The 110,113-nt window shown below is 50.9% G+C and carries 141 protein-coding genes and 1 tRNA gene (2 of these 142 cut by a window edge); 68 read left to right on the forward strand and 74 right to left on the reverse strand.

Annotated features, from left to right (window positions below; genetic code table 11):
* On the forward strand, positions 1–283 hold the 3' end of the coding sequence (gene rpiA, locus NTE_RS06570) for a ribose 5-phosphate isomerase A (RefSeq protein WP_226987216.1). Its footprint begins 407 nt before the window's first position; the window shows 283 of its 690 coding nt (coding positions 408–690); the start codon falls outside the window, past its left edge; it ends in the stop codon at positions 281–283.
* A gap of 60 nt (positions 284–343) precedes the next feature.
* Positions 344–736 (forward strand): large conductance mechanosensitive channel protein MscL, encoded by a 393-nt coding sequence (mscL, locus tag NTE_RS06575; RefSeq protein ID WP_148700294.1) that lies wholly within the window; start codon positions 344–346, stop codon positions 734–736.
* A gap of 7 nt (positions 737–743) precedes the next feature.
* Here the strand turns inward: mscL and NTE_RS06580 are convergent, their stop codons facing one another.
* Positions 744–2,180 carry a dihydroorotase gene (locus NTE_RS06580; RefSeq protein WP_226987217.1) on the reverse strand — a complete coding sequence of 479 codons (1,437 nt, stop codon included), beginning with the start codon at positions 2,178–2,180 and terminating at the stop codon, positions 744–746.
* Positions 2,181–2,255: 75 nt separating this feature from the next.
* Between NTE_RS06580 and NTE_RS06585 the strand changes: the two genes are divergently transcribed.
* Positions 2,256–2,328, forward strand: a tRNA-Ala gene (locus NTE_RS06585).
* A gap of 8 nt (positions 2,329–2,336) precedes the next feature.
* Here the strand turns inward: NTE_RS06585 and NTE_RS06590 are convergent.
* A complete protein-coding gene (locus tag NTE_RS06590; protein ID WP_148700295.1) occupies positions 2,337–2,603 on the reverse strand; it encodes a hypothetical protein in 267 nt (88 codons plus the stop codon).
* 229 nt (positions 2,604–2,832) lie between these two features.
* On the opposite strand from NTE_RS06590, the gene NTE_RS06595 reads away from it, so the two are divergent.
* Positions 2,833–3,015 carry a hypothetical protein gene (locus tag NTE_RS06595; RefSeq protein ID WP_148700296.1) on the forward strand — a complete coding sequence of 61 codons (183 nt, stop codon included), beginning with the start codon at positions 2,833–2,835 and terminating at the stop codon, positions 3,013–3,015.
* A gap of 161 nt (positions 3,016–3,176) precedes the next feature.
* Here NTE_RS06595 and NTE_RS16460 read toward each other — a convergent pair whose 3' ends face one another.
* Together NTE_RS16460 and NTE_RS06600 are read right to left on the reverse strand one after the other, a co-directional pair.
* Positions 3,177–3,317, reverse strand: coding sequence for a hypothetical protein (locus NTE_RS16460; protein WP_158385213.1), 141 nt, complete (start codon positions 3,315–3,317; stop codon positions 3,177–3,179).
* 277 nt (positions 3,318–3,594) lie between these two features.
* Entirely contained in the window at positions 3,595–4,605 is a 1,011-nt protein-coding gene (locus NTE_RS06600; protein WP_148700297.1) for a polysaccharide deacetylase family protein, read from the reverse strand.
* Positions 4,606–5,012: 407 nt separating this feature from the next.
* Here NTE_RS06600 and NTE_RS06605 point away from each other — a divergent pair, with 407 nt between their 5' ends.
* The gene (locus NTE_RS06605; RefSeq protein WP_148700298.1) at positions 5,013–5,288 is read left to right on the forward strand and encodes an Sso10a family chromatin protein; all 276 of its coding nucleotides are present in this window, start codon (positions 5,013–5,015) and stop codon (positions 5,286–5,288) included.
* A gap of 50 nt (positions 5,289–5,338) precedes the next feature.
* On the opposite strand, the gene NTE_RS06610 is transcribed toward NTE_RS06605, so the two are convergent.
* From NTE_RS06610 to NTE_RS06650, 9 genes are all read right to left on the reverse strand, one after another.
* Positions 5,339–9,553, reverse strand: coding sequence for a chitobiase/beta-hexosaminidase C-terminal domain-containing protein (locus NTE_RS06610; RefSeq protein ID WP_148700299.1), 4,215 nt, complete (start codon positions 9,551–9,553; stop codon positions 5,339–5,341).
* 450 nt (positions 9,554–10,003) lie between these two features.
* Positions 10,004–10,855, reverse strand: a complete 852-nt coding sequence (locus NTE_RS06615) for a hypothetical protein (protein ID WP_148700300.1) — start codon at positions 10,853–10,855, stop codon at positions 10,004–10,006.
* A gap of 467 nt (positions 10,856–11,322) precedes the next feature.
* Complete coding sequence (locus NTE_RS06620) at positions 11,323–11,814, reverse strand: hypothetical protein (RefSeq protein WP_148700301.1); 492 nt, start codon at positions 11,812–11,814, stop codon at positions 11,323–11,325.
* Positions 11,815–12,009: 195 nt separating this feature from the next.
* On the reverse strand, positions 12,010–13,665 hold the full coding sequence (locus NTE_RS06625; protein ID WP_148700302.1) for a patatin-like phospholipase family protein: 1,656 nt from the start codon (positions 13,663–13,665) through the stop codon (positions 12,010–12,012).
* A 136-nt stretch (positions 13,666–13,801) separates the two neighbouring features.
* Positions 13,802–14,230 (reverse strand): response regulator, encoded by a 429-nt coding sequence (locus NTE_RS06630; protein WP_148700303.1) that lies wholly within the window; start codon positions 14,228–14,230, stop codon positions 13,802–13,804.
* Positions 14,215–16,464, reverse strand: a complete 2,250-nt coding sequence (locus NTE_RS06635) for a sensor histidine kinase (RefSeq protein WP_148700304.1) — start codon at positions 16,462–16,464, stop codon at positions 14,215–14,217. The genes NTE_RS06630 and NTE_RS06635 overlap by 16 nt, the downstream gene beginning before the upstream one ends.
* A gap of 92 nt (positions 16,465–16,556) precedes the next feature.
* Complete coding sequence (locus tag NTE_RS06640; protein ID WP_158385215.1) at positions 16,557–17,735, reverse strand: response regulator; 1,179 nt, start codon at positions 17,733–17,735, stop codon at positions 16,557–16,559.
* Between the two features lie 338 nt (positions 17,736–18,073).
* A complete protein-coding gene (locus NTE_RS06645) occupies positions 18,074–18,886 on the reverse strand; it encodes a response regulator (RefSeq protein ID WP_148700306.1) in 813 nt (270 codons plus the stop codon).
* A 155-nt stretch (positions 18,887–19,041) separates the two neighbouring features.
* Entirely contained in the window at positions 19,042–21,060 is a 2,019-nt protein-coding gene (locus NTE_RS06650; RefSeq protein ID WP_148700307.1) for an extracellular solute-binding protein, read from the reverse strand.
* Positions 21,061–21,393: 333 nt separating this feature from the next.
* On the opposite strand from NTE_RS06650, the gene NTE_RS06655 reads away from it, so the two are divergent.
* Positions 21,394–23,226 carry a sensor histidine kinase gene (locus tag NTE_RS06655; protein ID WP_158385217.1) on the forward strand — a complete coding sequence of 611 codons (1,833 nt, stop codon included), beginning with the start codon at positions 21,394–21,396 and terminating at the stop codon, positions 23,224–23,226.
* A 59-nt stretch (positions 23,227–23,285) separates the two neighbouring features.
* Here NTE_RS06655 and NTE_RS06660 read toward each other — a convergent pair whose 3' ends face one another.
* The 3 genes from NTE_RS06660 to NTE_RS06670 form a co-directional block, all read right to left on the reverse strand.
* Positions 23,286–23,588 (reverse strand): hypothetical protein, encoded by a 303-nt coding sequence (locus NTE_RS06660; protein WP_148700309.1) that lies wholly within the window; start codon positions 23,586–23,588, stop codon positions 23,286–23,288.
* A gap of 122 nt (positions 23,589–23,710) precedes the next feature.
* Positions 23,711–24,025, reverse strand: coding sequence for a C2H2-type zinc finger protein (locus NTE_RS06665; protein WP_148700310.1), 315 nt, complete (start codon positions 24,023–24,025; stop codon positions 23,711–23,713).
* A gap of 437 nt (positions 24,026–24,462) precedes the next feature.
* Positions 24,463–25,701 (reverse strand): NAD(P)-dependent malic enzyme, encoded by a 1,239-nt coding sequence (locus NTE_RS06670; protein WP_226987218.1) that lies wholly within the window; start codon positions 25,699–25,701, stop codon positions 24,463–24,465.
* A 177-nt stretch (positions 25,702–25,878) separates the two neighbouring features.
* On the opposite strand from NTE_RS06670, the gene NTE_RS06675 reads away from it, so the two are divergent.
* The gene (locus NTE_RS06675) at positions 25,879–26,100 is read left to right on the forward strand and encodes a C2H2-type zinc finger protein (RefSeq protein ID WP_226987219.1); all 222 of its coding nucleotides are present in this window, start codon (positions 25,879–25,881) and stop codon (positions 26,098–26,100) included.
* 212 nt (positions 26,101–26,312) lie between these two features.
* Here the strand turns inward: NTE_RS06675 and NTE_RS06680 are convergent, their stop codons facing one another.
* On the reverse strand, positions 26,313–27,137 hold the full coding sequence (locus NTE_RS06680) for a hypothetical protein (protein ID WP_148700312.1): 825 nt from the start codon (positions 27,135–27,137) through the stop codon (positions 26,313–26,315).
* Between the two features lie 204 nt (positions 27,138–27,341).
* Between NTE_RS06680 and NTE_RS06685 the strand changes: the two genes are divergently transcribed.
* The gene (locus NTE_RS06685; protein WP_148700313.1) at positions 27,342–27,641 is read left to right on the forward strand and encodes a winged helix-turn-helix domain-containing protein; all 300 of its coding nucleotides are present in this window, start codon (positions 27,342–27,344) and stop codon (positions 27,639–27,641) included.
* 104 nt (positions 27,642–27,745) lie between these two features.
* Here the strand turns inward: NTE_RS06685 and NTE_RS06690 are convergent, their stop codons facing one another.
* Entirely contained in the window at positions 27,746–28,024 is a 279-nt protein-coding gene (locus NTE_RS06690) for a hypothetical protein (RefSeq protein ID WP_148700314.1), read from the reverse strand.
* A gap of 54 nt (positions 28,025–28,078) precedes the next feature.
* On the opposite strand from NTE_RS06690, the gene NTE_RS06695 reads away from it, so the two are divergent.
* The 3 genes from NTE_RS06695 to NTE_RS06705 all read left to right on the forward strand — a co-directional run bounded on the left by NTE_RS06695 (position 28,079) and on the right by NTE_RS06705 (position 29,619).
* Positions 28,079–28,270, forward strand: a complete 192-nt coding sequence (locus NTE_RS06695; protein ID WP_148700315.1) for a hypothetical protein — start codon at positions 28,079–28,081, stop codon at positions 28,268–28,270.
* Positions 28,271–28,300: 30 nt separating this feature from the next.
* Positions 28,301–28,768, forward strand: coding sequence for a hypothetical protein (locus tag NTE_RS06700; protein ID WP_148700316.1), 468 nt, complete (start codon positions 28,301–28,303; stop codon positions 28,766–28,768).
* A gap of 158 nt (positions 28,769–28,926) precedes the next feature.
* A complete protein-coding gene (locus NTE_RS06705; protein ID WP_148700317.1) occupies positions 28,927–29,619 on the forward strand; it encodes a ZIP family metal transporter in 693 nt (230 codons plus the stop codon).
* Positions 29,620–29,652: 33 nt separating this feature from the next.
* On the opposite strand, the gene NTE_RS06710 is transcribed toward NTE_RS06705, so the two are convergent.
* The gene (locus NTE_RS06710) at positions 29,653–30,870 is read right to left on the reverse strand and encodes a cytidine/deoxycytidylate deaminase family protein (RefSeq protein ID WP_148700318.1); all 1,218 of its coding nucleotides are present in this window, start codon (positions 30,868–30,870) and stop codon (positions 29,653–29,655) included.
* A 451-nt stretch (positions 30,871–31,321) separates the two neighbouring features.
* Between NTE_RS06710 and NTE_RS06715 the strand changes: the two genes are divergently transcribed.
* Complete coding sequence (locus tag NTE_RS06715) at positions 31,322–31,876, forward strand: hypothetical protein (protein WP_148700319.1); 555 nt, start codon at positions 31,322–31,324, stop codon at positions 31,874–31,876.
* A 41-nt stretch (positions 31,877–31,917) separates the two neighbouring features.
* Here NTE_RS06715 and NTE_RS06720 read toward each other — a convergent pair whose 3' ends face one another.
* Entirely contained in the window at positions 31,918–32,904 is a 987-nt protein-coding gene (locus NTE_RS06720) for a cache domain-containing protein (protein WP_148700320.1), read from the reverse strand.
* Between the two features lie 210 nt (positions 32,905–33,114).
* On the opposite strand from NTE_RS06720, the gene NTE_RS06725 reads away from it, so the two are divergent.
* From NTE_RS06725 to NTE_RS06745, 6 genes are all read left to right on the forward strand, one after another.
* Positions 33,115–33,996: a cache domain-containing protein gene (locus NTE_RS06725; protein WP_158385219.1), complete on the forward strand. Its 882-nt coding sequence runs from the start codon at positions 33,115–33,117 to the stop codon at positions 33,994–33,996.
* Between the two features lie 44 nt (positions 33,997–34,040).
* Positions 34,041–34,904, forward strand: a complete 864-nt coding sequence (locus tag NTE_RS06730; RefSeq protein ID WP_226987220.1) for a GNAT family N-acetyltransferase — start codon at positions 34,041–34,043, stop codon at positions 34,902–34,904.
* A gap of 46 nt (positions 34,905–34,950) precedes the next feature.
* The gene (locus NTE_RS06735) at positions 34,951–35,406 is read left to right on the forward strand and encodes a phosphoribosyltransferase (protein ID WP_158385221.1); all 456 of its coding nucleotides are present in this window, start codon (positions 34,951–34,953) and stop codon (positions 35,404–35,406) included.
* A 107-nt stretch (positions 35,407–35,513) separates the two neighbouring features.
* Positions 35,514–35,651, forward strand: coding sequence for a hypothetical protein (locus NTE_RS16465; RefSeq protein ID WP_158385223.1), 138 nt, complete (start codon positions 35,514–35,516; stop codon positions 35,649–35,651).
* The gene (locus NTE_RS06740) at positions 35,648–35,920 is read left to right on the forward strand and encodes a hypothetical protein (protein WP_148700323.1); all 273 of its coding nucleotides are present in this window, start codon (positions 35,648–35,650) and stop codon (positions 35,918–35,920) included. The genes NTE_RS16465 and NTE_RS06740 overlap by 4 nt, the downstream gene beginning before the upstream one ends.
* Before the next feature lie 463 nt (positions 35,921–36,383).
* Positions 36,384–36,770, forward strand: coding sequence for a hypothetical protein (locus tag NTE_RS06745; protein WP_148700324.1), 387 nt, complete (start codon positions 36,384–36,386; stop codon positions 36,768–36,770).
* 4 nt (positions 36,771–36,774) lie between these two features.
* Here NTE_RS06745 and NTE_RS06750 read toward each other — a convergent pair whose 3' ends face one another.
* Complete coding sequence (locus NTE_RS06750) at positions 36,775–37,116, reverse strand: muconolactone Delta-isomerase (RefSeq protein ID WP_148700325.1); 342 nt, start codon at positions 37,114–37,116, stop codon at positions 36,775–36,777.
* Positions 37,117–37,205: 89 nt separating this feature from the next.
* Here NTE_RS06750 and NTE_RS06755 point away from each other — a divergent pair, with 89 nt between their 5' ends.
* The 4 genes from NTE_RS06755 to NTE_RS06770 are packed head-to-tail and all read left to right on the forward strand — an operon-like array spanning position 37,206 to position 39,989.
* Entirely contained in the window at positions 37,206–37,769 is a 564-nt protein-coding gene (locus tag NTE_RS06755; RefSeq protein ID WP_148700326.1) for a hemerythrin domain-containing protein, read from the forward strand.
* A 5-nt stretch (positions 37,770–37,774) separates the two neighbouring features.
* Positions 37,775–38,185, forward strand: coding sequence for a hypothetical protein (locus NTE_RS06760; protein ID WP_148700327.1), 411 nt, complete (start codon positions 37,775–37,777; stop codon positions 38,183–38,185).
* A gap of 42 nt (positions 38,186–38,227) precedes the next feature.
* Complete coding sequence (locus tag NTE_RS06765; protein ID WP_148700328.1) at positions 38,228–38,695, forward strand: S1C family serine protease; 468 nt, start codon at positions 38,228–38,230, stop codon at positions 38,693–38,695.
* A gap of 46 nt (positions 38,696–38,741) precedes the next feature.
* Entirely contained in the window at positions 38,742–39,989 is a 1,248-nt protein-coding gene (locus NTE_RS06770) for an aminotransferase class III-fold pyridoxal phosphate-dependent enzyme (RefSeq protein ID WP_148700329.1), read from the forward strand.
* Here the strand turns inward: NTE_RS06770 and NTE_RS06775 are convergent.
* Positions 39,986–41,251 (reverse strand): acyl-CoA dehydrogenase family protein, encoded by a 1,266-nt coding sequence (locus NTE_RS06775; protein WP_148700330.1) that lies wholly within the window; start codon positions 41,249–41,251, stop codon positions 39,986–39,988. The genes NTE_RS06770 and NTE_RS06775 overlap by 4 nt on opposite strands.
* 56 nt (positions 41,252–41,307) lie before the next feature.
* Between NTE_RS06775 and NTE_RS06780 the strand changes: the two genes are divergently transcribed.
* The 9 genes from NTE_RS06780 (at position 41,308) to NTE_RS06820 (ending at position 49,058) form a co-directional block, all read left to right on the forward strand.
* Positions 41,308–41,757 (forward strand): MaoC family dehydratase, encoded by a 450-nt coding sequence (locus NTE_RS06780; protein WP_148700331.1) that lies wholly within the window; start codon positions 41,308–41,310, stop codon positions 41,755–41,757.
* Between the two features lie 487 nt (positions 41,758–42,244).
* Positions 42,245–42,652 (forward strand): hypothetical protein, encoded by a 408-nt coding sequence (locus NTE_RS16945; RefSeq protein ID WP_193354093.1) that lies wholly within the window; start codon positions 42,245–42,247, stop codon positions 42,650–42,652.
* Between the two features lie 200 nt (positions 42,653–42,852).
* Entirely contained in the window at positions 42,853–43,335 is a 483-nt protein-coding gene (locus NTE_RS06790) for a hypothetical protein (protein WP_148700332.1), read from the forward strand.
* Positions 43,336–43,455: 120 nt separating this feature from the next.
* Positions 43,456–44,376: a phospholipase D-like domain-containing protein gene (locus tag NTE_RS06795; RefSeq protein WP_148700333.1), complete on the forward strand. Its 921-nt coding sequence runs from the start codon at positions 43,456–43,458 to the stop codon at positions 44,374–44,376.
* An 81-nt stretch (positions 44,377–44,457) separates the two neighbouring features.
* A complete protein-coding gene (locus NTE_RS06800; protein ID WP_148700334.1) occupies positions 44,458–45,426 on the forward strand; it encodes a UbiA prenyltransferase family protein in 969 nt (322 codons plus the stop codon).
* 414 nt (positions 45,427–45,840) lie between these two features.
* Positions 45,841–46,113: a hypothetical protein gene (locus NTE_RS06805; RefSeq protein ID WP_148700335.1), complete on the forward strand. Its 273-nt coding sequence runs from the start codon at positions 45,841–45,843 to the stop codon at positions 46,111–46,113.
* Between the two features lie 251 nt (positions 46,114–46,364).
* Entirely contained in the window at positions 46,365–47,198 is an 834-nt protein-coding gene (locus NTE_RS06810) for a UbiA prenyltransferase family protein (protein ID WP_148700336.1), read from the forward strand.
* On the forward strand, positions 47,198–48,547 hold the full coding sequence (locus NTE_RS06815; RefSeq protein WP_148700337.1) for an MmgE/PrpD family protein: 1,350 nt from the start codon (positions 47,198–47,200) through the stop codon (positions 48,545–48,547). The genes NTE_RS06810 and NTE_RS06815 overlap by 1 nt, the downstream gene beginning before the upstream one ends.
* A 1-nt stretch (position 48,548) precedes the next feature.
* Positions 48,549–49,058 (forward strand): cupin domain-containing protein, encoded by a 510-nt coding sequence (locus NTE_RS06820; protein ID WP_148700338.1) that lies wholly within the window; start codon positions 48,549–48,551, stop codon positions 49,056–49,058.
* On the opposite strand, the gene NTE_RS06825 is transcribed toward NTE_RS06820, so the two are convergent.
* The 4 genes from NTE_RS06825 to NTE_RS16475 all read right to left on the reverse strand — a co-directional run bounded on the left by NTE_RS06825 (position 49,055) and on the right by NTE_RS16475 (position 51,727).
* A complete protein-coding gene (locus tag NTE_RS06825) occupies positions 49,055–49,375 on the reverse strand; it encodes a hypothetical protein (protein WP_148700339.1) in 321 nt (106 codons plus the stop codon). The two genes, NTE_RS06820 and NTE_RS06825, sit on opposite strands and share 4 nt — an antisense overlap.
* A 59-nt stretch (positions 49,376–49,434) precedes the next feature.
* A complete protein-coding gene (locus NTE_RS16470) occupies positions 49,435–49,578 on the reverse strand; it encodes a hypothetical protein (protein ID WP_158385225.1) in 144 nt (47 codons plus the stop codon).
* 89 nt (positions 49,579–49,667) lie between these two features.
* On the reverse strand, positions 49,668–51,503 hold the full coding sequence (dinB, locus tag NTE_RS06830) for a DNA polymerase IV (RefSeq protein ID WP_148700340.1): 1,836 nt from the start codon (positions 51,501–51,503) through the stop codon (positions 49,668–49,670).
* A 68-nt stretch (positions 51,504–51,571) separates the two neighbouring features.
* Positions 51,572–51,727 (reverse strand): hypothetical protein, encoded by a 156-nt coding sequence (locus tag NTE_RS16475; RefSeq protein ID WP_158385227.1) that lies wholly within the window; start codon positions 51,725–51,727, stop codon positions 51,572–51,574.
* 96 nt (positions 51,728–51,823) lie between these two features.
* On the opposite strand from NTE_RS16475, the gene NTE_RS06835 reads away from it, so the two are divergent.
* Positions 51,824–52,312 (forward strand): peptidylprolyl isomerase, encoded by a 489-nt coding sequence (locus NTE_RS06835; protein WP_148700341.1) that lies wholly within the window; start codon positions 51,824–51,826, stop codon positions 52,310–52,312.
* On the opposite strand, the gene NTE_RS06840 is transcribed toward NTE_RS06835, so the two are convergent.
* From NTE_RS06840 to NTE_RS06850, 3 genes are all read right to left on the reverse strand, one after another.
* Positions 52,309–52,899 carry a TetR/AcrR family transcriptional regulator gene (locus NTE_RS06840; protein WP_148700342.1) on the reverse strand — a complete coding sequence of 197 codons (591 nt, stop codon included), beginning with the start codon at positions 52,897–52,899 and terminating at the stop codon, positions 52,309–52,311. The two genes, NTE_RS06835 and NTE_RS06840, sit on opposite strands and share 4 nt — an antisense overlap.
* A 225-nt stretch (positions 52,900–53,124) precedes the next feature.
* Positions 53,125–53,619, reverse strand: a complete 495-nt coding sequence (gene rnhA, locus NTE_RS06845; RefSeq protein WP_148700343.1) for a ribonuclease HI — start codon at positions 53,617–53,619, stop codon at positions 53,125–53,127.
* A gap of 15 nt (positions 53,620–53,634) precedes the next feature.
* Positions 53,635–53,823, reverse strand: a complete 189-nt coding sequence (locus NTE_RS06850) for a hypothetical protein (RefSeq protein WP_148700344.1) — start codon at positions 53,821–53,823, stop codon at positions 53,635–53,637.
* Between the two features lie 795 nt (positions 53,824–54,618).
* On the opposite strand from NTE_RS06850, the gene NTE_RS06855 reads away from it, so the two are divergent.
* Together NTE_RS06855 and NTE_RS16480 are read left to right on the forward strand one after the other, a co-directional pair.
* Positions 54,619–55,173, forward strand: a complete 555-nt coding sequence (locus NTE_RS06855) for a cupin domain-containing protein (RefSeq protein ID WP_148700345.1) — start codon at positions 54,619–54,621, stop codon at positions 55,171–55,173.
* Between the two features lie 414 nt (positions 55,174–55,587).
* The gene (locus NTE_RS16480; protein WP_158385229.1) at positions 55,588–55,734 is read left to right on the forward strand and encodes a hypothetical protein; all 147 of its coding nucleotides are present in this window, start codon (positions 55,588–55,590) and stop codon (positions 55,732–55,734) included.
* A gap of 45 nt (positions 55,735–55,779) precedes the next feature.
* Here the strand turns inward: NTE_RS16480 and NTE_RS06860 are convergent, their stop codons facing one another.
* Positions 55,780–56,610 (reverse strand): SIMPL domain-containing protein, encoded by an 831-nt coding sequence (locus NTE_RS06860; protein WP_148700346.1) that lies wholly within the window; start codon positions 56,608–56,610, stop codon positions 55,780–55,782.
* A gap of 300 nt (positions 56,611–56,910) precedes the next feature.
* On the opposite strand from NTE_RS06860, the gene NTE_RS06865 reads away from it, so the two are divergent.
* The 3 genes from NTE_RS06865 to NTE_RS06875 all read left to right on the forward strand — a co-directional run bounded on the left by NTE_RS06865 (position 56,911) and on the right by NTE_RS06875 (position 61,036).
* The gene (locus NTE_RS06865; protein WP_148700347.1) at positions 56,911–59,232 is read left to right on the forward strand and encodes a beta-propeller domain-containing protein; all 2,322 of its coding nucleotides are present in this window, start codon (positions 56,911–56,913) and stop codon (positions 59,230–59,232) included.
* 153 nt (positions 59,233–59,385) lie between these two features.
* On the forward strand, positions 59,386–60,555 hold the full coding sequence (locus NTE_RS06870; RefSeq protein WP_148700348.1) for an RMD1 family protein: 1,170 nt from the start codon (positions 59,386–59,388) through the stop codon (positions 60,553–60,555).
* A gap of 55 nt (positions 60,556–60,610) precedes the next feature.
* Positions 60,611–61,036 carry a hypothetical protein gene (locus tag NTE_RS06875; protein WP_148700349.1) on the forward strand — a complete coding sequence of 142 codons (426 nt, stop codon included), beginning with the start codon at positions 60,611–60,613 and terminating at the stop codon, positions 61,034–61,036.
* A gap of 125 nt (positions 61,037–61,161) precedes the next feature.
* Here NTE_RS06875 and NTE_RS06880 read toward each other — a convergent pair whose 3' ends face one another.
* Positions 61,162–61,842 (reverse strand): cupredoxin domain-containing protein, encoded by a 681-nt coding sequence (locus NTE_RS06880; protein WP_148700350.1) that lies wholly within the window; start codon positions 61,840–61,842, stop codon positions 61,162–61,164.
* Between the two features lie 31 nt (positions 61,843–61,873).
* Positions 61,874–62,050 carry a hypothetical protein gene (locus NTE_RS16485; RefSeq protein WP_158385231.1) on the reverse strand — a complete coding sequence of 59 codons (177 nt, stop codon included), beginning with the start codon at positions 62,048–62,050 and terminating at the stop codon, positions 61,874–61,876.
* A 253-nt stretch (positions 62,051–62,303) separates the two neighbouring features.
* Between NTE_RS16485 and NTE_RS17315 the strand changes: the two genes are divergently transcribed.
* Entirely contained in the window at positions 62,304–62,432 is a 129-nt protein-coding gene (locus NTE_RS17315) for a hypothetical protein (RefSeq protein WP_264357944.1), read from the forward strand.
* Here the strand turns inward: NTE_RS17315 and NTE_RS06885 are convergent.
* From NTE_RS06885 to NTE_RS06895, 3 genes are read right to left on the reverse strand one after another with little or no spacing between them, the layout of a single operon-like run.
* On the reverse strand, positions 62,429–62,773 hold the full coding sequence (locus NTE_RS06885; protein WP_148700351.1) for a hypothetical protein: 345 nt from the start codon (positions 62,771–62,773) through the stop codon (positions 62,429–62,431). The genes NTE_RS17315 and NTE_RS06885 overlap by 4 nt on opposite strands.
* Before the next feature lie 48 nt (positions 62,774–62,821).
* Positions 62,822–63,049 (reverse strand): hypothetical protein, encoded by a 228-nt coding sequence (locus NTE_RS06890; RefSeq protein WP_148700352.1) that lies wholly within the window; start codon positions 63,047–63,049, stop codon positions 62,822–62,824.
* 30 nt (positions 63,050–63,079) lie between these two features.
* Complete coding sequence (locus NTE_RS06895; protein WP_148700353.1) at positions 63,080–64,318, reverse strand: FlgD immunoglobulin-like domain containing protein; 1,239 nt, start codon at positions 64,316–64,318, stop codon at positions 63,080–63,082.
* Positions 64,319–64,392: 74 nt separating this feature from the next.
* Here NTE_RS06895 and NTE_RS06900 point away from each other — a divergent pair, with 74 nt between their 5' ends.
* From NTE_RS06900 to cobT, 6 genes are read left to right on the forward strand one after another with little or no spacing between them, the layout of a single operon-like run.
* The gene (locus tag NTE_RS06900; protein ID WP_148700354.1) at positions 64,393–65,334 is read left to right on the forward strand and encodes a DNA-methyltransferase; all 942 of its coding nucleotides are present in this window, start codon (positions 64,393–64,395) and stop codon (positions 65,332–65,334) included.
* 13 nt (positions 65,335–65,347) lie between these two features.
* A complete protein-coding gene (locus tag NTE_RS06905; RefSeq protein ID WP_148700355.1) occupies positions 65,348–65,674 on the forward strand; it encodes a hypothetical protein in 327 nt (108 codons plus the stop codon).
* Positions 65,675–65,679: 5 nt separating this feature from the next.
* Positions 65,680–66,048 (forward strand): hypothetical protein, encoded by a 369-nt coding sequence (locus NTE_RS06910; RefSeq protein ID WP_148700356.1) that lies wholly within the window; start codon positions 65,680–65,682, stop codon positions 66,046–66,048.
* Between the two features lie 40 nt (positions 66,049–66,088).
* On the forward strand, positions 66,089–66,817 hold the full coding sequence (locus tag NTE_RS06915; protein ID WP_148700357.1) for an NAD(P)H-hydrate epimerase: 729 nt from the start codon (positions 66,089–66,091) through the stop codon (positions 66,815–66,817).
* A gap of 2 nt (positions 66,818–66,819) precedes the next feature.
* Positions 66,820–67,440 (forward strand): MBL fold metallo-hydrolase, encoded by a 621-nt coding sequence (locus tag NTE_RS06920; protein WP_226987258.1) that lies wholly within the window; start codon positions 66,820–66,822, stop codon positions 67,438–67,440.
* Between the two features lie 3 nt (positions 67,441–67,443).
* Positions 67,444–68,541 (forward strand): nicotinate mononucleotide-dependent phosphoribosyltransferase CobT, encoded by a 1,098-nt coding sequence (gene cobT / locus NTE_RS06925; protein WP_226987221.1) that lies wholly within the window; start codon positions 67,444–67,446, stop codon positions 68,539–68,541.
* Here the strand turns inward: cobT and NTE_RS06930 are convergent.
* The 5 genes from NTE_RS06930 to NTE_RS06950 are packed head-to-tail and all read right to left on the reverse strand — an operon-like array spanning position 68,534 to position 71,387.
* Positions 68,534–68,902 carry a hypothetical protein gene (locus NTE_RS06930; protein ID WP_148700359.1) on the reverse strand — a complete coding sequence of 123 codons (369 nt, stop codon included), beginning with the start codon at positions 68,900–68,902 and terminating at the stop codon, positions 68,534–68,536. The genes cobT and NTE_RS06930 overlap by 8 nt on opposite strands.
* A 30-nt stretch (positions 68,903–68,932) precedes the next feature.
* Positions 68,933–69,556, reverse strand: coding sequence for a DNA-3-methyladenine glycosylase (locus NTE_RS06935; protein ID WP_148700360.1), 624 nt, complete (start codon positions 69,554–69,556; stop codon positions 68,933–68,935).
* A 3-nt stretch (positions 69,557–69,559) separates the two neighbouring features.
* On the reverse strand, positions 69,560–70,201 hold the full coding sequence (locus tag NTE_RS06940) for a uracil-DNA glycosylase (protein WP_226987222.1): 642 nt from the start codon (positions 70,199–70,201) through the stop codon (positions 69,560–69,562).
* Between the two features lie 23 nt (positions 70,202–70,224).
* Complete coding sequence (locus NTE_RS06945) at positions 70,225–70,488, reverse strand: hypothetical protein (protein ID WP_148700361.1); 264 nt, start codon at positions 70,486–70,488, stop codon at positions 70,225–70,227.
* A gap of 5 nt (positions 70,489–70,493) precedes the next feature.
* The gene (locus NTE_RS06950) at positions 70,494–71,387 is read right to left on the reverse strand and encodes a SirB1 family protein (RefSeq protein ID WP_148700362.1); all 894 of its coding nucleotides are present in this window, start codon (positions 71,385–71,387) and stop codon (positions 70,494–70,496) included.
* Between the two features lie 225 nt (positions 71,388–71,612).
* Between NTE_RS06950 and NTE_RS06955 the strand changes: the two genes are divergently transcribed.
* The gene (locus NTE_RS06955; RefSeq protein WP_226987223.1) at positions 71,613–73,139 is read left to right on the forward strand and encodes an ammonium transporter; all 1,527 of its coding nucleotides are present in this window, start codon (positions 71,613–71,615) and stop codon (positions 73,137–73,139) included.
* Positions 73,140–73,268: 129 nt separating this feature from the next.
* Positions 73,269–73,454: a hypothetical protein gene (locus NTE_RS06960; protein ID WP_148700363.1), complete on the forward strand. Its 186-nt coding sequence runs from the start codon at positions 73,269–73,271 to the stop codon at positions 73,452–73,454.
* 12 nt (positions 73,455–73,466) lie between these two features.
* Here NTE_RS06960 and NTE_RS06965 read toward each other — a convergent pair whose 3' ends face one another.
* Complete coding sequence (locus NTE_RS06965; RefSeq protein WP_148700364.1) at positions 73,467–74,633, reverse strand: cation:proton antiporter; 1,167 nt, start codon at positions 74,631–74,633, stop codon at positions 73,467–73,469.
* Between the two features lie 136 nt (positions 74,634–74,769).
* Between NTE_RS06965 and NTE_RS16495 the strand changes: the two genes are divergently transcribed.
* Entirely contained in the window at positions 74,770–74,946 is a 177-nt protein-coding gene (locus NTE_RS16495) for a hypothetical protein (RefSeq protein WP_158385235.1), read from the forward strand.
* Positions 74,947–74,952: 6 nt separating this feature from the next.
* Here NTE_RS16495 and NTE_RS06970 read toward each other — a convergent pair whose 3' ends face one another.
* Positions 74,953–75,822 carry a DNA-3-methyladenine glycosylase family protein gene (locus NTE_RS06970; RefSeq protein WP_148700365.1) on the reverse strand — a complete coding sequence of 290 codons (870 nt, stop codon included), beginning with the start codon at positions 75,820–75,822 and terminating at the stop codon, positions 74,953–74,955.
* A 255-nt stretch (positions 75,823–76,077) separates the two neighbouring features.
* Between NTE_RS06970 and NTE_RS16500 the strand changes: the two genes are divergently transcribed.
* The 3 genes from NTE_RS16500 (at position 76,078) to NTE_RS06980 (ending at position 77,039) form a co-directional block, all read left to right on the forward strand.
* A complete protein-coding gene (locus tag NTE_RS16500) occupies positions 76,078–76,239 on the forward strand; it encodes a hypothetical protein (protein WP_158385237.1) in 162 nt (53 codons plus the stop codon).
* Between the two features lie 202 nt (positions 76,240–76,441).
* Positions 76,442–76,609 (forward strand): 50S ribosomal protein L40e, encoded by a 168-nt coding sequence (locus tag NTE_RS06975; RefSeq protein ID WP_148700366.1) that lies wholly within the window; start codon positions 76,442–76,444, stop codon positions 76,607–76,609.
* A 118-nt stretch (positions 76,610–76,727) separates the two neighbouring features.
* Positions 76,728–77,039 carry an AbrB/MazE/SpoVT family DNA-binding domain-containing protein gene (locus NTE_RS06980; RefSeq protein ID WP_148700367.1) on the forward strand — a complete coding sequence of 104 codons (312 nt, stop codon included), beginning with the start codon at positions 76,728–76,730 and terminating at the stop codon, positions 77,037–77,039.
* Here NTE_RS06980 and NTE_RS06985 read toward each other — a convergent pair whose 3' ends face one another.
* A complete protein-coding gene (locus tag NTE_RS06985; protein WP_226987224.1) occupies positions 77,040–77,852 on the reverse strand; it encodes an alpha/beta fold hydrolase in 813 nt (270 codons plus the stop codon).
* A 353-nt stretch (positions 77,853–78,205) separates the two neighbouring features.
* Between NTE_RS06985 and NTE_RS06990 the strand changes: the two genes are divergently transcribed.
* A complete protein-coding gene (locus NTE_RS06990) occupies positions 78,206–78,424 on the forward strand; it encodes a hypothetical protein (protein ID WP_148700368.1) in 219 nt (72 codons plus the stop codon).
* Positions 78,425–78,596: 172 nt separating this feature from the next.
* Positions 78,597–78,884: an Sso10a family chromatin protein gene (locus tag NTE_RS06995; protein WP_148700369.1), complete on the forward strand. Its 288-nt coding sequence runs from the start codon at positions 78,597–78,599 to the stop codon at positions 78,882–78,884.
* 25 nt (positions 78,885–78,909) lie between these two features.
* Here the strand turns inward: NTE_RS06995 and NTE_RS07000 are convergent, their stop codons facing one another.
* Entirely contained in the window at positions 78,910–79,155 is a 246-nt protein-coding gene (locus tag NTE_RS07000) for a hypothetical protein (RefSeq protein WP_148700370.1), read from the reverse strand.
* Positions 79,156–79,261: 106 nt separating this feature from the next.
* Between NTE_RS07000 and NTE_RS07005 the strand changes: the two genes are divergently transcribed.
* Positions 79,262–79,645 (forward strand): hypothetical protein, encoded by a 384-nt coding sequence (locus tag NTE_RS07005; RefSeq protein WP_148700371.1) that lies wholly within the window; start codon positions 79,262–79,264, stop codon positions 79,643–79,645.
* A 6-nt stretch (positions 79,646–79,651) separates the two neighbouring features.
* Here the strand turns inward: NTE_RS07005 and NTE_RS07010 are convergent, their stop codons facing one another.
* The 10 genes from NTE_RS07010 to argH form a co-directional block, all read right to left on the reverse strand.
* Entirely contained in the window at positions 79,652–80,113 is a 462-nt protein-coding gene (locus NTE_RS07010) for a cupredoxin domain-containing protein (RefSeq protein WP_148700372.1), read from the reverse strand.
* Positions 80,114–80,159: 46 nt separating this feature from the next.
* A complete protein-coding gene (locus NTE_RS07015) occupies positions 80,160–81,800 on the reverse strand; it encodes a cytochrome b (RefSeq protein ID WP_148700373.1) in 1,641 nt (546 codons plus the stop codon).
* Entirely contained in the window at positions 81,778–82,392 is a 615-nt protein-coding gene (locus NTE_RS07020) for a Rieske (2Fe-2S) protein (protein ID WP_148700374.1), read from the reverse strand. Before NTE_RS07020 ends, NTE_RS07015 begins: the two co-directional genes overlap by 23 nt.
* A 48-nt stretch (positions 82,393–82,440) precedes the next feature.
* Complete coding sequence (locus NTE_RS07025) at positions 82,441–82,923, reverse strand: pentapeptide repeat-containing protein (protein ID WP_158385239.1); 483 nt, start codon at positions 82,921–82,923, stop codon at positions 82,441–82,443.
* A 42-nt stretch (positions 82,924–82,965) separates the two neighbouring features.
* Entirely contained in the window at positions 82,966–84,042 is a 1,077-nt protein-coding gene (dph5, locus tag NTE_RS07030) for a diphthine synthase (RefSeq protein ID WP_148700376.1), read from the reverse strand.
* Between the two features lie 36 nt (positions 84,043–84,078).
* Positions 84,079–85,218, reverse strand: a complete 1,140-nt coding sequence (locus NTE_RS07035) for a M20/M25/M40 family metallo-hydrolase (protein WP_226987225.1) — start codon at positions 85,216–85,218, stop codon at positions 84,079–84,081.
* A gap of 12 nt (positions 85,219–85,230) precedes the next feature.
* The gene (gene lysX / locus NTE_RS07040) at positions 85,231–86,112 is read right to left on the reverse strand and encodes a lysine biosynthesis protein LysX (protein WP_148700377.1); all 882 of its coding nucleotides are present in this window, start codon (positions 86,110–86,112) and stop codon (positions 85,231–85,233) included.
* Positions 86,109–86,279, reverse strand: coding sequence for an alpha-aminoadipate/glutamate carrier protein LysW (gene lysW/argW / locus NTE_RS07045; RefSeq protein WP_148700378.1), 171 nt, complete (start codon positions 86,277–86,279; stop codon positions 86,109–86,111). The genes lysX and lysW/argW overlap by 4 nt, the downstream gene beginning before the upstream one ends.
* A gap of 8 nt (positions 86,280–86,287) precedes the next feature.
* On the reverse strand, positions 86,288–87,514 hold the full coding sequence (locus NTE_RS07050; RefSeq protein WP_148700379.1) for a LeuA family protein: 1,227 nt from the start codon (positions 87,512–87,514) through the stop codon (positions 86,288–86,290).
* Between the two features lie 159 nt (positions 87,515–87,673).
* Positions 87,674–89,149 (reverse strand): argininosuccinate lyase, encoded by a 1,476-nt coding sequence (gene argH, locus NTE_RS07055; RefSeq protein WP_158385241.1) that lies wholly within the window; start codon positions 89,147–89,149, stop codon positions 87,674–87,676.
* A gap of 237 nt (positions 89,150–89,386) precedes the next feature.
* On the opposite strand from argH, the gene NTE_RS07060 reads away from it, so the two are divergent.
* The 3 genes from NTE_RS07060 to NTE_RS07070 all read left to right on the forward strand — a co-directional run bounded on the left by NTE_RS07060 (position 89,387) and on the right by NTE_RS07070 (position 90,460).
* Positions 89,387–89,656, forward strand: coding sequence for a hypothetical protein (locus NTE_RS07060; protein ID WP_148700381.1), 270 nt, complete (start codon positions 89,387–89,389; stop codon positions 89,654–89,656).
* 91 nt (positions 89,657–89,747) lie between these two features.
* A complete protein-coding gene (locus NTE_RS07065; protein ID WP_148700382.1) occupies positions 89,748–90,035 on the forward strand; it encodes a hypothetical protein in 288 nt (95 codons plus the stop codon).
* Between the two features lie 53 nt (positions 90,036–90,088).
* On the forward strand, positions 90,089–90,460 hold the full coding sequence (locus NTE_RS07070) for a metal-sulfur cluster assembly factor (protein WP_148700383.1): 372 nt from the start codon (positions 90,089–90,091) through the stop codon (positions 90,458–90,460).
* Between the two features lie 10 nt (positions 90,461–90,470).
* Here the strand turns inward: NTE_RS07070 and NTE_RS07075 are convergent, their stop codons facing one another.
* Genes NTE_RS07075 through NTE_RS07100 form a run of 6 tightly spaced genes read right to left on the reverse strand, consistent with a single transcriptional unit; the run spans position 90,471 to position 95,643 of the window.
* Positions 90,471–90,947 carry a hypothetical protein gene (locus NTE_RS07075; protein ID WP_148700384.1) on the reverse strand — a complete coding sequence of 159 codons (477 nt, stop codon included), beginning with the start codon at positions 90,945–90,947 and terminating at the stop codon, positions 90,471–90,473.
* A 41-nt stretch (positions 90,948–90,988) separates the two neighbouring features.
* Complete coding sequence (locus NTE_RS07080; protein ID WP_148700385.1) at positions 90,989–92,221, reverse strand: hypothetical protein; 1,233 nt, start codon at positions 92,219–92,221, stop codon at positions 90,989–90,991.
* 46 nt (positions 92,222–92,267) lie between these two features.
* Positions 92,268–93,110, reverse strand: coding sequence for a succinate dehydrogenase/fumarate reductase iron-sulfur subunit (locus NTE_RS07085; protein ID WP_148700386.1), 843 nt, complete (start codon positions 93,108–93,110; stop codon positions 92,268–92,270).
* A gap of 9 nt (positions 93,111–93,119) precedes the next feature.
* Positions 93,120–93,449 carry a succinate dehydrogenase/fumarate reductase transmembrane subunit gene (locus NTE_RS07090; RefSeq protein WP_148702072.1) on the reverse strand — a complete coding sequence of 110 codons (330 nt, stop codon included), beginning with the start codon at positions 93,447–93,449 and terminating at the stop codon, positions 93,120–93,122.
* Between the two features lie 27 nt (positions 93,450–93,476).
* Positions 93,477–93,929, reverse strand: coding sequence for a succinate dehydrogenase/fumarate reductase transmembrane subunit (locus NTE_RS07095; protein ID WP_148700387.1), 453 nt, complete (start codon positions 93,927–93,929; stop codon positions 93,477–93,479).
* A 1-nt stretch (position 93,930) separates the two neighbouring features.
* Entirely contained in the window at positions 93,931–95,643 is a 1,713-nt protein-coding gene (locus NTE_RS07100; RefSeq protein WP_148700388.1) for a succinate dehydrogenase/fumarate reductase flavoprotein subunit, read from the reverse strand.
* 199 nt (positions 95,644–95,842) lie between these two features.
* Between NTE_RS07100 and NTE_RS07105 the strand changes: the two genes are divergently transcribed.
* The 3 genes from NTE_RS07105 to NTE_RS07115 all read left to right on the forward strand — a co-directional run bounded on the left by NTE_RS07105 (position 95,843) and on the right by NTE_RS07115 (position 97,024).
* Positions 95,843–96,229, forward strand: a complete 387-nt coding sequence (locus NTE_RS07105; RefSeq protein ID WP_148700389.1) for a hypothetical protein — start codon at positions 95,843–95,845, stop codon at positions 96,227–96,229.
* Positions 96,230–96,277: 48 nt separating this feature from the next.
* Positions 96,278–96,640 (forward strand): hypothetical protein, encoded by a 363-nt coding sequence (locus NTE_RS07110; RefSeq protein WP_148700390.1) that lies wholly within the window; start codon positions 96,278–96,280, stop codon positions 96,638–96,640.
* Positions 96,641–96,781: 141 nt separating this feature from the next.
* Positions 96,782–97,024 carry a 50S ribosomal protein L24e gene (locus NTE_RS07115; protein ID WP_148700391.1) on the forward strand — a complete coding sequence of 81 codons (243 nt, stop codon included), beginning with the start codon at positions 96,782–96,784 and terminating at the stop codon, positions 97,022–97,024.
* Positions 97,025–97,276: 252 nt separating this feature from the next.
* On the opposite strand, the gene NTE_RS17320 is transcribed toward NTE_RS07115, so the two are convergent.
* The gene (locus NTE_RS17320; protein ID WP_264357945.1) at positions 97,277–97,408 is read right to left on the reverse strand and encodes a hypothetical protein; all 132 of its coding nucleotides are present in this window, start codon (positions 97,406–97,408) and stop codon (positions 97,277–97,279) included.
* Positions 97,409–97,789: 381 nt separating this feature from the next.
* On the opposite strand from NTE_RS17320, the gene NTE_RS07120 reads away from it, so the two are divergent.
* Positions 97,790–98,071 carry a hypothetical protein gene (locus NTE_RS07120; protein WP_148700392.1) on the forward strand — a complete coding sequence of 94 codons (282 nt, stop codon included), beginning with the start codon at positions 97,790–97,792 and terminating at the stop codon, positions 98,069–98,071.
* Positions 98,072–98,131: 60 nt separating this feature from the next.
* On the opposite strand, the gene NTE_RS07125 is transcribed toward NTE_RS07120, so the two are convergent.
* From NTE_RS07125 to hisS, 3 genes are read right to left on the reverse strand one after another with little or no spacing between them, the layout of a single operon-like run.
* Positions 98,132–98,518 carry a type II toxin-antitoxin system VapC family toxin gene (locus tag NTE_RS07125; protein ID WP_148700393.1) on the reverse strand — a complete coding sequence of 129 codons (387 nt, stop codon included), beginning with the start codon at positions 98,516–98,518 and terminating at the stop codon, positions 98,132–98,134.
* Between the two features lies 1 nt (position 98,519).
* Positions 98,520–98,756, reverse strand: a complete 237-nt coding sequence (locus NTE_RS07130) for an antitoxin VapB family protein (protein ID WP_148700394.1) — start codon at positions 98,754–98,756, stop codon at positions 98,520–98,522.
* 43 nt (positions 98,757–98,799) lie between these two features.
* Positions 98,800–100,074 (reverse strand): histidine--tRNA ligase, encoded by a 1,275-nt coding sequence (hisS, locus tag NTE_RS07135; RefSeq protein ID WP_226987227.1) that lies wholly within the window; start codon positions 100,072–100,074, stop codon positions 98,800–98,802.
* Between the two features lie 72 nt (positions 100,075–100,146).
* On the opposite strand from hisS, the gene NTE_RS07140 reads away from it, so the two are divergent.
* A complete protein-coding gene (locus NTE_RS07140; protein WP_148700395.1) occupies positions 100,147–100,578 on the forward strand; it encodes an archease in 432 nt (143 codons plus the stop codon).
* Positions 100,579–100,593: 15 nt separating this feature from the next.
* Here NTE_RS07140 and NTE_RS07145 read toward each other — a convergent pair whose 3' ends face one another.
* Positions 100,594–101,109 (reverse strand): Hsp20/alpha crystallin family protein, encoded by a 516-nt coding sequence (locus NTE_RS07145; protein ID WP_148700396.1) that lies wholly within the window; start codon positions 101,107–101,109, stop codon positions 100,594–100,596.
* 163 nt (positions 101,110–101,272) lie between these two features.
* Between NTE_RS07145 and NTE_RS07150 the strand changes: the two genes are divergently transcribed.
* The 3 genes from NTE_RS07150 to dps all read left to right on the forward strand — a co-directional run bounded on the left by NTE_RS07150 (position 101,273) and on the right by dps (position 103,863).
* Positions 101,273–101,998 (forward strand): zinc ribbon domain-containing protein, encoded by a 726-nt coding sequence (locus NTE_RS07150; RefSeq protein ID WP_148700397.1) that lies wholly within the window; start codon positions 101,273–101,275, stop codon positions 101,996–101,998.
* Positions 101,999–102,340: 342 nt separating this feature from the next.
* Positions 102,341–102,892, forward strand: a complete 552-nt coding sequence (locus NTE_RS07155; RefSeq protein ID WP_148700398.1) for an ester cyclase — start codon at positions 102,341–102,343, stop codon at positions 102,890–102,892.
* Between the two features lie 368 nt (positions 102,893–103,260).
* Complete coding sequence (gene dps / locus NTE_RS07160; RefSeq protein WP_148700399.1) at positions 103,261–103,863, forward strand: DNA protection during starvation protein; 603 nt, start codon at positions 103,261–103,263, stop codon at positions 103,861–103,863.
* Here dps and NTE_RS07165 read toward each other — a convergent pair.
* Both NTE_RS07165 and NTE_RS07170 read right to left on the reverse strand, forming a co-directional pair.
* The gene (locus NTE_RS07165) at positions 103,841–104,575 is read right to left on the reverse strand and encodes an MIP/aquaporin family protein (protein ID WP_148700400.1); all 735 of its coding nucleotides are present in this window, start codon (positions 104,573–104,575) and stop codon (positions 103,841–103,843) included. The genes dps and NTE_RS07165 overlap by 23 nt on opposite strands.
* Before the next feature lie 48 nt (positions 104,576–104,623).
* Positions 104,624–104,908, reverse strand: coding sequence for a hypothetical protein (locus tag NTE_RS07170; protein WP_148700401.1), 285 nt, complete (start codon positions 104,906–104,908; stop codon positions 104,624–104,626).
* Positions 104,909–105,005: 97 nt separating this feature from the next.
* Between NTE_RS07170 and NTE_RS07175 the strand changes: the two genes are divergently transcribed.
* Positions 105,006–105,323, forward strand: coding sequence for an IclR family transcriptional regulator (locus NTE_RS07175; RefSeq protein ID WP_148700402.1), 318 nt, complete (start codon positions 105,006–105,008; stop codon positions 105,321–105,323).
* Positions 105,324–105,335: 12 nt separating this feature from the next.
* Here the strand turns inward: NTE_RS07175 and fen are convergent, their stop codons facing one another.
* Positions 105,336–106,361 (reverse strand): flap endonuclease-1, encoded by a 1,026-nt coding sequence (gene fen / locus NTE_RS07180; protein ID WP_148700403.1) that lies wholly within the window; start codon positions 106,359–106,361, stop codon positions 105,336–105,338.
* Positions 106,362–106,734: 373 nt separating this feature from the next.
* Between fen and NTE_RS07185 the strand changes: the two genes are divergently transcribed.
* A complete protein-coding gene (locus NTE_RS07185) occupies positions 106,735–107,019 on the forward strand; it encodes a hypothetical protein (protein WP_148700404.1) in 285 nt (94 codons plus the stop codon).
* On the opposite strand, the gene NTE_RS07190 is transcribed toward NTE_RS07185, so the two are convergent.
* The 3 genes from NTE_RS07190 to NTE_RS07200 form a co-directional block, all read right to left on the reverse strand.
* Positions 107,020–107,757 carry an ATP-binding protein gene (locus NTE_RS07190; protein WP_148700405.1) on the reverse strand — a complete coding sequence of 246 codons (738 nt, stop codon included), beginning with the start codon at positions 107,755–107,757 and terminating at the stop codon, positions 107,020–107,022.
* 92 nt (positions 107,758–107,849) lie between these two features.
* Complete coding sequence (locus NTE_RS07195; RefSeq protein WP_148700406.1) at positions 107,850–108,176, reverse strand: family 14 glycosylhydrolase; 327 nt, start codon at positions 108,174–108,176, stop codon at positions 107,850–107,852.
* Between the two features lie 13 nt (positions 108,177–108,189).
* Entirely contained in the window at positions 108,190–108,501 is a 312-nt protein-coding gene (locus NTE_RS07200; RefSeq protein ID WP_193354094.1) for a hypothetical protein, read from the reverse strand.
* Positions 108,502–108,663: 162 nt separating this feature from the next.
* Here NTE_RS07200 and NTE_RS07205 point away from each other — a divergent pair, with 162 nt between their 5' ends.
* Positions 108,664–108,882 (forward strand): hypothetical protein, encoded by a 219-nt coding sequence (locus NTE_RS07205; RefSeq protein ID WP_148700407.1) that lies wholly within the window; start codon positions 108,664–108,666, stop codon positions 108,880–108,882.
* Here the strand turns inward: NTE_RS07205 and NTE_RS17565 are convergent.
* Both NTE_RS17565 and NTE_RS07215 read right to left on the reverse strand, forming a co-directional pair.
* A complete protein-coding gene (locus NTE_RS17565) occupies positions 108,868–109,056 on the reverse strand; it encodes a C2H2-type zinc finger protein (RefSeq protein ID WP_148702075.1) in 189 nt (62 codons plus the stop codon). The two genes, NTE_RS07205 and NTE_RS17565, sit on opposite strands and share 15 nt — an antisense overlap.
* 96 nt (positions 109,057–109,152) lie before the next feature.
* Positions 109,153–109,563: a Mov34/MPN/PAD-1 family protein gene (locus NTE_RS07215; RefSeq protein ID WP_226987228.1), complete on the reverse strand. Its 411-nt coding sequence runs from the start codon at positions 109,561–109,563 to the stop codon at positions 109,153–109,155.
* Between the two features lie 160 nt (positions 109,564–109,723).
* Here NTE_RS07215 and NTE_RS07220 point away from each other — a divergent pair, with 160 nt between their 5' ends.
* Positions 109,724–110,002 (forward strand): PqqD family protein, encoded by a 279-nt coding sequence (locus NTE_RS07220; RefSeq protein ID WP_148700409.1) that lies wholly within the window; start codon positions 109,724–109,726, stop codon positions 110,000–110,002.
* On the opposite strand, the gene NTE_RS07225 is transcribed toward NTE_RS07220, so the two are convergent.
* Positions 109,968–110,113: the final stretch of a hypothetical protein gene (locus NTE_RS07225; RefSeq protein ID WP_148700410.1), read on the reverse strand. The gene runs 277 nt beyond the window's last position; the window shows 146 of its 423 coding nt (coding positions 278–423); the start codon falls outside the window, past its right edge; the stop codon is at positions 109,968–109,970. The two genes, NTE_RS07220 and NTE_RS07225, sit on opposite strands and share 35 nt — an antisense overlap.

Here is a 110,113-nt window from a genome sequence, read left to right on the forward strand (position 1 = left end):
AATTGAAGTCCACCCGATGGCCCGGACATCGGTTGCAAAGAGACTTGAGAAAATAGGAGCCAAGCCTGCCATGCGCACGCTTGACAAGGGCTACCCGTTCATTACAGAGAACGGCAACATAATACTGGACACTGTGTTTCCGTCGATTTCTGACCCTGAAAGAGCCGAGCTGGAACTGAAAGGGATCCCCGGCGTGATGGAAGTGGGGATGTTTACGAGAAAGACAAACGTCTATTATTACAGGGCAAAGAGTGACGGCACGTTTGAGCTGGTCAACTCGTGATACATAATCAGTAAAGTACGTGCATCATCTTTTTATCTCACCCTGACCGAGCTCTGCCTTATGTCGGACAGTAATAGCAGCGCAGCCCCTCCGCCAGAGAAAAAATCCCTGATGACAGAGTTTATCATCTTTCTGAGGACATTTGGCGTAATCGGCCTTGCGATCGCATTTGTCATAGGCGCTGCCGCATCAAAGCTCGTGACGGCGTTTGTAAACGACATCGTAACTCCCATAGTCGGCCTTGCGCTTCCGTCCGGCGACTTGAAGACTATGGCTTATAATGTTACAAACAGCGTCACCGGCGCAACGACGACATTCTCGTACGGGGACCTGATATCAAACATCATCGACTTTCTCATCATCGCCTTCATAGTCTTCCTGATGTACAAGCTCCTCTCCCGGTACAAGGTGTTCGGGGTGGAGGACAAGACAAAGCCTGCACCTCCAAAATGATGCAAGATCAGGGTCTTGCAACAAACTGGCCGTGTCCAAGCGCATCCTGCGCCACATGGCCTGCCTCCATCACTACCTTGCCGCGAACCATCGTGAGCACCGGCCACCCCCTCAATTTCCATCCGTCGTATATCGTATAGTCAGAGTACGACTGCAAAAGCTCTGGCGTCGCCTTTTGCTCAAGGTCCATGTCTATCATCACAAGGTCTGCGTCAGAGCCCTGCTGTATCGTGCCCTTACTTGGGTACATGCCAAATATCCTTGCAGTGTTGTAACTTGTGACCTCTGCAACCCTCTCTATGCTTATCCTGTCGCCGTTGACTCCCTGGTCGAGGAGCACGGGGAGCATGGTGGCAATGCCTGGAAAGCCGGCAAGTGCCGACCACAGGTCGCCGTTTCCCATCTTTATGTCCAGCCTGTTTGCCACGTGGTCCGTACCCACGGTATCGATTATGCCGTTTCTGAGCGCCGACCAGACGCTCTGCACGTCGCTCTTTGAGCGTATGGGGGGCACCACCTTTCCCGTGACGCTTGCAAAATCGTACGTGTGGGTGAGGTACTGCGGGCAGGTCTCGATGTAATAGTTGGCGTTTCCCTTTTGCCTCTCGGCAAGAATCGCGTCAAGGGCTGCGTTTGAGCCAATGTGCACAAAGTAGAGGTTTGCACCAAACTTTCTGCCTAGTGTCGATATCTTGGCGACGCTTTCGGCCTCTGACTGCGGCGGCCTGCAGTCCGACCACGCCTTCAGGCCCGACATGCCCATTTCCTTGCCGCGCCTGATGTGCTCTGCGCACACTGCCGGGTTTTCTGCGTGCACAAGTATGGTAGAGTGCTCCTTTGCGCCGACCTCGACTATTGAAGAGAGGAGCGAGTCGTCCATGTTGACCTCGCCGTCCTTGACGCCGTGCTCGCCGGGCTCTAGGTCCATGTAGATGTGGTTGAGATCTGCTCCCAGGTTCATGTATATTTTCAGGGAATTGATACCCTTTTTCTTTAGGTAGGGTATGTCCTTGACCTGCTCCTTTCTCAGTATCGAGGCATGGATCGCATAATCGATATAGTGGGCGCCCTTGCTTGCCTGCAGCTGCTTTTCCACTGCGCGGTAGTCGGTGTCGTATAAGCGCAGCATGCGCATCATGGTCGTGACGCCTCCGACTGCCGCAGAGCGTGACTCTGTCAGAGCCGCCTCGTCAATAGGGGTATAGACGCCATAGTGGACGTGAGGGTCTATTGCGCCCGGCAAAACGTATCTGCCGGCCGCATTTATCCTCCTTGACGCGCTTGCGTTCTGCGACGGCTTTAGCGTCTTTATCCTGCCGTCTTCAATCGCGATGTCGCACTCGACGACTCCGACCTTGGGGATGACGGCCGACGCGTTTGTGATTAGTATGTCGCAAGAGTTTTCCATTCCCTGTGCCCTGTGTCCGGTAACACTTGCGGACATGTGCTCTTATGATTTTATCGTTCTTTCTTTTGCTACTGATGTTTTATATTCGGGCTATTGTTGCATGTGGCTTGCGGGCTGGTAGTTCAGGGGTAGTAATGCTCGCTTCGCAAGCGAGAGGTCGCGGGTTCAAATCCCGCCCAGTCCATTTCCTTTCTATGCTGCATTTCTCAGCGCTTTTTTGAATTCCAAAACGACGCCTCTCTTGGCGTCTATGCCAAGTGAAAATACTTCACCGGTTCCTAATGGAATGGACTCTACAACCTGCCCGCATGAAGGGCAATGCAAGTCATCGCCTGTAAGTTCCGTAATTGATGATGCACACCAGTAGCAAGAATTGCACAGCAAGAAACTAACAGCGCCGCCCTTTCTTGGGGGTCTTTGTCCCTCTGTCATTGACAGCTGCTGTTCTAGATTGACCATAGGGAATTCGCTAATAGAAGATAGCATTATAAAAATATTCTGCAGTTGTCGTTATTCTGCGCGATTATATTTTCTCTTTTTGGTTAAAACTTGGTTTCAATACCCTATTTTGATCGGAGTACCGGCACTGCGACATACGATCCTGCCGATTCGTTCGCTACCATTACCGTAAACCTGCTATGCGCAAAAACGCGGTCATCTCTATTAGACGGGATATCCAATTAGGATCATGGTAGAAACGAAAAAGTTGCTTCTTGAAGCTGAAATTCTAATTGACGTGCCAACGGATATTGTCGAAGATGAAGAAAGACTGGATGACGTTACAAAGGGATTGAGCAAGGCTCTGACCAAGGGACTCTACGATCAAGGAATAGACTTTCAGGTTAATCGAATGAGCTTTAAGTTGAAATAAAAAAGCTCCGGGCTGCCATCATCATGTCACACATTATTGTGCGTCTGAGCGCGAAAAACTATGTCGCAAAAGATTCGATCATGCTATGTAAATTGATGATGCCTATAATGTATAAGGAAGAAAAATAGAGGAATGCGATGCGGGCAGGAGAGGTTTTGGGATCAGCCGCCGTCGTCATCATCATTTACGACAAGGCCGGCCGCCTGAAAGAAGCTGGTCAACGCGTGAACGTCGTTTATCTTGTAATAGTTTTGCATCGCGCTAATCATTGCATTGTCATAGTATAGGCGTCGCTGTAACATCTGCATTAGTATCTGCATGACTATCTGTGTTAAGCGTGTTTGTCAAAAATGATCAGAGCAAGCGGCCAATGATGTAACGCTGTCGCAAAATCCGGTATATTCTTTCAGGTTATTACCTGACGTCAAAGTTACAGACAGTCATTTTTCCCGATTATGGACGGCCTCCGTAAAACGAAAGCCAACTGTACTCGATTGTTTTGCCGGTGATGCAAAAAAAACTTTTCGAGGCAACTCTTCATTTTGGCTCATGTGTGTGCTCCTCTCCAAGTCGGCTTCTCTACGCTCCGCCGAGGCTTGGCCGGAGCGAGGAGATTATGGTGTTGATCAGGGGCGCTACGAGGTCTACGGTGGCCGCATCGTCGTTGTTGTTATCATTGTTGTCATCATCACTGCCCGTTGCCGGAGCGGATGATGTTTGAGAATTGTTGTTGCTGACCGCGCCAGAGAACGTCCCTGTGTGGTAATTCTGGTCGTTTATCCATGTCAGCAATGTGTCAAGGTCTTTCATCTCATCCTGCGAGAGTTCCTCTGTTGGGTTGTTGCCTGCATCCTTTACCGTAAAGTCCTGCGGGTGCAGAGTCACCACCGCATAGCCGTAGCTGGCAATTGCGCTGTCTATCTGGCTTTCAATTTTGGAAAGCGGCGTCTTTGTCGGGGGGTCTGAATCGTACGTGTAAAAGCCAATCACCTGCGGAAGGTGGTACACGCCAAACTGGTCCTTGATGATGGTGTCAGAGCCGCCGGCTATTGCCTTGTACACCTTGTTGTCTGGGCTGTCTGGGTTGTCAGGATCGTAGATGCTCTCTATCTCTTGGTCAAATTCAGAACTCAGGATTTTCAGGCCGGCCTGATTTATCGCCTTTAGCGTGTCTTCGTTGTACGCGTTGTATGGGGCTACGAATATGCTGGTCTTGCTTCCAAACAGCTCTTCCATCTTTTGGTTGGCCATTTCCAGAGTCTTCTGCTGCTGTTGCAAGGAAAGCGTCCTGTAGTCTATGTGATTCCATCCGTGCAGGGACGTCTCAATCAGGCCCGTTGCGATGCCTTCCTTCACTTTGTTGACTATGACAGGATCGTTTCCGATGCTGTTCATTATTATCGGCAGGTCAAGGTTCTCGTTTCTTTCAATGAATTTGTCGATGATGGCAGTCTGGACATGAGTGATCCACTCGTCCTGGATGTCGTCCAGGCGAAATATCACGCAATTGCAGGCACCAGGCGCGGCGTGCGCCTTTGTCGGCAGCATAATATTGCCAGCGACGACCAGCGACAGAATTGACGTCATCATTACAAAAGAAACAAGATGCTTCGATAGCTTTGTTGCACGGAAGGAAAAGTGTGTATTCACCGCTAACCGTATGCATAATTAACTATATGTCAAAAACGACCAATTTGCAATGCTCGTAGATTTTCTATATAACTATAATCGCGGTCATAATGAGTTTTATTATTCAGATGATATAAATCGCAAAAGTTAGCGCAACTTTGCTAAAGAGAGCGCCTCTGCTTAAAAGTCCTAGTGGAAATAGTGTACTGCGGCACCAAAAATCTTTTGAATGCCTGCCCGAAGCAGAATCTAGAGATTTCGTCCAGGACCGGCCATATTAAGACGCAGAACACACAAAATTGTAATAGAATATTTCTCTGATTTTCAGATATGAGTACTCATTTAAATGACTAATTCCTATAATACTCGTGAAATACAGAAGCAGAATGGATATCGCTGCTGACGTACTTGAGGTTGCACAGGGCGGCGCAATAAAGACCAGGATAATGTACAAGGCCTTCCTCTCGTTCCCGCAGCTGAAGGAGTATCTTGAGCTTTTGCAGGACGGTGGGCTGCTTGACTATGTGGCCGAGGAAAAAGAGTACCATGCCACAGAGCGTGGAAAACGCTTTTTAAAAATGTACAAGGAGGTAGGACAGGCGATACTCCCGGCAGGGATCCGAAAGAAAAAGACTCTGGCGTAGGAAACAAAAGAAAAAAAAGAAAAATAGCCTGGACTCTTTTTGCACCCGCCTTACCCGTGCGTCTGCTTCAATATCATGTACATGTCGTCGGCGGTATTGCTTGTCCAAGATGTCGTGTACTGCTGCCTGTACGTGTTTGTGCCGTCAAACGGGTCTGCCGCATCGCGGTCAAGCATCACTGCGATGAAATTGGTCGAGCTTCCGCTTGTGTACTTTATGCCTATTCTGTCTCCGGATTGCAGGGTGTACAGCTCGCCGTTTGACAGCGAGAAGGTATAATCTGTGTACGTCGTCGTGATGGTTGTGGCGTCCTTTGTACCAAACAGCTTTTTCACTGTCAGGTCAGGATTAAAGATGCCAATTTCTGCGGTACCTGTTGGAGTGCCTGTTTTCCTAAGCTTTAACGTTATTTCGTCTATGCTCTTGCCTGCTAGCTGCGACGTCGGCGAGACAAACTCGGCATGTGCCTGCTGTGCAGAGTACGTGCTCAGGCCGGATGTCGCGGTAGTATCCGACATCTGCGTTACCGGGAAGGACGGGATGTTGATGGTGTAGGTTTCAGTGCTGGGGGCGCTGTCGTTTCCTGCCGTGTCCCTTCCAAAGAACTTTAGGACAGTGCTGGAGGCGATTTGTATCGGCGATGTGTAGACGCTGCTTGAAGTTGTTGGCGTAGAGCCATCAAGGGTGTAGTATATCGTGGCAGGTTCGTTGGCAGCAAGCGTGACTGATACAGCTGCCGTGTACGTGCCGCCGACAGGCGTGGCAGTTACCGTCGGAGCAATGGTGTCTGTTGCATCGTGCGTCTGCTTCAATATCATGTACATGTCATCAGACGTAAAGCTGAGCCACGATGTCGTGTACTGCTGCCTGTACGTGTTTGTGCCGTCAAACGGGTCTGCCGCATCGCGGTCAAGCATCACTGCCATGTAGTTGTTTGAATTGCCGCCAGCATACTTGATGCCTATCCTGTCGCCGGACTGGATGGTGTACAGGTCAAGGCCGGATAGCGAGAAGGTATAGTCTGTATATGTAGAAGTCAGGGTGGCAGCATCTTTTGTACCAAACAGCTTTTTCACTGTAAGGTCAGGATTGAAAACGCCTACCTCTGCAGTTCCTGTTGGAGAGTTTGTCTTTCTCAGCTTTAGCGTTATCTGGTCAATGCTCTTGCCTACAAGCTGCGACGCCGGCGAGACAAACTCGGCATGTGCCTGCTGTCCGGCATAGAGGCTTAGGCCCGAAGTTGCAGTGGTGTCAGACATGTGGGTTATCGGGAACGACGATGCCGAAATGGTGTAGGTTTCAGTCGTTACCACGCCAACATTGCCTATGCTGTCTTTTGCAAAGAACTTTAGAACAGTAGTCGTGCCCTGCCCTATGATTGGTATTGGCGCAGAGTAGACCGTGCTGTTTGTCGACGGAGTAGAGCCGTCCGTGGTGTAGTATATTGTAGAGCCCGGCTTGGACGCCGTCAGGGTGACTGACTGGCTGGCATTGTACACCCCGCCTGGCGGCGAAGCGGTGACGGATGGGGGCACCGTATCAATGACGTACGTCTCAACTACGACAAGGCCTTCGTTTCCTGCAGTGTCCTTTGCAAAGAACTTCAAGTCAGTGTTGGACGATATCTGTATTGGGCTACTGTACACGGGGCTGAATGTAGTGGGGGTCTGGCCGTCAGTTGTGTAGTATATTGTCGATGATTCGCTTGCTGTCAAAGTGACTGACTGCGCCGTGTTGTACAGGCCTCCTGGCGGCGAGGCGGTGACTGTAGGCGGAGTGGTGTCAAAAGTGTACGTCTCTGAAACTATGGGAGTCGTCCTTCCAATGCCGTCCTTGCCAAAGAACTTCAAGTCAGTGTTGGACGATATCAGGATGGGGCCGGCATAGACCGTGCTGTTTTCGTTCGGCGTCGTGCCGTCCGTGGTGTAGTAGATTGTAAAGCCCGGTTCAGAAGCGGCAAGGGTCACGGACTGGGCAGAATTATAGAGACCTCCCTGTGGCGTGGCAGTCACTGTAGGCGCCGCGGCATCTATGACATATACCTCGGTTCCAGTCGCGCCGTTGTTGCCTGCAGTGTCCCTTGCAAAGAACTTGAGTGTCGTGCTTGAAGAGATTGCTATTGGGCCCGTATAGACCGTGCTGTTTGTCGACGGAGTAGAGCCGTCCGTGGTGTAGTATATCGTGGAGGAAGAGGGCTCGCTTGCTGTCAGCGTTACAGACTGGGCGACGGTGTATGTGCCTCCTGGCGGCGACGCCGTTACTGTCGGGCCAAGGCCGTCAACGATAAAGCTTCTGACGCTGCTGTACGGGCTCTTGTTGCTTGACGCGTCTGAGGACCTTACCTTCCAGTAGTATGTGGCGTCTCCAAGCGCCTCTGAAACAGCATAGGATGATTCAGTCAATCCTTGCTGGTTCACTACGGGGGAGCTAAAGTCAAGATTGTCGTCTACCAGCAGGTCATAAGTTACGGAAGATGATACAATGTCTGTCTCGTTGGACCAGTCCAGTGATAGCGTTGACGGGCTGTTTGTTACAGTTCCATTGGCTGGTGCAAGAAGCTGGGGCGCTGGCGGCGCCGTGGTGTCAACCACGTTTATGGCCTGGTTCGACGAGGCCGAGTTTCCTGATACGTCCGTAGCGGTCCAAGTCACGGTCGTCGTTCCAAGTGGAAATCCTGTGGCTTCCGACGCCCCCGGGGAATCGTTCGTCACGTTGGGCGACGGGTCGCTGTTGTCAAACACAAAGGGCTTGCCAAGGCTTACAGGCGTAAGCTCTCCTGTCGCCTCTATGGTCATTGACGGCGGCGCCGTGATGGTGGGCGCAGTTATATCCGGGCCTGCAAGGCTGACGCTAATGGGGGTAGAATCCCATTGCTGGTTTGCAAAGAAATCCGTTGCCCTGCTGACTACCGTTGTGCTGCCCTGCGTTTTGATGTTGAGTATGTAATACCAATTAGCCCAGCTGCTGCCATTAGTTTGGGTTGCCTTCTGGTATGCAGTGGTGGATGTTCGCACTTCGACCACCTTGACTCCTGATTGGCCGTCCGACGCAGTGCCCGTGACCAGAATGTTTACTCCTGCTGCAGGTCCTGAAATTGCAGCGCCAGCGGAAGGAGAGGTTGTCTTGACTGCAGGTCTTATCGCGTCGTTGGTTGGAGAGATGGTGACGTACTGTATGGCCGTTCCGACGTTGTTGTTGTCGTCAGTGGCAGACCACTTGACTGCCGTAGTCCCTCTTGGAAAGAGGTTTGAAGTAGCATTATTGGTGATGGTGGGATTGAGATCGATGTTGTCAGTGGCAGTGGCCGTTCCAAGCGAATTGACCGTGGCAGGGTTGTCCGGCGTCACCAGAGCAATATCTGCAGGAGGAGTGACCTTTGGCGGAACGTTGTCAATTATAGGCGGCAGGGGTATTTTTGTCACCGAAGAGAACGTCGTTATTTTGTATTGTTTGCCCTGAGCGTAGTCTATCAGGGTGTTCAAATCATTCAGCTCGTTCTGGTCGGCCGCATTTGAGGGCACGCCCTGTGCATTCTTGACTGCAAAGTCCTGGGGGTGGAGCGTTATCACTACATAGCCATAGCTGGCAATGGCATCGTCAATCCGGCTTTCGATCAAAGAAAGCGGGGTCTTTGTTGGTGGTTCTGAATCATAAGTGTAAAAGCCCACTTCCTGCGGAAGGTGGTACACGCCAAACTGGTCTTTTATGTCAAAGCCGGTTGCTGCTTTGTATATCTTGTTATTTGGGCTGTTTGGATTGTCAGGGTCATATATGCTTGGAAGCTCTTGGTCAAACTCGGAGCTTATGATCTTTAGTCCCAGCTGGCTTGTCGCATTGAGTGTATTTACATTGTATGCGTTGTACGGCGGTATGAATATGTTGGACTTTCTTCCCCAAATGTCTTGCAATTTCTGGTTGGCCATTTCAAGGGTGTTCTTTTGGTCCTGGAGACTTAGCTGGCTATAGTCCACATGGTTCCATCCGTGGAGGTCAAGCTCGAACAAGTTGGACGAGTGGCCCTCCCTTACCTTACTTACGACCAAGGGGTCGTTGCCAACAAAATTCATGATGATGCCAAACGTGGCGTTCACGTTTCTATTGATGAACTGGTCCATCAACGCTACCTGGACAGAGTTGATCCAGTAATCCTGAATGTCGTCTATTCTAAAGATGACGCAGTTGCAGGAACCTGCAAGTGCCGCTTCTGACCTGTTAGGAATTGCAACAACATTGAAAATGAGAAGTACAACTGAAAAAAGTGCCAAGGAGTATCGCAGTGCGCTATAACCTGTACTACCTGAAACAGATGTCGTGTCTCGTTTCACAATCTAGAGTTTTGTACCAGGTATATACTCAAGATTATCATAGTTGAGTTATACATGGAGATTTAAATTCATTAATATAGTTCTAGATGAATAAAATAGGTCACTATAACCTGATATTTCCATAGAATACCATTCTAAAGAAGTGGCCTGGCTGCCTCTTGTGTCATTTTTTGCAGATGCCACAAGCCGAATATTTGGCGCAATTGGCTATTGCTACTACTGCTATTATTATGGTTAATTCATGACCCGCAGCTTGGCAAGCATACGTCCTAGTGGGCAAACAAGGTGGAGAAGAAAAAAGGAGGAGGGGGCAGTGGCAGTCACAGGCTGCTATATACGCGCACACGATCTATGTGTACGTGCGCTGTAACAGCCAGTCCTGTCGCTTTTTTATGGAGGTGGCGATGGGGGCATGTTTGTCGAAGCCGCGGCTGTTATGCTGAGGGTGGCTGAAGCTTTGACGCCGCTGCCGTCCGTTGCAGTAACCTGGTGGTCGCCAGCTGTTACGTTCTCGGGAATGGTCACAGCGACTGTAAATGCACCGTTGGCATCAGTCGTTATGGTAGAATTTGTATCTACAGTATTGTCGTCTATAGCCAGCGTTACGTTTTGATCATTGCTAAAGCCAGTGCCGGCGATGTTCAGTTCGCTCCCTGTACTGACAGACGTTGGCGTCAGGACAAGGGTTGCAATGCCAATTCCGGGATTCGGCGGTGGCAATGACGTTGCATTGCCCGGTGTAGTTGCAGTTTCGTTGCCGGGAGATGGAATTGAAGTCTCGTTGCCTGATGGAGCGCCCGCTGCTGCTGATGATGATGACGTTGTGTTGGCTGGCCCTTCCACGACGCTGAACGTGGCAGTTGCATTTTCTCCCATACTGCCTGCAACCGTTACTTCGTGGTCTCCACTTGTTGCGTTATCTGGTACAAGCGCTGTAGTATTGAACTCGCCCGTGGCAAATTGTATCATGTTGCCTGTGAGCAAGTATCCGTTATCGAATGTAAATCTAAATGTCTGCCCTGGTGAAAATCCTGTCCCCGCGATAGTAACGTTAGTGCCTGCCCCGCCAGAGTTTGGTGTCAAAGTGATTGTTGTTGTTCCAGCCGAAGTTTCATTGCCCGCCGGCGCGGTAGTAGTAGATGTCTCGTTACCTGACGGAATTGTAGAGGTTTCGTTACCTGGCGGCGTTATCGTCGTTTCGTTACCTTGTGTGGTCTGTGCTGCCGCGTTGCTTACTATCAACCCCGGCGCTGCAACCGCGCTTAGAATTGCTAGGCCAACTAGTACAGCCAGTACCGTATGTCTTGATGTTTCGAACATATGCGTTCAATTAAATTTTGTATCAGTGCAAGTTAAGGGACGCTATGGATAGATGTTTCCATCTATCCTGCCGTGCAACATGCACGCGCAAAAAATGTCTTGCTCTAGAGAAAAAGCGTTAGTACGCTTCGACTAATGGTTGCAACTAGAAGTTTCACAAACCCGGATATTCGGGCGTTTCATTAGCGTAGGTCATTACGAGAATAACAATAGTACGGGAAAACGCATTCTTTTTACTGTGCATGAATCCATGTGTGCAGCTTCCAGTCTCTTATTTTTATCATCATGTATATGTGCGCGTACATGTGTGTTTACGTTGCAGCACGCTCTGTTGTTAGACGGCCTTTCTGCAAAAAGAGCATCTCTCGCGTTTGGCCGGCGTGTACTGGTCAACACGTCTGCACGTTCTGTTTTAATTCCCTTTTCCACCTAGCATACCTTCTTGACGTCAAAGCCTTCAAATCCACTTCTCCTTTGGACATTGCTGTTGCCGGTTGAATGGCGTAGGCGTCTCGAGCTGGCACTTTCTCTCCTGCCGCGACAGCTACTTGCGGCCTTTTTCTTTTTGCCGATTCCTCGTAAATCCATATCAGGGTAGACAATGTATAAACCGGGACAAAGTCTCCTATCACAGGAATAAACTCTAGCGCGTTAATTGCGGCGGCTTTTTTGCTCCTTGTTATTGAATACAGCACTACGCTGATAAAGGCATCAGCGGCGTCGCCTATCAATGGCATGGCAAAGATGGGTGCTGCGACATAATCCAGTATGTCTGCAGCGATTGAAATTCCAAGCGCAGAAGCCGCTCTCAGTCTAAATGGAATCTCCACCCTCTTGTCCAGCCGGGATGTCTCTACTCTTCTGTCGTGCGTTCTTCTCAATAGTAACTTTAACGTAAAGGATGCCTATAAGCATATCACTAGCGATATTAATTTCAAAATACACACGCTAGGTTGCAAAAATTCTGCCAGAATTAAAAAGATGACTCTTCCCTCCCCTCCCCAATACACAAATACTGCGGGATGTAGTCTGCTACCTCGATAGAAAAAGACGGAACTCCTGCGTACATTGTGTTGTCATACGTACCGCAGCGCATCCGAATACCCCTTGTCCAGCAGTTGCTTGATAGTGCCTGATGAAAAATCAAAGGCTTTCCCATATATGTCGTTTTTATCGTCCGCTGCAAGTTCTATCCTTACCACCTTTTCCACGTCAAACCGGCCTCCCAGCAAGTCGCCGTATTTTCTTTCCTTGCCGTTCCGCTTCTTGCTTTTTGGGTCTGCCGTCTCCAGAAAGTCGCGAATTTCAGACTCGGCTGTGTTTCTGTCTTTTGCTTGCTCGATTGCTATCCTGATCAATTTGTTGGCCAAGTCAATGTAATCAGTCACAAGGTAAGCAATCTTTTGGTCATACTTTGTCTTGTCATGATACAGGATGTCGCCCACTCTATTCTGTACGCCGTCTGGATCCCTTGGAAAGTCGTCTCTTTCCACCGTCGGGTACAAATCAACTATATACACTTCTAGGTTTGGGACCGTAGCTGCATCTGTTTCTTTTGCTCTTGATATCGCGGCGGCCGTAGTTGCAGACAATGTATTTGCATGATTTCTTATTTTGTGCCAATAATCCCGGTGAGACTGCAATACTTCCCTTAATGGAGTATTGCTAAGGTAGAAGCCGTCCCAAAAGTATCTGACTCCCTTCTTCTTTAAAGTAGTACTTTTTCGATCCCGCCCTTCTTCAGTTATCGTGGTCGCCTCAAGGTCTGGCGGCCTGTACCTCAGGTGCGACGATATGCTCGTCAGCAGGTGGCCAATCCCGAGGCCCTGCTCGTACTCGATTACGTGCGTGTCTTTTCGTCCGTCATTATCGTCATCACTACTGTCTCCTGCCGTTTCGTGCGCATACTCTGTCTTCCATACGCCGTTTTCCTTTTCATAGCTGTCAAACGTCGCCGTGATGGCGTCTTTTACATCCACGCTTACAAAAAGAAGCCTCGGCTCGTTTTTGTCGTAGCTGGTTTTTATCGAATGCTTTTCATAGTCCCAGTGTTTTTTTATCGCCATTAACAGCGGCGCATTGCTGTAGCGAACAAGGTAGTTGTACGGATTGTTGAATCTAAAATCCGGCTGCACTATTCCCGGAGACAGGACATGCGGCGTTCCCCCGGACATGAATGCAAATTGATACCATGACCAGTAACGCCGTGCAGCCTCCTCTGAAGCCAAAGGACCAAGGTTATCTGGCCACAGGAAATAGTACGGCAGAAACAGGTTTTCCTCCCTCAGGTTTCCCGCTGGCAGGTTCGGCAGTACAAACTTGCCAAAAAAATCAGACTGCCATTTCCTGGCGTTTTCCCAGAATTGCCAACCGTTGCTGAACCATTTATTGTCCGGCCAAAATACTGGAGTTGAAATTTCCTGCCAAAAATTCCAGAGTACGTCTGAAGCTCCTTCCCATTTCTTGTTTCTGACCACGTGATCCACGATGAGAGCTGCATTGATAGCCCCGGCCGAAGCGCCAGCAACGATATCAAACAGGTTTCCATGCTGCCTTTTGCCTCCTTCCTGTCTGTCATCCTCCAGCGGCGACAGTCTTTCTGACAGCGCCTTGAAAACGCCTGCCTCGTATGCACCAAGCGCTCCTCCGCCCTGAAGAATCAGAGCCCTCTGCTTTTTGGGGACGTAACCTGCGTTCCCTCGTAGCGTTTTACTCTGGCTTTCTGGTTGCATGTGTGTACTCTCACTTTTTATTCAAAGTCGATATATTTTAGATGACTGGTGGCTATGGCCTATTCGCTAATGACAAGAATAGGTATTCAGTAGCAAGTAATGTACAATTTTTCCTAGGCCGACGTATGCATATTCTCTAGAATGACAGCAACGTGTTTACCCTTTCGATGAGATCCTTGTTTCCAACTGGCTTTTGGATAAAGTGTCTTTTTCTCCGCCTGGGATCCTCTTCTTTTCCTGCCATCTCGTACTCCTCCAGGTCAGAGAGGGCAGACATGAAAATGACCTTGATCTTGTCATCGATATCTTGTAATTTTGCGTAAAGCTCAAAACCGTTCATCACTGGCATCCTGACGTCGAGGATCAAAAGATCATATAATCCTCCTTTGAATCTCTTTAACGCCAGGTCCGAGTCATAAAACGCATCGACTTCAAAGCCGTCTGATTCCAGGACTTTCTTGATAGTAAAAACAACATCCGGCTCGTCATCTACCACCATGATCCTTTTTCTATTGCTGTCCTGTTGCGTCATTTTTTTGACGGTCTTGTCTATCCCTGCTTGCACCCCGGCACTGGGTCTTGCTGCTGGTCAGTGACTATGATGGTGGTGGGCAAAGTAAATGTAAACGTCGCGCCCTTTTTCCTGTCATCGTCATCATTATTCTTGCCCCATATTCTGCCGCCATGCGCTTCTATGATCCCCTTTGAAATAAACAACCCAAGTCCGGTGCCTTTTTCAGATTTGGTGGTAAACTTTTCAAACATTATGGGAAGTATCTCTGGCGCTATTCCAGAGCCGCTATCTCTGACTGATACGATAACAAATTGACCGCTGCCGTCGTCTCTCTTTTCTCTTTCAACCGTAACTAAAACAGTTCCTTCTCCCCTGGTGAACCCAAAAGCGTTGCTTAGGAGATTAGAAATCACCTGCTTTATCCTTTCTTTGTCTGCCTGTACGAAAATGTCATCATCGATTTTTTCAGACGGATAGATTAACTGTATGCTGTTATTGTTATTATTATTGTTATAGTCGGGAGATTTTTTGTAATCCCGTATGGTGTCTTCTAGCAACTCTTTTAGGCTAAACTGCTCTTTGTCCAGCCTCAGTGATTGGCTCTCGATTCTAGTTACGTCCAGGATGTTCTCTGCGAGTCTGTGCAGCCTCTCGGCATTTCTCCTTATTATGTCAGCAAGCTCCCGCTGCTGATCGTTTGTTGCCTTGAAGTAAAGAAGCTCTGATAGCCCCATTATTGGTTGAATAGGGGATCTTAGCTCGTGGGCGGCTATGTTGATGAACTCTTGCTGCATCTTGCTGTGCGCCTTTAATTTTTCAAGCAACTCGTTTTGCCGCCACATGCTCTCAAACATCGAAACGTACGACGACACCGTGGCCTTGCTGTTTGATAAAGTTGCCAGACCTATGGCTTCGCTAGTGGTCTCTTTTGCGTCATCTTCCAATTCAACGGCCAAAGAGAATCTTGAGTCAACTATCAAGAGAGAAATTTTGGTCTGCAATGTAGGTTCGGTGTATTTGATGTCGATGTCACCAGCAGCAGTCTTTTCCAGGTCATGCCGCCGCATTACCAGTTCTTCGCGCACATTTCTGGATACTTCTCCTATCCTGTCATCAAACGGCGTCAGGATCCTGACTTTTACATTGCGTTTTCTTGCCGCGTCCATCAAGAGTTGCACCCCTCCGGCGCGCTCTTGGCGGTGAAACGCATTGGCCGTTGAAAACATCACTAGTATCTCGCTTTTTGCTGAATTGGCAAGGTCAAAGGCAATTTTTTGCACCTTGTCTGGGTCGTTTATTGTCACTATGTATTCAGGCTTTACTCCTTCTTCAATTTCTCTGATTTTTTGCTCGGCCGGCATCGCTTTTTTCCACAGGGTCTCAAAGAAATACTGTTGCTGCTCCACAAAGGCCCTTATCGTGCTGGTTACGAGTCTGCTTGGTATCTTTCCTTGGTGTTCGACTCCGCTGGCCGCATAAAGCCTCTTGTCGACTATTCCAAAGTTGCCCCTTACTTTGTTCAAATGGCGCACGTCAGCAACTCTCATCAGTTGCTTGCAATAAGATACGTTGTCTCTTGTAATTTCCGTGATGAATCTTAACTTTACGCCTCTATCCTTGAGCTTGGAATATTCAGTTTTGAGAGGCTCGTTGCCCAGAAATATTGATGGCCCTGCAGAGTCGGTGCAATTGTCAAATGTGTATTTTATGCTGGAAAAACATTCCACGACTTGGTTGAGGATACGATCAGCGCCGTACAACACCCGGGTCCTTTCAGGCTCTACCCCCTCCTCAATTTCCCTGAACCGGTCCTGCGCGGGAATCGAATTCTCCCAGAGGATTTCAAACAGGCAATGGCCCTGCCTGACAACCTCTTCAACATTGCTATAGATGACCTGCGTCAGAGGTTTGGCTTCTTCTAGAGTAGTAGTGGCCATGTATTCTGTTTCATTGACCGCAATGCCCCCTGTCATTCCGTTCAAATGGCGCACTTGTGCAATCTTCGCAAGTCGCTTGCAGTAGTGCAGGTTTGCTTTGGTGATCTCTGTGACAACCCTTATCTGGCCGCCCCTGCTTTTGATGTCCAAATAACCGTTCCAGTATGCTGGAACTTCAACTACTATGGATGCACCTCTGGAATCAAAAGAAATGTCCATCCTTTTCTTTACGTTTGACATGAACTTTATCCCCATTCCGACCGCCTTTTCGGCGCCGTACAGAACCCTGGTAGTCCCTGCCTCATGTCGCTCTGTTGATGATTCATCAGACAATTGTTGGCTCATCATCGCTCCTTATCGTTATCATCGGCGCAGAGTTTGGGCCGGGTCGATTTTGACGGCATCTGCGCGTGCATTCAAGATGTCTCATGTTACCTTTTTCAATGCTGCTCGTGTCCTGCCAGGCATAATTCTACCCTGTGGATGAACTGCTCTCGAAGGACCGGTTTTCTTATCACGTTGTGTGGCAGGATGCCAGAAAATATGCTGCAAAGTTCGTCTGCCGCATCAAGGGCGGATATGAAAAGGACATTGATGTTGGAATTGATAGCCTTTAGCCGCTGGTACAGTTGCAACCCGTTCATGCCCGGCATCCTTATGTCCAGAATGATGAGTCCATAATAGGAAGGATTCACTTCCCTGTACCGCTTCAGCGCTTCCTGCGGATTTACAAATACCTCGGCGCGATGCCCTTCGAGTCTGAGGAATTCCTTGAAAGTCAAGAGCATGTCTTGTTCATCGTCAACAACCATTACGTTAGTACTATTGCTCGTATGGCCGGCGGCAGCAATAATGGGTTTTGAAGGGCTATTGTTATTGTTGTTATTCTTGGCAAAATGCAGCCTGCGAAGAATTTCCGATCCGTGCATGGTCTGCCTTGGAGATGGAGGGATGATCGAATCCCTGCCACTGCCGCTAATGTTGTCCCTTTTTTTCGCTATCACTGAATAAACGGGATAAAAATGCTTGAGGCCAATGTCGTATCCTCCAATGTCCTCAAAGGAAAAGTCGTTGAAGGAAAAAGCCTTTACAATCTGGTAAAGGTCGCCTCCAATCACCATGCCGTTTTGAGCCGCCATGCGGTTTATCTTGGCGCACAAATTCATCGTGGAGCCGAACAGGTCTTCTGTTCGAGATGTTGCTGATTTGGCTATCTCCACCCTTCCATAATCAGCGCTAATGCGGTATTCCAGAGACGGCAGGTTCATGACGTTTAGCTCAAAGTTGATGCCGTCATGAGCGGCAATCATCGCGCAACCGCATTCAAGAACATCTTTGAAAGCAGAATTATTTGCCGGATCGGCAGTTTTTGGAAAATAACATATCAGACAATCGCCTGCGATTTTGATTATTCTTGCATCGAATCTTCTCGCTATCTGGCCTATCTTGCTAAAAAACATCGAATAGTACTGCCTGATTCTGTTTGGATCGTCTATCCCTGCCGTGATTCTGGTTGAGCCAATTATGTCTACAAAGCAAACGCAATAGTTGCATGAAAAAAGAAATGATATCTCATCGTCTCCAAAAGAAGAGCGCAACTCGCTTTCTGCATCTTGCATTTTTCGCTGTCCGAAGTCATTACCATCAAATATGTTGCTGTCTCTGTTCAATTTCGCGGTGTTTGTTCTAAATGTAAATGCGTCGATGCTATCTGCAAGCATTCGCTTCTCCCCTGACAGTGCGTAAAGAGGATGAGAACGATGATGATGCGAGCGTTTGCTTTCCAACTCTAAATATCTGCCATCGCCGCTGAAGGATACTACCCGCTTTCTCTGGAAGAGGAAGATAAAACATGCTGCCCACGCATGGAGATGCTGCGCATTCGAATTAAACGTCGCTCACCGGCCAGTAACTGACCTGCCAGTAATTGCCAAATACTACAGAAGAAAAATCTATTCTATTCTGCTCTCGTACCAACGCTGTTCTTGGACAAAATATGCCTGACTTTCTTCAAAAAGACTTCTTTGTCGATGGGTTTTTTCATAATATCTTCGGAAGTGACGCCCGGCAGGATGCTGATCATTTCTTTTGCCGCATCAAGGGCAGTTATGAAAATGACCTTGCACGAAGGATTCATGGCCTTGAGGCTCTGGTATATCTGGAGCCCGTTGAGATCGGGCATTCTTATGTCGAGGATCACCAGGTCGTAATAGGTGGGCCTTGCGGCAAAATCGCGTAAGGCGCTATATGCATCCAAGAACGCCCCTACGCTATAGCCTTCCAGGGACAGAAACGACTGATAGGTTACCAGTATGTCGGGTTCATCGTCTACCAGCATGATGCTGCGAAACTCGTGAGCTGTATCTGCCCTGTCGTCGGATCTCACTGCCGCTTTTTCAGACAAGGATCTACCCGATGATTGTGGTGGTCTTTGTTGGAACTGAAAACCACCTCTTCCTTCTTCTTCTGCCTGTTTGTTCTTTGCATCGGGCACAGAGGCATTTACCACTGCAGAGGGGCTCAGCAACTTGCCATTGACCTGCCTCCCGACTTCGGTAATGGAAACATAATCCCATTTGTCAGAGCTCACCTCTATCCACTCTAGTAACTTTAGCATCTTGATGTATCTCAAGCAAACGTTATAGTTCAATCCTGTTTTTGTGGCGAGGTTGGTCTTTTTCATCGGTCCGCTTGTTTCCAAAGCCTCAAGTATCCTCTTTGTGACGTCAAAAGAGAACGACCCTGTGATGTCTTCTGTTCCCGATGCCATACTACTATCACCAACTCATAGGGATATCTCCGGCCGTCCAATGCATTTATGGTTATCCGAACAAGAGTTTAGCATATCTGTTCTTTAATGTTCAAAGTTTAGCCCCTGATGATATTTTTCCTTCAATGTGGCACAGGCATCTTGGTCTATCTCTATCACTTCCATCCCAGCGCCTGCGCAGACTTTGCCGCGGCATCGTCAAGTGCCTGTTTTGGCTCCTTTTTGCCATAGTAAACGTCGTCAATGGCTTCTCTGATGTGTTCAGCAATCTGCGGATACTCTGGTATGCTGGGTCGGCTGCGGCCATGCTGAATCATCGAGACCATGTCGTCAAAGAACGGATTTGTCTGCCGGAGCTGTTGCGAATAAGGACCTTCACCTATGGGTAGCTGTGTCGGAAGGTAGTTGTATTTTGCCAGCCACGGCGCAAGTATCTCTGGCTCTACCATCAGCGAGATCAATTCCCATGCAAGTTCCTTGTGCCGAGAGGTTACGGGAATGCTCAGCTCCCATCCTCCCATCAAGGTTGTTGTCTGGGTATTCTGGTTGGGGACTGGGAGCATTGGGATAAAGCCTACCTTCTTGTCCAGGTCTTGTTTCTGGTCTGGACTGAATTCTCCTGGGACGTGAGACGCTTCAATCATCACTGCAAACTTTTTGTCTGCAAACTCTTTTCCCCAGAAGTGACTCTTTTGCGGCACTATCCCTGCGTCCACCTGGTGCTTGAGAAACGTCAGCGCTTCCACCCCTTTGGAACTGTTGTATGCGGGAAACCAGTAGACGCCCTTTGTCGGATGCCCGCTTTTCTGCTCCAGGATGTCTCCTCCAAGCATCCACAAATACGGATACCACAAGTCCGGAGAATGGCTTGCGCCAGTCAGGTGGACCCCTTCTATTCCCTTGGGCCTTAGCGAGGCGTCTAGTTTCTTTGCGGACTCGATGTATCCGTCCCATGTCTTTAGCGAGTCCGGGTCAACGCTTGCAGCTTCAAGCAGGTCTTTCCAGTAATACATCCCTCTCACGTCGGTCCATACCCAGATGCCGTACGTCTTGCCCTTGTACGCCCCTCCGTCCCAGTTTGACTGGTACCAGTCCAAAGCCCTTCCCCAGCTTTTTGTATAATTGCCAAGGTCCGTCAAGAGTCCTTTTTCGGCCAGCTCTCCAAGCCATATCTGGTCCACCGACATCAGATCGACTTCGGTCCCGTTGGCAACCGACTTGATGAGCTGGTTCCGCTCTTCTGGATATGCAAACTGCTTTTCGACCACCTGGATGTCAAGGTCCGGATGCCTTTCCCTCAGTTTCTGGAGCGCGCTATCGATAAGGGCGTGGAACCGTTCTTCGTCGCCCAGGTTGTCAAGTATGGCCGTGAGCGTGACTTGTTTTTTCTGTGCTGCCGCCTTCTGCCCTTCTTGCCCTGTTGTCTGTGGCGGCAAAGAAGATGAATCGCCCCTCTCCAACCTGACCTCTGCGTTCATGTCCAGAGACCATCCCGGCGCCAGCTTGCTCTGGGCGGCAAGTATCTGTATTTTCAAAGGAGGTTGTTGGTTTGAGCCAGTGCCTGCCGGCAATCTGGCATCATCTGCAGTTGTCGCCTTGCCTATCAGCTTGAGGGTCTGGACCTGAGAAGAAGAAGGCTGATGCTCGCTGCCTGCGCTTTCGCGCGCTATGATGATGTATCCAATGATTCTCATCAAATGAGAATTTATCAGGTAGTATGCGTGACCTGAATGAACCTGCAATTCTTTATTGTTGCCAATCTTTACCGTGCCATTCATTATGTCCATCGATACTACTGCTTTCGTAGATTTCCACACTGAAAGATTCAGGGTTATCCGTGCGTCCTCCCGGAGGGACGACTTGACTTGACCTTGGCTCGCAGAGCCGACCGCAACCAGCGTATAGTTCAGGTTGGCCGTATATGGTTCCGTGATTGCAGCTCCCATTGCAAGGTGTTCTTTGTGTCTTTGCTCTGCTGTGGCATTTACGTAATAATCCCTCTCTTTTTCCCCTCTTGTACTGGTCCCAATTACACCGGCGGAACTGCTACTATTGTTATTGTTGTTGTTGCCTGCCGCTGCCGCAAGTGCGCTTGAGGCTCCTATAACAACTATGTTGAAAAGAATAATTCCTACTGTTATTATTCTGAAAATAGAATGCTCTAATGAATTCATGTTTAATTGTATGTATGCGAAGATAAACTAATTAGCACTTCGCGTTTTGGTTAGAGCATGTAGAACTCATAATAGAGTTCTGTAATTAGTACTCTGGCTCGTGTTACTTTATTATTAAAATAATACTGGGTCGGCCAGTCGCCAGAAAAAAATCAAAATGCAAACCTGACAACGGTTTCTGGTCCGGAGATGTTGTATATTTTCTATTATTGAATTTCAATATAATGAAATTCGTTATATATCGCTGGCAATTTTATAGATCTGCTATTATTAGAAGCAAATCGCCAGCTAATTTTATTAGATTCTGTACATATTTGTTGACTTGTATTGCCTTTGAATTTTATCAAGCGAAAACTCGTGGAATACTCGCTTGGACCCAAGGCAAGGACAACTGGCGTCATTTCCGTGATATTTGTCATCGTGCTTTCAGTTGGATTGTTCATTTATACCCTGAACGTGACAGAAAGCAGCATCAAGGCAAGCCTGTTTGATCAACAAAAAGAGCGTCAGGTTGAAGCAGCAACCAAGATTTCAGAACACATCGGATCAGATCTCAACCTTGTTTTAAGCACGCTTGACGGGCTAGCAAATTCGTACTACTTGCAGGAAGGCGATTTGCATAGTCAAGATGCAAGGAGCCTCGTAGAAGAAAAATATGCCCAGCTTGACCCCACAGTTAAGGGTCTGTTCGTGCTGGACAAGAATGATATCGTGACGATAAGCCTGGCCCCGCCCAGTTCAGAAACCTTTCTCAGCGCAGATTTTTCGCTCAGGGATTGGGTGATAGAAACAAGAGCGAATCATCAGCCGGTATTTTCTAATGGATTTGAAAGACAAGGCATGTACCGGGTTTTCATTTCCTATCCGATAATAAACAAAAGCACTCACGAGTACATCGGGATAATAGGCGTATCGATACCCACGGTCTCTTTTTTTGCGCATTACGCAAACGTTGAGGATATCAATTCGCAGTTTCTGATAGCCTATGATCACGACGGAGTCATGCTGGCCAACGGTGCAAGCGCGAGCTTGGTAGGGAAAAACTTTTTTGGAAAAGAGGCGCAGGCTTCTATAAATCACAACCCCGTCCTGAACAACCTGACCAAAAGCCTCTTGCAGGGGCATTCAGGCTATGGCGTGTATGACTATGGGGATGGCGAAAGGATTACCACGCAATATCCGGTATTTGTCCAGGGCAAGCCCACATACTTTATTCAACTAGTAACGCCCACTACCCAGATTTATTCAGAAGTTAATGATGCCCTTTTTGCAGAAAGAACCAAACTGGGATTGCTCCTAACCGGCACAATCTCTGCGATAACGATACTGGTCATACTTCTCATCAAGTGGAATAACATCTTGAACAAGGAAGTGAAAATCAGGACACGCGAACTAGGAGAAGCAAACGAGCGGCTGCAAGCCAACATCAAAACGCAGAGAGAATTTCTCAACATTGCGGCACACGAGCTTCGAACCCCAATACAGCCGATACTGGGCCTTGCAGAAGTGCTTTACGATACTGACAACAGCGGCAGCAGCAATAGCAATGATAATAATTCTAGCTCTACAATTGTTGCCAGCTCGCAGGAGAAACACCTTCTTGAGATCATAATTAGAAACGCCAGAAGATTGCAGGGGCTCAGCGAAGACCTGCTTGACGTTTCAAGAATCGAATCGCAATCATTAAAGCTGAACAAGGTGAGATTTAATCTGGCTGATGTGGTGGCGCGTACTGTTGAAGATCTTGGAAATTCATTTGCCAGCGGCGACAAGAAGGTAGAGCTTGTAGCCGTCCCGTATGAAGGCAGAGAGGGAGATGTAATTGTAAACGCGGACAAGGAAAGGATAGTCCAAGTGATTTCCAATCTTTTGCACAACGCCCTGGAATTTACCCGGGAAGGAACGATATGGACAAGCATTCAGCGAAAGGACGGCCAGACAATTGTTACAGTGAGAGACACGGGCGACGGCATAGACGCCGAGGTATTTCCCAGACTGTTTACAAAGTTCGTTACAAAGTCGAAAAAAGGCACCGGACTTGGGTTGTTTATTTCAAAGGGGATCATAGAAGCGCATGGCGGCAAGATGTGGGCCGAGAACAACGCCAACGGAAAGGGTGCGGCCTTTTTCTTTAGCATACCTGATGATGATAATAATACTGCCTAGTCACATCATCACCGTCTATTCAAAAGTTGGATTCAACAGTACAAGAACATATCTATCTACTACCGGCCTGCCTTTCCAAGCCGGCTTTCAACGGCGTCCAGATTTTCTTTCAAGAAATTCTTGTACGCAATTAGGATTTTTTTCTGACTGACCTTTGGAATGCTGTCTATGCTGTCAAGCAGGTATTCCATCTCGTGAGATATGTTGTTGACGTGATCGTCTATTGCCACCCTGTCCTCAATTGCAGTTGTAACTGAGCGCAGTTGGTCTTTGATAATCTGAGCCGCTGACCTTGTTCTTGGCGAAACTTTCTTTAGCTGTTCTTTGGCGCTGGAGTTCCTGCTTGCTTTCCTTGCAACCATGTCATATAAAATCGCGTTGCATCTAATTAATCTTGAAGGTTCATGCTGAATAAAGCATATGCTTACTTTGTGCGCCGCCATACAAAAGAATCACGAGCCGTAGGCTGCCCTTGTACGATGGCCTAAACGTGATGAGCGTGGCTCTCGTTTAGTTCCTCTTGCTCCTTGGCAATTTCCATGTCTTCTTCTGTAGATTCTTCATGCAGCGTTCCGTGCGCTTCTTTTTCCAGGTGTTGCTTTCTATCCTCGTCTGTATTGAACACCGCTCCACAAACAAAACACTGGAAATCTGCAGTCACTTTTTCGATGCCGTGAAAACTTTGCCTAGAATCTGGAATGGCTGAAGATGATTCTTCATCTACTCTGACATTCTTGCTGCTGTTGTTGTTGGCGGCATCATTATTATTTTCGTCCCTTCTTTCTGATGTGTCTGCCATAACTAGATCTGATTCATTATAGGAAACCGTGACTCATAAAGCTGTCAAGACGCTTTTTCTCGTCTTCTGTTACTGTAACGATTATTACCTTTGGCCGGGTTTTTTGATTTCTGACTCTAGGCATCCTTCGCGTTTATGCTGACTTTGGACAGCCTTTGCTTCCATTATCGTGTTGCAGAACTGTTTGAGGTTATGCCGCTCGCAAATTACTCTGTAGCCCATCTCTGTACCTGTGACTATGTATGGGCAATGCTTGCTATTTAGTATTGGCATTAACCCTCTGTTCTATCAAGCCTCTGGAGTGCTTGTCGTATCAATGCAGCAGCTCATCGTTCCTCTTGCCATGGCAAGCCATGGGAAACAAAAAAAATAGAAAAGCAATAGGATGAGGCGCAACGCAAATGTTGTTGTGGCCGTGGCTCCAGCCGCTGCTACTATTATTGTTGCGACATGACTTGCCCCTTGGCATCAATGTGCTTCATTACTGCGTCCCGCAGCGTCTGCGTAACAACCGGGAGTATTCTGGGGTCGTTTACCTTTGGGATTATGAAACTCTCTGTCAGATGCTTGCGGTCAACAAGGCTCGCAATGGCAAAAGCCACTGCGACGAGCATGTCTTCGTCTAGGTATCTGGCGTGCAGATCCAGCAAGGCTCGTAGAACAGACGGGAACACCACTGCGTTATTGATCTGGTTGGCAAAATCCGACCTGCCAGTTGCGGCTATTCTGGCTCCTGCGGCTAGCGCGTCAGGGGGAAGTACCTCCGGATCCGGGTTGCTCAATGCAAATACTATGGCATCTTTGTTCATCGTCCTGACCATGTCGCGGCTTACGATGTTTCCCCTGCCTGAAACTCCTATGAACAGATCTGCTCCCTTGATGACTTCTTTGATGCTGCCGCTGACTTTATCGGCATTGGTCCTCTTGGCTATTTCCTGGCGGTACTTGTTCTTGCTGCCCTCATCATTACTGCTACTGACAATATCTGCCCTTCCTTCGTATATTGCGCCTTTGCTGTCTGCAACTATGATGTCTCTGCAGCCTGCCTGCTCTAGTATCCTGTATATGCCGTACCCTGCAGAGCCTGCCCCTGCAATGATAACCTTGATTCTATCCATTTTTTTTCCAGTCAAGTCAAGTGCGTTTACCAGCGCGGCCAGGGTGATCACGGCAGTACCGTGCTGGTCGTCATGAAACACCGGGATGTCAAGCTCTTCTTTTAGCGCCTCCACAATTTCAAGCACTTTTGGGGACTCTATGTCTTCGATGTTGACCGCTCCAAATCCTGGCTGGATTGCCTTTGCAATCCTGATTATCTCTTGCTTGTCCTGAGTAGCTATGCACAGAGGTATCGCGTTAATGTCAGCAAGCGACTTGAACAAAACCGACTTGCCTTCCATGACGGGGATTGCGGCTTCCGGCCCGACGTTTCCTAGCCCCAGAACCCTCGTGCCGTCGCAGATTATGGCCACGTTGTTCCATTTTGAGGTGTACTCGTAGGCCAGCTCTTTGTTTCCGCTTATCTCTCTGGACACATAGGCTACCCCTGGCGTGTAAATCAAGCCCAGAGTGCCTTTTTCTTCTTCAAATATACTGTCAACAGACACCCTGTTGTGTATCTCTATCTTGCCCCTAAGCATCCTGTGAAGGTTGATTGCGTCTTCCTTCAGTCCCATGTGATCTTTTTACACCGAAATGATAATGCCGCTTCTTGCTCTTATGTCTTGGAGAACTCAATCGGTGCACGGTACTAGATGCCTGGGTCAAGCTTTTTGAATAAATGCCCTACGCCTGTCAGGCCATTGTTAAACAATAAAATTTTATCGTAGATGTGCAATAATTTTTGTGTGCTTTTGGGAAAAAAGTTCTCTTGCGACCAGTGCCCTGCCAGATTTGAAAATTACGACGACCTCATAAAACACGCCCGGGAAGTGCATCATCATGCGATTGTCCGCTGCCAAGATTGCGGCAAGGAATTCATACATGAAAAGGACAGGCTCCACCACGTCAGACAAGAACACGTAAAGAAAACCCGATTCAGGGAGAACAAGAACCTGTACCGGCACGACGTGTAAAGAATCTAAAGCCTCAAGATAAAGTGGATGTACGCCGGAAAAAGTTCAGCGGCAACTTTGAATGAGATTCTGACCAGTGCGTCGGTATGTTTTGGCAAAAAGAAAAAAGTGCAAGAGGGCGATAGACCCTCTTTTTGTCTGGAGCTTTTCCAAACAGCGGCACGCGTGGCTGCCTATGTAGAGGCCGCGATGTCGTATCATCTGGGCAGTAGTTACGACGCAACCTGCAGGTTATAGGCTGTTATTAGGTTGGGATGAATCTTGGTATGTGCTATCTCCATGATGTCCATCGGAGAAGCCTTGCCTTTAATCGCATTGACAAACGATGGAAACGCCCCGTCAAGTCCTGTCACTGCGTTGTCTGTCCCAGAGAGGGCTTTTGATTTGATCTGCTGGTACAACTCTTGCGCCTTTTCTGCAAAAGCCAGAGAGCTCTGGTAGTTGGGGACGCTTACAACGGTTGATGTTGTAGTAGTATTGCCTTGCATGCTGCTATTCTCAGACTGCATAGCCGACATGTCGGTCATGTTGCCTTCAAAGCCTACCGCTTCACCGTAATGCTCAAGCGCTTCGTTTACCAGGTTTGCTACTACTGCAGCCTGGATGGTTGAATTGTCTACCTGCGACTTCTCAATTCGGATCTGCACTGCCTCATCCAGCAGGTCGCTGACTGCCTGTACGTCTTGCTTTACTTCGTCAGCGCTTGCACCTGAGTCTATGGCGGTTTTCAGCTGCTCGATTGATGATGGGAGGTCGGTAGCTATCCTTTTGTTCTTTTCTGCTATTTCCTTCAAGGTGGAATTGGTCAGCGCTTCGGCTGCATGCTCCATGTGGTGGTTTGCTACTTCCTTGTCTGAAGTATTGTTGCCGGCAAGAGAGGTCTCTACCTTTATCTGCTGCACCATTGTAAGGAATTCTACGTTTTCGCTGCCTTGAAATGTGTGCGCGTACGCCCTGTTAACCGGGCCTAGGGCAATGGCCGATCCAAGGAGGATCACAGAAGCAAAAATGGCCAAAGCCATCAAGATTGTCTTCATGTGAAGAATTCTCTGCCGATTAGATTAAAGCATTGTAGTACACGTGCCGAATTATCAAAACGTTTAGATGTACCATATAGTATGAATTGCTTATAGCTGCATACTGCATAATATTCCGGCAAATACATATGCAAGGTGCGCAAAATTCCCGTAACTGAGTTAAATCATTCTTTTATTCTGCAAGTGCTACCTATCATATGGGATTTGAAAAAAGAAGATTATGGAGAAAAAGGCTTTGACAGCGATATGGTGCTGAAACTACTCTCTGCGATCAACGGGGGTTCTGAGGAAAATCAGCTGGAATCTGCGGCCGGCATTTCAAGCAAGCAATTGAGCCGGTACCTGAAAGAATTTATAAAAGACGGCCTTGTCGGTTACGCTGTTTCTGACGGTAAAACCCTTGTGATAACTGAAAAGGGGTCTAGGTTCCTGATATCGTACGAGCGCGTTGCTGCATCACAGGCTGAACACGAGTCTCCCAAAGGACTCCTTGACCTCAAATGACTTTTTCCTGCATGATTGTTGCGCACATACATATATACCGACTAACGCAAACAGCAAAAAGGGCCCGCCGTATCTTCTCGCATATGGGACGGGCATGAATTTTTTTACTTTCGTCTTATGCCTAGCGCCAGCATCCATCCTCCCAGCGTAAAAATCACGATTGGGAGCATCGACGTCAGGTATAGATCGCCGCCGCTTGTCAGGCCGCAATTGTCAAGGCAGTCTGGAGTGGTGGGTTGCAAACTCACGTACAAAAACAGCAAAACCCCTGCTGCTATTATGCCTCCGCCCAGTGCGACAAGCTTTGCCTTCATTTCCTTTCTTTCTCTCTGCATCCTGTTGTATGACGGCTTATTTATCGCCTTGGCTTTTTTGAGTAACAATGTTACACGTGGTATAAGAGCGCGTATTGTGGATATTATACGTCGGTGACAGGGTTGAAAAGAGCTTATGCAAAGTGGCTGCAATACGCCGGAATAGGCGCTGGCATATCTCTGGCAGGAGGTCTAGTCCTGCATGTTCCTCTCTTGCAGATAGTCGTGTCTATGGCGCTGACGGCCGGCCTTGTTTTCAGCGGCTTTGCAATGCAGTCGGCGGGTCGGCCCGAAAAGGCAGTACAACAACAATAACAATAAAAAAAAGTGGCATCCTTGAAATCAATGCGCCTCAACCGTAGTGTGATACAGTGGTCCGTCATACTGTACATCGCGCTTGTAATCCCTGTCAGCCTGTTGCACGAGACAGGACATGCCCTTGTGTGCTCTGCAAGCGGCTTTGACTATTCGCTGTGGATAGACGGCACGGGCGGCCACATGGTCTGTGCCCACACGCCAAGTAATTCAGTTGCGTACGGCGCTATGGGCGGGCTGTTTGGATTGATGGGAAGCGCCGCAATAATCGGGTTCTGGGCTGCTGCAAAAAGGCATCCTGCAGTGCTAGTCGTCGGCCTTGCCTATGCCGTTGATCAGGCAGCCAAGCTGATCCTCGAAGGATTCTTTACGCCGCTCTACGCGTCCGGCGCAACCGACCTCTTTCTGACTGCCCTGCAACTTGTATCGTGGATAGGCTTGACTATTTACTTTGCAAGGACTCCAAAAATCCAAGCAGTGACAAGCCGTACAAAGTAAAACAGCGTGCGAGCCGTCTCACGACGTCATGATGTATACACACCTAAGTAGTAGCGATGCATGATGATAACATGATATCAAACTAGATGGCAGAAAACGCGCTGCTTCAATCTCTGCTGTGGGGATTTGTTTCCAGCCTCTCTTTGCTGCTTGGGGCGGTGACCGGACTTACTTTCCGTCTTCCAAGAAAGGTCATTGCAAGCATAATGGCGTTTGGAAGCGGCGTCTTGGTAGTCGCATTGACGTTCTCGCTCTTGGGCGAGGCTTTCCGGTCTTCTCAGGACATCCTGCCTTTGATGGCAGGGTTTGTGGCGGGGGGGTTTGCGTATAATTTTGCCAATCTTCTTCTTGGCAAGGTCACCGGGGTTCCGCGCAGGAGGCGCCCAGACGGAGAAAAGAAGAGCACGGACGCTGCTGCGCCTCCCGGACTTGCGCTTCTGGTGGGCTCTGTCATGGACAACATACCGGAAAACATTGCCCTTGGGATCTCTATCGTGGCGGCCGGGACAGCGAACCCCGTCCTTGCCGTCGCCATCTTTCTTTCCAACTATCCAGAGGCCCTTTCATCTGTGGAGGGGATGAAATCAGACGGAATGAGCAAGAAATTCATACTTGTCAGCTGGTCAGTCGTGGTGGCGGTTGGGACGGTAGCCTCTGCAATAGGCTTTGCCCTGCTTGCCGGCTCAAACCCTGCAGTCATCTCTTTTTTCCTTTCCTTTGCATCCGGCGCAATACTTGTCATGCTTATCGAGTCCATGATACCTGAAGCATTCAGAGAAGGGGGAAGCCAGATCGGGCTGGCGACACTTGCAGGATTTGCCCTTGCGTTTGTCGTCCACCATTTTCTCTGATGACTGTGGTGAAAAACATCAAGATCTCTTGTTCTAAGGGATTCTGGCTTTGCAGAATTCCTTTAGCGCGTCATCCTGCGTCTGTTGTATCACGTTTTTCAGGTTCACGGTTTCTGAATAAAACGGGGGCAGGTTGCGCAGCATGTCTGCCAGCTCAGAGGCGTCCTGCCTTGGGAGAACGTATTCCAGCTGGCCCCTGCTTTCCTTTGGGAGCTTGCCCTCAAAAAACGAGCCCAGAGATCCGACCTCCATCATGCCTGTTGGATCTCTTGCTGGGCCAAAGAAGATTGCTACCTTGCAATATTTTGGATGGGCCAGGTATCGCTTGCCGTTTTTTCCAGCGTCATTTACTAGCGAATGATACTTGCGCATTATGTCAAGCAAGGGTGTCTGCTCTACAGGGTTTGCGCCTCCTGCCAGCAGGATGTTCCCAAAAGGGTCGATGATGCAGGCGGAATTGAACAATCCCGTGTATCTGTGGGATTCTCTTGCCTTGTCCACCAGGACATGCCCAAGCGCAGTGCATGACGCGCCCCGATCCAAAGTGTGCTTCTCAGAGAATGCGTCGGGGTTGTACCGCTTGATTGTTTTCACAACACGCGACAAAGGCTTGCTCTTGGCAAGCGATCTGGGGTTTTCAAGGCTATCTGGCGAAAAAATCCAGTCTTTGTTTATGCTTTTTCTGATCTTGTCCAGGCTGGACCTGAAAGCCTTGGTGGAGCGCTTTTCAAACAGCGGGTCGATCTCGATTCCGGAAAAGATGGAACCTTGCGATCCTGCAAATGCCCTCTTGTTACCTCGCAGGCCAAATGCGGAGAATCTTGCCGCCTTTTCTTGCCGCAGTTCTGCCGGCAGCGTGGTCAAGTCGTTCTGGCCCCAGCAGCTGACGCCACATTCAGAGTCGTCAGAGATCCGGATGACGTTCAGACCAGACCTCAGGATTGCTCCTGTGCACATTATGCACGGGTCAAGGGAGCATATTATGGTCATGTCTGCAGCCAAAGGCAACGATGATTTGGAAAGGTAATACCAGTCCACAAGCTGTTTTTCAACATGCGCAGTAGGGTCGACCACTGTGTCTCGCACTATTACCCTGTTTGGCACCTTTTTCAGCACTTTTCCGGTGCTGTTTTCAATCAAGAGGCCGCCTACTCCAAACGTGCCCCTTGCAGCTGCTTTTTCAGCCTCCTCTGTCGCTATCCCAGCGCACTTTTCAGCAAGCAGGCTAACGCCGCTATCGTTACGGTTCATTTCCTATTGTGCGATGTATAGCTTGCGTGGAAGCTAAAAAACCCTGTATGTAGGTTGACGTTTGGCTCCGAGTGCAAAACACATCATCTTGTTTTCAGGTCCGTCTAGACTCTTCATCGCCGCACATGCTATAGTGCAATGATGCAGTACTTGATGCTTGCGTTCCTGCGACAACAGCAGCAGGCTAACTTAAATAACATAAGAACGCGCGTAATCTCTAGTGAGAAAATTTAACAAGACAACCAGTGGCAAGTGCGAATGCATCTGCCACAGCAGGCCAAATACCGACTATTGTGGGTATTGCTCGCCTGCGCACAGGCGTACCACGTACGCAAAGTAAATCAGGCTCCGTGCAATCCCTCCTGGCACGCCCTCATTTCTTTTCTTGTCTAGTATATCGAGTTTGAAAGCATATATCAAGACGTCCTTTCCAGTATAATGTTATACACACATGTCTGCAAGCAACAACAACAGCAAGAAAAAGACAAAGTTCAGCATTCTGGCAATAGCCATCGTAGCGGCAGTCGCAATTGCAATTGCCCTTCAGGCGGGTTATGCTTCTGCGCAGCAGCAAGGCAGCAATAGCACCATCGTGCGAGTCCAGAAAACCGTCATGTCCGCCCCTGCGCCAGTCACCGCTCAAGGGCACCCGACCCACCAGGTCGTCTTTGCCCTCCCGCTAAGAGACGACGGCAGGATCTGGTCCGGCACGGTCACTTTCACTGCAAGCAAGCCAATAGAGATAGAGGTGATGCACAGGTACAACCCTGCCGTGGCGCCCACCGCCGAGTACGGCCAGCCGCCGGTCGCCGTCATCAACGGCACCACGATAACCTACTCGCACATGACAGGAATCGTCGACACGCCAATCCTTTCAGGAGACTCGCCAATCTCGTCAGGCACCTTTGACTTTACGGGGAGCGCCCTTGTCTTCCACAAGAGAAGCGGCGAGCCCTTTACCGTGACCTACACGATTGACGCGGTTGCAAAAACCCTGACGCAATGAGATGCGAGAGCCGGCCACGCGCCTAACCTCCTTACTCTTTTTTATGGTCTTCTTTTCGCAATCACGATGGCAAGCGCCGCGCCGGCTGCCGCTGCAATTGCGATTGCATAGTACGTCTGCATCCTCAGGTCCTGCACCGGCTTTATGACCGAGTCGTAAGGCTGGATTGAAAACACTGCCCAGGTAGCGCCCGGCACCCTGACAGGATGATACGCGACAAGCATCTCCTTGCCTCCTATTGACTCGACTGCCACGCCTGATTCGCCGGAGATGGCCTTTTTGTATACGTCCATTTCTGCAAGAGGCTTGCTGGCCTCTTCAAGCGAGGGTACTATTTTGTTCGAATAGACTACTTCATGACCATGCTGGTCAGCATAGGTAAAACGCCTGCCGTCATCGTTGTCAAACATGTCCTTTGCAAACTTGTCCAAGTTTTGAAGGTGGACAATTCCTATCCAGACGCCTTTCAGCTCGTCGCCAGAAGTAACCGGAACTGCCACTGCTGACGCGCTTGCGCCGCTTGACGCAGAAATGTACACTTCGCCAAGGTACGTCGAGCCGCTGTTCACTGCGCCCTTGAAGTAGTCGCGGAATGCAAAGTTGGTGCTTGTCAGGTTCATCTGCCTATAGTACGGCTCTTCCATGTACATCTCGCCGTTTGGAAGTATGAACGCTATGGCCTCGATGTCTTGGCTCTTTGACAAGACCGACTGTGCTACCTGCCTCTTTTCTGCATCGACGTTCTGCGGCACTCCGTGGAGCTCTTTGGTCATCTGCGCAACATACGGCGCGCCAGCTGTCACCTGCGGCAGGCTGCCTGTTGCTTCCATGAGGGACGCTATGGTGGAAAGCTTGCCCTCAGTGGCAATGGCCAGCGCGCGAACGTCGCTTGCTTCTTTTTTTCTTATCTCTTGCTCAAGCGCGTTGATGCTGGCCGTGCCAACAGCTGCAAGTATTATGATGGCTAGTGCGACCGCAACAGAATATGCTGCAAGATTTCTGGCCTTGCCTGACAACAATAACGTCATCTTGTACCATCCTGCTACGTGCAGGATATAATCTTTTTATAGAATTTTCCTCGGATGCCGGCACACGATATTTTTTTGGATGTGTGTAAAATTTGCCAATGCGCAGCTTAAGCCGCTCGATTTGATGCAGGTGCAAGTGGGAGAAAAAAATAGAACAATGTTCGTACAGTTATTATATTCAAGCGGGTGTCCTTGCTGATAGGGTATAGCTTGCAGAGAATAGTGGTAATAGCTGCAGCAGTTATTGTTGCGGCAGCCATCGTGGCTGCGGCAGGCATTATCGTTGCATACCCGCTTCAGGCGGCAAACCCTAAACCCGTGGACCGCTCGCCAGACCTGCGTCTCCTTGCCTCCAACCTTGAAGAAAGGATCGCAGGCTATGTCAAAGTGATGGAATTGACAGGAATGATGCCTGAAGTGAGAAGCACCGATTCGCTCTCGCTTGTAAGTACCGCCCAGATGGGCATCCCTCAGGACGCGGACGTGGCCAAGAGACAAGTCGCAAAGAACATCATTGCCACGTACGGCGACGACAACGTTGCAAGCATCTTTTTCCTCACGCCGGAGGGAAACATCTACATCGGCGAGCCCTTTGAGCAGCAAAAGCAGCTGCCGAGACTGAACTATTCTGATCGGGACTGGTACCAGGGGGTTTCTTCCACCAAAGAAGCATACGTCAGCTCTGTCTTCATGTCCGCAGCCATACACGAGCCTGCAGTCGCAGTGGCCGTGCCAGTCTACGGGCAGACGGCAGCAGGCGCAGAAGAAAAGGACAACAATATTATCGGCTACTGGGTGGCAATCATCAACCTTGACGGGATTGAAAAGGGCTTGAAGCAGCTTGAAGGTAGCTCGCGGATAATATTCGTGGATCACAACGGGACTGAAATTGCCGACTCGGCAAGGGACCCTTCAGCTGCAAGGACCGACCTGAGAAGCTTTTCAAACCTTGAAAGCGTCAAGGCCGCGCTTGCGGGCAAGAGTGGTTCCATCGTAGAGGTCATTGACGGCAAGAGCATGAGGGTAAGCTATGCTCCTGTAAAGGCACAACCACACACGTGGGCGGTAGTGTCGATGCAGCCAGAAGGCTGATGAGAGATTTTATTTGTCTATGCTCTTGCATTATCTGAATATAGTTGGACAGCTCTGATAGTTTTGTCGTCAGGCCGATGAAGCGGCAGGAGCTTGACCTTGCGCTTGGCTGGGCTGCAAGCGAGGGGTGGAATCCTGGCTTGCATGACGCCTGCGCATTCTATGATTTTGATTCCAAGGGGTACTTCGTCGGGCTGCTTTCTGGCGTCCCTGTAGGCTGCATCTCTGCCGTGGCCTACGACGACACTTTTGGGTTCCTTGGGCTCTATATCGTCAAACCTAAGCACCGAGGCAGGGGCTTTGGGATGAAGCTGTGGCGCCATGCTCTGCGGCGCCTTGGGGACCGCAACATCGGCCTTGACGGTGTAGTTGGGCGCCAGCGCGACTATGAACGCGAAGGCTTTGTGCTTGCGCACAGAAACATCCGCTATGAGTCAGCCGGTACGATAGCAGCACGTACGATGCCGCGCAATGTGGTTGACCTGCGAAAAAAATACAGCATAGATGACGTTGCGGAATATGAAAAGAGGCTCTTTCCTGCACAGCGCGCCAGGTTTCTGGACAGGTGGCTGAATCCTCCACAGGGAGCCGCCCTAGGCTATGTGGATGACAAAAGCGGCAGGCTTGCCGGATACGGCGTCATTCGCAGGTGCGTGCGCGGATATAAAATAGGCCCCTTGTTTGCGGACACGCACGACGCAGCAAGGGATCTGCTCATTGGATTGGCGGGACATGCCGCCGGGGAACCTGTATACATCGATGTCCCAGAAGCAAACGGGATGGCCGTTGACTTGGCAAAAGAGGCAGGGATGAACAAAGTGTTTGAAACTGCGAGGATGTACAACGTTTCCAAGCCCGACCTTGACATTTTGCGAACCTATGGCGTGACCACTCTTGAGCTGGGCTGATACTGTGAAAAAAATTTGCTTAAATGAGGGGTGGTTGATGGAGCATATGCGCACATATATGCAGCAGACTGGAAACGCAGCTGGCGATGTCGAATACTGCAGCTGGCAAGAGATTCAGGAGCTGACGCGCAAAATTGCCACATCCTTGCATGACAAAGCCGCAAAACACGACTGCATACTGGCAATAGCAAACGGCGGGATAATTCCTGCCAAACTCTTGGCGGAGGAGCTTGGCATCGACCAGATAATGTTGATTCCCATCAGGAACAAGCAGATAATTGAAGCAGAAATGCCGTCCTTGCAAAAGGGGAAAAAGTACCTCGTAGTCGATGACATCTATGACACCGGCGACATTTACCAAAAAGTTGCAAGAGTCATGCAGGGCTTTGACTGCACGTTTGCATTCTGCATGAGCCGCTATCATCAGGAATTTGGAATTTATGGGAAACTGCTAAACCACAAGCGATGGATAGTTTTTCCATGGGAAAAAGCACAGGCATAGCCGGCCGGCCATGTGGTTTTGCTAGATATTATATTTCCCCTGCCTGCAGCTGAAATCCCGTATATACGTATATTCAAAAAGGGGCTTGTGCTACACGTAGTGTATAGATGGCAAGAAAGACAGTCTATGGCAAGTGCCCCAAGTGCAAGGCCCGGGGCGACCTCGTCGTTATGTCCGGCACGCCAGGCAAAGAGAAGTTCAAGTGCAACCAGTGCTACCACGTTTTTGGGATGGACGAGCTGTGATCTATCGGTGTTCTGACGGACACATCAGCTTTGCAAAGGAGCCTCTTTTGCACTGCGGCATGAAGGGCTGCGAAAATTCAGCTGACGCGGTAAGTACTGTTGATATCGAGTGGTTTTACCGCATAAGCCCGTCTGGCCTTGCGATAAACGAACAGGACTTGCACATGATTCTAAAAGACAGGAACATGCCGCAGGATGTCAAGGACAGGGTGCGCGAAATTTTTCCTGCAGTACCGGAGAAAAAGAAACGGTTCTTTGGACTGCGGTAAAAGATTGAAGAATGAGAAGAGGAAGAAGGTAAACGGCGCTTGGCGATCCTGCATCAACGACCTGTTACAGCCCATGCCGTTAAAGTCGCGGTTTTCACCTTTTGACGCAGTTTTGTTTTTTTCGTGCGTGCGTATGCCGCCAAGCGCCAACCTCAAGTATCGGGTGTCGGCACTATCATCCAGCTACATTATGCAGTTCTACTATAAAAAATTACCGTGAACTGTATTTATCTTATGATTTTGGTAATGAATAACATTTTAGATATAGTTTCTTTGCATTTTATGAATTATGTATATTTTCATGCTCTAGGTTTGGCATCAATCTGCCAATGTCGATGATATGCATGGTAAACGCTGCTAATCGCCTTGCACGCATACTAAATATCCTGCAATGGCAACTAGAACAAAAACATCATCAAAATGTACCAGAACCTTAACAAAGCCCGTAGGGTCACCAGTGCATGTGCAGTACGACGAACTGTGCAACCGCATACTGGAGCTTGAAAGCTCTATCCGCTTTGTGGCACTTGCAGATCATCTGGGCCTGCTGATAGCGACTGTGTACCGAAAGGGCTTGGTTCCTCTTGCGACCAAGGATGAGACCGCCAAGTACGCCGGCCAGCTCGTGCTCCTCACCGGCGCCGTCTCGGGAGGCAAGTTCATGTCCAAGGTGGGCAAGATGCAGTACGTGGTGGGCAAGTTCGAGAACCTCGTGAGGGCAACCATCCCGATAGTATCAGACGACTATGACAAGTACTACCTGTTAATGTCGCTTGACGTCGACTCGGACTATGTGCACGTCATCGACAGGGTGCTTGCCTTCTTGCGAGAAAACCACTCGGCGTTCTAGCTGGCTACCCTTTCTTTTCCGGGTTTGGCATAGAACTTACTATTGTCTGAAGTTCTGAAACAATGCCTTCGACTGACTTTATCTCTGTCAGCGGCCGGACCGTCCTCTGCACCAGAGGCATAGACGGCAGCAGGAACAATACTTGCTGCAGCTCGTCGTTTGACGCCACGTCAAGGACGATTATCCCGCCGGGCGAGTCTGCAAACGCGTATGCAAACTTGATCTTGCCCTGTTCTTTCAACTCTTGGTACGTGGCAAAGGTCTGCTGGAGCATCTTCATCTGCGCGACTGCGACTTCGGGTCCGACAAACTCTAGCTTTACTGTGTCGATGACAAGAAACAGCATATTGCCCAATAATTGCTGCCGGCGCCAATAAGTCTGTCGGTATAATGTGCTAATAATGTTGATATGCTGGCTCCCATCCAAAAAGTGCCATGTCGTCGTCTACAGAATCGCTGCGCAACGACCATTTCCTCATTGAAAAGATGATGAGGGCGCTCAACGTAACCGCGGACCTGCTGCAAGCCGGCAAGTCCATTCCCGCGCCGTTCCTTGAGCAGGCGCTGGACTTTACAAAGAACTTTACCAACGTCTGCCACCACGGCAAGGAGGAAGACACGCTGTTTCCTACGCTGGAAAGGGGCGGCATGCCAAGGCAGGGCGGGCCGATAGCAAGGATGCTCCTTGAGCATGAGATGACAAAACAGCTTGCAGAAAAGATGGACGTATCTGCCAAGGCGTACGTACAGACCGGCAACGCCGGCCAGCTTGTCGCAGATATTCGCAGCTACACCGACCACGTCTCGCAGCATTTGACAAAGGAGAATTTCCGCTTGTTTGCGATGGCCGACATGATGCTTCAGGGAAAAGCCGCGCAGGTAAACCAAGAGCTTGCCAAGACGGAAGAAGCAAAACTGCAGTCGCTTGGCAAAACCCGGAGCCACTATGAGCAGCTGGTCAAAAGCTACGACGCCGAGATAAGAAAGAATCAGGCATAGCCGCAATGGCCCAAGAGCAGGATGACGAAATAGAAAAGATGCTCCGTGAGCTGCACGCGTCATACTTGAAAGCAAACGAATACGATGAGGGCGACCCGATTTTCTACCGGATAAACTACCGGCTTGCAGACGCATTTTCCCTCACTAGAGAGGAAGCAGAGAACTACCACGCAGAATACCACAAGAAAAACCCCCGGCGCGTGTCGGAGGGATTCTGCGACGCTTGTAATAGGATAGTTGGCATCATCCCGATAATCTACGGAGTGCAGGAAGGCGACATGGAGCGCATGAAGGCCGCAGAAGCGCAAGGGCGGCTGATAATTGGCGACATAACGCAAGTCCGGGAAGGCGCCAAGGTGGCAATGTTTGGCTGCAAGGTCTGCAAAACCCCGCTTGCAAAATACGGCAGCATCTGACATAGAGAAAAGTTGTTATCTGCGCCTGTGTGGAAATATTTCGTGGCACACAGCCTGGCAAGCACCGTCGCGGCGTTTGCAATACTCTTTGTCATAGTGGGGATTTCCTTTGCGTACGTGAGCGCAAACCCCGTGACCGTCCAAAACAACCCGCAGACCGAGCAAAGGCCGTGGACTGGAATAAGCGGATCAAACTTGACTCCTGCAATAGCAAAGGCAATGGGGACCAACGAGCAATCGGGCTTTCTCGTAGTAGAGGTCGCGCCCAACAGTCCTGCAGAAAAGGCGGGCATAAAGGGCGGCGATAGGGCAGTCACTGTGGACGGCAGGCAAGTGCTCGTAGGCGGAGACATTATCATAGAGGTTGACGGCCAGCCAGTGACAGGCTTTACAGATATCCAGCAGCACTTTCAGCAAAAGCACGTGGGCGACACCATGCGCTTTACAGTAGTCAGGGGCAGCGTCACAATGCAGATTCCTGTAGTCCTTGAAGAAAGCCCCGCTACCTAGGTTCCAGGTCCAACCCCTTAATAGCACCTTTGGTCAAGACATTTTCGTGAAATACGCCAAGATATCAGGCGAGCTTCCCGGGCCTATAGCATCCGACGTTATTGCAACCATGAAAAAGAACTGCTACGACTCGACGTTTACGTACCCGCTTGTCATCGCCAGCGGCAGCGGCTGCGTGGTAAAGGACGTCGACGGCAACTCGTTTCTTGACTTTACGTCAAACATAGGCGCCTGCCCGCTTGGCTACTCGCATCCCGACGTCATCGGAGTGATTGCCGAAATGAGCCGGAACGGCGCGCACAAAATAGCCGGCCAGGACTTTTACTGCAAGGAGCACGCCGACCTTGCAGAGCAGTTTGTCTCTGTGCTCCCGGACGGCTTCAAGGCGTTTTTCATCAACTCTGGCGCAGAGGCGGTCGAAAACGCGATCAAAATAGCCTACAGAAAGGGGTTCGCAGAAGGCCAGCCTGTCCTCCCGGGCGTTTCATGTACCGGCGCCTTCCACGGAAGGACGCTTGGCGCGCTGTCGTTTACGTACAGCAAGCCTGTGCAAAAGGCAGGCTTTCCCGAGCTTGCAGTGCTGAGGATAAAGTTCTGCACGTCAGATGGCGACCAAGAGATCGACGCTATTGAAAAGGCACTTGCCGGCAACAAAGTGGCTTTTGTGTTGACCGAGATAGTGCAGGGAGAGGGCGGCTACAACATCGCAAGCCAGCGGTTTGTGCAGAACCTGCGCGACGCAACAAAAAAGCACGGCGTGCCCCTGATACTTGACGAGGTTCAGTCAGGGATGGGCCGGACGGGCAAGTGGTGGGCGTTTGAGCACTATGGCGTCTTGCCGGACATCATGAGTGCGGCAAAGGCCCTGCAGGTAGGCGCCACGGCGTACAAAAGCGAGTATGACCCCGACCAGCACGGCGTCCTTTCAAGCACGTGGGGCGGCGGAAGCAGGATAGACCTTGCAGTGGGCGCAACCGTGATTGAGGTGATAAAGCGCGACAGGCTCCTTGCCAATGTGCTTGTGATGGGCGAGCGGCTGAAAAAAGGGCTTGCAGACCTTGCTGCAGGCAAAAAGGGCATAATCGACGTGCGGGGGCTTGGCCTCATGATAGGGATAGAGTTTGACACAAAGGAAAACCGGGATGCTGTCCTCATGCAGGCGTTCCGGCGCGGGCTACTCTTGCTTCCCGCCGGCCAGAAGGCCATGCGCGTGATACCCCCGCTTGTTATCACTGCTGAGGAGGTCGACGAGGGGCTTGAACTGATGGCGACAGCAGCCGCTGCAAGCCTCTAGTACGCCGCGTACTCGTCTCCAAGGACCTCTGACGCTATCTTTAGTTCGAGCACTTCGTTTGCACCCTCGTAGATCATTGTTGCGCGCGAGTCGAGGAAGTGGCGCGCCACACGCGCAGTCTTCTTGTATCCTGCAGAGCCAAACACCTGCACCGACCTGTTGGCGCACTCAAACGAGCGGTTGCTTGCATGGAATTTTGCAATGGCGGCAAGCCTGTCTGTCTCTGCCCTGAGCATCGTGTATTCCCCGTTCTGCCTGCCAAGTCTGTCGAGCCATTTTGCGCCGTTTTCTTTTTTCAAGCCTTCGACGTATTCGTGGAGCCTCTGCCTTGCAGCGGCCGCCCTGTAGACTAGCCAGTGCGAGCTTTCAATGTCGACTGCAATCCTTGCGATGTGCTCCTGTATAAGCTGCTTTTTTGCAAGCGGCCCACCGTGCTGGTGGCGCGATTTTGCATATGCAGCAGCTTCTGCAAGGCAGTCCTCCATTACGCCTGCTGCGCCGGCGGCCACGCTGAGCCTGCCGTCGATGAGCGCGCTATATGCGATGCTCAGGCCCTGGCCCTTTTTGCCAAGCAGGTTCTTTTTTGGAACCATGCACCTGTCAAAATTGATCTCGGCGTTTTTGACCGTGAGAAGGCCCATCTTGTTTTTCATCTCTTTTGTCGAGAGCCCTTTTGCGTCGCCGTCGACTATAAAGGCCGACACCCTGCCGGTGGAAGGGTCCTTGGCGTACGTCGTCATGACGCCGGCAAACGTGCCATTTCCAATCCAGTGCTTTTTGCCCTTCAGCACAAACCCCTCGGACGTTTCCTCAAACGTCGTGGTCATTGCCGCAGGGTCGCTTCCGGCCGCCGGCTCTGTGAGGGCAAACGCCATCGCCTTTTTGCCAGAAGTCGTGTCCGGGAGGTACTCTTTTTTCTGTTCCTCGCTGCCCCACCCCTGCAGCACCAGCTGCCCGATAGAGGTGTGCGCAGAAAAGAAGGTTCGAAGCGAGCTCCCCTCCTGCCCTATCCTTTCGATGGCAAGCGCGTAGGTGAGCATGTCAAGGCCAAGGCCGCCGTATTTTTTTGATATCGGGCAGCCCGTCATCCCTATCCTGCCAAACACGGGCACGACCATTTCGTTGAGCTTTTCTGCAAGGTATGCCTCGTCTTCGTACGGCCTTATCTCCCTGCACGCCGCATCGACACTGCCAAGAAATTCCTGCTGTTTTTTTGATACGTTAAAGTTCATCTCGGAAATGTCAGAATAATGATAAGACACGCCTGCTTGAAATTCGCGGCGTAGGTATAAAAGCGAGGCTGCGCGACTTTCAGCAGATGAAGTTTGGCGAGTTTGCCATCGGCCAGGAATTTTCCACGTCCGTGACGATAACAGAGGCTGATTTTCACGCCTACATTTCTTTTGCCCGCACAAGAAACATCCTGCACGAAAACCGCGAGCTTGCCGCAAAGGAAGGCATCAAAGGCACGCTCGTGCCGGGCAGGGCAATCATCGCAAGGGCTGAAGGCGAGATGACGCGCCTGCCTGCGTTTTCTGACTGCATCATGCTCCTGTACGGGATGGACGGCGACCCCGAGTGGGCAGGGCGCCAGACGCGTTTTTTAGGCGAAGTGTACGCCGGCGACACGCTTGACGTCAAGTACAGGGTGGCATCAAAAAAGGAGGAAAAGAACGGCTATGGGATATTGCGGGTTGACTATGAAATAAGCCGCTTCGGGAAAACCGTAGTCGTGTCGAAGGGCAACCTGTACCGGATAAAGATCTAGCTTTGCTAAAACACGCAAGCCGTGTGCCATGTACATGTGCGCGTTTCCAGTGGACTACAAATACAAGCGTAGTTGTAGTAGGTTTTAGTTCTTTTATGGTTGAGGCTTAATTATGCGGAAAGGTGTTGCAAATATTCTTCTTTTGATTGCACGTCCTGCCTTTTGAGAGTCCAAAAAACATCCACAAAAAACATGCTCCTTTCTTGCATGTCAATGATCTTTGAGCAGCAAAAAAGTAATCATGGGTCCATGCGGCGGAGCCATGAGGCTTGGCACTCAAATATTGCAAATTATTGGCTCAATTGTTTGATTAATTGTTCAACCCGGCTTGCATGGATTACACGGCTAACCATTTCTTCCACAAATGTCGAGTGAAAACCTTAGTCATTGCAAGATCTATTGAAAACCAATTATCCCAGACTCTGTTTAAAAATTCTCAAGTTACTCTTCTCAACGCTTTAAAACATTGGCCGCAAGATTACGCGAGATGTCGAATAGCATCATCAAAAACAAAGTGGCATTCCTATCACTGCTGATAGTGGGTGTCGCAATAGCATCATACACCCTTGGCACGCCTGCCAGCGCGTTTGCCGCCGGAGACGGTGGGAACGGTGGTAATGGCGGCAATGGTGGAAATGGCGGCGATAGCCATGGTTCCGGCAATGCCGGCGATGGAGGAAACGGTGGAAACGGCGGTAATGGCGGCGATGCCGTTGGCGCTGGAAACGGCGGGAACGGTGGCGACGGAGGAAACGGTGGAAATGGCGGCGATAGTTTCGGTTCAGGCGATGCAGGCAACGGCGGTAATGGCGGCAATGGCGGGAACGGTGGCGACGGAGGCAGCAGCGACGACGAAGACGAGGACAACTGGAATTACGACGACTGCGGCTGCTGAGAGCCTACACCATAAGAGAGAGAAGCATTTCTCTCTCTTACCTTCCATCTCTTTTTTCTTTCTTCTGGAGCATATGTGTGCATATACGCTCTCTCTCTCTCTCTCTCTCTCTCTCTCTGAATTGGGACTAGATTTCGAAACACATTCTTGCCATGGCAGTAGTAGTCGTTGCTTTTACAAAAAAGCCCACGGGCTTTTCCATGCGCAGGGAAGATTCCCTTTCTTGGTCACTAAAAGTTAAAAATTGGTCATATGCTCAACTGGCGATGCAAGATTCAGAACTTCTTATCGCAAGCACTTTCAAAGTCCTGGGGGACAAAATGGCGTGCAATCTTTTGGTGGCATCTGCAAGCGATACCGGCGTTCATCCTATAGCCGCAATGAAAAAGATGGCATTGACAAGAAAGCAGTTCTATTCAAGACTGGCCCGCCTCAAAAAACTGAAACTGATCAAAAAGATGGGGGAAAACTACGTTCCTACCTTGCAAGGGCTGCTCGTGGTTAACAACCTTCTCCCGATGATGAGGGAAATAATAGAGAGCAGGTGGAAAATAGACTCTATAGACAAGTTGATGACAGACAAAGAATTTACGAATAGCCATGTGGAAGAAATAATAGATACACTATTGCGCGGGTCTGCTCTTAGAAAAGAGGTGCTCAGCATTCTGCAAAAGGCCGAGTAGCAATTCCGTTACCTTTTAATCATTCCCTTATGGACCCTATACATGCCAATTTCCCATAGCAAATTTGCTAATCCAGATTCTTATAGGAACCCGAGGCTCAGCAAGCAAATAAGGAAAATCTTGGCAGACGACATTGCAGTCCGACTTCTTTACATGGCACACGAAGGGTTTCTCGCAAAGAACTTTGCATACAAGAGCATGGGCATAACGAGAAAGCAATATTACTCGCGCCTAAAGCCGCTGATCAAGCTGCAGTTCATTGAAAAGGTAGCCAGCAGCGACACCGGCCGCCGGAACAAAAGCATGTACGTGGCCACGACTCTTGGCAAGATGATCTTTCGAACCCAGGTAAGGATGATAGAAGAGCTGTCAGAGAACATTGAAAACGTCAACCTGATCGAAAGAATCAAGACAGACTACCAGCACATCGGAAACGACAAAATCGCCAAGATCTCTACAATCCTTCTGGACAACACGAGCGTCCTGCGAGACGTCTTTGCGAGCATGGGCAACAAACACGACCTTGACGTCCTTTCCGATTATGAAACAGCCATCTCCACTTCGTGCGACCTGATTTCCAAAGCCAAGTCCCGGGTGCTAGTCGCGTCAAGGTACGTGCATCCTGACGCGGTAAAGGAGATGGTGCGCGCCGCAAGCTACAACAACATCGAGGTTCGCTCGATAATCGAGCAATCCATACTTGCAAAGAGGATTGCAGACTTGAAGGTGGACAGCGAGGAAAAGCTGAATGCAAACGCCCAGTTGCTATTTCCTGCCATTACATCCGGCATAAAGTACCGCTACTCTGAAGTCTATTACACGTTCTTGGTCGTGGACAACCTTGTTTCAATCATCGAGGTCCTGAGCCCCTTTGACCAGCAGTTCCTGCTTGCGCTCAAGTTCAATTCCAGAGCAATCAGCGAACGGCTCGGCGCAATATTTGAGTCCATGTGGAAGCGGTCTATGATGCCCTATGAATCAGCTGCCAGCTACCTCTCTTCTTCTTCCCATGCTCCTTCTTCCATCATAAAAAGGAACTAGCTGCCCCAAAAAGGGGCGCTCTCTTTTTGTATTGCAAGAACAGCAAAAAGGACATCAATAAGGGTACAAGATAATCCAAGGATGACGCTTGCAGGAGAGTGCAACACGCATACTACTAACAAGCTAACCCTTAAGCAAGGGCTTCTCCTTCTCCATTCAAAGAAGCAGCCGCTTGGGTACGCCACCGCCGGCGCCGTGACGTACATGTTTTCTTCAATCCTGGCAGGCTCGTTTTCTCCGTTTCTGAATGCGCTGGTTTTTGGCGTGCTCTATGCCATGTATTCTGCAATTTACCTCTATAACGACATCGTTGATCTGAATATTGACAAAATCAATTCAAAGGACAGACTAGTTGCTTCCGGCAAGACAACGCCAAGACAGGCAAAAAAGATGGTGGGATTTCTTTTCGTCATAGCCGCGCTTTTGACTTTTCTTGCCAGCAGCTACTTTGGCCCCGCCAGAGGGCTACAAAACTACCTGACAATATCAGTTACAGTCTCGGCCTCCGTGTTTCTGGGCATAATCTATTCGCACCCGCGAATATACCTGAAGAAAAGATTTCCCTTCAAGTCTGTATCTATAGCGTCAGGCGCGGGCCTGGCAAGTTTGGTCGGATGGGCCATTTCAAGCACGGACTTTACTCCATCGACGCTGCTGTCCGCATTATCGACATCGGCGGTTATCTTTGTAATGTCAATACTGTTCGACTTGAGGGACCTGAAAGGGGACAGGCTTCACAACGTCGGGACCTTCCCAATCGTGCTGGGCGTGGATGCAAGCCGCAAGATGATGTACTGCAATCTGGCAGTTCCAGTGCTTGCAGCCATAATAACTGCAACGCTGCTTGGGGAGCGCGTTGGGCCAATAACTCTGGGCATCCTAGCCGCAGTAAGCGTAATTGGGATCAAAGCGCTGTCACGATTGGGGAGCAACGGCCTTGAGGACAAAAAGACCTTCTTAAATAGCGTGGTTACAATGAGGAGGTTGTACTATCTCACTCAATTGGGGATGGGCTCGCTGGCAATAGGCAACATGACGACACTTCACTAGGGACAAAAATTGCTATTGTTGCTGCTGTGGCATCGAATTATCATATACGCGTGGTGGGGCAGCAACAGAAGAGGAATGGTAATTTGTCAAATGGCGTTGAAAACAAAAAAATATTTTCTGATGCTGCTGTTTACTGGCGTTGCATCTCTAGTTATCTTTAATCGGATCAGACCGTTCTTTTGGCACGTTCTTTAGGGTTATTTACGCTGTACATCATATAAAAAGAAGCAGACACCTGAATTGTTCCTAGACGGCTCTGCATTGTTTGCATATCCGGAACCAGACCTAAGTTTTGAACGGTTTCGAGGAAGCGTCATTATTTTTCAAAAGTATCTGGCGCAGAGTAATTATGCAGATTCTGAATTCTCCTTGGCAAGTATTACTTTTATTGTTGTTTCATTTGGAGGCAACACGTTGACTACTGCGACTAGTATTACCTATTTTTCACGCGTTGCCGCTGTATTGGCAAATGAAAACAGGATGGGAATAACTAACTTGGCCATGGCCGCCCGGATGAACCACAAGAGATGTCTGTCTATCGTCCTGCTGATGGAAAGGTGTGGCTATGTGAGGCTGGTAAGCGATGGGAGGAAAAAAGAAGTGATCGTGACCGAAAGAGGACTGGACTATTTCAAGCAATTCGTGTCGCTTGTACTTCCGATAACATCTATTATAGTTACGCGCTAACCTGTGCTCCTTACATGCTTACTTTTCGTACGTACAGCTTGTAAGCCAAAGTTATAAGAAAAAATTTCATCAACACTGCAGTGCATTCTTCCTCTTATCCGGAGCTTGGCAGAAAACAGCAACGACAAGAAGAGAACAGAAACGCAAGTGCGAATAATGTCTCTTTTCTACGTTCCCAGCTAATTCTTTTTCAGTCACGGCAGAAATGGGGGTTGGTTTACTCTCTTGCGACGGTGGTGGGCTTGTTCTGCTTGCCCGGCGCATTGGGTGTTTTTGGACAGCAACAACAAACCTTGCCGATTCTTGACGTGGTGCAAAAAAGTGCGCCGCTTCCCTTCATTTCGCTTTTGATAACCATCGGCATGTATGTTCTCAATGACCTTGCTGATTCAGATCTCGACAAGGCCAATGGGAAAAAGAGGCCGATACCTTCTGGGCTGGTCTCAAAGAGGCAGGCCCTGGAATTTGTCATGATGACCAACGGGATTGCCGTCATCCTTTCTCTGGTCACGCTAAACGTCGTTACAATGGTGATGGTCGTACCAATGCTGGTCATTGGCATCCTCTACTCTTCCCGCAAGGCGGCATTTGAGAACAAGTTTGTCGTCAAGAACGTGTCAATCGCGGTTTTTTACATGCTCTGCGCGCTGCTTGGGATGACCTCGGGCTATACCCTGGGTCTTGCTGTCGACAATCCGTTTGTGGCGATTCGTGCCGCTGCGGCTCTTGGGATCATGGTCTTTATCTCCTCGATTTTGAATGACCTTGGAGACATTGAAGGAGACAGGCAAGCAGGGAGGCGGACAATACCGATTGTCATGGGCGAACAGGGCACGATAAAGATGGCAATCGCGCTGGCGGCAGGCCTGTTTGCGATATCGTGGCTCACGTACTGGCTGAGTGGAGGTTCAGGGCTGGTTACGGCCGTACTGACGACCTTGTTCTCGGCACTGATAGGAGCGAGGATCGCAAACTTACGCAAGGGCGTCAATGACGTTGATTTCCTGCGTCGCCAGCACAAGAATTTCGTTCCTCTCCACTTTTTGCTGCAACTCTTTCTGTTTGGAGGAGGTGCGCTGTTTTAATGATGATGATGGTAGATAATACGCTAGAAAAAGAAGACGACAACGTTGCTTTCAAGCTTGCAGGCATTGTTGTCGACGACATAAGATTCGGCAAATTGCCTGCGGAAGTGGTGAGCAAAGCAGAGCTGTTTCTGCTCAACGGCCTTGGGTGTTTGGTTGCAGGAAGGGCGACTGAAATAGGGAGAGGGATAAATTTCGACGAATCGCTGACTGGCAAGGAAAAGCGCTGGGTAGAAACCGTCAAGCCCACGCCTGAACAATACAAGATGTACCGCGACGCTTCAGGGACATTTTCAACAGAACTTACGACGGTGTGCCTTGCGGGAATCAACCACCCGGATTCCGTGGTAGTCCCGGTCCTGTTGAACATGGGCCAGAAAGAGAGCAGCAGGGAAGCCATCGTTGAAGCCCTGGTGGCAGGAACAGAAGTCATGGCCAAGATAGGCATACTTTTGAATCCGTCATTGTATTACAAGGGCTGGCATTCCACGGGCGTATGCGGCATTTTCGGAGCTGCGGCAGTCGCCTGCAAACTGCTGCAGAAAACAAAAGAAGAGACAGCCAATGCGTTTCAACTGGCTGCCGGCCTGGCAAGCTCTGATTTTTACAGGCTGGACAAGAAATACCCCGTAATAAAAGTAGCAAATCCCGGAATTGCCTCTGTAGCAGGAGTATCTGCAGCTACGCAAGAGCAGCAGAAGAATTGCGGTGCGGAATTGAAAAGAACAAGCGTTGATGATTTTGTGGGCACGTTCAGAGACGGCAACAACAATTCTCAGAGCATAGACTGGACAAGATACGACATCTTGGAGCTCTTTTTCAAGTCGATGCCGGTTGTTTGCGCCTTCCATGCGATTCTGGAACCGTTGCATGACCTGCTTGCTAAAAACCAGATAGATGCCGCCGACATTGCCAAGATCAAGGTTGGCTATCATAAAATACCAAGCGATTATTATTCTGGCCATACTGCACGCTCCGTATATGGGGCACAGACCAGCCTGCCTTATTCAGTCGCAATACTTGCAAAGACGCATCATGCAGGCATCGAGACGTTTACTAAAGATGTCTTGAAAGACAAGGACGTCCAGCGGATTGCCGATTCCGTCGAGATAGTTCCAAGCGAGCGGAAAGGAACAGACGACTTGATTGCAGGAGAAATTGAGCTGGTACTGGCAGGTGGCGAGAAATACAGCGGCAAAGTGGACAAGGCTCTAGGCTGCAGTCCCAAAGATGTTCCTGCCAAATTTTTCCAGCTGGCAAGATTTGGCGGATTAAATGAGGAGGCAGCAAGACGCGTTTATCGCAAAATCGCGGACAAAGAGTATGACTTGGAGGATTTGAGAATATAAAATGATTAGAGCTCCAGAAATAACGGCATTAAGAGAAGAAGAAGAGCAACGCAGTGCGCGAAAATACATCTTCAAGCCGTCAATCCGGCCTGCCTCTGAGCTCAAAGGGCACAAAGACGGTCAGGGAACAAGATATGTGTTTGTGGATAGCAAGCTGGTGCCTGCCGCAAACTTTTACACTATTGTACGGGTCGTCAAGAATGTTAAAGAAGACAAGATTAGCCACGTAGACATTCACAAGCATGATTGCGACAGTGCTTTCATCTTTCTTGGCGATTCGCCCAATTTTGAAGGGTTGACCTGCGAGGTGATGCTGGATGATGAAACATTTACGGTTCAAAGCCCTGCAACGGTGTACATTCCTGCTGGGGTGATGCACACATACAGGTTCATCAGCGGATCCGGGATGTACTGGAACATTGTTTTGTCCGGCGACTATAACTCGAGGACTATGCTGCAGCAGCAATCCATCCCGTTTGCTGCTGGGCGGAAGGAGATTATTCAGCCCTAGAATCCCGCCTTTTTCATCTTGGATCCGCAGTTTGGGCACGACACCTTGTTGTGCTTGGTGCCGCAGTTTATGCAGTAATAGTGGACGCCGCCCTCATTCTTTTGGTCAAAGGGGTTTCTAAACAGCGAGCCCTGCTGCCGTCCAATCTGCTTCATAAAGCGGTATCTGCGGTAGTACGCAATGCCAAAGATGACTGGCAGTAGCACCATGAGCGAGTATGGAAAGTCGATGAACATGGTGATTACGATGCTTATTGCAAAGTAGATTCCAAGCCAGAGGATCTGCTGGTACAGGAACCGCTTTGCGCTTGCGTCCATACTTGTCTATATAGATACTCGCACCTGCTACATATATTCTGCGAGCCAGGTTTTATGGCTTAGCCTTCCGGAGCAAGGTGGCACATGATGTGACCGAGGAGCTTTTCATGCATGTGCGCGTCCTCGTCTGACAGGAAAACTGTGCTGCAGCGCTCGCAGTAAAACAGCCTGTCCTGAAGCAGTGTTCCGGAATCCTGTTCCATAATAATGACAGTGGTGTGTCGCAGGATTGTAGCTATAAACGCTGTGGGTTGACATTGTAGACGCGCCGCGGAAAATGCGTTCACCCTACTTACTGTTCTTCTTCCTCCTCCACAAAGTCAAGGAGCGTCCGCTGCGCCTCATGCCTTCCGGGGTGGGCCAGGTTGGTGACGCGCAGGCCGACCTTTCTTACCGGCGCGTCAAGGTCGAACCTGTCGACCAGCTGCGGAATTGCCGCAAGGATGCTCTCGCGCCTTTGCTGCGGGCCCTGGTACGACATCTCCCTCGTCTCGACGGAAAAGTCGGACTTTACTATTTTTACCCCCACCGTACGGAACAGGTAGCCTCTGCCTGCCACCCTGTCGTACAGCTCGTCACAGAGGGCGGTCAGCTCGGCAAGGACTTGCTTTCTGTCCTTCGCATACACCTCCAGGCTGTGCTCGGTGCTTATCGAGACATGGTCCTCCCTTGGCACTACAGGATCGCTGTCTGCGCCCGTTGCCACCTGCCACATCCACAGGCCGTTTCTGCCAAAGCGCGACGTCAGCTTTTGCACGTCGCACGCCGCAAGCTGGCCTATGGTGGCAATCCCTATCTTTTTCAGCTCCTGCTGGGTCTTGGGGCCGATGCCGGAGATCCTGCCAACCTCAAGGGGCGCAAGGAAATCCTGCAGCCTGTCTGGGTAGACCACGGTGACCCCGTCAGGCTTTTTGAAATCTGATGCTATCTTGGCCGCCGACTTGGACGGCGCGACCCCTATTGAGACTGACAGGCCGCACCTTTCCCTTATCGCCCTCTTGACGGACGATGCATACTCGTAAGGGCTTGCGTCGCCGGCGGCCTTTGAAGTGCAGTCCAAAAACGCCTCGTCGATGCTCGCCTGCTCTATCACGTCTGCAAACCCTGAAAGGACCTCCATCACCTTCTCGGATACCTGCTTGTAGTACGCAATGTCCACTGGCCGAAGCTCCATGTCGGGGCACAGAGCTATTGCCCTTGCAAGCGGCATGGCCGACCTGACGCCAAACCTGCGCGCCTCGTACGAGCAGGACGATACCACTCCCCGCGTTATCTTGCCAGCGGGCTGGTCGGTCATTATCACGGCGTGCGGCCTGCCCTTGAGGGCCGGCTCGCGTAACTCCTCGCAGGAAGGGTAAAAGGCGTTGAGGTCGACGCAGAGCACCATCCTGCTGCCGGCTGACCATCTTGGTGCAGGCACGGGCAGGGCAGGCGCAGGCATGGGGCCTGCATACTTGCGCTCCGGCAGGCCGAGGTGCCTGAGCGCGGCGTTTGCGCCCTGCGGGCTGTCTGCGATTATTATCGACATGTCGACCTGGCTTTCTTCTTGCCCTGCTTCTTTGAGGGCGATTTCAAGCTCGGCCTTCCAGTTGCCGCCGTCGCCGGCAAGCCTCAGAAAGATGAAATCTGACGTGATGGCCGCCCGTGCATTCATGCCGCTCCTCCAGTACATGGAAGCGCCGTGCTTTCTCAGGATGTTGTACGTGGTATCCTGAAACCACGAAGGGTGGGCAAAGTCAAGGATTGCCGAATAGCCGTGGTATGTGCATGTGGCAAGCACTCTTTCCAGCCATTTCTGTCCGTCCTGAAGCGCAAGACCCCGTGGCGCCCTAATTACTACTGCAAGCGTCTTTTCCTCTATCGGCCTAAAAGCTTCAAGCAGGTTTGAAAGCGCGCTACCCTCTTCTACTATAGTAGTGGTGGCCTGCTCTGGTATCCTGACCACAAAGCGAAAGCCTTCCGGCGTCTCGCGCGCCCACCTCCAGAACGAGTGCTCGTAGGTGGCCGGTACGCCCACCTCGACGACGTCAAACACCCGGGAATAATGAGAAAGGTACTCCTTTGGCGCAAGCGCCTGCGGGTAAAAGTTGCCAAACCTCCATCCCGCGCACCCTACGAAATGCCTCAAGTGCAGAGGAGCTTGCTCCGGCCCTTATAACGTGGGAGACACTTCCGGGAGAGGGGGAGAGGTGCTTCTCAAGCAGCGCCTGCTTTTGCTGCCTTCTCTGCATACTCGATTGCAGGGTGGCACGAGTAGCAGTAGCTGCACCGGATGCACGAGTATGCTGTGCGTTTGCCGCACCACTTGCATTCGCTATACCTTGGCTTTAACGGCGAGAGGTACTCGTGCATCTATGTACGTTAGATGATTGTCGATTCAGGTACATGACCTTTACTCTCATGCAGATTCAAATACCTGCCAGTGGCAACCACTGCCGTAATAATATCATGCCAACTGCCAAGATTCAGACAAAACACGGCGACATCGCTATCGAGTTCTTTCCGGACGTTGCGCCAAAGCACGTCGAGAATTTCAAAAAGCTTGCCTCAAGCGGCTTTTTTGACGGCACGCTGTTCCACAGGATAGTGCCAGGGTTTGTAATCCAGGGGGGCGACCCGCTGACAAAGAATGCGACAAACAAGGGCCGGTGGGGAACCGGCGGCCCCGGATGGAACGTAAAAGCCGAGTTCAACAAGACCAAGCACTCGCGGGGAGTGCTGTCGATGGCCCGGGCAATGGATCCAAACAGCGCCGGCTCGCAGTTCTTTATCGTCCTGAAAGACTCGAACTTTCTTGACGGCCAGTACACCGTCTTTGGCAAGGTGACATCGGGGATGGACGTTGTCGACAAGATTGCCGCCCTGAAGACAGACGCAAACGACGCTCCGGCAGACCCCGAGCAGGCAAGGATGACAAAAGTCACGTACAGTGACTAGCTGGAGCCGGCGATGACTGCCTTGAGCATCGCCACCCATGCTTTTTTGTTCACAGAATCGTTCAAGCCTAACATCCTGTTCACGGCAAGGCCGTCATAAAGCGCGACGAGCGCTATTGCGATGCCGGCAACATCTACGTCCTTTCTGATGAATCCTTCCTCAACCTTCTTTTTGAGACCTTCTAGGACATGCTCGTGAACCTTGAGGTGGTATTCGTACATTGCTTTTTTGAGCCGGGGGTTCCGGGTGGACTCTACTACCATCTCTAGCATCACCCTGTCGTTTCCGCGCTCGCGCCGGCGTATGTTGTCAAAGATTTCCTCGGCGTCAGAGGCGGCATTTTCCTTCTTTGTGAACAGGTGTGCGTCATGCTTGTCGCCTGCCTTCAGGCTCATCTCGCAGACTCCAAGAAAAAGGTCCTCCTTGCTCTTGAAGTACAGGTACAGAGTGCCCTTGCTCAGGCCCAGCCGGCGTGAAATGTCGTCCATCTTGGTCTTGTCATAGCCGGTCTGCGAAAAGCTCTCAATCGCTGCCTGGACTATTCTGTCGCGCACTTCTGCCTTGTGAGCGCTTGTCACCTTGGGCATTCTCTCTCAAGCTCCCTCCCAGACGTTCCCAGTAGTTGTTGCCGGCGGGGGCTAATAAGCATACTGACTGGCCAGTCATTTTTTTGCTAAAAGATGCGAAAAGTCTGGACGATATCTGGAAGGATGGTTTTAACAATAACTATGAGAGTCGCAGCGGCCGTCTTTTGGTGCCAGTAGTTCTCTGCTTTGGAGCGCGGCTTGCCAGTTCAGAGAGCAACGCTCCTCTTATTTTATCATGTCAAGAAGGCCGGGATTTTCCAGCAGCGCGTTGTTGTACGCCCTCTCGCTCAGTTTGTCGGCCTCGCTGTTTTGCTCGCGGGGGACCCACGTTATAGAGATGTCGGCAAACTTTTTTCTCAACAACGCGGCTCTTTGAAAGAGGGGGATTATCTGCTTGTGTTTTACACGAAACTCGCCGCTCATCTGCTTGACCACCAGCTGCGAATCGCCCTTTACCTCCACCTTGCGAGAAGCGTGGCCGTTTTCGTCAAGCCATTCCAGCGCCCTTATCAAGGCGGTGTATTCGGCAACGTTGTTTGTGGACTGTGCAGACGGCTCCGCTGCAATTCCAGAATCGCTGTGCAAGAGCCTGCCGCTGCCCTTTTCCTTGATGATGTAAGCATAGCACGCGATGCCGCCCGGGTTTTTGGGCAGGCAAAGGCCGTCAAAATGCACCTCGATGACAATATTATCTGTAGTAGTAGTCTTGCTCACGGGCATTGCTCGCATATGTTGTTACGCAGGCCTAATTATCACTATATCGCCGGTCAAGTCGTCGAGCCTATCCTTGGCGGCGTTTGTCACGTTTTCTATGACAGGGTTGTCGCCTATCTTTTTGGCGCCTTGGATTATGCCTGAAAAGAAGGTCTGCCACCCAAGGCCGATAATTGCAAGGACTACTATTCCCACTACTATCCATGTCAATAGTCCCATATACTGAAAATGCACAAAAACGGTATTAAGAATTCAGGAAAAAGGTTCTGTAAGTATCAGCCAAGTCAAGACAGAAACGAACATTGCAGAGCTCTCAAAAGATATGCTGTTTTTGTCTAACGAGGCTTGACCGCCACGTCTAGTCTCATTTCGTCGACCCTCATTGCATGTGGCCCTCCACTCGTGATGTCAGAAACCACGTATGCGCCGGTATCAGTTTTGCATGTGTGGTTCAAATGATTTTCTGACTGCCAAGGAGAATGACGACCGCCGATCTCCTTCATTTTGCTAGGGGAGAAGACGGCGGTACGAAAGAGATCAGGGGGAACTGGCGATCCCAGAACAATACCGCCAGCCCGCTTCTGACCCCGATTAGACTTCTGGAGGTGAAGGTTGTGGAATTGCGTACCTTCTGCCCTAGTCTTTCTTATTATTCATTAAAACCATTGCGTGTACAATGTACCCTTTTTATTGCAGAAAAAATGCACAGCATTCAGAATATTGGTTTTTCACGACATAATCTCGTCTGAAAACTACCAAACAAGCTTGAAAAGAACAAACAAACTCTGGCTGCGTCGTGTCCGGAACAAGCAACGAATTAAACTGTAATTTTGTTGCATAAACTTTTGGTTCTGCAAACTTGGCAATATTCAAGGTAAGGTCAAAGCGATCAGGTAGACCATCCTTATTTCTATCGATAGTCAATGGAATCCGCAACGTACAACTTTGATAGAATCGCGTTTCCATACATTATTAATTGGAGATGCTAATTTGTCCAATTGCAGAATGTCCAAAAAAACAAACGTACCGGAGCAGCCGGCTTCCGCAACCCTGCCGGCCGACAATCTGGAACGCAATCTTGCCGTTGCACAACCAAACACCAATCAGAAACTTCCTCACATTGGAGTGGTTGGAGATACGTACACCATCCTTCTCACTGGTAAAGACACGGGAGGCCGCTTTTGCCTTATTGACATGCATATACCCCCGGGTGGCGGGCCACCTCCACACCGTCACGACTTTGAAGAAACTTTCATCATGCTTGAAGGCGAACTTGAGGCTACCTTCCGCGGCACGAAACGCGCCGTGCGCGCGGGTGAGACGATCAACATCCCGGCAAACGCGCCGCATCAGTTTCGCAACTCATCCTCTCAGCCCGTAAGAATGCTTTGCATCTGTTCACCGCCTGGTCAGGAGGATTTCTTCATGGAGGTTGGCGTACCGGTCGCAACCCGCACAACGCCTCCACCTATGCTTGACGAAGCGGCGCAAGCAGAATTCAGAGCAAAGGCCGCTGCACTTGCTCCAAAGTATCGAACAGAGCTACTCCAACACGCCTGACGGAACGACGGTACTCCTCGGCAGTTTCATGTTGTAGTGGTTCTTCTTCCCCTCAGAGTCATCTATGTAATCTTCATAACCTACATAGCTCTACAGTTTACGATAACATCGTGTTTCTGTGAGTAAACAGGGGATTTCCGTTTTTTTCCCTGTTGTCAGTGTTAGAAATGTTTTCCTGCATTTGTTACCGTAGCATTGAGGATAAGAGTATCAAACTTGATGTGAATTGATTTTGCATCTGATCCTTAATATGCTCAGGTATTCCGCCATAATCAATTTCAAGTTATGACAAGCCAATTCAATATGACCAGAGACTGGTGCGCTTTTCTGTAACTTTGTTGTGAAATATAATATAGCTAGAGGTAAACTTGGCATCTGTCGATACCTTTTCTTTGCATCATGCGACTATTGCCGATGGCCGTCTCCGGCTACCGGCATACTGACAAGAGCAGGCAAGAGCTGATAGAAGAGATAGCGAGGCTGAAGGAAAAACTAAAGGCAAAAGATGAGGAAATAGGACTTCTCAAGAAAAGGCTTGCGCTTTACAAGACGTTGAAATGACAAGAAAAGAAAAAAAGAAGGAGGGGACTGCTGTCCCTTTCTGCCTTAACCCATCGTGAAGACGACTTGGACGTTCAGCGTGACCTGCTGCTGGCCCGGAACTATCGGGGTTGTCGGCGCTCCGCCCACGGCTGCATTGGCAAAGTCCTTGTAGATGACCGGGAAGTAGATGTCGTTGAGGCTTATCGACTGGACGCCTGTAACGTTCGTGTCTACTGCGCTTGCGGCCTTGTCCGCACGGTTCCTTGCGTTGTCGATTGCCTTCTCGATGAGGCTGTCGCGGATCTCTTGTTGCTTTGCGTCAGAGATAAAGAAGTATGCGCCGTTCACGTTGTTCGCACCTGCGCCTACTGCTGTGTCGATTATCTTGCCGACGTCAGAGCTTGCGTCAACCGTCACTGTGACAGAGTTGACTGCCCTGTAGCCGGTGATCTCGCTCTTTGGCTTGCATTCTGGGGGCTGCGGGTAGATTTCAATGCATACAGGGCTTACCGTGTCGTACACCGGGAAGATGCTGTAGTAGCTTGTGGCAATCTGGCTGTCGGTGATGCCCAGCGCCTTGAGTGCGTCAATCACCTTCTGCATCAGCTTGGCGTTTGCGGCCGCTGCTTCTGCAGCAGTCGTGCTGTTTGTCTCGACGCCTATGGTCACGCTGACTTTGTCAGGAGTGACATTGGTGCTTGCGGTGCCCGTAGTGCTCACGGTCGGCTTGCTGTTGTTGTTATTGCCGTTGCCATTGTTCTGCGTTGGCTGCTGTTGCGCAGCTGCCGTTGTCATTGACTGGCCGCCAAGTATGCTGGCTGCCACAAGGCCGATTGCAAGTATGCCTGCAATCAGCACAAGATTGCGGTTATTCTTCATGTTCTGATATGACATGACGTTCTATATTGCAGGGGCTTGATAACTAAGCCTAGGTTTCAGAACGCGTTTCAAGTGCCTGTTCTGCGTTTCAGAACGGCCATTTTATAGTCAGTTGACGAGCTATCTAGCAGGCAGTTTTTTGTAAATATTATATTGCAAATTATAAAAAATACCTATCTTGACAAAAGGATACGTCATCTGTCGAAGTTAACCATAAAATGTGGAACGCGGGCGCCAAAAGGGGTGTTCTAAAGTGTAGAATTAAGATGGATCGGTTGGTTAATAATGATGGTAGAGAGGTTCAGAAAATAGAAAATGGCACGTTACTCGATGTATGGGATGGCTGGCATTGGAATCGCTGCCGCCATCGGCTTTGTGCTTATACTGGGGTCTATCGGAGGCAACATTGCCGCCAAGGGGCCCGGCTCGCCGGCTTTTATGGGTGGAAACGGCACTACTACTGGTGGCGGCGCTCCTGCCGTCCTTACCATGGCATCGAGCCAGAACATCGCCAAGTTCTCCTCTCTTGATGAGTTGCGGGCGTTTCTGGCAAACGTCGAAGCCGGCCGCAACGCGTTTTCGACTGCCCTAACTGGGATACCAGGTAGTTTTGAAGCTTATCAAGTTCGCCTTGGCGTAACCGATTCTGACGTGCGCCCTACACCTCCTTCAACTCTTGAGGGAGGTACGACCTCTGCACCTTCCATGTCTGGCAAGGCTCTCACAACAAATGAAAACAGCCAGAATGCCAATGTGTTCTCTAGCACCAACAACCAAGTGGCCGGCGTCGACGAGCCTGACTTTGTAAAAAACGACGGCAAGTACGCATATGTCTTGTCGGGCGATAAGCTGACGATATCTGACGTGTACCCTCCGGAGAATGCCACCATAGTTTCCAAGATAGGTCTTGACATCAAGGGCGGCCAGTACCTGCAAGAGATGATCCTGAACAACGACACGCTTGTTGTGTTTTACACCGAATACGCGCAGGATTATGTCATCCCGCAGTACGAGTTTGCGCCGCAGCCAATATCTGCGCCCAAGACACACGCCCTCTTGCTTGACGTATCTGACAGGGCAAACCCCAAGACGGTCCACGACTATGTCGTAAGCGGCTCGTACGACGACGCCAGGATGATAGGCGACCGCGTGTACCTTGTCACGACAAGCGACCTGTACAGCTACCGCCAGCCGCTTGTGCCAAAGATAACAGAATCGTCAAGGACCGTTGTTGCGCCTGACATCTATTACTTCCAGAACCCTGAGCCGTACTACAACTTTAACACAGTGACATCGATTGATCTCGCAAACAAGGATGACGACATCATCGATTCCAAGACGTTCATGATGAACCCCTCGTCGACCCTGTACGTGTCGCAGGACAACATCTACATCGCCTACCAGAAATACCTGCCGTACAACTATTACGAGCAGTCAAGCCGCGACAGGTTCTTTGCAGCGGTGGTCCCGCTCCTGCCGCAGGACGCGCAGGACAAGATAAAGGCGGTGGACTCGGATGTGTCGATACCTGCATCTGACAAGTGGGACAGGATTGCTACAATCCTTGAAGACACGTACAACGGCATGGGCGAGTCTGAAAAGAAGCAATTGTTTGAAAAAATCCAAAAGTCGCTTGCCGACTATGACTCGCAGGCGCAAAAGGACGCGACAAAGACAGTGATACACAGGATAGCAATCGGGCCAAACGGCGAAATAGACTACAAGGCAAGGGGCGAGGTCCCCGGCAGGCTGCTGAACCAGTTCTCGATGGACGAGAGCGGGAACAGGTTCAGGGTTGCAACCACGGTCGAGTACTACTCACCCTATGCGCAGGGCCTTTACAGCAACGTCTACGTGCTTGACAAAGAAGACATGCAGACGGTGGGCAAGCTTGAAAAGATACAGCCGGGCGAGACAATGTACTCGACGCGCTTTATTGGCGACAGGCTGTACCTCGTGACGTTCCAGAGGGTGGACCCGTTCTTTGTGATCGACCTTTCGCAGGACACGCCAAAGGTCCTTGGCGCGCTAAAGCTGCCCGGATACTCGACGTACCTGCACCCGTACGACGAGGACCACGTAATAGGCATAGGCAAGGACACAAAGGACAACGGCTACGGCGGCGTCGTGCCGACTGGAGTAAAGCTGGCCCTCTTTGACGTGTCTGATGTTGCAAACCCCAAGCTGGCCGGCGAATACACGATACCGGGGCAGGGCACCGACTCGGAAGTGCTGTTTGAACACAAGGCGCTGCTGTTCAGCAAGGAAAAACCAAACGTGCTTTCGATACCTGTTACGAAATACGATGCAGAGAACCAGTACGCGCCTGACGGGCGCTACATCCCTCCAAAGGTGTGGCGCGGGTTCTACGTCTTTGGCACAAGCCCTGATTCGGGAATCATGCTAAAAGGAACCGTGGAGCACTCTAGCAACGTGACCGACTCGTACTATTACTATGGTGGCGCTCAGGTAAGCAGGTCGTTCTACATTGGCAACGTGCTATACACCGTGTCAGCAGGCAACCTGATCAAGATGAATGACATCAACAACAACCTTGCGGACCTTGGGCAGCTGCAGATAGGGAGCACGGGCGACGTGATCAAGTACCCCGTGCCCCTTGACGCGCAACCAAAGTGACATCGCGCTGGCAATTATTTTTTATTTATCAAGCCTGCCAGACCTCTCTTTTTTCTCTCTACGATGATTTCTATTATATAGTCAGAGACACATTCAAAAAACATCAAAATTTCTTTTATACGATCAAGCGGTATCTGTACAGAGAGGCTTTTTATGATAATCCAGGAAGGCGAGCTGGCCTTTCTCTATGTCTCTGACATTGGAGGCGAGATCCAGCCAAAGGATCTTGAGAACAGGCTAGGAGAATACGGGAAAACATGCCGGGAAAAGGTTCCGGGATCCTCTTGGATAGAGGATGGCATCAGGATTGTGGCCAAGGACGCAATAGAGATTTTTGGAGTAAAGTCCTGCGTGGAGATCAAGGTCTTTTCCATAGGAGGAATCCTCGTCAGGATAAACGTGCCAGTAAAGAACAAGGATTTTGCCCAGATGCTGGAGATTATTTCAAGGGCAGAAGATGATGTCCGTGGCAGGGCTGTAGTGGCAGTGACAACGGAGGGCGCCCAATCCTCCTCTCCTTCATCCTCCTCCTCCTCCTCCTCCTCTGCTGCTACCACAATGGCAGACTATGCGAGAAACCTTGCCGAGAGGGTAAGAGAAGACATCAAGCCCTTCATAACAAGCCCGTACGCCAGCGTAGACTATGAAGAAAGATACAGGGTTATCCTAGTCAGAGAGGGCGACAGGGACGTCATAGAGAAAAGCAAGAAGGAGCTAGTCGGCCTGATAAAAAAAGAGCCCTTTGACAAGCTCTGCATGGAAGAGGTGGACGAGATATTTGACAACAACCGTTACGCGTACAGGGACAACCTGTTTATCGCAGACATCAGGGGGGCGTTTGGTTTTGTGAAAAACATGGATGCCTTTCCTGTGTCAAGGGCGGCAGAGCTTTATCTCCTCCAAAAGCTCCAGCTTCGGGTCTACGACTCGCTCCTTGACGACATGCTTGGCAAGTCCTACGACATACTTGCGAAGGCCGAGTTCAAGGCCGACCGCGAGCTGGGCGAGAGGATAAACGACATCCATCTGATGAGGCTTGAGCTTTTAGAGATAGTCTCGGCCATGAAGGTCGCAAGAGGGAGCCCACGGGCCAGAATATTCTCTTCATTGTGCGAGACTCTGGGCGAGGTGTTTGAATTGCAAGACCTGGTCGATTCCGTGACGAGAAAACTTGACAGGCTGGGGGAAATCTATACGATGGTTTACGATTCCATGCAGAACACCCGGTTCATAAGGATGGACAGGACGATGTTGATGCTGGAAGCAATAATCGTCGTCCTGATAGCAATCGAAATAGTCCTCGTGCTGGCTGGAAAATTGTAATAATGCATTGTCGCAGTAAATGATTTTAGATAGCACATTCTACCACAGCCCGTATATGTCCATTACAGAAGGGGACTCGGAAATGACGCCGGCCACGATGACAGAAGCCGCCGGCGCTTTAGAGGAAGTGACTGAAACACGGGAACAGCAGCAACAACAACAGCAGCCGTCGATGCCTCTGCCAGAGCGCACCGTGACCAATGAGGAGGTCATGATAGCTCAGGCGCTTTCGAGGATAAAAAAGAACGCCAAGGTTCTTGAAAAGACCAACAAGATGCTCGGCCAAGTGCTTGACTCTCTCAAAAGGGCCGAAAAAGAAAGCGCAGGCCACGCAAGGCAGGTGGCGTCGCAGAACAAAAAACTCGCGTCGCAGATAGCGCAGCTGCAAAAGCGCGTTGCCAAGATCAAGAGCGCTCCAGCGGCAAAACCTGCCCGGAAAAAGAAGGCGGCCAAAGCCAAGGCCAAGCCAAAAAGGCGCTAGAAGAGAAGGCCGCCGTCAACTACAGCCGCACAAAAACTGCAGGCCCAAGAACTGATGTATTTTTCTTTATCTATCTTTTTTTCTCAAGAAAAATAGGAAAAAGGGCGTTGGCCCTAATTGGTTAGTTATTTGACCTGTACCTGGCCGGTCATCCACGGGTGCAGGATGCAGAGATAGTCGTACGTCCCTGCCTTCTCGAACTTGACCGTGAATGTGTCAATCGGTGGGAGTCCTTCTGGAGCCATGCCCTTTGGCCAGATAAAGCCAGAGTTGATGTACTGCTCGGTGCCGTTCATGGTGTAGTTGGCATTTGGCGGCATCGGCGTCACGGTGCCGTCGGATGCAATCGTGACAGGCAAATATGCCATTGCGTTTGCTCCTATCATCGCTGTGGTGCCGTTGGGTCCGGGGAGCGTTATTGGCGCCGAGTTGCCCGGCGCAAGCGGGGCGATGCCAGTCGAGTTGTTGACGACAAACGGAACGTCGAGGTTTGCACCTTGCGTCTGGTTCAGGACAAACGTCACGGTGTGCGGCTCGCCCACCCTTGTCGGGTTGACCCACGTGACGCTTTCACCTACCTTTATGGTGGCCTTGGCCGGGAAGAACTTTGTCAGTGGCGCAGTAGGTCCTCCTCCTCCCGCCATCACCTTGAACACGCCGTCCTTGTAGTCCATGAACTTCATGCTAGCTCCTACCGAATGTGCAACACTTTGGTCGTTTGCCGCCATTGTCGTTGCCGTGACGGTGCTTATTGCAAGCACCGCGCTGGCAGCTATGGCAAGCGCAATAATGAAGTACCTGTTCATTAGGCCATCTCGGGAAAGGATGTCTAAAAAGCTACCGCTTTAGGCTGGCGTTTTTTATCTCGCTCAGAAAGCCAAGAAAAGTTATCTGGTGCTCCTTGCCGCACTTGGCGCACACAAGCGTGCCGCTCTGGGCGTTCTGGCCGCCGACGACGCGGTCAGTGTACTCGATGAACTTGCCGCAGTCGCACTTGATCTTTTTAATTGCCACGCCAAGGCTGTTGTCGGCGCGGTATTATATTATTTTGTGCATTAGGCATCTGACGAATTGTATATTTGAGATACTAGGTTTCTTGCAAAATCCACATGAATACTAAAGATTCCACAATTTTACTTGCAAATATACAACAGCTCACACTTGGGCTGATATAACCTGCCGGCATACCCTTTCCAAAGAAGGATAAATGTACAACAAGCAATCATGCCGCGAGTGCGGCGCTTATTTGGTTCCCCATTCATTCTGCATGGGATGCCGCGAGCACGTAAGCTGGGAATGCGGCCAGTGCGGCAGGATAGACGACTATACCCACGTCCACGATTATTGCCGGGCAGTTTTCAAGCGCGAGATAGTGGTCGAGACGGTGCGGGGCTAGCTACCACCGCCTTCTGCTGTCTTCATGCGCTTGTCGTACGCCTCTATTATGCGCGTCAGCGCGTCGTCCTCTTCCTTTACTGCTGCAAGAAACTCTTCGTAATAGCCCCATTTTTTCACACGCTCGACCGTCTTTGCATAGTCACTGTTGTGCTCCTTTTCCATTGCGGCAACCTCTTTTGCAAGTGCGGGGTTGCCTGCCGACCTTATCAGCACCTGCTGGATTAGAAGGCGGTTGTACCTGCTTGAAGCAAAGTACCTGCGGTAGAGGTTCATCCTGTCTTCCCTGCTGTTGCCTGCCCTTTTGAGCTCCTCAAGCCGCAGCTGAAATGCTGTTATCATGACATGATGAAAGCATTGCCCTGTTGAATAAAAACACTATTTTTTCTTTCAACGCATCGGGATATAGTCGTCTCGCTCGGCTGCAAAGACCTGCTTTACCTCGGAGTATCCGCGTTCTTGCACAAACGTCCAGGTCTTGCCGCACACGACGCACGTTATGCGCTTTTCCTTTGCCGAGTATTCCAGCTCGTGGTGGCTGCAGCGCACCTGGTACTGCCGCTTGTACGCTTCCATTTCGCGCAGCGTGTCGATGTGCCTGGTCGAGTTTTCAGCCACGCCTGCAGGCACGCCTGCGCAAAATATAATCTACACGGACTTTATCTTGCCCCTGTAGCTCAGGTTTATCGAGTCGACGCCGGCAAGCTCTTTGGCCTTGGCAATGATGCCTGATATCCATTCGTCGTCAGACTCTATAGAGTTGGAAATGACGACGCCCATGTACCTGCTTGAACCTTGTTCGCCGGGGCCCATGTAATCCTCGACTGTCGCCTGGGGGTACTTTTGCTTGATGTCGTCGATGACAGGCGCGGCGTCTGGAGGCAGGTACAGCACCAGCCTTTTCTTCCTTTTACTGATGAGAAACGCCGCTGCACCTGCCGCTGCTGCGGCTATTGGCAAGACTACTATGGGCAACGATTCCATAAAGGGGATTTTTTCAAGGTCCTGCCTGCCGGGAAAGACTGACGAGCCTGCCACTTCGTCGCCGGCAACTACTATCTTGCCGTCTCCTCCGCTCGGCGCATTTCTTGTCCCTTGGTCGTTCCTTGCAGTGATATAGTAGGTGTACGTGCCTGACGGCGCGGCCTTGCCCTGCGAGTCTGTGCCGGTCCACTTTATCTGGTTCTCCCCTGCCGCCATTGCGCCTGCGAGGGTCGCCACCGTGCCGCCTGCCGCGTTCTCTATGTCGACCTTGTACGTGCCTGCCGAAGACGAGTGAAACTCTATTGCAACCGAGTCGTCCCTGTCCGAACGGAACGTCTTTTGCCCTGCTTCAAGAATAGTAAGCTGCGGCGGAGTTGGGGGCAGTATTGCCCCGGACAAAAGGGCGCGGTCGCGGATGCCGACTGATTCTTTTACGGCAACCACGCTTGGGCCCCTTGCCTTCTCTGTCACCAAGATTTGCTCAGAGATGGACCTGGATAATTTATGGACCGCCGGCACGAGGTTCTTGCGTATGGAATCCTTGATTGTCACTTTTGTGGCAATCGACCTGTGGGTAGGCTTTTCCACGCTCTTGGCAGTCGCATCCTTGATTGTTGTTTTGTCTGTGATGCTCTTTTTCATGGATAATTCCTTGGACGCCGCATCCGTGATGGCCAGGGTTTCAGATAGAGCGACGGTGAATTTTTTGTTGTTGCCGCTGCCAGGCTGCTGTGCATGTGCAGTCTGCAATAGCAGTGCCCATGAAAGGAGGATTGCAATTGCAAGTGCAGCCTTTGCTGCTAACGGCGATGATGGTGGTGGTAGTGGTATCGTCATCGGGCTCCCCGGTTCCCAGAGGAATTTCTCAATCCACTGGATAAAAGTCTCGTGAAACCCCGGCATAGAGACATCCTACATACGAAATAATCTTGATCAAGCATTATCTTTATAGCGCGGACGCGCGTCAAAGGCGCCTGATGGTGGCAGGCACAAAAAAGGCAAGGCGTGCGCCAACAAGCACAAGTGGCTTTGGAGTGTCGCGGCGGGAAAGCCACGACTCGTCGCAGTTCTACTCGCGCCGGCTGTACTCTGATGGCAATGATAACGGAAGCGACAGCAAACCTGAAGAAAAAGAAAACAACGTGCCTGCAAAAGCACTTGACAGGATATTCTGCAAGAGCAGCGAAAGCATGGACGAACTGCCTGACAAGAGTGTGCACCTTGCAGTCACGTCGCCTCCGTACAACGTGGGAAAAGAGTACGACGGCGACCTTACGATGGAGCAGTACCGCGGCCTCTTGAGGAGCGTCTTTTCCGAGCTTTACCGCGTGCTTGTGGACGGCGGGAGGGCGTGCATAAACGTGGCAAACCTTGGCCGCAAGCCGTACATACCGCTCCACAGCTACGTCATCCAGGACATGCTTGCGTGCGGGTTTCTGATGCGCGGCGAAGTGATATGGAACAAGGGCTCCAGCGCCGGCACATCTACTGCGTGGGGCAGCTGGCAGTCCGCGTCAAACCCCACTCTTCGCGACGTGCATGAATACGTGCTGGTGTTTTCCAAAGGGTCGTTTTCAAGGGACAAAAAGCCATCAGGCGTAAGCAACAACAAGAGCACGATATCAAAGGAAGAGTTTCTAGAGTACACGAAAAGCGTGTGGGAGTTTCAGGCCGAGTCTGCCAAGAAGGTGGGGCATCCCGCGCCCTTTCCGGTTGAGCTTCCGTACAGGTGCATCCAGCTGTACACGTTTGCCGGCGACGTTGTCCTGGACCCGTTCTGCGGCGTCGGCTCCTCCTGCATAGCCGCGCTAAAGGCAGGCCGGCACTTTGTGGGGTATGACACGAGCCAAGAGTACGTGCAGGCCGCGCAGGCAAGGCTGCGAACATTCATGCAACAAAAAGGAAATATTGCATCCTAGACATACCCATGGCGTGCCAGAACTGGTCTACCTGAAATACGAAGACCTTGACGACATGCTCAAGGTGATAATCTACTCGGCGCAGTCGATGCTGGGAGTGATCCCGATGCTCTACCACATCAACCACGCAGACAAGCACGTGCTCTTTATCCAGACGGGAACCATTGGAAACGCCACCATCCACTACTTCGTGCAAAATGAAAAGCCTCCAAAAAAATTCATCCAGCTCAAGAGGCTCTCTGGCGACTATGCCTACGTTGAAGGCATAGGCACCGACGCCCAGTCGCTTTACGTCCCCGTGCTAAAGCTTGTAAAGTCGACGCTTGAATTCCCGCTCTAAAAGACTTGAAGCGCAGAAAAATAAAGCCGGACAGAAAGGTCCGCCCGCGAAACGAGATAACGGGACAGGAAGTAGAGACGTTCCTTTCTGCGATCCGCGGTTTTGAGAATGGCCACTACCCCAAGCTTCGCGACCTGCGGACTCTCATTCCATCGATGGACCTGTACAAGATTAACGTGATCCTGAGGTACCTGGAGCGGTCAAAGGCCATAATCGTGGACAATGACGGCTATATCGTCTGGACAAGAAAAGATGCGCCGGACCAGCTGACCCTTGGCGACGTGGCAGACATCAGCGACGACCTAAAGAAATTCCTGGAAGAGAAAAAGCAAGAAGAAGGGGAGGCAGAAGAGGAAGAAGAAGGGCAAAGTTAGTTAGTTTTTATGTTGCCGTGAGGGATTGAATGCCCGAGAGATGAAGAAGAAAGGCAGGGCAACAACAAAAACGACTGCTGCAACAGCCATCACTTCGGACCAGATGTACAGCATAGAGGAAAATGGCCACAGCGAAATTGGAATGCGCCGGTTTTTGATGATGGAAAACGCCGGCCACGGTATCTCTGACTTTATCGCAGGCAAGTTCAAGAATTATAATCTAAAAAACAAGAAAATAGTCGCGGTGTGCGGCACTGGCAACAACGGAGGCGACGGCCTTGTCGCAGTGCGCCACCTTGCCGGCTATGGGGCCAAGGCGTCGGTGGTCCTGCTTGGAAGCCCGTCTGACATCAAGAGCGAGGAGGCCCGGCTCAATTGGGGCATAGTTGAAAAGATGGACTCTGTTGAAATCATATTTGGAAAAGAAGTTAGCGACGCGGTGCGAAAAAAGATCATGTCTGCCGACATCATCCTCGACGGCATATTTGGCACCGGCATAAAGCGCGAGATCAAAGAGCCCCATGCGTCAGCGATAGACGCTATTAATAATTCAAAGAAACAGGCGTACGTCCTTGCCATCGATATCCCTTCCGGCCTTGACCCAAACACCGGCTCTGTCTACAACGACAAGGCCGTCAGGGCCGACGCCACGATAACGTTTCATCGCATGAAAAAGGGGCTTGTGGCAAAAGGTGCCAGGAAATACACCGGGCCTGTATACGTCGAGCAGATAGGCATACCGCCCGAGGCGGAGCGTGGCGTCATTTGAAGGTGCTCCAGATACCTGTCGGCCAGATGGCCAACTTTACATACATTATCGCCGACGACGAGGAAACAGACGAGGCTGCAGTCATCGACCCTTCGTGGAACCTTGAAAAGGTATTTGACGCGCTGAAAAAGAACGGCTGGACTGCCAAGTACGTCATAAACACGCACTCGCACTTTGACCACGTGCTTGGCAACGAGCAGGTAGCCAAGGTTACAGGGGCAAAGATAGTGCAGCACAAGGCGTCCGCGCTAGAGCGCGACATCGAAGTGCAGGATGGCGACACGATAAAGGTGGGCAACAGCATATCCTTGCGAGTGGTTCACACGCCGGGCCACTCTAAGGACAGCATCTGCCTGGTGCTTGACGGCAAGCTGGTCTTTACAGGCGACACGCTCTTTGTGGGAAACTGCGGCCGGACAGACCTGCCGGGAAGCGACCCTGCCGAAATGTACGACAGCCTGTTTGGCAAGGTGGCCAAGCTTGACGAAAGCCTCCTGATGTATCCCGGCCACGATTATGGAAGCAAGCCGACGTCCACCATAGGGCACGAGAAAAAATTCAACTATGTCCTGTCGCCGCGGACAAAACAAGAGTTCCTTGAATTCATGGGCTCCGGTGACTGACCGGTGGTGCAGGATCAGGATAATATCATCGGGGCCAAGCAAGCCAAAACCAAGTTTTCCGCAAAAAACCCCTTCTTTTGCTGCGTGATCTCGCACACTGCTACAAGCGAGGTGCCCGGGCTCACAGTGGCCGGTGCAAACCCTGACCTTGTGAAATACACGTCACCGGCAGACGCCGAGTTTCTGCACTATGGCTACTGCCGGTGCATTCCGGGTGTCCCGGCAACGCCTGACGGCAAGCCAACACCTGCCGTGATAACAAAAGCCGCGCTAGAACTAGCAGAGATCCCGTTTCTTGTGGTCGATGCCGGGACAAAGGTCAAGCCCGACATCCCCTGCGTATCGCTTGGGGTAAAGCCGGGCGGCAACATTGCACAGGAAAACGCGATGGACGTGTCAGACACAAAAAGGGCGCTTGAATATGGACACGCGCTTGGCAGGCAGCTTGCGCGCTCGTCAGACCTTGTCGTGATAGGGGAGAGCATACCTGGAGGGACCACGACCGCGCTTGCGGTCCTAAGCGCCCTCGGCGTTGACGCGCAGTTCAAGGTCAGTAGCAGCATGCCGGAAAACCCACACGAATTGAAGAACAAGGTTGTCCAGTCGGCGTTTGCTCGCGCCCGCATTTCTACCGCTGATGGAACGCCGGCGCTTGAAGCAGTGTCGCTTGTTGGCGACCCGATGATGCCGACAGTCGCCGGCATTACCGCCGGCGCGCTTGAGGCAGGAGGAGCCAAAGTCATGCTTGCCGGCGGCACGCAAATGGCGGCGGTGCTTGCCGTCATGAAGGGGCTTTCAATCCCGCTTGCCAATTTGTGCATGGGCACAACCGTCTATGTCGCAAAAGACAGTTCTGCTGACCTTGCCGGCCTCATAAAGCAGGTGTCGCCAGAGGTTCCGGTTCTTGCCTGCGACCTGCAGCTTGAAAAATCAAGCAAGCCGGGCCTGCAGGCGTTTGCCCGGGGATTTGTAAAGGAAGGCGTGGGCGCAGGCGGCTCGTCAATAGCCGCCATGCTGAAAACAAATGCAAGTGGGAAAAAAATGCTTGCCGCCATCGAGCGCGTGTACGAGCGCTCGATAGAAAAGAAGAGTCTTACCTGAGCGAGATGTTTATGGTGTCCTTGGCGCCGGCAAACATCTGGCCCATGAGCTGCTCCTGCAGCTTGTAAAAGTAAGACTTTAGGCCGATTGCGTCTCCGCTGGTCTGTTTTTGCACGGCCGTTATTAGGTACTGCGCCATCCTGTCAGACACTGCGATGTAGAACCTCGTCTTTATCCTTGCGTCCTGTGATATGCGCAGCTCGTTTCTGACTTGCACGGGCGCAGAGTCCTTGGCCTGCGCCTCTATCTGGCCGTAAATCCGGAACAGAATCTCTGGCTTTACGCCTAGCTTTTCGTCGTCCATTGTAATGTGGTATGTAGCTGCTGATGTTGGTCCTTGTTGTTGCATGACCTTGCTCAAAAAATGCGGTAAAAAACAGGTCGAGGAGCTCTATTTTACCTGCAAGCTAGCTGGCCTTGCCCTTTTTCTTGAGAGAAACGCGCTTGCCGGGTCGACAAAGCGCCATTGCACGTCCGTGGCCTTGCTTATCCCGATTCTTGCAGTGGCCATTACCGTCTCTCTTGCGGGGCCGTCTTCGATTGTAATTTCAGACTCAGGATCGGTCATGTCGACGCCGTTCTGCCTGCGGGTTATGTTCATTGCCTGCGCAAGCCTGCCCGGGCCTGTCGTAAGCAAATAGGGGTCGTCAAGTCCGCGCCGCCTCCTCATTTCTTTTATGCCATCCACCGGCTCGATGCTCCGGATAAGCACCGCGCCTGCCGGCGCGCCGTTTCTTGCAGAGACGTTTATGCAGTGGTGATTGCCGTACGTGAAATACACGTACGCCATGCCTGCTTCTCCAAACATCACCCTGTTTCTCTCGGTCATGCCCCTGCAGGCATGGCTTGCGGGGTCTTCTGCGTGTCCGTACGCCTCTGTCTCCACTATGATGCCTGACAGCCTGTTACTGCGGCCGCCGTCATCATCCAGTCTCCGTACCAAGACCTTGCCTATCAGGTCCCTTGCCACCTCCGTGGTGGGCCTCTGGTAGAACGACCTTGCAAGTGTCAGCATTAATTACATGAAGTCCTCCAGCGACTCGCTCCTTTTCCCGCCTGCCTTGCTACCTGCGCCAATCTCTTTGGCCAGCTTTTTCAGGTCTGCTTCGAGAAGTGAAAGCATACTCTTGTTGTATATCGCAGCTGCGGGGTGTATGGTCAAAAAGTACTTTTGGCCAGCTTTTTCGATTATCTTGCCCCTGTTTGCCGTTATCGACCCGCCTCCAAGGATAGACGAGTACGCGGTCCGGCCAAGTATGCAAATGATTCTTGGCCTTATGAGGGCGATCTGCCGCTCAAGGTAGGGTATGCACGCCTGCACCTCGTCGTCTTCTGGCACGCGGTTGTTTGGAGGCCTGCACTTTACCACGTTTGTGATAAAGACCTGGGAGCGCGATATGCCCGCCTTGGCAAGCATCTCGTCAAGTATCCTTCCTGCGGCGCCAACAAACGGCCTGCCTTTTTCGTCTTCGCTTCTTCCCGGCGCCTCGCCTACGAACATCACCTTTGCAGAAAGCTGGCCTTCTCCCGGGACCGCGTTCTTTCTAGTTCTTGACAGCTTGCACTTTGGGCAGCCTCTGACTTCTGCTGCAACCTTCTCAAGCGAGTCTGTAACTGGCAGCTTTTGTGATGATGACGACATGTCTCTATGCGTGTACATGTACCTGCAAGAGACCGGAGCTTTTATGGGTTATCGCTCTTGCTTTTCTTGTACCCGACGGCAAGCACTATAGCTCCCGCCACGACTGCAAACAGCGAATAAACGTACGAGTTTGTGACGATAAAGCAGTTGCGCTCTAGTTCGTCAAGCGCGGCCGGCGGGTACGTCGAGCGGTCTATCCTTGCAAGCTGCGAAAGGCACGAATAGCCCTGGAAATTGAGGAAAAGCGCAAGGCCGCCTCCCACCGCGACAAGAGCGATGCCTGTCACAAGATACTTGGCCTGCAAAGTTCTCAATTCTCTTCTTTTTCTTTTTTCTTCCCGTACGTGCCTTCCCTTATCTGCCTGATGACGTCCAGCACATCGTCTGCGTCCTCAGCCTCGGGGTTGACCTCAAGGTACGCGTTCAGCGCGTCAAGCGCCCCCTCTGTACTGCCCTTCTTCAAGAGCACGACACCCTTGTCCCGTATTGCCTCCGGGTTGTACTGGTCGATGGCAAGCACCATCTCGTTTGCTACTTCGTAGCGCTCCATGTCCTGCGCCTCGTAATAGCTGCTTTTCAGGTTGTTGAGCATCCTTGTCATCACTTGCGCGCTCGTCGCCCTTTCCACGAACGCGTGCGTCATGGCGATGTTCTGGTGTGGAAAAGAGCGCTCAAGGAGAGCTTTTAGCGCGTAGTCGTCCATTATCCTGCCGCCGTTGAACGGGTCGACGATTATCTCACCGTTGTCGCCTTCCATCACGTGCTTTGCCAGAAAATGCGCCGGAAAGTTCACGGGGAGCATTGGAAACCCTGCGCCCTGCGCAACGCGCATGTAAAGGATTGAAAGCGTTATTGGGATGCCGGTCTTGCGTTCAAGGACCACGTTGAGGTAGCTGTTGAGCGGGTTGTAATAGTCGTCCGTGTTTGGCTTGAACTTTTGGTCGTTAAACAAATACTCGTTTATCTGCTCGATTATCAGAGTCGGCCTGGATATCCCTTTGCTTTTCAGCGTGTGCGCAATCTTGGCGCCCATCCCGTCGATGCTGGCCAGCGCTGCGTTTACGTCAAGGTCCGGATACGCCAGTATCCTAGCAAGGTTGAGCGCGTGCTCGGCAAGCCTGGTCGGGTCGTCCCTCGACACCACATGCTTTACCACGCAGTCTTGCCAGTCCCGTACCACGGAATCAATGTTTAGGCCGGCCACTTGCTCACTACACACCGCTCGCGCATATATTTATGTTCAAGGGAGCAAGCCCGCGCCTTGCTATCCTGATATAAGGAAATATGTCATAAAATTAAAAAACTACGATAAATAGCGAAGAAATTAGCTTTCTGATAATTGCTTGCATTTCAAGATAAACCAAAATACTCGCAAGCATTGAAAAATTCAACTAAATGCTTTTATTCAAACCTCATTGCTCTGACCTCCATGAATGCAGACGACAGTAAAGCAAAGTCTTTACTACTCAGTTCTAGGCTTGGCCTAGCGAGTCTGGCTGCAGTTGTGATGGCGCTGGTGGCAGTTGGTTATACCGGCAGCGCTTTTGCATACGCGCCCGACGACCCGGCCGTGCCATTTCACTGCTGGCAGACAAACGAGGACGGCACCAAGAAGATCGTGACAGGCGAGGATGGTAGCCAAAGCCTGGTTCCATGCGAAGTCAACGCAGGAGACAACGCATGGATGCTGACGTCTTCGGCGCTCGTGCTCATGATGACTCCCGCAGGCTTGGCAATGTTCTATGGTGGCCTTGCAAGGCAAAAGAACGCTGTCAATGTCTTGCACATGGTGTTCATCACCACAGGCGTCATTGGCGTACAGTTTGCCCTGTGGGGATACAGCCTTGCGTTTGGACCTGACGCTGGAGGCTACGGCTTTATAGGGACGCTTGACTGGGTGGGCCTGCAGAACGTCTTGCACGATGTGCCGTCAAACGCGTATGGCGGCATTACAGGTTTCACAATTCCACACCAGACCTACATGATATTCCAGATGATGTTCGCCATCATCACGCCAGCGCTTATCGTGGCGTCGGTGGCAGAGCGCATGAAGTTCAGCGCGTTTATAATATTCATTGTCATCTGGGCAACGTTTGTCTATGACTTTGCCGCGCACTGGACGTGGGAAATTACTGCGCCTGACAACTATGGCCGAAACCCCGGATACTGCAACTTTGGATGGGGCGGATGCCTTGGTGCACTTGACTTTGCAGGCGGAACAGTCATACACATCACGTCTGGGTGGTCCGGGCTTGTCATAGCGTTGATGCTTGGCCGCAGGCTGGGCTACGGCAAGGTACCGATGGAGCCGCACAACGTCTCCTTGGTGGTGCTTGGAGCAGCACTCCTCTGGACAGGCTGGTTTGGCTTTAACGCTGGCTCTGCAGCGGCTGCCGCTACAAACGCAACAAGCGCATTTGTTGCTACGCAGATTGCTACAGGGATGGCCGCAGTCACTTGGGCATTGATATCGTGGGCTCACACGGGCAGGCCATCAACGATAGGCGCAGCCTCTGGCGCAGTGGCAGGCTTGGTGGCAATCACGCCAGCATCCGGCTTTGTGTCGCCAATGTCTTCGATAATCATAGGCATACTGGCCTCGATTATCTGCTACTCTGCGGTGTCGTTCAAGAACAAGCGCAAGTGGGACGACGCACTCGACGCATGGGGCGTGCACGGTGTCGGCGGTCTTGCAGGAGCAATCCTGACAGGCATATTTGCCGAGAAAAGGTTCACGCCTTGGGGAGACAACGGCCTTGCGTTTGGCAATCCTGCACAGCTGTACGAGAACGCGGTCGGAGCGTTTGCCGCCCTTGCGTGGGCTATGGGCCTGACGGCTGTCATCATCAAGATAATGGACGTGGTCTGGCCCGGCGGAATCCGTGTAACGCCAAAGGAAGAGGAAGTCGGCCTCGACCTTTCCCAGCACGGCGAGAGGGCTTATGTGACAGAGTAGGCTACAACGAAGTCTGGAGGCTTTTTTGCCTCCTTTTTCCACTTTTTCCTTTTTTCTCTCTCTAATCACTATCCCGGTTAACATTCATTAACAAATCTTATATCTATGCTCACCTGACGCTTGGGATAGATGAGTTCTCGCGGCAACTTTACAAAAGGCCAGACGTGGGGGGCCTTGAAAAAGGCGTGGAGAGGGTACAAGATAGCCAAGGTGCAGGGCGACAGCGGCAAGATGAAAGAGTACGCGACCAAGATACGCACCCTGCAGGGCGAGCTTGGGGTAAAGCAGGCATCATTTCCAGAACTTGGAATGTGACTTACTTACCGGCTATTCATAGACAGCTACTGCCCTTGTGCCGAGCTTTACCAGCATGGGCCCGATAAAAGTGGTCAGCGCGACTACCATGCCCACTATGGGGAATAGAAACGGGCTTACCACGCCGAGATCCTGGCCAGTCTTGAGCACGATAAACGAAAACTCGCCCAGCTGGGCCATGCTCAAGCCGATCCCGATTGCAAACGTCTTTTCAAAGCCAAACACTCTGACTCCGGCATAGACTGCGCCCATCTTGCCAAGCACCGTTACTGCGGTGATGATGGCGACCGGCACCCAGAAAAGCGAGATGGTTGACAAATCCATGAGCGCGCCAATCGTGACGAAAAATATCGCGGTAAATATCTCTCGGGTGGGCGTGATGAGGTTTGACACCTGCTCTGAAAACCTCGTGCCGGCAATGATGACGCCGGCAAGGAAAGCGCCGGTGGCGGCAGAAAAGCCAAGCTCGTGCGACAGGAACGCAAGACCAAAGGCGGTGCCAAGCGCAAACATGACCGTTATCTCGTAGCGCTCCAGCCTTGCAATGAGCGCAAAGATCTTGGGCATGAGAATCACGCCGGCGGCAATAGTCCCTCCGATAAAGAGCCCTATCTGGCCGATTGTCACAAGGATCTGCATAAAGTCAAACGAGCCGCTGACCACGCCGGCGTGCATGGCGCTTATCATGACTACCGCAACCAGGTCCTCGATGACAAGCACGCCTATCATCAGTATCGAAGACGTTGCCTCCATCTTGCCCATGTCCTCAAGCACCTTGACGATTATCGCGGTGGAGCTGATGGAAAGGGCGGCCGCCAGGAACATAGAATCATAGAACGACCACCCAAAGCCGGCGCCGACTGCAAAGCCGATGCCAAGCATGGCAAGCACCTCAATGACTGCAATGCCTGTACCAAGCTTGCCTATTGCGCGCAGCTGCCTGAGCGGGAACGAAAGGCCGACTCCAAAGAGAAGCAGCACGATGGCAATGTCTGAAAAATTATTCAGCATCTCTGTGTTCTGGACCAGCTTTAGCGGCCCAAAGGGGCCGATGAGGATGCCGGCGACAAGAAAACCCAGGATCATCGGCTGCTTGAAGATGTACGCCAGCGCGCCTATGCCGGAGCACACCAGAAGCAGAAACCCTAGGTCTCCTACGAGCTCGATGCCTACTGCCAACGCTTTTTTCTACCAAGAAAAATCTTCAAATCGCTTTATGGCGGCAAGTCAACAATACTTTTCAAACAACAACCATTTTTTTGATGCATAAATTGTGCACTAGAATTAAATACTTCTGCCGCTTTGCCGTAAATGCTTGGAGCCCAAAGAAAAGGAAGCAGAGATAATAAGCGAGATCCTGCTCAAGGCAGCCAGCGAGCCTGAATTCCGAAACAGCCTGATACGCGATCCTGCGGCCGTGCTTGAAATGTACAACGTTTCGCCGCAGGCCAAGATGGTCATAAAGAGGACCATAATCGACCTGACGCAATAACAACTACTACCACTTTTTGCCCGCGTCCTGCCTCATGTGGTAGTAAAGGAACTGCTGCGCATAACCTGCATACTTGCCAAAGTACGTGCGCGCGGCTTTTGATGCCTCGATATATTGATGCCCGGTCAATTTCTCGCTCATTTTCTTGCCGGCAAGCCAGCCATAGTGGCTTGCAAGGGCCCGCGCTATCCAGACGTCTATTGGAAAGGCGTCCAGCTTTTCAAGCGAGAACAGCAGTATGCAGTCTGCGATCTTGGGGCCGATGCCGTACACCTTTAGCAGTTCAGCCCTGGCTTCGTCGTAGCCGGCTTTTTTCAGGTATTCTATGTCAAGTGAGCCGTCTGCCATCGCCCCTACTGCAGCTTTTATCGCCTTTGCCCTGTAGCCCAGGCCGCACGCGCGAAGTTCGCCTTCAGAAGCCTTGTGGAGCGCCTGCACAGAAGGAAAAGTGTGGAACTCTTTGCCATCCGCAACTATTCTCTGGCCGTATTTTTTTGCAAGCGTGCCAAGCATCCTCCTTATCATGGGTATGTTGGTGTTGCTTGCGCATACGAATGAAATGGTGCACTGTGCGGGGTCCTGCCTCATGAGCCTGAGCCCCGGATACGATGCGATCAGTTTCTTCACAATCGGGTCCTTGGCAATCTCTGCAAATATAGAGTCGGTATCGTCGTCAAGCCGGAACATGCTGCGCTCTATTTGCCGCTCCTCCGGAAACGACTCAAACACCAGCGCGCCGTCCTGTCGGTAAAACTTGACAACCCTGTCTGCGTGTATTCCGTACCACGCCTGCCCTGACTTTTCCCAGAGAAAGACCTGGCCGCTGTTGACGCTTGTCTCCGGGTCAAAATGCGCAAGGAGCGGCGGCTGCCTCAATGTATGTGCTCTGCTTCCTGAGGCATGGCTTATGAACTTTTTTGCACCATCATCATCCTTGCTCTTTAGAAAAAGTCAGGCAGACTGGCCCTGCTGTTTGAATGGACAGGGCTTGAAAATCTAAACGACTTTCATACCTGCACAAAGGTAACCGGAAGAAAGCACTGTAAAGAAGGGTAATCCCAAAGAAAACTAACTGGGAATGAAAAAAGATTAAGCACCTGATTTATTTCACCAAATCGACTTTTGCAGAGCATGGGGATGCGGAAAGGGGCGTACAGAAGAGAGGAAAGCGGACAGCAGAAATCTGGCAAAGGGACCATAGTAATCTGCGAACTTGTTGAAAGAGATCCGTTTACGGGTAAAATATTAAGATCGGAAAGGCACGAAATTCTGGCAAAAATAAGACAGCTTTGATATAATAATAACTGCAAAAGCGACACCTTGCAATTTCACGCGCCATCTATTCTTTGATGCACGTCACACAGAGCCGTATCGATGAGACTGCCGGAAACATGAAGTGCGGCGGATCTTTTTACCCGTGAGCAAATTTGCCGCTTCTGGGTGAACTGGCGTTATAACTCATTAAAGTAAAAAACGCTCCAATAATAATAACAAGATGCCAATCACGGACGCAACTAAAAAACAGATTGCCCAGCAGCGCAGGCTGTACTTCAAGATATGCTTCAGGTGCGGTAGCAAGAACCATATCGATGCGGTAAGATGCAGGAAGTGCCACAGCCATCACATGCGGGCCAAAAACCGGACGCTGGGCGCAAAGAAGTAGGAGCTGGTCGCATTTCGGCATAAAGAGAGAAGGATTGCCCGAGTGTCTACCGCCTAGGGGCGAGCCCGTACAAAAAAGGCTAACGTTAAATAAATGACCCGACCCCTCATGCCTGCAAATGAGCAGCAGTAACGACAACCCGACCGATCCCGTCGATGCTTTCAAGAAGGCGCTAGAGAAGGGAGGCGAAGTCCAGAAAGACTTTGCCCGCCAGTTTTCCGCAATGCAGGCAGACGCAATGCAGAACTACCTTGCCATGCTGCGCGGCCTGAGCTTTTACAATGCCATGTTCAAGACCACGGTCCAGAGCGGGGGCAGGATCTCTATACCAGAGGCCGAGAGGCAGGCCCTTGACATCGACGACGGCGACCTGGTGCAGGTAATAGTAATCCCTATAGAGCGCCGCAGAAAAAAGGCAACTGATGGCTAGCTAGGGGACCAGCTCTTCCTTTCCTGCAAGGAACTTTAGTATTATTCTGTTAAAGGTCATCGGCTTTTCCACGTAGGGCGTGTGCCCGCAGTCCTTTATCACGACAAGCTCGCTGTTTGGCACTTCACGAAAATCTTTTGCGTACTGGACGGGGATCATCCTGTCCTCATCGCCCCACATTATCAGGGTCGGCGCGATTACCGACGACAGCCTGCCCCTGAGAGGCAGGGAGTACCTCATGCCAAGGAGCGTCGACATGAACGCGTATTTCGCGTTTGGCAGGTTCATCCTCTTGACGAAATCTACCACCATCTCTTCGGTGACGATGGATGGGTCGTGCGCCATGTCGCTGAATGCCTTTAGCGCATTTTCAAACGTGGGGTACAGTGCAGCCATTATGTACTGGTCAAGGATGGGAGTTGACGTGCGCATGGCGCCTGCCGGCGAAACAAGCGCCATCTTGTCGATTCTGCGCTTGTTGCGAATAGCATACTCTGCGGCCAGGTGGCCGCCAAAGGACGAGCCGACTAGGTGAGGCTTTTCAATGCCAAGGTTTTGCAAAAAGCCGTCGAAAAAATCGATGAAAAAATCCATGGTGTATTCCACCGTGGGCTTGTCGCTGTACCCAAAGCCGACAACGTCCGGAACTATCACTCGGAAATATTTCGACAGAGTGGGTGCCACGAGGAGCCAGCGCTCTGACGAGGCACCTAGGCCGTGCAAGAGGACTAGGTCTTTGGCGCCCTTGACCGGAGATCCATAGTCTAGGTACCTGGTGGTATGCCCGTTGACCTTTGTCATCCGCTGCGGCATCGCTTGTTCCTGCAACAGATTTTGTCTATAATCCTATCTCAAGTCAGTTAATATAGTTATTCTGCCGAAAAATGACGCAATAATGGTTCCGACCGACCACTATAGTGGAGCCAGTAATCATGGAAGAGGTGCAAAATAGCGTGCACCTGCCCAGCTTTTGGGCTTTCTTTGAGTACATTACCCATGTGTTCCTTACAAGAGCCGGCCACAAGACGTCTTTTTGCTTGCCTCCTGATGATGATAATTCATCATAATAATAATGAAAGAGAAAACCGAGGCAGAGACGGGTATATCGATATGGGGCTAACACTGAAGACAAGATAAAGGCAGGCGCAAAGCTTCAGACGCTTCTAATGACAAGTCCAAATATCGCAAAGCTAAAGGAAGATGCCAAGGACGCCGCGTTTGGCGACTTGGATGATTCAGAGAAGGCCGCCAACAATGTGACAGTAGCTGCCAAAGCAGTCGCAAACAAAGCCAAAGGTGCTGGTGGCCGTGATTTGGATACTAAATACAAGAAGATAGAGAAGGTAACACAAGCCTTTGACCAGCTAACCTTTTTTCTTTTTTAGGAAACCGCCTTTTTGACCTCTGTCATTCTCAGTGATAGTGTATATTATGCTGTGCAGCTAAAAATTACGCAGAATCGGCCAGTCTGTTTTCTTGTTGCAGAATCCTTTACCTGTCATATTTTACCGTCGGTCAGTACAACACTCTTTTAAAATATAATTTCGTAGGTCTTTTATGAAAAATAGAAGCAGGATGGACATCGCTTCGGCCATGCTCGAGATAGCGCAGGACGGGGCAATAAAGACCCGGATAATGTATAGCGCCTTTATTTCATTTCCACAACTGAAGGAATACCTGGAGATTCTGGTGGACAGGGGCATGTTGGAATACGCCCCAAAAGAGGGGGTATACCGCACTACGGAAAGCGGAAGGCGTTTTCTAAAGACCTACAAGGAAGTAGGCCAAGCGTTGTACCCAAAAGAGAGCAAGATAACAAAGATAGCCAGCGCCGGAATGCGTTGACTGTGTAGGCCGTACAAAAGACCGCTCAACCGTGTGGAACCCTGCTGCCTGAGCTGCGCGCATCCCTAGCCGCATATTGCGCGTATTTCTGCATAAAGTATCTGCCGTTTTTGCGGACGATGTCGCGATAGAGGTCAGGTTGCGCCGTAAAGGCCGGCGTATCTGCTTGGTAGTGGCCGCAGCGCCAGCATATCCACTCTGTCCAGCGGCCATCGCGGTACTCGTATACCGAGTTTCCACACGTCGGGCAGGCAGCAAATACTGCTAACATCGACATTCATCGCAGGATTGCTTTTCTACTTCGCTGCTCAACGATTTTAGATAAACCGCTAGAATTAGTTAGTTTAAATCGTCGTTTCGGTGCCGGTACTTTTGTCTTGACAAACGAAGTCACAATCTCGCTTGCAGAAAAAGAGGTGGTCGCCGGCCAGGAGCTGCATGGCACTGTCACGATAAACTATGCTGGCAGGTGGGACAGCGTGGTAATCAACTCGCAGATTGAAAACTCTGGCGACGTCTTTTCGTACAGTCTGCTAAACGGCAAAAAGATCAAGCACCCTTACGCCCGGCTGTCGATATTCAAGGATGAATTGAAGGGCAGGACCGTGGTGGAATTTGTTTCGTCAACGAACCACGTGCCTGCCGCTGGAAAGGACCATACGAACGTCAAGTTCCGGGTGAGCTTGATACAGGAGCACAAGGAAATCTTTTCCGACATTGCCTACATAAAAGTAGTAGCAGGCAAATTATTGCCCAGCTAGCTACAGCTAGGCAAAGCTTTCTGTTACTTCGACAGAGCCCTGCATCCACGGGTGCGGCTCGCAGTGATAGTGATACGTTCCTGTTGCGGTGAACGTGAACTCGAACTTTTGTCCGCCGGGGATGAGGCCGATTGTGGCAAGAGTGTCAAACTTGCCGTTTATCTTGTCTGTGTATCCATCATCGCTAGTCACGCTGTGCGGAACGTCATCAGTATTTTCCCATATGATATGATTGCTTACGCCCAATCCGGCGCGTGTGTCTTTGGGAACAAAGAACTTGCCATTTCCTTGATTGGATGAGCCCGGGGATATCTTTACTGTTACAGATTCTGCCGGCTCCAACACAGCCTTTGGCAGAATCGGCTTGGCATTGACCGCCGGGACATACATGTACTGGTAGTAGCCTATGCTAATGCCTACTGCGACAATGAATGCGATGATGCTAATGCCGCCGGCGTGGTTGGTCATCTGATGATCACCGTGAATTTATTTTCACATATAAAGTTTGTTTGAGTCATGGACCTTTTGGACCCTTGACATCAGTTGTTGGATTGTTTTCTGCCTTGCCTGTAGTGGTGGGAGCAGCAGCTGCTGCTTTGGTTCCTGGTGCTGTCTGTGTTGTTTGTCCGCCAGTTGCGGTCTTTTGCGGCGGAAGCTGCGCTGGTTTTTCTGCAGGTTTAGCCGCCGGTTGCGCGGCTGGAGGTGCGGCAAGCGGCTTTTCCTGCGGAGTTGGCGTTGCAGGCGACGGCCTTGGCGGTGCTACCGCTGGCTTGGGTGCCGGCGGAGTCGGCCTTGGCGGTGGCGCCTTTGCCTGCGCCTTGCCATACCTGTAGAGGTGGAACATGCCTGCAAAGACCAGCATCATGATGCCTACTATGAATAGCGAGTAGTTCTTCATGCCGTCAAGCATTGCATAGTATGCCGCGATGTTGAGGTACACCTGGAAGCCGATGAGGACCACGAACAGGGCGTACAGCCACTTTTGCGAAAGCTCTATCGAAGACTTGCCCGCCTTCTTTGGCTGCGCCTTGGCGTTGGCCTCTGCGTGCTTGGCAAGCTTTATCATCATGTACGTAAAGCCAAACGACAGCGGGACTAGCACTACCATGACCAGGTAGAAGAATATCGGGTCGATGACGAGCCTCTCAAGAAGCGCCTTGTGCGTGTCCGGGTCGATGTAGAATCCCCAGTATGTGGTGACCAGTATCTGGGCAAGGCTCGTGATGCCTACCGCGGTGATAATCGGTCTGTCCTTCCAAGAGAACTTTTTGTACCTGTCTACAAACGGTATGAGTAATAGTGCGCCTATGAACAAGCCCGGCCACGCGACGCCTGTGACGAACTTGTCGTACATCGTCCTGAGGAACGCGTACAGGCCTGTGAGGTACCACTCTGGCACGGTGATGCCCGGAGGCACGTGAGGGTCGAACGGGAGCCCAAGGCCCACCGGAAACACTCCTCCCGTGAGCATGATTGCGCCTGCGATGGCCATGACCATTGGCACGTCAAACACCAGAAACCTTGGGAAGTGGACTACCATGAGGCCAAGCAGCGCGATTGGCAGCATGAACACGTGGAAGGTGTAAAAGCGCAGGATAAAGTCGTGGAACCCTGCGCCAAAGAACGCTTCGCGCATCTGCGGCCCCATGATGGGTATCGAGTTGGTAAGCGACGCCGCGATAGAGATTGCCAGCTCCGCGCGCTCTGAGAATATGATGTCATAGCCCGTGAATGCCTCCAGAATGGTGAGCACGCCCAGTATGATGCCTGTCACCCACAGGATCTCGTTTCTGATCTTGTACCTGCCGCTAAAGTACTGGTAGTACATGTGGAGCAGGGCGAGCATGACCATGCCGTTTGAGGCGTGGTAGTGTATGTTGCGAATGTGGAAGCCGTAGGGGATGGTGTCGTTAATGTTCTTGACGCTGTTCCACGCCCTGTCGAGGATTGGCTCGTACCAGAGCATGAGGAGCGCGCCGGTGATGCCGAGAATGATGAATACCACGAACGTCAGCATTCCGAGAAAGCCCAGCGGGCTGACGAACCTTCCCGGGAACGTGAACTTCATTCCCATGAATATAGTTCGCTCTACGCCGGCGTACACCCACCGGAAGAATCTTGTCAGACTGTTCTCATACGTTAAGGAAGCGCCCATAACCAACAATCCCGTTTTTATCTGGACTCCATGTCGGAGGCAGTATCCATACCTTGCCGTCCTTGTCGACCTCTACGTCAAGCCTTGGGAGCACGTTTGAGGGCGGACCCTGGAGTGAAGCCGGCCCTGCAAATGCCTTGCCTGTCATCGGATCGTACATGCTGCCGTGACAGGGACACTCTCCCCTCTTGCGACCGGTATCTGGAAAATATTTCCAGAGGCACCAGAGGTGGAGGCATACCATGCTGTAAACGCGAAAAGCAGAAGCGTCGTTCTTTGCGCCGCCCAGTTCTTCCGGCAGCCTGATGAACTGCCAGGTGCGGAAGGCCTCCTTGTTGAGGACTTCGTCCTTGGTCTTGGGATAGATTATTGCCTCAGAGTGGTTAACTGGAAAATCTTTAACGTTGGCCTGCTCTCCGCTTGGAAGCTCCACAGGCTGTCTTTCGCTCAGGTTCCCTGTAGGGTTTGGAAGGAACTTGCCCCAATCTACAAACGGCGTAAATGTCATGACGGTGCCAGCGGCTGCCATGAGTTTCAAAAAGTCACGCCTCGACACCTTACCTCCTATCGGTGGTGGAGGAGTCTGCGCCATATACAAAAACTTGGTTTCGGTTTTATTAATAAACCTTTGTCCTAACAATCAGTGCTTCTCGTTCCAAGGGGTGCCGTCCAGCTTTGCGTATTTCAGGTAGGCGCCCATCCTGTCAGAGCCGGCCACGTTTACGTTCTGCATGTTTGCCTCTACAAACACGGTCTGCGACATCCTGACTGCGCTCATGTCCGCGCCGGAAAGGTTTGCCCACATGAAATTGGCCTTTGTGGCGTCAGCGCCGGCTAGTTTGGCGTCCTTCATCTCTGCGTACATGAAAAGCGTTTCTTTGCAGTTTGCACCCTCCAAGTTTGCGCCGCTCAGCTCGGCCTGTACAAAGTTTGTTCCCGTCAAGTTTGCCCTGGAAAAGTTGGCGTTTTTCGCTACCACGCCGTTGAGATACGCGCCGGCGATGTTCTTGCCTGAGAAATCTTCGCCGGTAAGGTCCAGCTTTGCCGTCAGGTTCTTCATTCTCCACGCGTTGAACTCTTGTACCTTGCCTTCAAGGAGCAGGCTCCGGGCCTCGGTTGACATGATGTGCTTTATGCAGCTTTTCTGCCACATATATAGAATTACTTAGGGGTTCCACGGATTGATTCCCTTCTGGAACCGTAGGGCGTCAAGGAGGCCCTCTGCGTAGCCGATGCTCAGGACTGCAAGCTCGTGCTTGCCCTGCCTTAAAAAGCGCTCGGCATCGTCGATATAGTATTCGGCGTTGTCTAGGACTTCGTGCATGCCCTTGTTGTTCTCTTTTTCTTTTGCGCCTTCCTTTCGCAGGATGTCACGCATGTGCCGTACAGCTTCTTTGGCCTTTGGCGCATAGCGCTCTATCATTTGAGAAGAAATGCGCTTTACAGATGCCGCATTGTCGGCCGGGCTGTCAAGGCAGACCGTGAGCGCTTCAAGGGCCTCCTCCTCTGTGAAATGCAATCCTGCCGGTACGATGACAGAGTGCGGGCCGGCGCCAAAGCCGACCCCTGCAAGCGACTTTATCCTGCCTGACACGATGCGCGAGTCGCTAGAACCAAGCCTTGACGCAACGACTACAAACGTCTCTTCTGAAAAGACGTGGTGGCGCAGGTCGCGTTCGCAGTCAAGGAGCATCTTTAACACGGCTGTGGGGTCCAAAAAGAACGGCTCGCCTGTCTTTTCGTCATGGCTGTATTCCGTCAGGATGAGCGTGTGGCTCCCTAAAAGCAGGTTGTCAAACACCGTGTTGTAGACGCTTACCGCGGACTTTGGTTCAGACATCATCGTGACCGTCCTGCCAAACTTGTACATGTGCAGGCCGCATTCGCCCATGATTGCCGTTATTCCAGATGCCGCATGCAGTACGCCCGTCTCTATGGACGCTTTTGCAGCCCTTGCGCGAAGCTCCGTATGCGTGGTGGCAAGGAGCGGGTCGCCGTAGGCTACAAGCGCAACCTGCTTTTCCTTTGCGGCATCAAGCATCTCCCTCCCGTCTTCGACAAACCAGCGCTGGACCGGTTTTGCGCTCTTGCCGATTGCCGCATTGATTCCTTCAAGGTCGCTGTCTGAAAGGGCGCTTGTGAACCTCTCTACAAAAACAATGTCGCATTTTTTCAATACCTGTACCGCTTCGAGGCTCAGCCCCCTGTGGCCGCTTATGCCTGCGCCTACCAACCAGAGCATATGAGGGGTAGAGCGTGGCGGCGCCTATATGATTTGTTACTTGCCTTTTTTGCCGTCGCCGTTTTGCTGCTTGCGGATGTGGTGTATGCGCGACATGTGAAAGAGCGCCCTGCTGAACACCTCTATGCTGTTGACGTACTCTTCAACGTTGACGCGCTCGTCTGCCGTGTGCGAAGCGTGCGGGTCGCCGGGGCCGTACGTGACGACCGGTATCTTGAAGGTGTTGCCAAGGACGTTCATGTCGCCGGTTCCCGTCTTGCGCAGGAGCACCGGCCTTTTTTTGCGGACGTCCAGTATGCCAAGCGACAGCGCCCTGACAAGCGCCGAAGAATGGTCCGCCTCAAACGGATCAGTCCTGTCCTCTATCCTGTACGTAGCCTTGACGCCCTTTTCCTTTGCGACCCTTGTGATGACATTGTCGACTGTGTCAAGCACGTTCTGGCAGGTCGTTATCGTGGGTATGCGCATGTCTATGGTTATCTTGCACTTTTGCGGGGTCACGTTGTGGCTTGAGCCTCCGCTTATCTCTGTCAGCGTGCAGCTGATAGAGTTGGCCTTGGTGTCTGCCGTTCCGACTTTTTCAATCTCTGCCTTGATTGCCCGCCAAAAGTCGTGCATCTCTTCAATCGAGTTTCGCGCAAGCCACGGCGCGCTTGCGTGCGCGCTGTCTCCGACGTCGCACGTGAGGCGTATGGCAAGCCTGCCCTTGTACGCAATGGTGATGTTGTCAATCCCTGAAGGCTCGCCAAACATCGCATAGTCCAGCCCAATCTTGCTCTTGACCAGGTTTTTCACTCCTGTGGCGTTTCCCTCCTCGTCAACCACTCCTGCAAAAATCACGGTGCCGCTCTGCTTTGGAAACTGCGATGCGGCAAGGAGCATCGCTATCAGGGGCGCCTTTGCGTCTGACGCTCCCCTGCCGTAGAGGTAGCCGTCTTCAATCCGCACGGGCACCTGCCCTGGCACCGTGTCCATGTGGCCGCACAGCAGTATGCGTGGCTCGCCGGTGCCCTTTGAAGCGATGACGTTTCCGACGCTGTCAATGCTCACCTGCTCAAATCCAAGCTCGTTTGTGCACTTGTCCTTTATCATGTTGGCAAGTGCAGCTTCAGACCTTGAAGGCGTGTACAGCTCTAGCGCCTTTTGCAAAAGCTCGACAGCGTAGCTTGGTGACACCAATTCTGCTTGCTACCCTTTTTTGTTCAATGCAAGGGCGTAATCAACCATTTGGCCCGGAATGTCCACACCTGTCACGCGCACGGTGTTCTTGAACTCTGTCGTGTTGTTCACTTCGTGGACCATCAGTCCGTCGCTGTCGCTTTCCATCAGGTCGACTCCGACTATCTGGCCGCCTACTGCGCGTGTTGCTTTCATGCAAATGTCTTCAAGCTCCTTTGTCACCGGGCAGACCTCGGCGCGACCGCCAAGGGCCATGTTGGTCTTCCACTCGCCGTCGCCAGAGTAGCGGTAGATTGCCGCAACCACGTGGTCGCCAACCACGATTGCGCGAATGTCGCGGGGCGGGCGCTTGACAAACTCTTCAAAATAGTAGATGTGGTAAAGTGGGAACATGTGCTCCCTGTCTTCAATTACCGCCCGCGCCGCGTCCCTGTCGCGCAAAAGCCCTATCATCCTGCCCCAGCTTCCAACCGTCGGCTTTATCACCGCAGGATAGCCGAATTCTTCAAGCGCAGCCGCTGCAGATTCCTCTGAAAATGCAGCAATTGCCTTTGGCGTGTTGACCCCCGCCTTCTGGAATTCCATGTGGGCGAACAGCTTGTTGCCGGTGATGCTTGCGACCCTGAGCGGGTTTATCACGCTTGCGCCGAGGCCCTCAAGCGCGGCAGTTGCGTGCAGGCTCTTGAAATAAGACACTGACCGCTGGAGCACCGTCCTGCCGGCGTATTTCTTCTTGCTCTCCTCGTCAAGTCGGATCGTGAGGTTCTTGACGTCAATGTTCTCTGTCTCGACGCCCTTTTTCTTGGCCGCCTCGATCAGGGACTTTTCTTCCCAGCGTATCGTGTCGTACAGTATGGTAAGGGTATTGCTATTGCCGTTGCCTGCGCTCACTGACCCCAGTCCTCGCCGACAACCTGAGCTGGTTTTATGTCAAAGCCCCCTGACGCTGCCTTTACCAGCTCGTAGCTGGCGCCGCAGTCAGGGCACGTGACTATTTCGCCCTCTATCGAGTCGGCGGGAATCTTGATCTCTGCGTCGCATTCTGGACAGTTGACCATCTAGTTTACTACTCCTTCTGCCCTACTTTCATGGGCGCGTCATTAAGTATCTTTCTCTCAAGCCTGTCGTCCAGGTACAGCTCCAGTATGTCGCCCATGCGGAGCTCCTTTAAGCCCTTTGCCAGCTGCTCTGCCTCGTGCTTGCTGGTCTCAAGGCCAAGGAGCGACAGCAGGTATGCCGCGCCGTTCTTGCCTGCAAGCTCGCCAAAGACTATCTTGCGCCTGTTGCCGACCGCCTTTGGCTCCAGTATCTCGTACGCCGCAGGGTTGCGCAGGATTGCCGCAAGGTGCGTGCCGGCCTTGTGCTTGTACGCGCTGTCGCCGACAATGGGCTTTGACTCTGGTATCCCAAGGTCAACGTACTCTGACATTGTCCTTGACAGGTCCTTTGTCATGTGGAGGCGCAGGTCGCTGTTGGCCTTGTAGATGAGCGAAAGGGCGACCGCAGTCTCGGCAAGCGCCGGGATTCCTGTGCGCTCGCCAAAGCCGTCTATCGTGGTGTGTATCTGGTCTGCCCCCGCCTCGCAGCCGGCAAGCGCGTTTGCCAGAGCAAGCCCCACGTCATTGTGGCAGTGCACGTCGAGAGACGTCTTGGACCTGTCGATGTTGTCGTACACCATCTTTACCAGGCTGAACATGCCACGCGGGCGCATGATTCCAACCGTATCGGGTATGCTTATCCTTTCGATGCCGCGCCTGTTCATCTCCTTGCACATGTCGATGAGGAACTCTGGCTCGGTCCTGCTTGCGTCCTCCATCGTAAAGCGCGACTTTAGCCCGTGCGACTTGATGTAATCTGCCACCTCAAGGGCGCGTGTCTTGGCCTCTTCCCTGCTTATCTTTAGTTTTGCAGCAAGGTGGATGTCAGAGATGCCCATGTAGGTCGCAACCCACGTTGCTCCGCAGCCTATCGCAATGTCGACGTCCGATTTGATTGCGCGCACATGCGCGACAATGTCAGCGCGCAGGCCCTGCTTGATAATGGTCTTGGTTGCCTCGACGTGGTCCGGCGAGACGACGGGGCTTATCTCTATCTGGTCGACGCCAAAAGAGTCGAGCATCCATGCTATCTGGATCCTCTGCTTTGTGGTAAAGTTGACTCCCGGGTGCTGCTCGCCTTCGCGGAGCGTGCTGTCGAGAATCCTTATCCTGCGGCCCGAAGTTGCGGCATCCGGGCCTCCCATCCTGTTGTACATGTGCGCGTAGTAGTTCGGATCGTCTGATTTTAGCGACATTTCTGCTACCGTGTAACTATATTCGTAGTTGATATAAACCTTATCGCAACTAAAACAGCGAATTCCACACCTAGTTTTGAAGAAAATCGCTAATTGCGAGCTTGAAAACCACGAAAACCAGTCTCAAAAAGAGGATAAAGTGCGCTAACAGGCGTCCGGCTAGGCCTGTACGTACCTGGCGACGGTTTTCGCAAGAATGTCAAGGGAGTCCTTGACGTATTTCGTCCTTTTCTGCGTCCCTTCGCGGTAGCCTGCCAGCCTTGACTTTGCTGTCTTGATCATCTCGTCCTGCTCCTTCGGGTTGGGCGAGCCGGCAGACCTGCGGGACTCTATTGACTTTTCCGGCGTCATCTCTTTTACTATTTTTGCCAACTCGTCCGGCTTGATTCCATTTTGCTTGGCCTGCTCTAGCGCAAAAGAGATTTCCTTTGTTTCAAGAGCTGCAAGTGGGATGTCCTTTTCTGCCGCGCGTGAAACAAGCGCGCCAACGACTTTGTGCGCGCTGCGAAATGGGACACCTTTTGCTACAAGCTGCTCGGCAATGTCAAGGGAAATCGCGTAACTCTTGGCCGACGTGTCAAGCATCTTTTTCTTTTTCACTGTCAGCGTGCTTATCACACCGTTCGTCACCTTTACAGTGCTTGTCGCAGTGGCAGACGCCTCAAGCAGCTGCGGCTTGATGTCCTGCAAGTCGCGGCTGTATCCTGACGGCAGGCCCTTGACCATCCCAAGCATCGACGCAAGCCTGCCTGCGATTATGGCGGCCTTGGCTCTGGTCAGCTCTAGCGGGTCGGGGTTCTTTTTCTGCGGCATTGCGCTTGAAGTCGAGCTGTAGCGGTCGTCAAGCTCGACAAAGCCAAACTCTTGCGTTGACCATATTATGAGGTCTTCTGCCATCCTCGCAAGCGTGGAGGCAAGTATCGCGAGGGCCGCAACGTACTCTACAAACGAGTCGCGGGAAGTCGTGGCGTCAAGCGAATTGAGCATCAAGCCGTCAAAACCGAGGAGTGTCGCCGTGCGCTTGCGGTCGATGCCGATGCTTGTGCCTGCAATGGCACACGAGCCAAGCGGCGACTGGTTTATCCTGCCAAAAGTGTTGTAGATGCGCTCAAAGTCGCGGCAAAGCGCGTCCGCATAAGCAAGCATAACGTGGGAAAACGTGCCCAGCTGGCCCTGCTGCAAATGGGTGTACAGGGGCATTATTGCGTCCTTGTTCTTTTCTGCTTTTTTCACGAGGCTATCGATGAGGTCTGCAAGGGCTGTACAAAGTTCGTTAATGTCGTCGCGCACCTTCATCCTGATGTCAAGCACCACCTGGTCGTTTCGCGAGCGGGCGGTGTGCATCTTGCCACCGGCGTCGATTCCTGCCTGTTTTATCACAAACGCCTCCAATGCCTCGTGGATGTCCTCCGCGCCCTCTGTGTCAATGAGGCCGGGGTTCTTTTTTGCCGCCTCCAAGGCCGCGAGGATCTTTTTCAGCTCCTGACGGCTGATGATGCCAATTTCGTGGAGCATGACCGAGTGTGCCTCGCTTCCTACAATGTCGTAGTAGAGTATGGACTGGTCGTGCTTCGTCGACGAGAGGAACGCAAGCACGTCGTCGTCCATCCTGCCCTTTGGCCTTGAGCGGTACATGTGTAGGTGCATCGTTCCGCGCTTTATTTTAATACTTTGAATAAATCCTCTCGGTACAGGTCAGTTTTTCTGACCGTGCATCTTGAATGCATATTTTTCTATGTCTTTACTTGTGTCTTGCGCAAAAGAGCAAATACATCACAAAACTGCCTATTCAATCAACTATGCTTAGGCCTCAACAACTGTTGATAGTAACCATTAAATGAATTTTCAAAAGAAGAACAATCTCTTACAGAAATGCTGGCGCTGATCGTAAAGAACAAGAGAATAGTTCAGGGCACGGGGATGTCTTTTCTGGTGATAGGGACAACCATGCACGCCTTCAACGTCGCAAACCTGATGACTCCGACTCTGAGCCATACCTGGTCCGCAGTGGCCATTTCCGGGTTTGTCCTCACGGCAAGCAGCCAGATTGGCGGGAACCTTGTGAAAAAAGTCAGGCACATCAGGAAATCAAAGCCGGGCTCCCGCTCAAGCAACAACCATGATGATGTGGTTCTTCCATAACGCCCTGTCTACAACCAGCTAGCTGGCATACATCGGCTTGTTAACAGAAGCTAGCTTGAGCGCTTCTATACATTTTAGCAATCAGTTCTGCATGGAATCAGCGTTAGCACCACCAACGCGCCTAATAGAATACCCAAACGACCTCTCTGGATGCGACTCTGTCGAGATTGGAAGCAAGCGCCTGCTGTACATGTGCTCAAACAGCAATATCAGCAAGCACTTTGTGATTGTCCTTGGCTATTACGCAGGCCAGAAGGAAGACTTTGTCACAAAGGACCTGATAGAGCCGGTGGACGACTGGAGCAGGGCCGCAATAAAGGAAGTGCTGGCAAGGTCGCTTGCACAGGAATACGCCGACACACAGGTATTCTTTCTCTGATTTTTGTGTTAATGATTAAATACGGTAGTTTTCCATCTATTTAATAGAGAAAAATGAGTACCGACGCCAAGAGTGACGCTAATTCAGCCCCTCAGAAGGGCAATGATGACCTGCAGCAGACCCGCAGGAAGATTTTCGACGAGTTGACCAAGATAGTCGACCCTGAAATAGGAGTGTCGATAATGGAGCTGGAACTTGTCGACAAGGTCGACATCAACTCTGGCAAGGTTGCCATCGACTTGCATCTGACAAGCCCGTTCTGCCCTGCCGTGTTTGGCTTCAAGATAGCGCAGGACGTGCGGGACAATATCTACAAGCTATCCGGCATCAACGACGTGAAGGTGCAGGTGAGCAACCACTTTATGGCCGACGCCATAAACAAGCAGGTCAACGAGAGCAAGTACCCTGCAAAGCCGGCAGCCTGACGCTACTACCCTATCCTATTTGCAGCCTTCTAAAGAATACGTCAGCATGATCTGTATGCCAATCAGTCTCCCATACCAAATAGATTTCAGAGTTATTGTTGTCCTTCTCGACTATTATTCCGCGGGGTCCCTCTGACACTCCTCCAGAATCTCCGCTAATTTTGAATGGTCCTGCAGCTGATTCATCTCCTGTATTTTTGTGCCATGAAAGTACGTCTGCGTCCGGAAATCTAGGCTTTTGTTCATCTTCTGGATGTGCAATATGCTTGGCTTTCAAAGCATATAGTCCTCTATCCGAGGGAAGCAATAGGATGTAGGTTGCGAAGGAAGAAATTAGTCCTATATTCTTGCTATCCTCAAGTTTTGTCTGTTCATCAAAACTAATGCCTCCGTTACTGCTAGATCTAACAAAAACAGAACCGCTGTCACTTTCTTCGAACAGTTGGTGTATCTGCCGGGCGTCTTTTAGTGTTCCTTTTTTCATCATATCAAACAAGCCTTCCGCCAGGTTGTCCATGTTGACATATGCTAGATGCATGCTGTTGCCGTCGGCGAGACCGCAAATGAAGAATGCGATCTGATTGGGCCGTTGACGCCAACATGGATGGGATCGCTAAATGTTCTTCCTGCATCTATGCTTTTCACGAAAATCAGTGGCACATGGGGAGATGAAAATGGAGTCAGAAGTAACATCTTCTCTTCATCGCCATGACTCACTACCTCTAATAGAAGGTATAGAGAATCGTGCTGTTTAGCGGCTACTTTGGCTCTTGCGGAAATTATCTTGCTGCCTATGCCAGATACAGTTTTGCTCAGACCGGTTCTTTCCTGAAAAGTCTGGCCCTTGTCTGTGCTTGCAAAGATGCGGACTCTGGCATTGTCTGGATCTCTTCCTAAAGGGTTGACAATAACATATACATTCTCACCAATGGCGTGCAGCTCGGTTGGCGAAATTACGTACGGACCACCCTGACCGTCAATACTGGTGTCTAGAAGGCTGATTTTCTTTCCAAATGTCCTTCCACCATCGTTACTTGCCCTGAGAAATACTCTGATTGAAAATCTGTATTTTGGGGCTCTTTCAAGGCTCTTTCTCATTTTTTCTTCCATGTATTTGGCAGCTTTGTCAATCTCACCTTCGCCAAAAGAAATACTCGTTGAGGTTTCTTCATCTTGTGGTTCCAGACGCGCTATTTCCAATATTTTTTTCCTTGTGGTCGATTCGACCCACATTACATAGACGTTATTGTCATTTCCGGCAGCAATGTACGGAGTTACTGTATCGTACGTTTCAGAAGGCCGGCTGGGGCCAAAGTTCCTCAAATCATTACTGCCCTCGCTGCTACAAACTCCCGTCATTTCGTCGCTAACTATAATCGGTTCTTCAAATCTGTCACTGCTCTCTGAATTTCTTGTAAAGTAAACATCAAGTTTTTTCGGAGAGCTTTTGTCAACCCATGCCAAAAAGACCCTGTTTTCGTTCAAGGGTGAAAATGCTACCTGAGGGGGAAAGCTTCTGGGTTCCTTAAAGTCATGTAAAGTTATGACACCGCCAAAAGTCCTGCCATTATCTTTGCTTATCCTGTAGACAATGCTGGCGCTATTTTTCTGTCCTTTGATGTGTTCTACATTGCCATATATTCCCCTGGTCTTTTGCCATATTACATAGAGTGAGTTGCTCTTGTAGGAGAACGCCACAAAAGGCGATGTGGCGTAAAAGCTGCTATCATTGCTGATGCCGATAATTTCGCCAAAGTCCAACTAGGCAAGTACGCAAAGGCTACTTTTGAAGTCTTTGGCAGGCCTGCTATTGCTTGCTTCTGTCCTTCAGCTCGGCTTTCTTTTTCTCGTTGCTTGAAAAGCCAAGCAGGTGCCCGCGCAAGAGCTGTATGCCAAGCGCAGGGTCGACTCCCTTTGGGCAGACGGTGCTGCACGAGCCGGCAAAGTGGCACCTGAATATCCCGTGCCTATCGTCCACCTTGTCAAGGCGCTCCTTTGAGGCGTTGTCGCGGTTGTCTATGAAATAGCGGTATGCCTGCGCAAGCGCCTGCGGGCCGGGAAACCTAGTGTCTGTCGCCACCGTCGGGCAGGCAGAATAGCACAGTCCGCACTTGATGCAGTACGAGAACTGCAGGAACTTGTCCACGTCGTCTGGGCTCTGCATAAACTCTGACATCCTGTTTACCTGCTTCGTGTCCATGTCTGCTTCGTCGTTGTGGATGTAGGGCTGCATGTTCTTGTGGTGCGCAAAGAACTGCTCAAAGTCGGTGACAAGGTCGCGTATGTGCGGAAAGTTGGCAAGGGGCTCGACTGTTATCACGCCGCCTTCAAGCTCTGACACCTTGGTGTAGCAGGCAAGCCTTGGGATGCCGTTTATCTTCATGCCGCACGAGCCGCAGGAGGCCATCCTGCACGAGTAGCGGATGCCTATGCTGTGGTCCTGGTACTGCTTGGCGTACAAAAGTGCGTCAAGGACGGTTGTGGATCTTTGCACGGGCACCTCAAAGAGGTCGTACTTCGTGCGCTCGCCGGCGGCCCTGTTACCCCTGAGCACCTTTAACGTAATAGACGTCCTCTGGATCTCTCTGTGCTTGTGGTGTCCTTCTGCGCGCTTTTTGTCAAGGCGTTCGATTTTTTCTATTGTCTCCATTTATTGTCATCATCCTAGTGAAAACCCGTTTACCACAATTATGGTCCTGGTCCCGTACGCCACTATCCCAATCATCGCTGCTATCGTGACCGCAGTAACCATGCCTTCCCAGTTCTTGCTCTGCCTCATTTCAAGCAGGATGATTCGCAGGCCGTTAAAGCCGTGGATCGCTATCAACACCAGTATAGATTCCAAAAGCATGATGTACGGGACGTTGTGGTAGTTTGCTATCACGTTTGCGTACTCTAGGCTGAGCCCGTAGGGCATCACGAGGCGCATCATGATGTGCACTGCGACTACGAATATTGCGGCAATGCCCGTGATGTAGTGGATTTTCATTATCTCGCTTTCTTTGAGCAATTTTTATCATTCGCCTCCAAACAGCACCGATGCGCCGTACAGCATTGCCACTGCCGCCAGTATCAGCGCTATCCATATTCCGGATTTCTGCCTGTAGTTGAGCGACACTGCGTCGTATGGGTAGTCCGGCCTCCCCGGCTTGCCGAGGCCCTTGCCTCCGTGCGTGAATATCAGCCGTATCCCGTTAGCGGAATGGAAAGTGCTCATGCCTATTACAAGTATCAGTATCATGTGGCCAAGAGGAGTCTGTGTGAGGTCCAACATCGCGTTCCACGCGTCAATGCCTCCTGTGAGGTTGCTGGTCTCGTAGATGTGGCCTATGAAGTACGCAAGCAGGCCGACGCCTGTCAGCCTCTGCAGCCAGTACGAGACGCGCTCCCACCCGTACCTTGACGGGTTGAGCCATCCCGCAATCCCTTCGCGGTTGTCGCGGTCGGCCGGTGATGATGAAGTCTCCATATCAGTATTTCCTCTCCACTGGCGCATAGCGCGTAAAGGTCACCGGGTGCCAAGCCATCCTGGGGCCATCCGGCGTATGATAAGCAAGAGTGTGGTTTAAGAAGTTGGTGTCGTCGCGGTTTGGATAGTCCGTCCTTGCGTGCGCCCCGCGGGATTCTTTGCGGTTGAGCGCCCCTACGAGTACCACCTCCGCTGTGCGGAGCATCGAGTCCGTCTCCATGACGTTTACAAAGTTGGTGTTGTATTCCTTGGCCTTGTCGTCGACGTGCTTCCACATCGCCGCCTTTAGCTCGCGCACCTTTTTCAGGGCAGACGACAGCCCCTCCTCGTTCCTAAAGACGTACGCCTTGTCGTCCATCGTGTCCGTCAATTCTTTGCGCACCTGGTACGGGTTTACGCTTCCAGACCCGCGGAACAGGCCGTCGTAGATGCGCTTTTCCTCGTCTGCTACCTGCGCCTGCGAAATTTCAATTGACTTTGACTTGCGCGCAGATGCGTACTGCGCGGCAAGCTCGCCCGTTATCCTGCCCCACACTATGCACTCTGAAGTGGAATTGGCGCCAAGGCGGTTTGCGCCGTGCGTGCTGTTGCATGCTGCCTCGCCGGCGGTCCATAATCCCGGCAGTTCCGTTGCGCCGTCAATGTTGGCGTGGATGCCTCCCATCATGTAGTGGCACACCGGCCTTACCTCTATAGGCTCGTCGATGATGTCGACTCCGGAGAACTTTATCCCTATTTCGCGGATGCCTGCCAGGACCTCCTTGATGCGCTCGTCGCCAAGGTGGGTCAGGTCAAGTTTCAGGCAGTCAAATCCTGTCTCGTGCTTGAATCCCCTGCCCTCCTGTATCTCCCTTATCATGGAGCGCGACACCACGTCACGGGGAGCCAGCTCCATCTTGCCGGGCGCGTACTTGGTCATGAATCGCTCGCCCTTGCTATTTATCAGATAGCCACCCTCGCCCCTTGCCCCTTCCGTGATGAGGATGCCTGACGGCATGATGCCCGTCGGGTGGAACTGCACAAACTCCATGTCCTTCATGGCAAGGCCGGCGCGAAACGCCATGTCGATGCCGTCAGGGGTTGACGAAAACGCATACGTGGAAAAGCTATATATCCTGCCTGCTCCGCCCGTGCATATGATGCCTGCCGGCGCCTTGAAGATTGTAAAGTTGCCCGTCTTTATTTCAATGGCAGTGATTCCTTGGAAAGCCGAGTCGCGCAGTATCGACGTGCAGAACCACTCGTTGTAAAAGTGGATGTTGCCGTGCTTTAGACAGGTATCATACAGCGTCTGCATCTCGTAAAAGCCGACCTTGTCCTGCGCAAAAGTCGCGCGTGGAAACGAGTATCCGCCGAACTTGCGTTGCGCGATCCTGCCGTCCTTGCGCCTTGACCACGGCATCCCCCAGTGGTCTAATTGATAAACCTCAAACGGCATGTTGCGGACGAGGCGCTCTGCCACGTCCTGGTCTGCAAGAAAGTCGCTTCCCTTTACCGTGTCATATATGTGGGATTCTTGGTTGTCGCCTTCCTCTTCGTACAGGACGGCCGCAGTCCCGCCTTCTGCGGAGACAGAGTGGGAGCGCATGACCTGCACCTTGGAAATGACTCCGATGCTCAGATTCTTGTCAGTGGCGGCGGCTGCAATTGCAGCGCGCAGGCCCGCAAGCCCCGAGCCGATTATGAGGACATCGTGCGATATCGTGTCAACCAAATTCCGGGCAGCCCTTCTTACCGGGATTTACATTCTCTTAAATATCTTTGTGACTATATTTCTGTGAGCAATAATAAGCAGCCGCGTTTATTCTAACCAACAAGAGAACGTCGACAAGTGACTTAACGCCTGATTATGAGCAATCACACACGGTCTTGAAGCGGCATTAATAGGCCACTGTTGCGTACAGGAGGGCGTATTGGGGAAGAAGGCCTTTGACATCTTTGTTTCGGCGCTGGTGATGTTCTTTTTCGCCGGCTACCTGAACATACATTCAGACCTCATCGGCCTGCACGAGCCCCCGATACCTGTCACAAAAGAGGTGGAGGAGTTCTGGGACCTCTTTTCGTGGGCCGTCTTTGGCGTGCTTGCCTTTGACATCGCTCTGAAATACAGGCAGGTTCGTGACCCAAAACTGTTTGTCAAAAAGCACTGGCTTGATATCCTCATGCTGTGCCTGATGCCCCTCTTTGCAGGCTTTAAAGCTGCAAAATTCTCGATAAAGCTGGTCAAGGGATTGAAGATGGCAAAGTCCGGATTCAAGGCCGCGCACGGCGCAAAAAAGATCGGCAAGGCGAAACACTAACCACAACCCTTATTATTTGTTGCAACCGGATCCATCTCGCCCACACATATGTTTGAGGACTGGATAAGCGCTCCAGCAATAGCCCTTGCGGTAGCCTACTCGTGGCTCGCGCACAACCTTGGCGAGCCCTTTGCGGCATTTGCAAAGGATTTCCAGTTTGCGGCAATATGCACGATAACCATCATCTTTATCATGGCAAGCATGTTCATAATGCTCCGGGAGGCAAAGAAGAAGCTCCCAAAATCGTACGTGGTAGAGATAATCGACGTCTATGGCGACAAGGTGTCAATAGACGGCGTCAGGCAGACTTTTGCGACGTACGACGCCGCCGAAAGCTATGCTCGCATGTACAGGCAGAACTTTTCACAGTACCGCTTCAAGGTAGTCGGCAGCCAAAAGGTTAATGCCTGAGAAGCAGAGCCTGCCTTGGCTGGTTGCTGTCGCTGTCTGCATCGTGAATGCAAGACAAACGAGGCGTATTACCAAGCTTTCCGAAGTCTCGTCAAAACTTTTTAAAAAAATCACTGCGGGTACCAAGGATGATCTAGCACAATGATAAGAAGAAGAACAAGTGCCAGCGACGTTATCTCCACGCGGACTTTTAGGAATTGCTCATTTTGTGGAAGTCCGATTCCTGCTGGGACAGGCCTGATGCATGTCAGAAATGACGGTAGGATACTGTGGACATGCTCGGATAAATGCAAGAAGAACCTGTTTGTACTTCGCCGGGACGCAAGGAAGCTAAAGTGGACTGAAAGGTACGTAAAAGGGGGAGCGCAGGTAAAGAAAAAGTAGCAGTTTGCTTGCTTGTGAAGAAGGCAGGCATCCCGTCGGGGCCAAGTCTCCAAAAGGTGGTGTCCATCCTATGATGACTGGCGTACATGTATGCCACCTCGACTGCTTCTACTCCTTCCCACAACAATACAAGCGCGCGAATAATGCTGCAAATGTTTCGCCTGTTCTATGACGATGCGCTGGTTAGTGCGATGCAAAACTACTACTGGATAAACGGCATCTCTGCCTTGGCGTAGTGTACGTCCTTGTCCTCTATTCTCTGGAAAGGGTTTGTTTCTCCTTCTTTGCCCTCTCCTCTTCTATTTCTTCAGCAGGCGTTTCTGGTGCCTTGGTTATTAGCTCTCGGCGGCTGTCGCTTCCATTCTCGGGACGTTCTTCAGACATGCTCTCACTCTTCTTTGTCCCATACAAACTACTTTTTTGTTGCGGCAAGGAGCAAGCAGTCGATGCAAACTGACGCACGCCTGATGCGTATTTGCTTGCTTGGCTGTTTAGGGTTACAATACCGCTTAACAGAACTTCTTTAATGAAAGCTGCTTGAATAGACTGTTACTCTACGTAAAACAACACGTCCTGCAAGACAGCCTTGGTCCATCCCTGCCTGGATTCTTGCCGACGCGCCATCCTAGTGACCTACAGGGATGGGCCGCAGGCTATGCAAGTAAAAAAGTCAAAACGACCGCGCCTTAATGTGGCAATGCCAATACCTTTGTGCAAACTGGAAACGTTAATAGTCGCTGTCTTGCTGGTGACCTTTAACTGGACATGACTGTTGACCTGTCGCAGTATTTGACAAATACGTTGAACCCAAAGGTGTTCCTTGCGCCAAACACTTCCGACCAGGAAGTGGTGGAAAAGGCAAAAAAGCTGCTTGTGCAGAACGGCCTGCGCGAGGACCTGATACAGGTAAACTATGACATGCAGCAGCTTGACGTGGGCGACCTGAACGTAAGCTACGACCCGCCAGACCTAGTGGTGCGAGCGGTGTATGACAAAAAGCCTAGCGGAATCGTCAAGATGAAGAGCGTGGCTATGATAAAGCTCTGAATATTTTCCAAGGAATCGATAGGTTACATGCGCACTTCAATGTTTGGCGACGTCAGCGTACTACCACCCTTCTACCTGCAGTCCAGGCACCCTTTCAAAGTGCTTCTTGTTCCTGGTCAATAATGTCTGCTTGTTTGCCAGGGCGATGCAGGCGATAAAGAGGTCGCGGTCTCCAATGGCGCTTGATTTGAGCTCGCTATAAAGCCTGCCCCACAGCAGCACCGAATCTTCGTCGAGCACCAGTATTGAAAACTGTCGGAGGTAGTCGCGAGCGCTTTCAACGGCTCCCCTGGTTTTCGACCTGAATGTGCCTGCATAGTATTCTGCGACATTGATGATCGTGGTGAACAAAAGTTCGCCGCTGTCTGAAAGCTCGGCGACCTTGGCGATGGCCTTCTCGTCGTTTCTGGCCAAGTCTATGAGGCAATCAGTGTCCAGGCAGGCCACGCTAGATCTCCGGTACTGAGGCTTTGAAATTACGCCGTAACTCTTTATTGGCCTGTCTTATGCTTTCTGCCGTCTCGTCGTCCAGCGGCCTGTGATCCTGGAGGTAGGCCAGTATTCGGCGTGGGTCGCCGCGTGGGAAAATGCGGAGGATTACGTCGGAGAACGACTCGTTCTCTTTCTTTGCAGCCTTGAGCACCTTGTACGCCTCCTCGGAGATCGTTATGGTGATGCTTGGCATTGTATATAGTGCACTTATCATGCATTTAAATTTTAAACTCTGCTTATAGCATCTTTGAAACTGCTTCTGCAATGCTTGAAATATCCTGCTTGGTTTCGGAGCCGTCCTTCATGGATTTTACAGTCACCTTGTTTTCTGCAAGCTCTGCCGGCGCGACGATGACTGTCACCGCAGCGCCCTTGGTGGACGCGTCGTCTAATTGCTTACGTAATGCCCTTCCAAGCATGTCATAGTCGGTTGCAATGCCTGCATTCCTTAATGTAGACGCGATTTCAAGCGCCCTTGCTTTTGCGTCGCTATTCGCGTACGCGACGTACGCAAGTGCCTTTGCAGTCGCTGTCTGAGACTTGTGTTTTTGCAGCGCAAGGACGATGCGCTCTATTCCGCCAGCCGCGCCGGTTGCGCCAATGTCCTTTCTTCCAAACGCGTCCGTGAGCCTGTCGTACCTGCCGCCGCCCACAAGCGCACCTCCCTCGCCAGAGGCGTCAAACACCTCAAAGACAATGCCCGAGTAATAATCAAGGCCCCTTACTATCCCGAGGTTTATCGTTGCGTTTGCCACGCCCCTTGAAGCAAGCGAGTCCATAAGGCCTGACAGTTTCTGCCACGCCTGCAAGCCTTTCACGTCAGCCTTTGCCATGACTTCACTTGCCAAGCCTGTCACCTTTGAAAAGTCAATCAGCGACTGCAGTTTTGCCGGCTCTATTGCGTCCTTGTATTCTGCCAGCACGCCCTGCGCGCCCTTTTTTGGCACCTTGTCGACGGCGCGAAACATTTCGAGCAACTTTTCTTCTTCGGTTATGCCAAGCACTTTTCTGATGTACTCTTCAACCAATTGCCGGTCGTTTACCTGGATTGTGACGTCAAGCCCGAGTTTTTTGAAAAACGCCGACACGAATTCAATGACCTCTGCGTCGGATTCTTGCGAAAAGGGCCCGTACACTTCAATATCCCACTGGTGGAAATACCTGTAGCGCCCTGCCTGCGGCTCGTCGTAGCGCCATACGCCGGCAAAAGCCGCTATCTTGGCCGGCATCTTCAGGTCGCGCCGTGAAGCGACATGGCGCGTAAGGCCAATCGTCAGGTCAAAGCGCAGGGCAACGTCGCGGTCGCCCTTGTCCTTGAACGCATAGATCTCGTTTGAAATGGAAGCGCCGCTCTTGGCCTCAAGCGTGGAGAGCATCTCAAGTGGCGAGGGCTCCATCATGCGAAAGTTGAACAGCCGCGCGGTTTCAAAGAATTTCTCCCGGACGAAGTTGATGCCTGCAAGGTCGTCGCTTTCAATGTCCCTCATGCCGCGGGGAAGTTCAAGCTTCACACCAGTAGCACGAGGCTGTTGGCATTTAGATTTTGCGTTAGGTTGTTATAATATCTGCCAGCAAAAGTGGTCGTGGCAGGCGGCTACCGGTTTTTGGACCACATGACAGACGCCGTGATAGAGGCGTACGGCAATACGCTAGAGGAAGCGTTCGTACAGGGCGCACGCGGGCTTGTGGACACGATGGTAGACATTTCTGCTGTACGGCCTGTTACGGAAATAAAGATAGAGGCAGAAGGTCACGACCTTGAATCCCTGCTGTTTGACTGGCTTGACAAGGTGATGCTCTTGATGGTATCAGACGGCGTTGCCATGTCGGAATTTTCAGTAAAGATACAAAAGCAAGATGATGACAGTTACTCGCTAACCGGAACCGCCAAAGGCGAGAAAATAGACCTTGCCCGGCACCACTACAAGGTAGAGATAAAGGCGATAACGTACCACGAGATGCTTGTACGGCAGGAAAACGACAGAGTGACGATAAGGTTCCTGATGGACCTCTGAAAGAAAAAGAGGATATTACTTGACGTCTACCTTGGTTTCCTCTTCACCTTTTGTCGGGACTTTTTTTGGCAGTTCCAGTTTCAGTATGCCGTTGTCCACCTTGGCATTTACTTTTGAAGGGACTATTTCTTCCGGGACCGGGACGTTTCGGTAAAACGACCTGTACAGCCTTTCGGTGTAGAGGTAGCGCTTGCCCTTTTCCTCTGTTTTCTCCGAGTGCTTGCCTGATATCTCGACAGTGTACCTTGTGGCCTTGACATCAATCTTTTCCTTTTCTATTCCCGGCACTTCTACCTGAAGCTCGTACCTGTCGCCCTTGTCTACCAGGTCGTACAGCGCCATCCTCATGTCCCTTGCCTCAAACAGCGACGGCATGTCTGGCCAGCTCATTGTTGCCAGAGGCCAGGGCCTCATCATGCGTTCCATGTCGCGCCTAAAGTTGTCAAACATGTTTTCAAACCTCCTCGGCGCAATGGCGGTACTGCTGTTTTCTTCCTCTCTTTTAGGCTCTCTTTCTCCTTTGGAGCTCATACGGTGTTATTACGTCGCCAAATTATTTGAGAGCTTTGAATGCCATGAAATGCAATACAAAGCATGTTTGAGATTCGGGATTCTAGCGGAAAGAATGTTAGATTTATGATCTTATGGAACATTCAAAGATAAGATTTATCTATATCGCGAATGTGCTTTAAATATGAACTTCTGTCCAAATTGCGGAGCACAAGTACCATCGAATGCAGCAAAGTTCTGTTCAGGTTGCGGCTCCTCAATCTCCGGGCCTCAAATTGTTCAACAACAGACAGTCAAGCCTACTGAAAGTCAAGTTGCGTCTCCAAAGCTGATTGGCATCATTAAGGAATTAGAAAATGATGAAAAAGTTGTAACGCAGAGTATCACTCAGACGGAAGTGATCTTTGTAAAGGAGGCATTCATCAAGAAGGTTCTCGGTCAAGAAAGAAAAGAGGTCCCAATCTCGATATCTGGCTCGATGTTTTATCTGACAAATCAGAGACTGATATTTCTGAAACTTTTTGAACTATCTGCATCTGAACTAGGTCAGGACTCTAACCTTTTGGCAGGTGCGGGAGGAACATTTTACGAATTACCTCTGACTTCAATTACAGGGGTGGAAATGCGTCAGGTGAAGTTAAACAAGAATGATGAAGCAAGGTTTGTCAATATATTTGGAGGAGATGTATCCAAGCTACGCAGGCCTGCTCTTGAAATAATCTATGACGAAAAAGCTGCTAAAGGTAGGGCAAAGGATTACATGGAATCAATGATGCAACGTGGGATAATTAGCAAACTTTGGGGCAAAGTCGAAATGGTTTATGACAAGATCTTTGTCTTGGGCGAACAGGCTGTAGTTTTACAACCAACACTATCTGAGTATGTCAAGGTCAAGAACAATATGCGATAAGTCGTTATTTTAGATAGAAAACTAGCTAGCATACACATCAGAAGAACAGACGGATATCAAAGAATGGAAGAGATTACAATTATGAAGATGAAATGCCTCCAGCTGAAGGATCTTAACTGGAAACTGAATTGACAGACACCATAGTAGAGCTTTTATCTATGTATATCTTCTGTTAGAGAATGAGTGTTCATGGGATTCTACTCGAATTGAAAATTGGAGACCGAATAATTCAACATTTCTCCATTACGAATTTCATACCCTCGGGTTCTGGAACTCCTATCGCATCACTTGTATTTCAGTTAATTCGAAATTCAGATTAATGTCAAGAATGATAATATCTCTATGAAGAATGATGAAAGTTCATTTAAGAAACATGATAATGAGCGGTTTGACGCGCGGCTAGACTTGGGCAAAGTCTTTGACAAGCATATCCAATACGAATTTGAAAATAAAGATGTAGATGCTACAATGCAGACAATGACGAAAGAGCCATACGTACACCATGTTCCCGTTATGACGAGTGGTATTGGATACGAGGGCGTCCATAATTTCTATAAAGACCATTTCATAGGAAAAATGCCTGCAGACACAAAGATGGAGCGCATCTCTCGTACGGTAGGAAAAGATCATGTAGTGGACGAGCTTGTTATTAGTCTTACACATGATAGAGAAATTGATTTTCTTCTCCCAAGCGTAAAACCTACAGGAAAGTATCTGCAGATTCCTGTTGTAGTAGTTATGAAATTTGATGAGGATGGCAAGATTGCACACGAGCACATCTATTGGGATCAAGCATCTGTTCTTGCCCAGATTGGCCTGCTTGACGCAGGTGTACTGCCCATAGTGGGATTGGAACAGTCAAGAAAGCTTCTTGAGCTATCTAAAACAGAATGAATCACGCATTAAGGAAGTGTCATTCTAATATTTCATCTCGCATGTAAATCGCAGAAACCGTCTAGCTTTAGCAATTATATCTTTGGTGTGTTTTCACGCTCAAAATGTGTTCGCACCCTCCTCCTAGTCACTTTTGCTCATAGTTGACCGATTCTGGCCAAAGTAGTGGAATATTTCTGAGCGTGAAACGTGCGCATTCTCTTTTTACTGAACCTCTATAGTTATTGACGATTAATCTGATGATTAGATAACAATAAGTTATTTGATTCGCTATTTCATAGTCGTAGAACATACTAATAATTTCGGGAAACATCAAACCTTATTAGATCCTGTACGCCCGCCCTGTCACAAGTGACACGTGACAAAGAATGAGCGAAGACAACCACCACAACAATGACAAGATAAACGTAGTAGGGATAAACGTGCTAAAGCAGAACGGGGCAAACGTGGACGAGATAGTAAGGCTCTTGGTGTACAATGCGTCAGTCGAGTTCACCGCGTACTATTACTTTACGAACCTGCGCGCGCACTGCACCGGCCTTGACGGCGAAGGGCTAAAGGGCGTCATCGAAGACGCGCGCCTTGAAGACCTGAGCCATTTCGAGTCGTGCATCCAGCGCATCTATGAGCTGGGAGGCACGCTGCCAAACGACGCGATGGAATTCGTAAGGATGTCCGGGTGCGAATTCCTGCAGCTGCCAACGCCAACAACAAACATCCAGGAAATCCTGAAAAAGTGCCTTGCAGCCGAGCAGGGCGCAATCGTCAACTGGAACAAGCTGTGCAACCTTACAATAGGAAAGGATCCTGCCACCTACGAAATAGCCAAGGACATTCTAAAAGAAGAGATAGAGCACGAGGCGTGGTTCCTCGAGCTCATCTACGGCAGGCCGTCAGGCCACATGCGCCGAAAATATGCCGGCGAGCGACCGCACACGCACAAGCACTCTAGAGCGCTTTCTCAGCTCTAGGAGCTTCCGTTTCTTCTTTTTCTGCCTTTTTCACGAATATGTAGTTCATGATAAAGGCTGCAACCAGTGCGCCAACGATTGGTCCCGCCCAGTAGATCCAGTGAAAGTCCCAGTGGCCTGACACCAATGCCGGCCCAAAGGTCCTTGCCGGATTCATGCTTGCGCCTGTCAGCGGAACGCCTACCAGGTGGAGCAGAAATATCATGCCGCCGATTGCAATCCCTGCAAAGCCGGCTGCCGCCTTTTTGTGCACTGCGACCATGAATATCGTCGTCAGCAAAAAGAAGGTCAGTATCGCTTCGACTGCAAAGCCTGATGCCGCGCTGTTGTTAAGGAACTCGCTTGGCCCGCCCTGTACGCCATAGTTGACCTGGCTTGCGTACGTCGGGATTATTGCGGCAAGCGTCGCAGACGCGGCGACTGCGCCAATGAGCTGGAACGCGATATAGGCGGCTCCGTCCTTGACGTTTATCCTGCGCGTCGCCATCATCGCTATCGTCACGGCAGGGTTGATGTGCGTGCCTGACACGTGGCCAAAGACGTACACCATCAGGCCGATGACCGCGCCGTGCGCAAACGATATTATCAACAGCGCGTCAGGGCCCATGCTGAGGCCAAACATCGCTATCGCTATAGTGATTGCAAGCGGTCCAAAGAAGACCAGCGCATAAGTTCCAATGGCTTCTGCAAGCCATGCTCTTGGGTTTACCACGGCTCAATAACCTTCCAAGTGTCTATATAAAAGCATCGACCTTTCTAGTCATTCGACATCGGAAAAATGGCTTTTTATTAGCGTCATCAGCTCCTGCGAGAACCGAGGGTTGAGGCTTATTTCCAAGCCATAGCCGGTCGGGTGTGACATTATCAGGCCCGCCTTTATCATCTCTTTGCCAATCTTGTCTACTCGCTTGGTTCCGTCTTTTCCAAGGTCGCGGAGGTTAAAGCCCTTCTTTAGGTTTTCAAACGAGGTGTGGCTTGCTCCCCACTTGCCATGCCTGTACAGTTTCAAAACGATTCTGGCTCTGATCTCCTCGTCGGTGAACATTAGTCCGCTTATGATACCTTTAGTAGTCAACTATAAATACCTTATAGGTTAAAGTAACCTAAGATAACCTAAAGTAACCTAAGGTGAGAGAAGAAAAATGGAAAAATCACTGCTAATTCAATATCTGGGAGACACGCCCAAGCTCAGGATAATAGACTTTTTTCTGGAAAACCGGAGCGACTACTCTAAAAAAGAGATCATAGAAAACACCGGAATTTCCAAAACGACATTCTACAAGGTATGGGATGATCTGGTGCAGTTTGGCATCGTAAAAGAAACAAGAAAGTACGGCATGGCACAATTGTACACGCTGGACGAAAGCAATCCCGTGATAAAAAAGTTCATGGCTCTTGATGCCGAGCTGGCCAAGCAGGCCATGAAAAAAGCCACGAACAAACTGGCAGTAGCCAGCTAATTCTGCAAAATCCTAACCAAACCACTTTTCAAGCGACTGGCTCCTGCTTTCCTGCGCCTTTTGCAGTTTGTCAAGAGTGCCGGCGACCCTGTCGGTTGAAAAACTCTTTTGCACGCAGAGAAAGTCAAGCACCCTTTCGCGGTTGACCTCGCCAAACCTGACGCCGTCTGCCTTTGGCACTTCAGGCTTTAGGAAAATGTCGCGTATTTCCTGGTACGGCACCTCTGCAAGCTGGCCCTTTATCTTGTCGACGTTTTCCAGCCTGCCGTTTTCCTTTATCAGTTTTATAGCCGTCTTGGGACCGATGCCGGAAAAGCCGCTTGGGTTAAAGTCGGTGCCAATAAGAATGCCAACGTCTACCAGCTGCTCGTGCGTCAGGCCCGTCTCTTTCAGCACGTTGTCGTGCTCTACCATCTCGGGCTCGACGTCGATGTACGTGCTCTTGCCCGGCACCTTGCGCCTGCCTGATGCGGCAAGGTTGCGCACCAGCCTCTTTGCGCCAAACAATATTGAATCATAATCCTGGCTTGCAGACGCGTACGCCGCGCCCGTCTTTGTCAGGTGAGCAGCCGCAGCCTCGCCGTCGGCAGGTGCCTGCACGTACGGTATGCCTAATGCGGTCAGCAATGTCTTTGATTCTTCGACCATGCTGTCTGTCAGGACGGACGTGCGCTTGCCGTATTTCACGGCGTCTTCCATCCTGCCTTCTTCCAGCGCGTGGTTGTACTGGACAACTGCCTCCTGCTTTAGCTTGAACCTGCGCTCTATCTCTTGCGCCTTGAGCGCGTGCATCTTGCCGTCAAAGACGTACACCGGCTTGATATTCTCTACAAGCAGGTTGATGTTTCTATAAAAGAGGCCGCTGAGGTGGCTCGTCACCTCTCCTCTGCCGTTCATCAGGAGCTCGCCCGTGGGCCCGCGGATGGTGGAGAGGAATTGATAGATGGTGTTGAAAGCGTCAATGGCCACTACCTTGCCTGACAGTTCAGCAAGTTTGATAGGCACCGTGGTTATGAGCGGCTTTAGGTCAAGCCCCATATACTGTGTTTTCTTGTGCGTGAAATTATAAGAATTTAATGCTTTTTTTACGCGGCTTCCTTGACCTGCCGTCAGCTGGTCCATTTTTTCCCGCAACTGCGTGTGTTATAAATGGGACAAATTTTCGCGCCATCCGCCTTTTGCATAGCAACCGAATGGAAAGGGAGCGCTTGACTCCCCTGGCGGGGGAGAATTTAAGAATGCTGACATACTCGGCATGAGGGCGCCACACAAGGACGACAAACGAAAAGGTCGGAATTATGCATTCGGGGATCTGCCGCTCTAAATCATCATCGTGGTGGTGTCTCTTGGATTTGGCGACAGTCCAAAGGGCAACTAGGACTACGTAGAGCGAGAACACCGGCACGAGCAGTTGAAAAGAAAAAAGTTCCTTGAGCAGCAGAAAGAGGGTAATAGTAAGGGGGCTGCAAAAGACAGCAAGTACAAGATGAAAAGTGCCAATGAAAAGGTGAAACTGGGCACCAACTACGCAATCAAAGAGGCTGTAATGGCTGGCAACAAGGTAAATGGTATCTTGGATAAAGTGAATCGGAACCGAAAGGTGACCAGATTCGCTCAGGCGGCTGATACGTTTGGCATTAAGCCAACCGAGTTGTACGATGGCGATCTCAATGTGAGTACCTCCCTAAACTACTAATTATTGCTTTTTGTAGTTGCGCATGGTCTGGGCGATCCAGTCGACGTCTTCCTTGGTCTTGGCAAGGCGTCCCAGTTTTACGCAGTCGCGTATGTCCTTTGACTTTAGCTTGTTCCACACCGCGTCTGCCACTGTGGCTGCAATGTCAGGCGCTATGCCCTCTCTGGCAAGCAGGTGCGTGCAGATTTCAGTGAAACTGCCAAGGGAGTATTGCTTGAAATGGAGCACGATAAACCTTGACAGCAGCGGCGTTAACATGCGCTCTGTGCCGTTGCTTGTCGCAAACACCCACGTTTTCAGCTGCGTGTTGCGCGTTTTCTGGAACTTTGTCTCCGCCACAATCCCTGTTTCCATCAGGCTCAAGAGCGCGGTCTGGTCCTTCATGGGCATGTGCTCTATCTCGTCGACGATGAGGTAGCGCGGCCTTTTCTCAAACAAATAGTCGATCATGCCCGACTTGGTGCTGTGGCTCCCAAGCGTAAAGTAAGAACGCTCTAGCTTCATGCACTCTAGCATGAAAAGCGTCTTGGCAGACGCCGGCGGGCCCACAAGAAGCATGTGCACCGGCTTGTCTGACGAAAGCGACATCTGGAACAGGCGCTTGACGTCGTCATAGCCTACGATGCTGTCAAAAGAGACAGGCAAACCTTGCTGCTGCAAGTCCGCTGTCTTTACGACCCTGTGCTCGGAAAACTCTCCTTCTTCTTCGCTGACGCCGACGGGCAGATCCTCAGACACTCTAAGAGATGAGTTTGACAGAATCGGTATTAGCCGTACCTGCTAAAGTTAGGTGCGTGTCTGCTCTAAATTTCTAGACCTTGGTAAAATAATCAGGCCGCTGCTGTCGTAAACGAGCGGATTGCCGCAAGCACGTTTTCGCTCAGCTTGATGGTATACGCTGCTGCGTCGTCTGAGGACATTTTTGACAATTCTTCCAAAAACTGCGTCTTGTCCCTGCCTCGCTCGTACATGCCGCCGGATTCCTTGATGCACAGGGGGAACTTTTGCATCTTGATGCCGTTGGCATTCAAGTGCTGGATGAACCTGCGGTAAGCGTCCGTGTCGTACCAGTCGCGCTTTTGCTCTTCGCAGTACGCTATCCAGACGTCTATGGTGTTCTGGAAAAATGCCTTGTTGCGCAGCTCTTCAAGTGTCATATTTCTCTAGTAATTAAAAGTCGGCCCTTCTCATCTTGGAGCCGCAGCGCGGGCACGCCCCGCCCTTGAACTTGTGCCCGCAGGCGATGCAGACATAGTTTATCCCTCCGCCGCCTCCAAGCATACCTCCAAAGCCTCCGCCCTGGCCTCCCATGCCCATGCGGGCCATCTGGCGCCTGCGGATAACGTATGACATGGCAAGGAAAACGCCGATTATCGGGATTATCGTGAGCCAGCCGAGGTACGGGCCCAGCAAAAAGTTAAGCGCGATGCTGATGCCAAGGGACACCATTATCCACATCATCGTCTGGGCCATCCAGTTCATAAGATGTCATTACTTGAACAGTTTGTTTTATTAAGTTTTCCCAGCTCGTGATTGCTGTAGGTGCAACTGAGTGAGATTTGCAGCCTAGTGAAAAGTTACAGGATGATAATAATAATGCCAGTAGACAACAGAGCTTAAAAGCACGGCTGGATAATCACTGACATGCCAAAGGCGCAACCGTCGGTTTTTATGCTGTGCGAGACCTGCCGCTGGTGCGCCACGTACACCGACAAGTCAAGGGCAGGCGACAGGTGCGCCACCTGCTCCGGCTCGTTGCTTTCCAGCTTTCCGATAATGCCGGACGAAGCGTTCACTTTTAGCTACGACGAAAAACGCGGGGTGGAACTTGACTTTTTCAGGCGCGCGTCACCTAAAGCCTGACTGGATTTCCTGGTACGCAAGCCACGTCAGGTACGGGTCGCCGTACGCATAGATTTTCTTTTTGCCACGGCTGTGGACCTTTTTGTGGTTTTCAAGGCGCTGCTCGCTGGCAAGTTCTGCGCTGCAAACCTTGCACTTGAATGTCTTGATGTATGTACTAGGATTTTGTTTGATATAAACACATCAGGATGGCCCAGTCGCCAGATCACGTGTGTATAAAAGAACTAACCACGTACTGTTATTTTCCACTGGAAGCACGCCCCTCCCCGTCTAATCGACGATCTTGATTTCCATCTTTTTGCCGGTCCTTTCGTACGCTGCTATGGTACCGTACTCGTACGGAAAGTGTATGATGACTGACACATAGCCGAAAAAGTGGTTCAGGTCCTCAAGCGACGGCCTGTTTGACGGGCCGGGGTGCGAGTGCGCCGTGCCAATGTACGAGTCGTCAAACGGCAGGTCGTACAGCGAAAAACCAGAGTAGAACGGGCCGTTTGACGAAAACGGCGGGATGACTAGGCCGTTTATCGTTATCTCGTTTCCCTTCTTTTTTCCCTGCAGGATGAGTATCGCCTCGTTTGGATGGTACGTCTTGGAAAACGTGATGATGCCGTCTGCGGCCTGGCGCGTGAGCAGGACTATTTTTTCCTCCTTCTTCTCTTGCTCGGCCTTTTTGAACATGATGATGATTATTCTTCTTTTGTCGCCGTGCTTATTTTAAGATTGATTGCAACAAGGCAGAATGGATAATAACCAGAACATGCATAGGAGAGCTGAACGGTGACGTGGGGATACGCTGCTGAAAAGAGAAGATGACGACAAGATAATCATACGGCGCGGCATGGTTGGCAACGACCAAGACGGGACTCCGCTTTTGATAAACGGCCGGGGCGAGGCCTACCGCGTAAACGACACTGCTGTTTCCTTGTGGAACATGTGCAACGGCATCACTTTTGAGGACCTTTACCTCGAAGTCCTCCGCATTTCTTCCGGCGACGAAGATGACGTGCGCAAGTCTCTGGAAAAGATGGTCAAGCAGTTCCACAAGATATCCGTGGTCGAGATGAAGGAAACGGGGATACCACCTAGCGCTGACCGCAGACCTGGAATGCAAACATAAAGTAGCCTGCCACCCTGCCGTTTCTGCGGTACGGGTAAAAGTTGCCCCACTCTTTTGGCATCATCTCGTGCTTTAGCGCCTTTGCCTCCTCCTTTGTCATCTGTATCTTGG

The organism is Candidatus Nitrososphaera evergladensis SR1 (genome assembly GCF_000730285.1).
GTDB lineage: Archaea > Thermoproteota > Nitrososphaeria > Nitrososphaerales > Nitrososphaeraceae > Nitrososphaera > Nitrososphaera evergladensis.

Coding starts and splice junctions, on each gene's coding strand:
- NTE_RS06900 (WP_148700354.1), top strand. CDS start 64,393: ATGGTGGCAGGCACAAAAAAGGCAAGGCGTGCGCCAACAAGCACAAGT.
- NTE_RS07000 (WP_148700370.1), bottom strand. CDS start 79,155: ATGTTAGCAGTATTTGCTGCCTGCCCGACGTGTGGAAACTCGGTATAC.
- NTE_RS06870 (WP_148700348.1), top strand. CDS start 59,386: ATGATAATCCAGGAAGGCGAGCTGGCCTTTCTCTATGTCTCTGACATT.
- NTE_RS07195 (WP_148700406.1), bottom strand. CDS start 108,176: ATGACACTTGAAGAGCTGCGCAACAAGGCATTTTTCCAGAACACCATA.
- NTE_RS06995 (WP_148700369.1), top strand. CDS start 78,597: ATGAAAAATAGAAGCAGGATGGACATCGCTTCGGCCATGCTCGAGATA.
- NTE_RS06800 (WP_148700334.1), top strand. CDS start 44,458: ATGACGCTTGCAGGAGAGTGCAACACGCATACTACTAACAAGCTAACC.
- NTE_RS06825 (WP_148700339.1), bottom strand. CDS start 49,375: ATGGACGCAAGCGCAAAGCGGTTCCTGTACCAGCAGATCCTCTGGCTT.
- NTE_RS06640 (WP_158385215.1), bottom strand. CDS start 17,735: ATGCAAGATGCAGAAAGCGAGTTGCGCTCTTCTTTTGGAGACGATGAG.
- NTE_RS06980 (WP_148700367.1), top strand. CDS start 76,728: ATGAGCAGCAGTAACGACAACCCGACCGATCCCGTCGATGCTTTCAAG.
- NTE_RS06815 (WP_148700337.1), top strand. CDS start 47,198: ATGATGATGATGGTAGATAATACGCTAGAAAAAGAAGACGACAACGTT.
- NTE_RS06935 (WP_148700360.1), bottom strand. CDS start 69,556: ATGCTGACACTTGCAAGGTCGTTCTACCAGAGGCCCACCACGGAGGTG.
- NTE_RS07095 (WP_148700387.1), bottom strand. CDS start 93,929: ATGGAGACTTCATCATCACCGGCCGACCGCGACAACCGCGAAGGGATT.
- NTE_RS07015 (WP_148700373.1), bottom strand. CDS start 81,800: ATGGGCGCTTCCTTAACGTATGAGAACAGTCTGACAAGATTCTTCCGG.
- NTE_RS06715 (WP_148700319.1), top strand. CDS start 31,322: ATGTCTGCAAGCAACAACAACAGCAAGAAAAAGACAAAGTTCAGCATT.
- NTE_RS07205 (WP_148700407.1), top strand. CDS start 108,664: ATGCCAAAGGCGCAACCGTCGGTTTTTATGCTGTGCGAGACCTGCCGC.
- NTE_RS07110 (WP_148700390.1), top strand. CDS start 96,278: ATGTTTGAGGACTGGATAAGCGCTCCAGCAATAGCCCTTGCGGTAGCC.
- NTE_RS07220 (WP_148700409.1), top strand. CDS start 109,724: ATGGTTGGCAACGACCAAGACGGGACTCCGCTTTTGATAAACGGCCGG.
- NTE_RS16945 (WP_193354093.1), top strand. CDS start 42,245: ATGTCGAATAGCATCATCAAAAACAAAGTGGCATTCCTATCACTGCTG.
- NTE_RS16475 (WP_158385227.1), bottom strand. CDS start 51,727: ATGCACGAGTACCTCTCGCCGTTAAAGCCAAGGTATAGCGAATGCAAG.
- NTE_RS06840 (WP_148700342.1), bottom strand. CDS start 52,899: ATGCCCAAGGTGACAAGCGCTCACAAGGCAGAAGTGCGCGACAGAATA.
- NTE_RS16465 (WP_158385223.1), top strand. CDS start 35,514: ATGGCAAGAAAGACAGTCTATGGCAAGTGCCCCAAGTGCAAGGCCCGG.
- NTE_RS07130 (WP_148700394.1), bottom strand. CDS start 98,756: ATGCCAAGCATCACCATAACGATCTCCGAGGAGGCGTACAAGGTGCTC.
- NTE_RS06875 (WP_148700349.1), top strand. CDS start 60,611: ATGTCCATTACAGAAGGGGACTCGGAAATGACGCCGGCCACGATGACA.
- NTE_RS07025 (WP_158385239.1), bottom strand. CDS start 82,923: ATGTCAACCGAGGCCCGGAGCCTGCTCCTTGAAGGCAAGGTACAAGAG.
- NTE_RS07075 (WP_148700384.1), bottom strand. CDS start 90,947: ATGATGAAAAAAGGAACACTAAAAGACGCCCGGCAGATACACCAACTG.
- NTE_RS07145 (WP_148700396.1), bottom strand. CDS start 101,109: ATGAGCTCCAAAGGAGAAAGAGAGCCTAAAAGAGAGGAAGAAAACAGC.
- NTE_RS06860 (WP_148700346.1), bottom strand. CDS start 56,610: ATGTCATATCAGAACATGAAGAATAACCGCAATCTTGTGCTGATTGCA.
- NTE_RS07070 (WP_148700383.1), top strand. CDS start 90,089: ATGAGTACCGACGCCAAGAGTGACGCTAATTCAGCCCCTCAGAAGGGC.
- NTE_RS06735 (WP_158385221.1), top strand. CDS start 34,951: ATGCGCACATATATGCAGCAGACTGGAAACGCAGCTGGCGATGTCGAA.
- NTE_RS16480 (WP_158385229.1), top strand. CDS start 55,588: ATGGCCGTCTCCGGCTACCGGCATACTGACAAGAGCAGGCAAGAGCTG.
- NTE_RS06665 (WP_148700310.1), bottom strand. CDS start 24,025: ATGGCAGACACATCAGAAAGAAGGGACGAAAATAATAATGATGCCGCC.
- NTE_RS07115 (WP_148700391.1), top strand. CDS start 96,782: ATGATAAGAAGAAGAACAAGTGCCAGCGACGTTATCTCCACGCGGACT.
- NTE_RS06635 (WP_148700304.1), bottom strand. CDS start 16,464: ATGATGAGCCAACAATTGTCTGATGAATCATCAACAGAGCGACATGAG.
- NTE_RS06820 (WP_148700338.1), top strand. CDS start 48,549: ATGATTAGAGCTCCAGAAATAACGGCATTAAGAGAAGAAGAAGAGCAA.
- NTE_RS06865 (WP_148700347.1), top strand. CDS start 56,911: ATGGCACGTTACTCGATGTATGGGATGGCTGGCATTGGAATCGCTGCC.
- NTE_RS07215 (WP_226987228.1), bottom strand. CDS start 109,563: ATGTTCAAAAAGGCCGAGCAAGAGAAGAAGGAGGAAAAAATAGTCCTG.
- NTE_RS06580 (WP_226987217.1), bottom strand. CDS start 2,180: ATGTCCGCAAGTGTTACCGGACACAGGGCACAGGGAATGGAAAACTCT.
- argH (WP_158385241.1), bottom strand. CDS start 89,149: ATGTACCGCTCAAGGCCAAAGGGCAGGATGGACGACGACGTGCTTGCG.
- NTE_RS07060 (WP_148700381.1), top strand. CDS start 89,387: ATGCTGGCGCTGATCGTAAAGAACAAGAGAATAGTTCAGGGCACGGGG.
- lysW/argW (WP_148700378.1), bottom strand. CDS start 86,279: ATGGTCAACTGTCCAGAATGCGACGCAGAGATCAAGATTCCCGCCGAC.
- NTE_RS06660 (WP_148700309.1), bottom strand. CDS start 23,588: ATGGTTGCAAGGAAAGCAAGCAGGAACTCCAGCGCCAAAGAACAGCTA.
- NTE_RS16500 (WP_158385237.1), top strand. CDS start 76,078: ATGGGGATGCGGAAAGGGGCGTACAGAAGAGAGGAAAGCGGACAGCAG.
- NTE_RS06940 (WP_226987222.1), bottom strand. CDS start 70,201: ATGTACACGCATAGAGACATGTCGTCATCATCACAAAAGCTGCCAGTT.
- NTE_RS06720 (WP_148700320.1), bottom strand. CDS start 32,904: ATGACGTTATTGTTGTCAGGCAAGGCCAGAAATCTTGCAGCATATTCT.
- NTE_RS06915 (WP_148700357.1), top strand. CDS start 66,089: ATGAAGAAGAAAGGCAGGGCAACAACAAAAACGACTGCTGCAACAGCC.
- NTE_RS06835 (WP_148700341.1), top strand. CDS start 51,824: ATGCCAACTGCCAAGATTCAGACAAAACACGGCGACATCGCTATCGAG.
- NTE_RS06680 (WP_148700312.1), bottom strand. CDS start 27,137: ATGAAGACAATCTTGATGGCTTTGGCCATTTTTGCTTCTGTGATCCTC.
- mscL (WP_148700294.1), top strand. CDS start 344: ATGTCGGACAGTAATAGCAGCGCAGCCCCTCCGCCAGAGAAAAAATCC.
- NTE_RS06855 (WP_148700345.1), top strand. CDS start 54,619: ATGTCCAAAAAAACAAACGTACCGGAGCAGCCGGCTTCCGCAACCCTG.
- NTE_RS06895 (WP_148700353.1), bottom strand. CDS start 64,318: ATGCCGGGGTTTCACGAGACTTTTATCCAGTGGATTGAGAAATTCCTC.
- NTE_RS06985 (WP_226987224.1), bottom strand. CDS start 77,852: ATGCCGCAGCGGATGACAAAGGTCAACGGGCATACCACCAGGTACCTA.
- NTE_RS06790 (WP_148700332.1), top strand. CDS start 42,853: ATGCGCAGGGAAGATTCCCTTTCTTGGTCACTAAAAGTTAAAAATTGG.
- NTE_RS07010 (WP_148700372.1), bottom strand. CDS start 80,113: ATGACCAACCACGCCGGCGGCATTAGCATCATCGCATTCATTGTCGCA.
- NTE_RS06650 (WP_148700307.1), bottom strand. CDS start 21,060: ATGAATTCATTAGAGCATTCTATTTTCAGAATAATAACAGTAGGAATT.
- NTE_RS16460 (WP_158385213.1), bottom strand. CDS start 3,317: ATGTTACAGCGACGCCTATACTATGACAATGCAATGATTAGCGCGATG.
- NTE_RS07175 (WP_148700402.1), top strand. CDS start 105,006: ATGGAAAAATCACTGCTAATTCAATATCTGGGAGACACGCCCAAGCTC.
- NTE_RS06880 (WP_148700350.1), bottom strand. CDS start 61,842: ATGAACAGGTACTTCATTATTGCGCTTGCCATAGCTGCCAGCGCGGTG.
- fen (WP_148700403.1), bottom strand. CDS start 106,361: ATGGGGCTTGACCTAAAGCCGCTCATAACCACGGTGCCTATCAAACTT.
- NTE_RS07200 (WP_193354094.1), bottom strand. CDS start 108,501: ATGAACTGGATGGCCCAGACGATGATGTGGATAATGGTGTCCCTTGGC.
- NTE_RS06975 (WP_148700366.1), top strand. CDS start 76,442: ATGCCAATCACGGACGCAACTAAAAAACAGATTGCCCAGCAGCGCAGG.
- NTE_RS06990 (WP_148700368.1), top strand. CDS start 78,206: ATGACAAGTCCAAATATCGCAAAGCTAAAGGAAGATGCCAAGGACGCC.
- NTE_RS07150 (WP_148700397.1), top strand. CDS start 101,273: ATGAACTTCTGTCCAAATTGCGGAGCACAAGTACCATCGAATGCAGCA.
- NTE_RS07155 (WP_148700398.1), top strand. CDS start 102,341: ATGAAGAATGATGAAAGTTCATTTAAGAAACATGATAATGAGCGGTTT.
- rnhA (WP_148700343.1), bottom strand. CDS start 53,619: ATGCCCGTGAGCAAGACTACTACTACAGATAATATTGTCATCGAGGTG.
- dps (WP_148700399.1), top strand. CDS start 103,261: ATGAGCGAAGACAACCACCACAACAATGACAAGATAAACGTAGTAGGG.
- NTE_RS07050 (WP_148700379.1), bottom strand. CDS start 87,514: ATGTCGCTAAAATCAGACGATCCGAACTACTACGCGCACATGTACAAC.
- NTE_RS06670 (WP_226987218.1), bottom strand. CDS start 25,701: ATGGGACTGAAGGAAGACGCAATCAACCTTCACAGGATGCTTAGGGGC.
- NTE_RS07065 (WP_148700382.1), top strand. CDS start 89,748: ATGGAATCAGCGTTAGCACCACCAACGCGCCTAATAGAATACCCAAAC.
- dph5 (WP_148700376.1), bottom strand. CDS start 84,042: ATGCTCTGGTTGGTAGGCGCAGGCATAAGCGGCCACAGGGGGCTGAGC.
- NTE_RS06645 (WP_148700306.1), bottom strand. CDS start 18,886: ATGGCATCGGGAACAGAAGACATCACAGGGTCGTTCTCTTTTGACGTC.
- NTE_RS06755 (WP_148700326.1), top strand. CDS start 37,206: ATGTCGTCGTCTACAGAATCGCTGCGCAACGACCATTTCCTCATTGAA.
- NTE_RS07020 (WP_148700374.1), bottom strand. CDS start 82,392: ATGGCGCAGACTCCTCCACCACCGATAGGAGGTAAGGTGTCGAGGCGT.
- NTE_RS07090 (WP_148702072.1), bottom strand. CDS start 93,449: ATGAAAATCCACTACATCACGGGCATTGCCGCAATATTCGTAGTCGCA.
- NTE_RS06625 (WP_148700302.1), bottom strand. CDS start 13,665: ATGCAACCAGAAAGCCAGAGTAAAACGCTACGAGGGAACGCAGGTTAC.
- NTE_RS06885 (WP_148700351.1), bottom strand. CDS start 62,773: ATGATAACAGCATTTCAGCTGCGGCTTGAGGAGCTCAAAAGGGCAGGC.
- NTE_RS07120 (WP_148700392.1), top strand. CDS start 97,790: ATGACTGTTGACCTGTCGCAGTATTTGACAAATACGTTGAACCCAAAG.
- NTE_RS17320 (WP_264357945.1), bottom strand. CDS start 97,408: ATGTCTGAAGAACGTCCCGAGAATGGAAGCGACAGCCGCCGAGAGCTA.
- NTE_RS17315 (WP_264357944.1), top strand. CDS start 62,304: ATGGGATGCCGCGAGCACGTAAGCTGGGAATGCGGCCAGTGCGGCAGG.
- NTE_RS06710 (WP_148700318.1), bottom strand. CDS start 30,870: ATGAACCGTAACGATAGCGGCGTTAGCCTGCTTGCTGAAAAGTGCGCT.
- NTE_RS06700 (WP_148700316.1), top strand. CDS start 28,301: ATGCGCCTCAACCGTAGTGTGATACAGTGGTCCGTCATACTGTACATC.
- NTE_RS06955 (WP_226987223.1), top strand. CDS start 71,613: ATGAATGCAGACGACAGTAAAGCAAAGTCTTTACTACTCAGTTCTAGG.
- NTE_RS06960 (WP_148700363.1), top strand. CDS start 73,269: ATGAGTTCTCGCGGCAACTTTACAAAAGGCCAGACGTGGGGGGCCTTG.
- NTE_RS06600 (WP_148700297.1), bottom strand. CDS start 4,605: ATGATGACGTCAATTCTGTCGCTGGTCGTCGCTGGCAATATTATGCTG.
- NTE_RS06590 (WP_148700295.1), bottom strand. CDS start 2,603: ATGGTCAATCTAGAACAGCAGCTGTCAATGACAGAGGGACAAAGACCC.
- NTE_RS07170 (WP_148700401.1), bottom strand. CDS start 104,908: ATGTTCACCGACGAGGAGATCAGAGCCAGAATCGTTTTGAAACTGTAC.
- NTE_RS06750 (WP_148700325.1), bottom strand. CDS start 37,116: ATGCTGTTTCTTGTCATCGACACAGTAAAGCTAGAGTTTGTCGGACCC.
- NTE_RS06780 (WP_148700331.1), top strand. CDS start 41,308: ATGAAGTTTGGCGAGTTTGCCATCGGCCAGGAATTTTCCACGTCCGTG.
- NTE_RS06595 (WP_148700296.1), top strand. CDS start 2,833: ATGGTAGAAACGAAAAAGTTGCTTCTTGAAGCTGAAATTCTAATTGAC.
- NTE_RS16470 (WP_158385225.1), bottom strand. CDS start 49,578: ATGGAACAGGATTCCGGAACACTGCTTCAGGACAGGCTGTTTTACTGC.
- NTE_RS06760 (WP_148700327.1), top strand. CDS start 37,775: ATGGCCCAAGAGCAGGATGACGAAATAGAAAAGATGCTCCGTGAGCTG.
- NTE_RS07085 (WP_148700386.1), bottom strand. CDS start 93,110: ATGGAGACAATAGAAAAAATCGAACGCCTTGACAAAAAGCGCGCAGAA.